This window comes from Klebsiella planticola ATCC 33531 (assembly GCF_000735435.1).
Taxonomy (GTDB): Bacteria; Pseudomonadota; Gammaproteobacteria; order Enterobacterales; family Enterobacteriaceae; genus Klebsiella; species Klebsiella planticola.
The window spans coordinates 57,672-173,014 of sequence record NZ_JMPP01000028.1; the positions used below are offsets into that span (position 1 = coordinate 57,672).

The following is a 115,343-nucleotide window of genomic DNA, read 5'->3' on the forward strand; positions in this document are numbered from 1 at the left end:
CAGCGCAGGCGGCCATCTTTACCTCTGGTCAGTACTGACGGACAGGATGTGTACGTCGTGGATGATGACGGACTGTTGGACGTTTCTGCGTTGCTACGCATTTCACCCGGGGACGTGCGTGCATTATCACCCGGCATTGTTCGGGCGTTGTTCAGCCCGTCAGCCAGTGCGGCTGCCTTGTTCAGGGTGGGTGGGGCTGGTGGCAGGGTGGGGGCGGGAGTGACGGCTTGGCGGGCAGGGTCTGTTTCGTCCTGTGTGTGTGGCCCGAACAGGCCAAACGGGTTACTGTCCATGCCCAGATTTTGACGCTCATGCAGCGTCTTCCCGGCGGAGGTCGGCGGCGAGGTGTCGGCTTCTTTCTCATTACCCCCTTTCAATGCACTGAAAAGACGATCGCCGCCGGATGCCAGGGCGATCACCAGCGCCAGACTCAGCAGGCTGACGGTCAGCGTGCGGCGACCGGATGCCTTGCGAAAACGGGTCACTTCCGGCTGGCCGGGCGGTGTTCTTTGCTCCGGCTCCTGATACGCCATTGCCGCACGGGCGCGTTCGCGGGCTTCCGCTTCCCGCTCTGCGGTAGTTTTTTCCGGCTTGTCCGGCACAGGTTTATCGGTCATCTTGCCTCCAGCGTAACGGACGGTGAAACGGTGTCACTGCGGGTTATCGCGATGCGCCCGAACCCGTCGTTTTCGATCCCTACCACCGAGGTGCCGTAACGCAACACCAGTTGTGGCGCTGCCGGCACCACCATCACAATGTAATTACCCTGCTTAACTGTCCGGGGAGTGAGCGCCTGCTCCCGTCCGTTAACCACTCGGAAAACAGACGGCAGGGTTTTGATGGGGGAAAAACCGATATAAGCAAAACGACCATCATCCCAGGCAAAATCCGGTGCGATGGAGGCCGAACCGGCGGCGACCCGTTTGGTGTAGCGCCAGTTGCGCGGCGTGCTGGCCTGTCCGAATGCCGCCGCTATCTGCTGCTTCTCCTGTCTTTCACGCTGCTGCGTCTGACGCTCGGCGCTGGCGGCGGCGGATTGCTGGCGAACCTCGGCCGGATAGTGGTAACGGATAACGAACGCCTGCGCGTGGGAATCGTGGTCCAGCACGTTCAGCTCCAGGCTGTAATCACGCTTTGAGGTCACCACGAAGAGGTTGGTCTTCCAGTCCTTTGCCGTGGGCAGGAACACCTGGCTGACGTTGTTGCCGCTGGCGTCCGTCACCGGCTGGGTTATGGGGTTCGGGCTGACGCCGACCCGGTTATCACTTTTCGTGACCGTCCAGCCTTTTGGAAAACCCGCTTGTGCATCAATCACAGTTTCATCGTCGTCAAACAGCAGCGTGGTGACGTAGCCGGGACGGGTATTCACCACGGTGGCGTTCTGGCTGTTATACGATACGTTCTGCATCCGGCTGTCATAGCCGCTGCCGCGCGGGGTGGCGGCGCTCCATGTCGCGCATGACACCATTAAGCCCGTCAGGAGCAGGATGTTTTTCAGCATCATTCGCTCCTCAGTTCTTTATCGCGCTGGTAGCTGGTGACGACAAAGCCCAGCGGGTTCACTTCCCGCTGGCTGTCCGTCAGTTGCTGATGCGGGACATAGCGGTAAGTGAGGCGGATATTCCAGAAGTCCGTTTTCACTGAATTATCAGAAATACGACGGAGGGTGCGCTTAATACGCAGTGTTGCCAGGTTATCGGGTCCGGTGGCAGGTGCATGCACATTAGAAATAATGTCGATATAGACGACATATTCGGCTTTATTAAAAATAACGTCCGGAGCCTGGTCGCCGTTAAACCTGTCCAGATAATCCCGGTTCACAGTGTCGCTGTTAAATAACTGTACGTCGTCGTAATCACGCTGGAGGGAGAAGTAATTATACCCTTCGCGAAGACTGACATAGTGTGCCGCCAGTGAGTGGGCCAGTGCTTTTTCAGACGCAATATCCCGCTCTTTAAGGCGGGTCATATACTCATAACGACCGGTCTGTTTGTCCACCGACCACAATTCAATGTCAGTGCTTTTCAGCGGCAGCAGAATAATAATGGCTGCGACCGCCAGTGCAGCCAGAATCAGCCCGGCAGCGGCCACCCGCCAGGCAGTTTTGCGGGAGCGCTCTTCCTTTTCCAGCAGGATGGATTCAAAAGAGCGCGAGACATCGATGATGCGCTGAATATCAGACATGGTGAGTCAGCTCCTGAATTATGGCGGGGGAATTAACCGGCTGGGGATCGCCGGACACCGGTGGGAGGTCGCCCTGATGCTGCGCGCAGCCCGTAAGCGCGCACAGCACCAGAAGCAAGATGCTGAATTTCATGGAAGCCTCTTATCGGATAAATGCAGGAAGGCCTCACCGCTGGCAGAGGCCACGGCGTGACGGAGAAAAGAAATTAGCGGTCGGGAGGATTAACGATGACGCTGCTGATTCTGGCGTTTCATGCTTTCAATGGCGGTGGCACGTTTCTGCCAGGTGCTCACGGTTTTGCCCGCCCCTGCGGCAATGAACCTGCCGGTTGTCGCTGCTGCGGCCATGCCACCTTTGGCGGTCAGTCGGCCCCCGGTCTTTATACCGGGTTTGGAGACGTCGGCAGATTTGCTCGCCAGCCCGCTCAGTCCGCTCATAGCTGCACCCTGTAACACGGCCTGCACGGCGGCACCGCTCAGCGCAGTGGCTATTTTCGCTGAAAAATACACCAAGACGCCTGCGGCAATCCCGGCCAGCAAACATTGCGCCGCCAGGGTCACCATATTGCTTTCTGCAGACGTTGCTGTGGCGGCATCCAGTATTTTATTCAGGTAGTTGATGGCGATCCGGACAGACAGGGCAGAGAACATGATCGTTAAGATTGCGGTAAATAGTGTTTTCAGCCAGTTATCAAACATGGGTTTAAGAAAACCGTACAGCAGGCAGAAAATAAAGAGTGGGGCGGTGGTGGTCATTAACAGAATGGTGATTTCGGCGAGCAGGTTGACAAAGGTTGCAGCCAGTAACAGAACGATTGCACCGCCCCAGACCAGCACCTCGGCAAAGCCGCCATTCATTTTAACGTAGGTAGAAGTGTCCAAATTGAACAGCGTTTGCCCCAGCGCTTGTGCCTTTTCCCACACCGTGTCGAGCAGCGCCCAGACATTATCATCGCCACTGATGCCGTCCTTAAGCCCTTCAATGGCCGCAATGATGGCATCCAGCCAGCCATCGCGGTTTAAAACAAAGGTGGTGATCAGCAACATGCGGCCCACATCCCAGACAACATCTTCAACAGGTGTCTGGAGTTTGCCGCCAAGGGTCTGATACCCGCGATACGTAATAAATAGGGTAAAGGAACTGACGATAATCACACTGATTAGGGTGCCGTAGGTAGAAGACTGACCTTCTAACACGGCATTGAATCCATCCATGATGTTTTTGTCCATACCAACAAAAATACCACCGGACATGGTGCCTCTCATTAGTCAGGAACAGACAGGGGATAAAAACAGGGAAGGACCCCTGTTTTTGTTGGTGGGGATCTTACTGAGTGACGGATTTTCTTTTTTGGGCTTCCTGCTGAAACAGTGTCTCGAATTTTTCCCTGATGCCGGGTTTGCCTGTCTGGGCAAACATGAGTGCTGCCCGGTGCGCAAACTCGCAGTTGTCGCTTGCCTCACCATCCATGAGGCATTGCGTATAGACTTTATCGGTTTCATCGGGATGTTCTTTATACCAGGCTTCTGATTTCGTCTCTTTACAACCGGATAAGACGAGAATGCCTGACATGATGCATAAGGTTAATACGGGTTTTAACATGTTAACCTCCCTATAGAGAGTTCAGATCGGCAACGGGCGCAGTTAATTGCTGTTGCTCAAAGGCTTTCTGTTTTTGCTGTTCCAGCAGCGTTGTTCGCTGTTCAGCCTGTTTGACTGACATTTCCCACTGGCTGGTCAGCGCATTTAATTGTACGCTTTTGGCCGCGATGGCGTTAGCCAGGTCCTGCGACTCTTTCGAATCCTGCGCATTAGCAATACGGTCTGATAAATCTGATATATCGCCGAGCGTGCCCGTGATCTTGTTTTCAACCTCGGACGTATTTTCTATCGCTACGGCCTGATTCAGGATCATCTGTTTGCAGCTTTCCAGATAGCGTTGTGAAGCGCTGGACGGGTTACAGGTATCGAACGTTTTATATTTGTTATACAAGCTATTAAGTTCAGACGAATATGACCCGCTTTGGTTGCTCAGCAGGTCATCCAGTGAAATACCGTGCTGACGAAGATTATCAATATCGGTTTTCAGACTTTTGGCCTCGCGGAGAAATGCCTGAACGTCACGCACGCCCGTTGCCGTGGCTAATTGCTGCTTGTAGGCATCAAGTTCACTTCTGTAATGGGTAACGGTTTCCTGCCACTGCTGGAGTTTCTGGATCCACTGATTCATGGATTCGGTATTCTGTACGGCGTCGAATACCGGTATTCCGGCGCTCATCGCCTGGGTGGAAATAAACAGTGATAATGCCAGTATGGTATCTCTGAACCGCATTTTTATTACCTCCGTCATGAATATTACAGGGCTTGTTCAAGGAAGGCGGCTTTCCAGTCATCAGGCTGCATTCCTTCCAGATACAGGGTGTCGAACAGCTTCAGGTTGTCTTCGCTGCCGCTGAGCATTTTGGTAAGTTTCCCGAGGCCCGATAAATCCATTTTCGCCATCGCCACAAAAGGCCGGGTTTCACCCGCGCGTAACGGCGTTTTCAGGACCACCATAGATCGCTCACCCGGATCGAGGTTTCTGACGATGTCGTACACGCTTTCCGGCACTTTCATCTTTTCCACGTAATCCGCCCTGCTGGCCTTCGGGTTGGCGAGAAAAATCTGCGTGCTGCACTGCTCGATAATCGCCGGGGCAATCGGGTGCTTGACGATTTCGTCAGGCGACTGCGTGGCGGGGACGAAGATGCCGTTCAGTTTGCGGATCACTTTCAGCATATTGAGCGAGAAGCGGGAGAATTCGACATCGGCCAGCCATTTCCAGAACTCGTCCATGAACATCACCAGCCGGCGACCGTCCAGCAGGCTGGTGACGCGGTAAAGCAGATAAAACGTGATGGGGCCGCGAATGTCGTCATCATCGAGAAATTCCGTACCGTCGATACCAAAATTTTCGACGTCGCTGATATTGAAGGTGTCCTCCTCATTGTCGAATACCCAGCCGAACTCGCCGCCCTGCGCCCACTGTTTAAGGCGAATACGTAGCCCGTTGATGCGGGCGTCGGGGGTTGGCGGCTCCGGCAGGACTTCCAGCAGCCGGGTGATACCGAACTTGCGGTATTCCGGCGGGTAGTCGAGCATAATGGTATCTACGGCGGCACTGATCCGCTCCTCATCGCGCGGATCGAGCGGCTTGCCGTTGCGGCCGCACAGCATGCGCACCAGTCGTTTGATAAAGCTGATATTCCGCCGGGTCGGCGCAAGCTTAAACGGGTTAAACCCGGTGGGCGTGCCGGTGCGGATACGGAAGTAGCGTCCGCCCATCTGGCGTATCGCCATCTCCGCCGCCCGGTCCTTGTCGAAATACACGGTGGTTAGCTGCTTAAGGGGGGCTGATTCAGAGAACGTCGCCGGATTGCGGTACTTCTGCATTAGTTGCTGCATCATGGTCATCAGCATCGTTTTCCCTGAGCCGGTTTTACCGATAATCGCCGTATTACCCGGCGTTTTTTCGTTGAAGTCATCCCGCCCGCTCTGGCTGTCGTGCAGGTTCAGGTAATACCCGCCACTGCCAGGGGATTTGAGTATCGCGATGGCATCGCCCCAGGGATTGCCGTTTCGTTTATGAGGATGAAAATTGTGCAGGCTCGCCAGGTCGGCAAAGTTCTGGCTGCTGACGGCCACCAGACGGGGGCGCAACGTATACACCCCCGGCAGTTGCGCCAGGTACGCGGCGGGCAGCGACAGCGTGGACAGCGTCGTCATGATGCCGAGGTCGGCGAAGGGTTGCGTCAGCGCGTTGGTGTCCTTGACCACCTGGTCGGCGCTGTCTGAAGATACCAGCAGGGAAAAGTGGTATTTTCCGCAGGAGACATGCCCGGACTGGAGCAGGTCACGCAACACAATCAGCTCTTCGCGCTGGGAAATGGCGTCGTCATCTGCCGAAGTCAGGCGCTTTTCCGCTAGGCGAATATGCTTCTGCACCTCATCGCGGGCCATGCAGGTGAAGGACTGCGTCAGCACATACTCGCTTTCGGCATACAGCAGTGCGTCCAGCAGGCCGGTCGCGGTCTCCGGCGAGTAGTCTTTGATTTCCAGACTTCGAAAAAAGCGGGAGCCGCCGACGGTCTGGCACTCGGCGGTGTCGGTGGTAAAAAAGACATCCGGCGTGCTTAACGTTTCATAAAACGCCGCAGGCGTGACCGCCACCTTTTGCCACTGGCCGGTGAGCAGACGGTGGTAAAAGGACAACTGGGCGGAATATACCCGCCCGTTTTCTTCATACATCCCCAGCGGCGTCGTCGTATAGCGGGACAGCGTCGAAGCCAGCGCATCCCGGTGTTCCAGCATCACTTTCAGGGCATCATCCAGCGCCGCTTTGCGTTTACCGTACGGTTGCGCCTTCATGGCCTTTTTCCCCAGCGGAGAGAAGGGCGCGTAGCAGACGGTGAAAAACAGCCGGTGCCGCCAGAACGGCTTTTCGTTGATCGGCTGGTAATACCGCCGGGTCACTTCATCAGAAAAGGGAATACCTGAATTCGCGTCAAAGGCATCGTGGTATTTTTCCCGGATACGGTGAAGATAGAAAGTGACCGGCAGGCCTTCATATGAACGAATAACGTTATTGAGATGTGTCGCCATTAACGTCAGATGGTGTTCGTCCTCGCATTCAAAAATGGTGCCCTCCAGCTCCCAGCTGGCAACCAAATCACCCTGGCGGTTTCTGATGACGTACGGGTGAATATGGGAGGAATACGGAATGTATTTCTCCAGCGTAACGCGCTCGTTTAACTTCATTTTTTCAATAAACTCCGAGACGTCGACAGCGTCATAGCGATTTGCCAGCAGGGCATTGGCACCAAAATGTTTATTGGTGCCAAACCGGCCACGGGTTTTAAAGGCCAGCCAGAGCAGCCCGAAATAGTGAATATCGGTTCTGGCTTTTGCCTTCATCTCCAGCCAGGCGGGAATAAGCAGTAATACCAGGTAATAGCTGACATAAACCGCCAGCAGGACGATAGCCCCGCTGACCATCACGAACGGCACGAGGGGAATACCGGCTATGGCGGCAGGCCGCGTCAGCGCTTTGTTCAGCGTAGCCATCATTACCTCCCTTATGACGCCCAGTAGGCACCGAAACCTGACGCACCGACGATAAGGATGGCGCCAATGATGACGTTGCGCATGTCGTGCAGGCTCTTGCCGTCAAACAAGACTTTGTATCCCACCCACATGGTGGCCAGCGTGATGGTGACGGCGGCCAGCCCGAGCAGGCCAGTGGAGGTGTTACTCAGCGTCTCATTGGCTTTATTAAATCCGCTGTCTGCTGCCAGCACCGGGCTTGCCATTAACAAGGAAGAGAGGGCGGGCCAGTCAGTCTGTTTTCGTTTCATCATTGTTCCTCCTGGGGTCGGGAATGGGTAACGCGCCGCGTATCAAGGCGTTGGGGTAGTGCAGGGATGTCCGAACTGGCGTGGCGTTATCGGTAAGCTCGCCACGCATGACGGCGGCGGGGTAACGGATTGTCGGCACGAGCTTTTCGGCGGGAAGTCGCTGCCGGTCTTCCCGCGTTGACGGCACGGCGTAGCCGATGCGCTGGATGTAGCTGGTCTGGTTAAACGCAGATTCCGGCTGTTGGCCGGTCGTGAAATTTCCTGAGTAGTAGCAACTGAGCGCACGTTTGAGGGAACCGCCGCGGCGGTAGCAGTCGGTGAGGATGTGCTCAAACACGGACAGGTTGGTACAGGGGTTAAGAAGGTCACGGGCGCTCGCGCGGTAATGACGGAAATTGGTGCTGGTGATTTGCATCAGCCCGACCGAATAGCGTCGGCCCTGTGCTGCCAACCGTCCGGTGAGGCTGACGGCCTCATCCCTGCTCGTGGGGAAATGTGAAATCACGCCTTTGCCACCGGGCAGAATTTCAGCGATGGCATACGGATTCAAACCGGATTCGACCCGCGCCACATCAAGTGCCGTAGACGGGTGAATGCTGGGGGCGCACTGCATAGCCGCCGCCAGAAATACGGTGGTGGAAAGCATGATGGCCTCGGAATGATAAACCGGGCAACGCGTACCGCCATCAGACGGCACAGGGCCGGAAAAAGGGGGAAGGGTGGTTAAACGGGATGAGTATCCTGTATTGTGTCGCCGTCATCCCGGGGCTCAAGGAGCACCAGCTTTCCGGAAACGGCAATGCCGGGTGTCAGTACCACGTTCAGTCCGGGTTTATCGTGATGGGCGAAAGCGACGCCGACTTTCGTCCACCAGGTGTTTTTTTCACCCTGTGGGTCGGGCTGACTTTCCTGGGTGACAAATACGTGATAAATGGGTTTTCGCATGACGCCTCCTCTAATAAAAACAACAATGAGTTAAATGAATGTCACATCCCAATTCTGCATTCCGGTTTTAACGGGTCAGCGAGAACATTCAGCGGCACCCTGAATTGTGGTTTCGTGACAGCCCGAAACTTATTTTTAAAGAGCAATACCCGACCCGGGGAAATTAACGTCCATTCGGGTAACTATTATGTAATGAGGTTTTCAGGATCAGATATCCGGGGCGGTATATAAACTATAAATTCAAAGTTAAAATGAGAGAGATAAATTAGTGGTGGAGGGAGGTAAGCTCTGCGAAAAATAAAAGTAAGTGAAATAGTCAATAAAGACGACTGTATATTCATAGTTAATGATAAAGACATGCAGGGGAAATATTCCTGCATGTCTTTATGACCATTATTAACGTGTTCGACGTTCAAGTTTTTTCTGGCATTCTGTGCAGGTGGTTATGCCCGGGAGTGCCTGCCGTCGCTTTTCAGGAATGGGCTTACCGCATAGACGACAATGGAAAAATGATGGCGTAGACCCTGGCTTAAAACGACTCTGTTCAATCATATCCTCCAGTCGTTGCTCATTAAATTCCTGATCGCGGTCGATCTCATCTGGCATGTGCGGCCCTCCGGTCTGATTTCTCCTGTTCACAAAGTGCGATCCGCTTCCAAACGATGGTCAGTGACAACCCTTCGACTTTCGGCAGCAGGGTTTGCGTTACCTGCATCATGGCGGCCAGCGCATCGGCCGAGTCCAGGTTGGCCACCCGGCATTGTTGCCATTGCCGCCAGATGGCCGCATCCGTCTCTTCGTTCGGCTCTGGCGTCCGGCCATAAGGCACACGGACGCCCAGTAACCGGCGGCGAAGGCAGACTTCGTTGGAGGTGAGGCCAAAATATTTGTTGAGTAGCGCAATTGACCCGCCGAGCCGGATGGCATGATTGATACGTTGCTGCTGCAGAACCTCCTTACGGGATTTAGCCAGAAGCAGGTGTAATGCGTCGTGATGAACCGTCACAGCCAAAAACTGCGCAGACTCCCGACTGATGATAAACAGCTCGTCTAGTGATAATTGGTTGAGGGCATTCATTTCGTCGAAAGTGAATCCGAGCGATTCACAGTAGCGAATGTTGCCATCCTTCAATGCATGCAAGGCATCGGTTAAAACGGCGTAATTCAGTGACGGGATAATCATGGTGTTTTCTCCCTTCAGCTTATTGAGCGGCGGGCTAATTTAATATTGATCCATTCGTCAATTTCCGATTCGAGCCAGGCGACACTGGCTGGGCCAATCTTGATTGAGCGAGGGAAGGTGCCGTCTTTCATATACAGATAGATTTGAGAGCGCTTCAGGCCCGTTTTTTCTTCAACCTGTTTCAGACGTAATAACTGATGAGATGTCACGGTATTCTCCTGTGGCAGATGTTGCGCTAGCCGGGAGATAACACGACAACACAAAGTCGTGGTGCGGAGAAAGTTGATGAACCCGTATTACGGAAAATCCAATCCTTAATACGGGTTTTCATAGCGAAGGGCATCATCTTACTTTTGTGTTGGTAGGGAAGGGGGCGAGCCGCGCTCAAGCGCAGTTTTGAGCGTGTCGCCACTGAATCGATCGGTAATGCCTTCCTCTGATGCCCATTGCTCAAAAATGGATAGCAACTTGTAAGGTTTTCCTATCAACGGGCTGATAGTTTCATTATTTCTACAGGCAAGCCAAAATAGTCTTGATAGTGGGGATGATATGCGTGTGGAAGAATCCGAGAGTGATTTTTTTTCCAGCCAGCCAGTTGACTATTTTATTTAACTCAGTTTGCCTGATAACAAAACATGCATCCTTCGGTAAGTTATAAATAGGTAAGTAGGCATCATTAAAACTTAAATCTATGCCATTTAATGAGATTCCATTGCGTAATGAAATTCTATTGTGAACTAGAAAGTTTTCCCCTGATAAGGAAACAGTGATGCCATAGTTATTGTTCCCTCTAAGTACAGGTGATGGTATTTTTAGATTGTGAGCAAGTAGGCATTGTATGAGAAAATATTCATATCCAAAAAGACTTGTATCAATGACGCCATGAGAAGTGTGAAAATATTTACCTTCGGTGCTGAAAGTTAAATTACTCTCGCTAAAAAAAACGATTTCATCCGACGTAATTTTGCCGTCAGGTAAGTTATTATCTTTAGGTTTTAGCTTTAATTTATGGTTATAGGATTTTATTTTCCTCAAGGTAATTGGAGACTGAAAGTATATCGAAAGGAGGATTTTTCCCTGCAGAGCATATCGATAGATATCACTTTCTTGTATTTTTCTAATGCCGTTTTTCTTTGATGCTTTAACTGCTTCTTTGATAGTTAACCAGTCTGAGTTTACATTTTTATTCTTAAAAAAAGCGAGTCTGTCTGACATAACATATCTCCTTTTACATATCCGTGCTGATAAATATAATGCCCTCTCATAAGGTGAATAAAGAATGACTGTTGATGGAAGGTTGGATATTTTTTTTCAGTATTATCCATTCGTATTGATTTGCAATATAAGAATGCCGCAAAAAATTCGCGGCATTTTGGTTTATTTTAAATTTGGATTGATGTCGGGATTTTCAAAATCAGGAACAAAAGAAAGATATTTTCCTCCAATCTTTATAGCCCGTCTGTTTGCTTCTGCATCATGAATGTGTAACGGTGGGGTAACACCCTCTTTCGCTACAATGCCTGTTTCTCTAAAGAACCCTTCGAAACCTGCGGGAGAGAACATCAACAATATCTTGATAGGTTTAATGCTGTTATTTCTAAATTGGTGATAAATGCCCTTTGGTACATAAACAAAATCGCCAGGGTTTGCCTGAAAGATATTTTCTCCGGCTCTTACGGTTAATTGGCCGTCTAGTACATAAAATATCTCATCAGCGTCTTCATGAAGATGCCAGATCGGACCACCACCAGGCCCAACAAATCCCTGAATAATAGAAATGCTGCCGCCGGTATTTCCTTTGTCAAGCTTGATAGTATAGGTGTCATTATTTAACCAAAGCGGAACGCCTTCATTATCTCTAATAATAAATGGTTGCATTATTTGTACCTCACGGTTATGAATTTAAAGAGAGTGGCCGCCATCAATAACTATTCGTGTACCCACTAAGTAGTCAGACTGGCCTGAGCAGGACCAAATAATGGCTTGAGCGATCTCTTTAACATCGCCAATACGCCCAATGGGGATCAAATCGCGCCATCTTTTGTCACGGTCTGCCGCCGATTCGCCGGGAAGTTGGGTCATTTCGGTGGCCAATGGACCTGGGTTTATTGAGAAAACTCGCACGCCGTGCGTGATAGCCTCTTTTGCCGAGACGCGGGTCAATGCATCGACGGCAGCCTTTGAAGCGGTGTAGGCTGCCGTGCCCGGAATATTCAGCCCGATAGACATATTTGATGAAATATTAACGATAGTCCCGGCCCGGTTTTCTTTCATCGACTGAAGTTCGCGCTTCAGACTTTCAAACAAACCAATGACATTAGTAGTGAATACGTGATTAAAGTCTTCACTGGAGGTTTCATCGACAAAACCAAAAGAAAATACTCCGGCGTTATTAACGGCAATATCAAGAGTACCGACTCTATTTTTAATTTCATCAAACAGGTTATCTATTGATTGATTATTATTTACGTCGAAAGGAATAACCCATGATTTGCCAGGAGTCTCGGAGATCGCTTGCGCTGTCTCTTCTAGTTTCTGCTTATTTCGACCTGCAAGAATAACGGTTCCGCCAAGTCGTGAAAATGCCAAGGCTATTTCTCTGCCAAGTCCACTGCCTGCGCCGGTTACAAGAATTTTCTTTTGCGAAAAAATACCACTCATCGGTTCTCTTCCTTATATAAAGTAATCTTCGACTTTGCCACCAAGGAGAATATCGCCGCACACCTGCAGGACTTTTTCCTGCGCGACAGCGTGCTGGCAAATAGTGTTGATATCACGTAATGCGCGATCAAAAGGTGTTTCATGGGTGTAGATAGAACCCCCACCCTGTAGGTCATACAAGCTTGAAACGATGGTTCGTGCGGTTTGAAAGGCATTTCTTCGACTCAAAGCTGACTGCACGCGCCAATGAGTAATATCGTCATGAGCGGCATCGGCTTCGAGCGCCTGCCATAATGTACTTACGCTGGTGAGCGCCGCGTTTCTAGTGATAAATAACTGATTCTCTGCGTTAGCCACCGCCGTCTGTACGCGCTTTGAGTTTCGCCATTTCACATCATTGATTCTGTCTGTGCGGTCGTCGGCGACGTCGTAGATATAGTCCAGACAGGCTCTCGCAAGCCCCAGCGGGATACCGGCCATTTTGCGTAAAATTGCATCCGGCGTTTTGTGCAGTGGCCCTTGACGTTTTGGTTCCGAGAAATTGAACGCGTGCTGTTCGGGAATGAACAATCCTTGCGTGGAGTAGTCCTGACTGCCGCTTCCCCGCAGGCCGGTGGTGAACCAAGTGTCGGAAAAAAGGTAGTCGGCAGGACGCGCCAGCATGACTCGCCAAAGGGGCTTGCCGTTATCATCCAGTATAAGATTGCCGTTACGGTAGAGGAAGCAACCTGCCGAGATGACATCGCCATGAGGCGATCCGCTGGCAAAACGCCATTTGCCAGTGACAATGTAGCCGCCATCAACTATCTCGGCTTTTCCCTGCGGGTGTATCCAACCCGCCACGGCCAGATTGGCGTGTGGAAAGATCTCTTTGGCGCTTTTTTCTTCCAAGAAACCTGAATAAATACCTGAGTCACAACCAATCATGGCGCACCAGGCGGTAGCCGTATCGCCCCGGGCGAGTTCTTCCAGTACAAGGATTTGCTCAATCGACGTCAGTCCGGCACCGCCCCATGATTGCGGGAAACACATTCCAAATATCCCAATGCCACGTAGCCTTTCAATAATATTGAGTGGTATCCTGCGATGCTCTTCTATTTCACGAGCGGAGTTACGTAATTTGCCACGTAAATCTCTTAGATTAACTAATATATTGCTAAATGTATTTTCTTCATGAGTTATCATGGATGTGCCTCAATAAATGAACCTATATGATTAAATCTTAAAAGTACATATTGGTTATTATTAATAACTATATCGCCCGGATGCGAAAATTCCCTTTGGGTCTAAAGTTTTTTGCAAGCTTCTAATGATTTCACCTTCACGAAGCGTTCTGGCATTACGACTATTGGCGAGAGGATGTTCGACGTCCAAACGATAAGGATAAAAACCGGAAGCACTAAATTTTTCATGAAGAAGTTTCAGAGCACGATGAGCTTTTCTTATTTCCTCTTCTACGCGTTCAAAACGAATGGATACAACGAGATCAATAATCTGATCACTCAGCGTATTAATTGTGGCGCCGCAGCGCACGCCAGTAGACTCGAAGATATCGTCGAAATGTAGATAAGCCTGTTTAATAGCCTGACCGGTAAAAGGAAGCAGAGGCAAGAAAAATATCCAGCCTTTGCCTTCGGCATCTATTTCAGCCGGTGTAGTACCGAGCGTCTTCTCCAGAAGGATATCATGATATTTAGTATCCCCTTGATAGGCAGCGTTGACTAGATTGGCGACGATATCATCTTGATAAGGATTCGTAGGGCTGTCGTTCCAGATCAAAGAGATGAATTTCTCGCCAGCTTTTACAAACTCGGTTTCCAGCGCGGTGGAAAGTGCCGATACTACTGAGGCAGCTCCCGAAAGAGGCAAATGAACGAGAAACTCGCCCTTATTCGCACCATACGTCAGTGTTGAGGTTTCATCATAAACCTTAAGTACACCGTGAATTAACCCTTGTGCTGACCAACGCTGGAAAGTATTGATAGCATACTCTAAGTTTTCGGGAGAAAAGGAAATATAGGCGACGCGAGATTTTTCTGGTCGATTAAGTAGACGTACAACGCCACCGGTTATAATTCCGAGATTCGATTGGGTGAATAATTGCACCAGTGAAGGGCCAATCCCGTGGGAGTATAATGCGCTATGTTTTCCCTGTTCCGGCCACCAGCCCACTCGGTGCAGTGTCCCGTTGGCGAGAACAATTTCCAGGCCGAGAAGATCTTCTGTACGCTGGTGCCTCAACCCGACGCCCCGATCGAGAGCATTACCTAAAAAACTCGTTTCTGCAGATGAGGCTGTCACATTAATAAAGCGATGGGTGTTCAGTAATTTTTGCGATAATATTCCCTGCGTCACACCTGGCTCAATGACAGCATAACCCTCTGCGATATTAATCTCGCGAATTTTATTTAATCCGGTCAGCTTCAACTGCACGGCGTTGTCTGACGGAGGTTTTGTTGAACCTAGCCCCCAATTGTATCCAGTTGAGTAGGGATAAAGCGCTGTTTCTCCGTCAAATTGATCTGCTAGCTTAACAATACGAATTACTTGTTCAATACTGGAAACATCCACTCGGCCAGAAACCGATGGGGAAGTATATTCACCAACATCATTCGGTGTTTTTACATAGGCGACGACGTTTTTATGATCTAAATGCTGTTCGAGAAAGGAGATGAACTTTTTGCTCATTTAATCAATCCTCTATTTTGCGATAGCTAATATTCGGGTTCAGAAAGAAATAGTGCATTTCATTACTGTATGAACCATCGTGATTTTTCAATCGTCCCGGACGCATCCCCTCAAATTCAAACCCTCCCTTTTGCGCGACTCTTTCTGACGCGATATTGCCTTCTTTGACACCAAGTTCTAAACGTACATAACCAGCTTCATTAAAGGCCCATTTTTTCAAAAGATTCAGTGCCCTTACGGCGTAGCCTAAACCACGATATTCCGGCAATATCCCGTAACCCACATCACCTACATGAGGTGGGACAACATTGCGGATAACAATTTTTCCTACAGCATTACCAGTTGAGCATTCTATAATAGTTAGTAATATATTAGGGCCTACGGCTGAATTAAGCCCGCAACGCCTGACTTTTTGTTTTATTTCATCAAGTGATGCTGTATCGAATAAACCCCACTTCGATGATTCAGGATTTGATTGCTCTAACCATATACAAAATGTGTCTTTTGTTTCGGCTAAACGTAGTGCAATTTTTTCATCGCGATAAATATTACTATCCACTGCAGGGAATAATAGGCTTTTTCCCGTGTTAGTTTGATCCTTCAATAATGAAAATACTGCAAATTCCTCTAGCTCTGAACTTACATTAAATTTTTGTGTAATACCTTCAAAAGTATACCCGCTCAATATAAGGCTATTAATGATTTTACGATGATCAATCAGAATGTGAGTCTCAACTCTCAGTGTCTTATATTTTTCAAATAAAAAAACTGAAAGTTTACGGAATAGTCCGGTTTTTATTTTTTCTCCTAATGGCGTATGAATGTTAATGTCTAGAATTATGCTGCTATAATCATTTTCTGATGGCCGCAAGAAAATGTCTCCTATATGCTCCGGCTTGCATTCTCGTATAACAAATATTTTATGTGTGAATGATTTTTTATTGGGCGTGTCATTTGATAACCTTGCCTCGCAACTTTGGTCGATAATTTTATCACTCTCGCTGTGGTAAATGATTGGGATCTCATGCTTGTATTTGTTTTCGGGAAATGAGTGCGATTCCGGAATAGTTTGAATGTTATTTTCATAGCCTAATGAATTAGTTTCACTGTTCATGGTCTATTCCTATTGGTACAGTCAGATATTTGTCTGAGGATTAACAGCAGGAGTATCGTAACGGTTGTTTCTCAAAACAGGGAGTAGGGTGACAATCGCCAATCCTGCTAAAAAAATACCGATGAGAGTTGGTGCACGGTAGCCATAACCTTGGTCGATTGCATAGCCACCGGCCCATGAACCAATAACTACTCCAAGACAAATAACGGAGGTATGCATAGTGTTAATTAATGAAGTATTAGGGGCTGCTTTAAACACGCGTGAGGACATGGCAGGAGTGAGAGTAATACCAGTAAGTCCTAAAATCATTACAGAAATCAGCACTAATATTTTATTTTCGTAGAAGGTATAAAGCCCAAACAGTGCAAGTACTAGCACGACGCTTCCGGTGAAAACAACTTTAATCGGCGATTTATCTGCTAGTCGACCTACAAGAAAGTTACCAATTACCGTGAATACACCGTAAGCGAAAAGAATAGCCGGGATATATAGAGTATCGAAACCGACAGTGTTTTCAAAATAGGGAACGAAGTAACTGAATGTCGCGAATGTAGCAGCAATAATAAAGAAACTTGTAATAAAAGCCCCCCAGATTGATCTGTTTATAATTGAACCAAATTCAGCCTTAATACTACCCTTAACCTCCGCTTTGAATTTAGGAACAATCAGTATAATACCTATTCCAGCTAAAGATGTAAGGACAATAATTAATGCGAAGGAAACTCTCCAGCCATAATACTGGTCAAGTATTGCTGATAGTGGCAGTCCCGCCACCGTCGCTATCATCATCCCGCCCAATACGATGGAGGCTGCAACGCCAAAGCGTTCCGGTGGAACCATTTTTGCCGCTGTCAACAGCGCAAAACCGAAGAAGGCTGCCGAAGATAATCCGGTCGCAAACCTCGCTACTGCTAAAAGATCATAAGTTGCAGAAACGGTTGCGACTACTTGGGCGACAAGAAATATGCCAGTAATAGTCAATAATGCTGCTTTATTGCTAAGTTTAACTAAAAATGTAGCAAGCAAGGGACCACCGAAAACCATACCTAATGAATAAATGGTAATTAAATATCCAACTTTAGGAATGGAAACACCTAAATCAGATGACATGGATGTGATTAATCCTGCGACCATGTATTCAGATGTTGTCATGGCAAATAGAGTAAAACCTAAAACATATATTGCCGCTGGAAGTGGTTTATTCATAAAAGTTCACTCAATGTGATTAACAGTAATGAAACTAATACCCTCGATCATCAGTTTTTGTAAACAGAATATGAATCATAATTGTTATGACATTTTTCACCAATATAATCTGCTGGTTTATCGAGTTGTCGTGTTAGGTTAGGAGGTTAAGATATCGAATTTAGGTAATTAAATTGTCATCGGCTTATCTTAAAAATAGATAATGTTATTTATTTAATTGATTTTTCTGAATGTGTAAATATCGAAAAGGAAAATAACAATGAGTGAATACGTGCAAGCAATTGTGAAATCAGATACTGGTGGTTTTAGATTTACCGATGTACAGCGGCCAGTCAGAAGGACGGAAAGTGATATTTTAATCAGAGTTTCCAATATATCACTTAATCGGGGAGAATTAGACTTTCCCTGGGAATCGGATAAGCCTGCCGGATGGGATGCATTTGGTATTGTGATCGAGACCAGCACCGACGGTCAGGGACCAAAAATTGGGGAGCGGGTATTAACATGGAGTTTTTCGGGTGCCTGGAGCCAATATCGCGTTGTCGATCGTGCCAATGTCGCTATCGTGCCAGAGAGTGTATCAGCAGCGGTTGCAGCAGCGTTGCCGGTGGCAGGATTAACGGCGCTGCGTTCTCTGCGATCCCTTCATTTGCAGCCGGGCCAGTCTCTGGCCGTTACCGGTGCAACGGGCGGAGTCGGGCATTTGTTGGTTCAGTTGGCTATGCATACCGGTATTAAAGTTTCGGCGGTGGTGCACAGTCAGCGTGGATTCGATTGGCTGCAAGCCAGCGACGTTAAACCCAACGAGGTACTATTGGCTAAAGAATACCCTTTTGAGGGAGCCTTTGATGCACTGGTCGATACCGTCGGTGGCGATTTACTGGCTCATCTATTAGACAATGTTGTCCCTAATGGCACAGTTCTCATTCTGGGCGTTGCCTCGGGACAGGTGGCGAGCATAGACACCACAATTTTGGTATCACGAGGAATCGATCTGATTTCTTATAAGGATTATTCCCCGGCTGGAGAAGATTTAAACACCTTGCTCACTCTCGTTGACGAGAAGATCATTAAAGTATACGCGGATAATATTGGTAGTTGGGATAAAGTCATTAAACAAGATTTCATGCATCTTCTCGCTCCAGGCAAAGTCACGCTCAACGTACCTCAGGACTAAGCTCAACTCGTACATAGTCCTCTATGCTGTCGCCACGCAAGGATATTGCAATAATTGTGGCGACATAGCGTTATCTTTTAACTAATAACACATTGATATTTAACTTCTGTTAGTTTTTTTGTATCTTGATACCTCCACGAGGCATAGATGTTCGTGTAAGAGATGTAAGAGAAGACTTATGGATTTAAACGCGCTTAAAATCTTTATTAAGGTAGGGGAAACGCAGAGTTTTACCAAAGCTGCGCAGGCATTGGGCCTCACCCAATCAGGGGTCTCACGTGCAATTACCAGGCTTGAGCTCGACCTTCGTGTTACCTTGCTTAACCGCAATACCCACTCTGTAAGTCTGACTACCGATGGCGTTTTTTTATATGAATCCTCAAAAAGCCTGATTCATGAAATGGATGAGGTTGGGCATTCGATTACCGGCAGAACGGTATTCCCTGAAGGCGAACTAAAAATAACGACACCTTCTGCCTATGGCCGATTGGTAATTATTCCTATGCTCAAAGAGATTCTGGACAGATATCCGGCATTAACAATTGACGCGGTTATGACTGACCGATTGGTTGATTTGGTGGAAGAAGGCTTTGACGCGGCGATTAGAATTGGCAGCGTACAGGACTCACGGCTTATCGCCAGAACTATTAAGCATTTACGCTTTGTCACCGTTGCGTCACCGGAATATTTAAACAGCCACGGAATTCCAAAAGAGCCAGCGGAACTGGTACAGCATAACTGTCTGGCTGTTAAAGCACAGAGAACTGGGCGTAGCACAAAGTGGTTTTATTCTATTGCGGGAGAACAGCAGGCTTTTGATATTAAGGGTAATCTGGTCGTCGATACTGCGGATGTACTGTTAGAGGCGGCACTCAGCGGGATGGGAGTTGTTCAAATAATGGACTTTGCGGTCGGTAAATATCTGGAAAACGGTAAACTTGTCGAGCTACTACAAGAATACTCCGAGGCTTCGATTCCGCTTTCATTAATTTATGCAAAATCGCGCCATCGTTCGCCTAAAATCAGTACATTGCTGGCGGCGTTAGGAATAAATACTTGACCCCCAACACAGATGCAATTGTGCTTGATTTGTGAGGGGCCAAATTCAACATCCTGCTCAATTCTGTGACTAAAAACCAAGCTTTGTATGAAGCTGATGGTGTTTTAAGTATATATGCGAAGTATTTAGCCTTAAACGGGGCTCATTAGCTGAGCCCTTTTTCAAGCTTATCAATCGGTTTATACCGTAGTTCAGACTTTGGACTGCTGATGGCCCAAAATATAGGATGGCACGAATTCCTCTCTGCACCTGTCCAGATAATCTGACCACCACTGCATCATCGCCTTACGGGCTTCCAGATGCTCCGCCTTGTGGATGTAGGCTGCCCGAACGCTATTGCGCTCCTGATGGCTCATCTGACGCTCAACTGCATCCTGTGACCAGAGACCTGATTCTATCAGGGCACTACAGGCCATTGCCCGGAATCCGTGGCCGCAGACATCCTCTTTAGTATTATATTCCATCAGCCGCAGCGCCTTATTAACCGTATTTTCACTCATTGGTCTGGATGGATTATGGATGCTGGGGAACAGCAACTCCTGATCACCGGAGATTTCTCTTATCTGCTTCAGTATGTCGATGGTCTGTTGTGACAGCGGCACAATGTGCGGCGTGCGCATTTTCGCCCCCCTGCTGGAATAGCGGACGCCTGGGAGCGGTTCTCGTGTGGCGGGGATCGTCCAGATTTTATTTGTGAAACTTATCTCCGTCCAGCGGGCAAACCGCAGTTCGCTGGAGCGAATAAAGACATGCAGGGTAAGAGAAACAGCCAGCCGGGTTAATTCCCGTCCCTGATGATAGCCATCAATGCGACTCAACAATTCGGGTAGTCGTTCAAGGGGAAGGGCGGGGTAGTGTCGTTTAACCGGTGCTGCGATGATACCTTCGAGATTCGATGCTGGATTGCTCTCAATCATCCCCTGATGCACCGCATGCCGCATGATGTTGCACATATGCTGCCGGGTACGTGCTGCGACTTCCAGCAGACCTTTTTGCTCAATGCCTTTCAGCAGGTCGATAAAGTGACGAGGTTTCAGTTCAGCTACTGGCAAGTGTCCAATCACAGGAAATATATGATTGTTCATGCTGGCAAGCAGACGGGAGGCGTGGTTCTCAGACCATGTTCTGTTGCTTTTATGCCAGCTCAATGCAACGTGCTTAAATGTTTTTTCCGGTGAGCGGGCAGCTTTCTCTGCGATACGTTGTTGTGATGGATTGATATTCTGCGTTAGCAGCTTGCGTATACCATCACGTTGCTGACGAGCGTAAGCCAGAGAAACATCGGGATAGCACCTAAGCCGAGGCGAGATTCTTTACCATTGATACGATATTTGAGATACCAGAGACGTGAACCGCCTGGATTGACTAAAAGGTACAGTCCATGAGAATCAGAAACTTTGAAGGGTTTTGCGGATGGTTTTAAGCTACGGATTTTAGCGTCGTTCAGAGACATATGGTGGTCACTCCATAATCGAACTGAAATGACCCCAAATCAGACCACCAATCTTGCCCGATGCGGAGGGGGAAATGAAAATGCATCGGGAAGACTTTTCACGCTAACTTATTGAATCTAAATCACATAAGGATTCGCAAAGAGGCATGAAAACAAGAATTTGGCTCCTCTGACTGAACAGGATGACATGCCAGAAAGCGTGCGAATTGCCTAAAACCCAACCGGATACAAAGAGACTCACTTGAAATCTGATTTATTCAACAAAGCCCGTCAAAAGTAATGTTACTGAGAGTTGGAATCAGTGGTAGGATTCATCGGAATATACACTGGCGATAGCCTGTTCTGTAAGGGGAATGATTGGGAAAGTATACTATCAGTATACATAAATCATTCCTATTAGATCTTGTTGTCGAGAAAAGAAAGATTTTTGTCAATTTCAAATGAAAATTGGTAGGGATGCTGTCACCGCATCCCTCTATAAATTCTTAGAAGAAATCAATTCGCGTATTGATACCGACGGTGCGACCCATATTGACCTGCGCGACGGCGCTGCTGCCGTTCATGTAGCCATAGGTACGGTAACGACGGTCGAACAGGTTATCGACATAGACGGAAATGTTCATCCGTTCAGTCGCCTGCCAGCCCAGGCTGCTGTCCAGGGTGGCATAGGTGCCTTGCCGCAACTGGTTGTCGCCATCGAAATAATGCGGCCCGACCAGATTAACCGCCAGTCGGGGCATCAGTGCGCCATAGCGCGTATCAATCACGCCGTTCACGCTGCTTCCCGCGCCATAACGTGGTACGAACGGCACCCGGTTGCCGTGATACAACTCACTGTTATTGGTGAATTCGGAACGGATCACGTTGCCATTGATATCCCATGACCAGCCTGGCGCAAACCGCCATTTCGCTTCAAGCTCAACGCCGGTGGCGTCGGCTTTACCCGCATTGCTTAATGTCTGCATCCCGACCGGGCCAGAGTAAAGCTGCATGTCTTTGGTGTGGGTATAAAACGTCGCGGCTTGCAGCGTGACGTCAGCGGTTTCGTAGCGAGTGCCAAGTTCATAGTTGATGGATTTCTCGGCGACGAACGGTTTGGCATCAAGACCCACAGTAGGCACGATGTTGTACCCGGAAGGTTTATATCCCTGGGCTATACGGGTATACACTCTCCAGTCGTCGGTCAGCATATAGCCTGCGGATAGCTGCCCGAGCACCTGATCGTCATTGCTCTTACCCTGGTCGCCAAACGCGTTGCCGAGCATGCTGCCGTGATATTGTGTACTGGATTTATCATGCGAGAAGCGCACGCCGCCGCCGATATCAAAACGATCGGTTAAATGCCAGGTCAGGTCACTGTATGCGGCCAGCGTTTCAGCGGTGGTATAGCCGGTACTGCTTAAATAAGGCATTGTCGGCATGTCGTAGGCTGAATTTAACTTCTCGCGGGTGTTCTGCCGGTACAGCCCAAACACCATATCAACGGTACGCGCATCGCCCAGGGTTGCGGCGCGCAGCTCCTGCACATCCTGATTCCAGCGCTGAGGCATATTGACGATTAACGAACCGGAAGGGAAGGTGCGCGAATAATGCTGCTGCTGCCAGGCGCTGATCAGGTTGAAAACCCAGTCATCGGTGGTGTATTTCCCACTCAGGGTCTGGCTGTCAGTGCAGCGCCGCATGTACGGGTCTGGTGAACCATCGCTGATCGACAGCTTACGGCCCTTAATATCATTCCATCCCACATAGGCGTCCTGGGTGGCGCGGGTACATTCGCGTGAGGCGGCAAAGCCCATTTCCCAGGGCTGATCGTCCGGCGCCAGACGCAGTTTCACATTCCCTATGCTGGCGCGGGTGCCGCCTAAGTCATCGCTTCCCGTCGCGGGGTTAATCATGTCGCCGTCATCAACCTGGCGTAACAGGGTGACGCTGCCGTACAGCAGGCCATCCTGAATGGGGCCGCTCAGGTTGAACTTACTTCGATAACTGTCGCGGCTACTAACGCCGCCTTCAATATAGCCGCGCGGCGTGCTGTCCGGCTGCTGGGTGACGATGTTGATGATCCCGCCCTGAGCGCTTTTGCCATATAACGTTCCCTGTGGGCCTCGCAGCAACTCCACGCTTTGCACATCGGTAAGCGCCTGGATGGTGTTGGTGGAAAGCTGAGGGACGCCATCGACATACAGGGTGACGGCGGGGTTATAGAAGTCCTGCGCTGAAGAGACGCCGCGTAGCGAGATCGTCGAAAAAAGCATGTTGCCGCTATTTTCAATATTGAGCCCGGGCAAGACTCTGGGGAGTTTGTCGCTGGCGGTGACGCCGGCGTCGCTTAATTCCGGCGCGCTGACAACAGTAGACGAGACGTTGTTGGCTGATGCCGAGCGGGAAGATTGTTTACTGGCGGTAACCACCAGCGTGCTTTCGTCTTGCTGTGAAGTCTGGGCATTAGCAATGGCGGGGAGCAATAATCCCCCCAAGGCCAGAGGATAAAGCCGTGTCATTTTCATTGTTGTGAGTCCCTGTAAGACGGCGAAACGCCAAAAATACCGACAATGGTGAATTGAAAATGATAACTATTTCTAATAGTGGTGCTACCCGAAACGGGTTTATTTCAACCTGTTTCGGGTCGGTTTGCGCTTATTGGGCAGAATGGCGATAACGGTCGACGGCGAGAGCCGTCAGGCGTTTTTTGTCTATCTTGCCGACGGCGGTGAGCGGCCAGTGGTCCAGAAACTCGATTTGGTCAGGAATTTTCCACGCGCTGAGCCCCATACGGGTCAGTTGTTGACGCAACTGCTGATAGTCAGTTGGCACCTGCTGCGCGATGATAAACGCGCAAATCCGCTCGCCAAGCAGCGTGTCCGGCGCGGCGACCACCGCGCAATCTTGCACTTCCGCTAAACGCAGCAGTGCCGATTCCACTTCAGCCGCGGCTATTTTTTCTCCGGCGCGGTTGATCTGCTCTTTTATGCGTCCCTCAACGTGCAGGTTCCCCACCTCATCCAGCCTGACATTGTCGCCTGTGCGGTAAAACCCTTGCGCGGTAAAGGCCTGCGCGTTGTGGGCAGGGGCGCGGTAATAGCCCGAAATGGTATAAGGGCCGCGCGTTAACAATTGCCCGGTTTCGCCCGGCGCGACGTCGTTCTCGTCTTGATCAACGATGCGGATTTCATCCAGAGGGGACAACGGGCGCCCCTGGCTGTGGAGAATGGTGGCATGCGGATCGTCCAGCCGGGTAAAACAGAGCAGGCCTTCCGCCATACCGAAAACCTGTTGCAGGGTACAGTCAAAGGTGGCGATAACCTGCTCAGCAAGCGTCGGGTCGAGCCGGGCGCCGCCTGCCTGAATGACGCGCAGCGACGAAAGGTCGCTGTCTTCCCACTCCCTGGCCTGCACCCATAATTGCGCCAGCGCCGGAACCAGGGCGACGTGAGTCACTCTTTCCTGCGCGATTAAAGGCATCACCTCATCACAGCTGGCGCTGTCGGTCAGCACCACTTTTCCGCCGCAGGCAAGCGTTCCCAGAATACCGGGGCAGGCCAGCGGAAAGTTATGCGCCACCGGGAGGACGGCGAGATACACGCTCTGTTGGCTGATGCCGCACAGTTCAGCAGAAGCGCTGAAGTTATAGCTATAGTCGGCATGTCGGCGCGGGATGAGTTTGGGCGTGCCGGTTGTGCCGCCTGAGAGCAACAACAACGCGGTGGCGGAAACATCAGGCTGCGGCCATGCCTGTCGCTCACCGTGAAGGGAGAAGAGCGGCGTAAAATCGTCGCTCACGGTCTCTCCAGCGACCAGAACATGACGCAAGCAGGCGTGTTTGTGCGCCATCTGTCGGGCCAGCTCTGCGTGGTTTTCCCCGTGAATAACGTAAGCGACGGGTTGCGCCAGCTCAATCAGCGCGTCGATATCCAGCGCCCGTTGCGAGGGCATCGCCAGCACGGGGATAACGCCCAGTCTTAACAAGGCGAACAGCAGGGTAACAAACGCGTTGTCGTTGGGAAGCTGCACAATTACATGCTCCCCCGAACGCAAACCCAGTGATGACAGACCTGCGGCAAGTTCGTCAACTTGTGCATCAAGCGCGCTGTAGGTTAACGACCCCTTTGCATCAACGACGGCAATTCGCGAGGCATAACGGGCCGCCCAGTGGCGCAACTGTTCGGCAATGGGTAAGGGATACTGTTCAATCAGAGATTCAAAGGAAGAATTCATGCGTCACCTTTCTGAAGTACTGGGCTGTTTTTGCAACGCGGTCATTGCAGAAAATGCGTGGGGAAAATGGCGGACAATCTGCGTAAAAAAGGACCGGGCTTGTTGAATGGGATAGAAATGATCGCCGTCAATCACCACCGGGCCTGTAACGTGGCTCAGCCACTGACGCCAGGCATCGACCTGCTGCCAGGAGGCTTCGCGATCGTGGCTGCCGCACAATAACAGCGCAGGCGTGCGCAGCGGCGGACAGACGTCGGGCGAGTCGTAGTGATAGCTCTCGGTGGCGTAAAAATCAGCGCGCAGAAGAGGAAGAAACAGCGACATTAATTCCTGGTTTTCCCGCAGTTCAGGAGAACATCCGCCAATGTCTATCAGCTCAGCGATAAAGTCGGCATCATCGCGATGGCTGAGCTGGCGTTCAGAATGCAGATGCGGGGCATGGCACCCGGAAATAATCAGTCCTTGTGGCGCAAGCCCCCGTTGCTCCAGAAGTCGGCAGGTTTCAAACGCCACCTGCGCCCCCATGCTGTGCCCGGCGAGTAAAAGCGGCGTGTCAGGCGATACGGATGCTTCCAGCTCGTTCGCCAGCAGTGCCGCCAGTTGTGTAATGCTTCTGAGCGGTTCCAGATGGCGAAGGCGATCGCGCCCCGGCCAGGTCACCAGAGAAAGCGCGCAATCAGCCAGTTGCTCAGCTTGCCAGTGGCGAAACGCGCTACTGCTGCCGCCAGCGAAAGGGCACATGACCAGATGCGCAGTATTGCCGTTCCGGGCGGGCCACAGCGGGATGCACATTGCAGATTGCGTCACAGCGCCTCCTTATCATCATCGTTGTAGAAACCGGCTAACCGGTCGTGGTGCGGCGGCGTCAGGCGTCTGATCTCCGCATTGCCGGTCTTACGTAAAATCTGCTGCCATAAACGTGATAACGCGATCTGATGTACGCTTTGGCAGGCCGCTGGTGGATGTTCGCCCGCCAGATGGCTGCGCAACTGGTGTAGCAACCAGCTGACGCCCTCCGGCCCGACGGTTTCGCAGCAGTCGCGCCAGCTCAGGGGCGCCGCGCTGCGCGTCAGACCCGGCAGATCGCGCAGGATCTCCGGTCTGCGGTAGAGGCTGTGGGCGTTCTCCTGATGGTCTGCGACAAACAGGCTGGATGACCAGATGACGGGGCCGTAGCTCGCCTCCAGCGAAAGATGACCTTCCGGCCAGCCCAGCAGCAGGCGGTGCATGATAAGGCTATGCATATCTGGATCGTCAGGATCGAGATAGCGCTGAAGCAGCAGGCAGGCTTCTCCCTCCGGCCAGAAGAGTCTCAGACAGTGAAAATCGCTAAAGCTGCCAACCACGTCGCACTCCACGGCGGCGGCATCAACGCCCAGAGCCAGCAACAACAAATCCAGAGTGGAGTAGAGCAACTGTCGGCTGGTGGTGGCGTGGACTACCGGCGGCGTCTTAGCCAGGCAGCGACGCAGCTGCTGCGCATCGCGAAGCCATGTGCGTCCCGCGCGCGTATGCGGATAAAACGTGTTTACCCAATAGCAGCAGCCCTGTTCCTGCGCCAGCGTTTGTAAGGAACTGATGTCATCCGGGTGGAGGGGATGCTCCTGAATGACGTGTACGCCGCGCGTCAGAAAGTGTCTGGCAAGCTGCGTACCGGTTCCTCCGGCGACGGTCGAACGCACGACAATACAGGCGATATCCGGCATCCTGGTTATCTGTTCCGGCGAGGGATACAGCGGAATGCCAAACGCATGAGCCAGCTCTCTTGAACGGGCGCTTCCCTGCGCCAGCAGGCCGACCAGTTCCAGCCCCTCCGGGGGCTGCATAAAGGCATTCAGGTACATTTCGCCAAATTTGGCGCCCACAATCAGTACGCGTTGTTTTGGGGAGGCGGACGGCATCATAACGTGTTCTCCGGTTGCGTTGAGGTTGCGCAAAGCCAGCGCGTAATGTGTTGCGCACAAGCCTGAACGTGGGGGGCTTCCATCATGATTTGCCAGTGGCTGGCTTCAATCACAGCGTCGTCGGCGTTGTTTATCCAGCCCTGCCACTCGGTTTCTGCTGGCGTCCAGCGCGCGGGTCTCCCGGCGGCATACACCATGAGACAGGGGACCGGAACGCTTTCGCCCGGCGTATGCTCAGTCAGTAAACGCAGCAGATGCGCGATGTTGTCGAGCCACGTTTCTGCCGCTTGCAGCGTCAGGTTTTGCGACACCATACCGGCCGTTTTAGCGAGGCTGATAAAGTCGGCAAGCTGGCTGTCGGGCGTCTGCTGGTCGAAATGTTCGGGCAGTGCCAGAGGCGTTTGTCCTTCGGCTAACAGGCGCAGCAGGGCCGCCCGGTTTTCGCAACAGAAATCCTGTCGGCACACGGGATCGATTAACACCATCCGAACCTGCTCGCCTTTGGCGTACAGGCGCTGTGCGGCGCCCGCCGCAAGAAACGCGCCATACGACCAACCCGCCAGCACATAAGGGCCGTGAGGCTGCTGACGACGGATGCACCCGACATACTCATCGATCATCTGGTCGAGCGTGGCAAAGCGCTGCGGCGATTTTGCTTGCAGGCCGAAAACGCGCCTGTTCAACGCGCTAGCGAGCGGCAGCCAGGCGCTGATATCGCCGTCTGAAGCGTGGAAGACAAACAGGGTTTCCTCACCGTCGCCCTGGCAAAGGGGTATCGGGTTGTCCTCTCCTGACGTAGCCGCCTGTAGATGGGCGCAGAAGTCGCTCAGCGTCGAATGGCTGAACAGATCCTGAAGGTTAGCCCTGGCAATGCCTCTCCGGTTTAGCTGCGCGACCATCCTTGTCGCCATCAGGCTGTCGCCGCCCAGTTCGAAAAAGTCGTGATGCCTTGCCACGGGGCGAGACAGCAGCGATTGCCAGAGTTCAGCCACCTGTTTTTCCAGCGCCGGATTCCCCCCGGCAACTGGCGTGGGTTTGGCTGGCTCAGTCGGCGCATCAGACGGGGCATGCAGCGGCGTAAATAACGCTTCTCTTTGCCGGATCTGTAAAATGGGCAGACCGGTGCCAAAGCGCTGCTGTAAATAGCGGCTCACGGCTTTTTTATCCGGGCGATTTACGCCAGGCGAACGCGCCACCAGCAGATGCTGGCGCAGCGGCGACGATTCCTGCGCGGGCCACGCCAGCTCGTTTGCAAACCCGGCCTGAACGAGAACCTCCTGCCATGCGGAGCGGGTGAGCATCGGTTTCTCATCCCGGCGGCGGAAATCGCGGTATCCGCTTAATCCCTCAATAAAGCCCACGCTCGCCAGCTGGAATACGCTGTTTCGCTCCGTCGCTTCAACGATCAGCAAACGTCCGCCGGCTTTCAGCAACAGTTTTAATCTGCGCAACGTCTGGACGACATGGCTGGCGTCGTGGAGCACATTGACGGCAACGATCAGGTCGTAACCCGCCTCCGGGTGGGCGGTGAAATCCAGCGGCTGGTTGATGTCGAACAAGGCATAAGACACCTGCGATTCATCATGGAAACGGGCTCTGGCGTCATTGAGGAACTGCGCGGAGACGTCCGTGAAGTGGTACGACTGCCGCGTGTTCCGCGTGGCCTTCAGCACCGGCGCGGTAGTGGCTGCGGTTCCGGCGCCAACCTCCAGAATCCGTTCTGCGCTGCACAAGGCGGCAATCTGCGCGGTATAGCGATTCAGACAGGCGCTGGCGGGGTTGTCGCGATACAGCGCGTCGGTAACGCGATGCTGCTCGTTGAACAGCAATTCCAGCGGAGAATACTGCCCGGAGAAGAGGGCGTCGTGCCGGGCGATGCAGGTTTCCAGATACTGCGCCAGCGCCTGGCTCCATTGGCTTTGCGGGCACGCTTCCTGAGGCTCAGGAATCTCGCTGAGCGGAATGCGGCAGCGCCAGCTTTCACCTTCGCGGATTAACCACTCTCTTTCCGTCAGACACTGTAGCCACTGGCGCAGCAGACGCTGGTGAGACGCTTGCGCGGACAGCGCCTGTACTATTGCGCTAAAGCGATGGGCGATCTCCGGCGTGGTAAACAGGCCGTGACGATTTAGCGTAGCCGCGATCCCCTGTAGCGCACGCGCCTCCAGCCAGCGCCAGGTCGCCTCCAGCTCATCAAGCTGCGCCTGCTCAGGCAACGGCAGCGCCAGTTGGGTAAGTTCGTGCTCATCAGGCATCGCCGCTGATGGCGACGGATCGTCGGCCATCACGATATCCAGCGTCAACGCGCCCTGTTCGGTTATTTCCGCTCTGGCCTGCCGGATGCCGGGGTATTCGAGCGTCGCCTGCTCAATATCCCGCAGGTCGTAGTCCGCCTGCGCGTTCAGCGGCCAGCGTCGGCGGGGAATGTGCCCGGCGATGCCGCTGGCGAGAGTCTTCAGGCTTTCAGGGGCGGCGATGACGGCTTGCAGGATGGCGCAATAGTCATTAAACATCGCCTCGGCAGCGCCGGGTTCCAGCACGTTGTCCATGCAGTACCAGCTAAACTTCAACTCGCCGTCGCTCTCCATGACCTGATGATCCAGCCAGACCTGCGGCGTTTGCGTGAATACATAGCAGGGTTCGCCGAACAGATGGCTCATCGCCTGATCGATAGTCATGCCTTCCAGCGTCATCCCCAGCATACTGGTAAACACTACCGGCATCAGCGGTTGACGTTGTGATCCGCGCAGGCGGCCCAGCTCACGGATCACCTCAACACCGTTCATTTCACTGTGCGCCATGTTTTGCCAGAGGCGCTGTTGGGTCTGTTGCATCTGCTCTTGCAACGTCACCGGCGCTGAGAAGTTAAAATCAACCAGCGTGACGGAGGTAAAATCACCAATCAACTGGTTGATTTGCGGATGGATCGGCTGGCGATTGAAGAACGTCAGGTTCAGCGTAAATGTTGTGGTACGGCTCCAGCGCTCAAGGGTGGCGGCAAACAGCGTGAGCAGCGCGGCAGACGGTGTGACGCCTTGCTGCTGCCAGCGCTGTTTCACGGCCTGCCATTCTGTCTTGCCGATCGTCGATTTGAAGGTGGTGAAGTGTGGCGTTTCCGGGGGCGTCTCAACCACCGGCAGCTCTGGCGCTAAGGGCAGTTGCGGCAGTTTTTCCTGCCAGTAATCCCAGGCATCGTGCCATGCCGATGTCTGTCGGCGCGCCTGTTCAGCCATCACATAATCACGGAAGGTAATAGCGAGCGGCGCCAGCGTTTCACCGCGCCAGACCTGCGCCAGGTCGTCCATCATGACTTTAAAACTCTGCACATCAAACTGCAAAAGGTCGAGGTTCATATGCAGACGGTAATGGCAATCGTCGATTTCGCTGACCACCAGCTCAAAAAGAGGCCACTGGTCGGCAGGCAAAACGCGATAGCTCAGTTCATGCCGCCGTTTTTCCAGCGCGATGCGCTGTTCTTCCGGGGAAAGCGCGCGCAGATCGTCACGCGGGATGTGATACTCCGGCGTTGTCGCCAGGATTCGCTGCTGCCCGTCGGCATCAACCACCATACGCAACATATCGTGGCGTGCGATGAGCTGGTTCCATGCTTTCTCCAGTATGGCGAGATTGAACTCATCGTGGCGTTTATCCCACTCAAACAGGACGTGACAGGCGACGCCGCCATAGCCAATGAGGTGGGTTCGCCCCAGCCAGTAGGCGTGCTGAATGGGCGTCAAAGGGAAGGGCGCATAACGCTCGTCGGCGTCGTGCCGCAACACTTCCGGCTGCGAAGCGGCAGGCGTCGCCTCTGGCTTAGAACAGATAAGCTGCGTGAGTCCATGAGGAGACAGATCCTGCCACGCCCGTTCCGCATTGATGCGTACGCCCAGGTAGTGCTGAATATCGCTACTGAGTTCAAGGAAGAGCAGCGAGTCCATGCCGAGTTGCAACAGATCCTGGTTTGGATGCAGTGACGCCGGATCGCTCAGCCTTAGCTGAACCGCAATCCGCTTTTTCAGCCATGCCATCACCGCTGTTTCATCGCTCAGGCTGCCGTTAAAGGCGTTGTCATCAGCAGGAGGAATGACCGGCGTTGCGGCTTTTTCTGTGGCGCTGATGTTAAACAGAGCCTGTTGTAACGGGGGCATTTTGTCGGTAAAAACGCGCATCGCCAGTCGCCACGGGGCGCCGCGCATCACCGCCTGTTCCAGGTGCCAGCAGCCTTCGGCATCGCTTAACGCGCCCATACCTCGGCTGGCGAGCGTCGCCAGCATTTCCGGCGTGGCCGCCCGACCGCTTTCTCCCCATGCGCCCCAGGCGACAGAGAGCGTTTTCGGCGCATCAAGGGTGGAAAACTGCTGGGCCAGCCCGTCCAGGTAGCCGCAGGCCAGCGCATGGGCGCTCTGACCCGGCGCGCCGAGGGTGGCGGCAGCGGAAGAGTAGAGAATAAGATAGCGTCCGTCGTGGTTGCGCAGGGTTTGCAACAGCTGGCTTGCCGCCTGCGCTTTTACCGCGAAAACGGCAGCCAGCTGGTGGTCATCAAGCTCCTGCAAGGGCGCGTCAGCCAATACGCCAGCGGCATGAATCGCTCCGGCAATGCCGCCGTTGGCCGCCAGATCGTCAAGAACCGTGGCCAGTTGCCCGGCATCCCCCACATCACAACGGCAGACGCGCGTCTGCCCGCCCTCCACGTCGCGTAGCCATGACTCATCCACGCGCGGCGCCAGCAGGGCGATGCGTCGCGCCCCTTTTTCTCTGAGCCAGTTCACGGCAAGGCGGCCTAATCCGCCAAACGCTCCGGTCACCAGATGCCAGCGGCTATCGCCGGTAAACACGTTTGCCGGTAATTCAGCGGCGCATCCCGTATTGGGCGCCAGTGAAGGGAGCCAAAGGGTGTCACCCCGTGCGGCGAGCCAGCGCTGTGATAGTGAGACTGCGCTCAACCCTTGATGCAGCGTTTCCCACGGGGTGTTTTCGGCGAGATCGATGGCGGCAAGCAACCGTTCCGGCTGTTCGTTGGCCGCGACGCGAAGCAAGGCCCATAGCGCGTGATGGGATGCAGAGAGTGCTTCATTTTCCTCGACTCGCCACGCGCGGCGAGTAACCACAATCAATCCGGCTGCGCTGGCGGTGAGCGCTGCTATCACTTTCTCCGCTAAGGCCAGCGTATCCTCGCTCTCCTCAACAATCATCAGTCGCGAAGAGGCGTGCGGATCGTGAATGATGCCGTATTGCGCCAGCTCGTCGCTGCGCGCAAGCGTACCGGCGCTGAAGCTAAAGGTAAGCGGTTGGTCAATGCTGGCGACGTTGAGGGGCGTCCAGCGCCATTGATAATGCGTCTGCGGCGCAGGAAGAGACGCGGCGGGCGATAGCGGCAGCCACTCGCCAGCAGGATGACGGGCTTCAACGCGCATCTGACCGCGGGAAAAGGCTTCGTTTTGCCAGCTTAAGCGAACCTTCCCCAGCCACTCCGGGGCGGCGACGGGGGGCGGTTCCACAGGCAGAGCGTCGCCATGACGCTGTGAAAGCAGACGCCAGGCCTCCTGCCAGCGGGCGTTAAACCGTTCGGGCTGACCTGCGCAATCAGACCAGTCGGCGAGATAATCACCGTTATCCGTCAGCGCCTGCCCCAACACGGGTTCTGATGGCGCGGTGAATGTTACGGCGCTAACCGCCTGACCGGGCAGCGTGGCGAGAATGATATGTTCGCTCATCCCGGCGGTCGGGCTGCCATCCTGCGGTAGCCACGCCACTTTGCTGAATCCGGCGTGGCGGCACTGTTGTTGCCACTGAGCGGTGGTGAGGAATAACTCACCTTCGCGGGCGTCGAGATCCTGTAGCGGAAGAACCAGCGGGCCGAAAACGAAGTCAAACAGACGCATTGGCTGGGTGATTTCGCGCATCAGCAGGCGCCCGCCCGGCTTGAGCAGGGGGCGCAGATTATCGAGCGTGCGGCCAATATGGCGGGTGGCGTGAATCACGTTCGCTGCCACGATAAGATCGTAAGACTGTGCCTGGAAACCCTGAGACTGCGCCTCTTTTTCGAGATCCAGCTCGCTATACTTCACAAAATCATAGTCGGTGAATTTCTGCTGGGCGCGACGGGTGAACAGCGCCGAGATATCGGTGAAATGGTACTCCAGTGCCGGAACGCCGTTGAGTTCCGGCAGCAGCCACGCGGTGGTGCCGCCAGTTCCGCCGCCAACTTCAAGAATACGCAACGGCTGGCGGGGCTGACGCGTCTGGACAATGCCGTGTAATACCCCGGCGGCGATTTGGTTGAAATAGCGGCCAAAGCTGAATTCCTGATACAGCACTTCCACGCCGTCGGAGGCGCTTTGCGGGAAGATAATCGCCACCGGTTCTTCCGCGCCGCTCATCATTTCATATAACCGATCGCCGGCACGGGCGATGGTGTCGGGAATAGCCTGAAAACCTTCACAATAACCGGCAAGTTCCGTCAGCAGTGATTCCCGCTGTTGATGTTCAATGGGGCGGGCGCGGACGTATCGCCCGTCGGTGCAGCGGTAATCGCCGTCGACCACGCAGTTATTCAGCAGGCGCTGGAGTAGCTGCTGGTAGCGGGGCAGCAGACGTCCACGGCGCATGATGGTCATGGCGTCCACGCCGTTCTCAATGGCATCGCCGGTACAGCGTTGTACCAGTTGATCGACGTAGATGGCGTGCAGTCGCGTGGCGCACTGTTTAAGCGCTTCCAGGCGAGGGAGATCGAGCGCTGTCGCGGCGCGACTCGCCACCTCCAGCCCGGCAGACAGCGCTGCGTCGGCAGGCTCGCAGGCCGGGGAGACGCGCTCTTTCCAGTAACGCTCAGTATCAAACGGATAACATGGCGCAGCGATACGTTGACCATCGCCCGCCAGCAGGTCGGCCCACGGTAGGGCGACGCCGGCAGCGTAAAGCTGGAGCAGGGCCTGATTGAGGACATCGCTCGCCTCTTTGTTACGCCGGGCGCTGGCTATCCAGTATGCGTTATCGCGGTATTCGCGCTGCCCGCACGCAACCAACTGGGCATCGGGCCCCATCTCCAGAAAAACGCGGGCGCCGAGCTGATGCGCCACCTGAATACTCTGGATAAAACGCACCGGCTGGCGCATGTGTCGGCGCCAGTAATCCGCCTGGTTGAGCGTTGACTCATCAATGACGTCGGCGGTGAGCGTGGAAATAATCGGTATTTGCCCCGGCTCCGCGTGCAGTCCCGCGCAGGCGTCCTGGAACCGATCGAGTATCGGCTCCAGTAAAGCGGAGTGCGCCGCACCGGTTACGCTCAGGCGACGATAGTTAATGTCATGCTGCGAGAGCGTGGCGCAAAATACCGCGAGACGGGCTTCCGGCCCGGAAAATACCGTATGTTGCGTACCGTTGTTGGCGGCGAGATCCAGCTCAAACTGGCGAGCCAGCGGCATCAGCGTGTCTTCGTCTGCAAATACCGCCACCATCGCGCCGCTTGCGCACTGCTGCATTAGCGCGCCGCGCCGACAAACCAGTGGCATGACCTGTTCAATCGTATAGTGTCCGCAGACAACGGCAGCGGCAAATTCACCGACGGAATGCCCAATGGCGAAGTCTGGCTTCAGTCCTTCAGCACGCCAGTGCGCCGCCATCGCGATTTCAAACGCGACAATCGCCGGCTGCGCCCAGGCCATATTGTCCAGTTGCGCCGAATCGGGGTTAAACATCGCTTCGCGCAGTGACGGCGTGAGCATTTCGCTACAGGCGGAAAAACAGCGATCCAGCGTGTCGGCAAACGCCGTTGAGTGCTGGTACATCGTTTGACCCATAGTGCGCCAGTGCGAGCCCTGGCCGGTAAACAGCCACACCTGCTTGCCGCTGGCGCCGTGGCCGCTGTAAACCAGCGCCCCCGATTTCTCACCGGCCCAGGCGCTGAGCGCCTCGGCGGTTTCACGGTTTAATGGCGCCGCCAGGCGGAAGGGGAGATCGAGACGGCGCGCGTGCAGGGTTGTGAAGGCCAGAGAGCTGGCATCCGCATTCTCTCTCAGCGCCCCGGCATAATCCGTCGCCAGCCGCCGCAACGCGCTGTCGCTGGCGGCGCTGAGCAGCAGCGCGGTACTTTTTCTGCCGCTATCCGTATTGGGGAGGCGCGCGTTGAGCGCGTCGGGCAGCGAGGCGACGATCATATGGCAGTTGGTGCCGCCAATACCAAAGGAGGAGACGCCCGCATAGCGCATTTCGTCCTGCCATGCCTGTGCCGACACCGGTATGGTAAAGGGGCTCTCTTCAAGTTTCAGCGCCGGGTTGGGGGTGTGAAAATTCAGTAAGGGAGGAATTTGCCCGCGACTGACTGCCAGAACGGTTTTCAGCAGTCCGGCAATGCCCGCCGCGGTATCCAGATGGCCCATGTTACTTTTCACGGAACCGAGCGCACAGCGCTGATCCTGCGGGCGAGGCGCATAGACGTTGCGTAACGCTTCAATTTCAATCGCGTCGCCCAGCGGTGTGCCGGTGCCGTGGGTTTCAATGTAACCTACCTGCCTGTCGTCGATGGCCGCCAGCATTAACGCCTCTTCGATGACTGCCTGTTGCCCTGCGACGGAAGGGGCGGTATAGCCGACCTTTCTGTTGCCGTCGTTGTTGACCGCGCTGGAGAGGATCACCGAGATAATCGGATCGCCTGACAGCAGCGCGTCTCTCAGGCGACGCAGCACCACGCAGCCGAGACCGTTACCGGCCCAGGTGCCCTCAGCCGAGGCGTCAAAGGGACGACAGTGACCATCAGGAGAGAAAATCATTCCGGGCTGGTAGCGGTAGCCTGCCTGCTGGGGGAAAGAGAGCGCCACGCCGCCGGCAACCGCCATATCGGATTCGCCTGCGCGCAGGCTTTCACAGGCCAGATGCACGGCAACCAGCGAGCTGGAGCAGGCGGTCTGTACCGATAACGCCGGGCCGTGCAGGTTGAGTTTGTACGCGGCGCGGGTGGCAATATAGTCTTTATCATTGCCCATCAGAGATTGCAGACCTTTTACCTGCGCGACTTCTGTCACGTTCAATGCTTCGCGACCGGGGTAGGTACTCATCCGGGAAGAGGCGAAAACGCCGGTCTTATGGGGGACGGCGCCGGGGGCATAACCGGCATGTTCCAGCGCATGCCAGACCGCCTGCAAAAATAGGCGCTGCTGCGGGTCCATCGACTCCGCTTCCTGTCGCGAATAGCCAAACAGGGTGGCGTCGAAGCAGTCGGCGTTGTCTAACACCGTACCGATATTGACATAATGAGGATCGTCAATGATGGCGGCATCCAGACCGACGGCCAGAAGCTCTTCGCGCGTAAAGCGTCGGCTGCATTCACGACCTTCCAGCAGATTTTGCCAGAACGTTTCGCCATCCGGCGATTCAGGAAAATGGCAGGCGTAGCCGATAACCGCGACAGGTTCGCAGTCCGGGTAGTGTTGAGCGATCGATGCATCAATGGAATCTGCTGTCGGCGCAGAAGAGAAGCGCAAGTTATCCATAATCGGTCCCGTTTCCTAAGATTCACAAAGTCAATGGAACGCCATGCGTTCGCGATGGCGTTCCGGGGAAAATCAGTTTGCTTCGCGCTATATCCGCCGCTGACGACGGCGAACAGGGCGAGGTCGTTTTGTTTTCTCCACCGTGGCGACGCCGGCCAGATAATCGGCCAGGGCAGCAGGAGAAGGGTGGGTGAAGAGGTCAAGCAACATCAGGGTGGAAAATTCGTGACGTTGTAACAAAACGTGCAGTTGCACCAGATTCAGCGACGTTGCGCCCGCCTCAAAGAAGTTTTCTGCGGGCGTGACAGACTCGCCAACCACCTCGCGGAAGGCGTCGCAAATCAGGCTGACGGTGCTCTCGTCCGCCGCAATGTGTGGCTGAGATTGCTCAGGGCATACGCGCGGTGAGCGCTCTGCGCATTGCCCTGCGTGTTTAACGGGAGGCACCAGCGCGGCGAGCGGCAGTTGCCAGCCGCTTTCATCCTCGGCCATTCGGTTTAGCAATGCGCAATACTGTTCAAACTGGCGCTCCACCTGCCCGGCAGGAAACAGCGCGGCGACAAAATCCCAGTTAAAGCGCAGTTCGCCTTCGGATTCATAAATCTGGTGATCGAGCCAGACCTGCGGCGTCTGGGAGATGCCCCAGACCGGTTTGAGCAGATTACGCCGGGCGAGGAAGTTATCCTGCTCAAAGCCCAGCGCGCTGGTAAAGACGACGGGCATCGGAACGGCAGGCACGTTTTGCCGTTGCGCCAGTTGACGCATCACGCGGATGGCTGACACATCGCGGTGGTTGAGGTTCTGGCTCAGCCGCTGCTGTAGTGACTGCGCGCTGTGCAGCCAGCTTTCGCCGGGATGCCAGCTCAGCAGCATCAGCGAGGTGAAATCGCCCAGAATCTGGTTGATTTGCGGGTGCAGCGGTCGCCTGTCGAAAAGCGTAAGGTTAAGCGTGAACTCAGGCTGTGCACTCCATGCAGAGAGAACCGTTGACCACACCGACAACAGTACGGCCGACGGGGTGAGATGGGCGTCAGCCGCCCGTTTTTTCAGCCGATGCCAGCGCGTGCTGTCCAGCGCGCCGTTCAGGCGGGCGAAGCGCGGTGTTTCAACCTCCTGAGGCAAGCAGCGCAGCGGCAACGCAGGCGCCGGAGGAATATCATCAAGCTGCGCCTGCCACCATGCCAGAGAATCTGGATTGGGCGACTGTAGCGAGGGTTGTTGCAGATAATCCCTGAAGGTGACGGGCAGCGGCGGAAGCAGCTGTTGCGGGTAGCGGTAGCCGTGCTCCAGCTCCGCCAGCAGGATCTGCATGCTCAGACCGTCAAGCAACAGGTTATCCAGACACAGCCACAGGCGGGCAGGCATCCCGTCCACGTATCCGACCTGGAGATCGAATACCGGCCACACTTCGGGGTTGAGTACCTGATGCGCCAGTTTTTCGCGCACCCGCAACGCCTCTTCAGGCGTATGGAGGGTGTGTGCGGGTATCACCCAGGGGGGCGTCTGTTCGAGCACCTGTTGCTGTCCATCACGCACGATGGCGCGCAGCATATCGTGGCGGGCGATTAATCGGTTCCAGACCGTCTCCAGCCGGGTGAGGTCCAGATCGGCAATTTCAAATTCAACAAAGAAATGTGAGCCGACGCCGCCCAGGGCAAAGCCCGGCTGACGCCCCACCAGGTAAGCCTGCTGCACGTCGGTAAGCGCAAAGGGCTGGTAGCGATCTTCAGGGGAATGGACGAATGGTTGTTCGACCGGGACGTCGGTTTTCCGCAGCGTGGCGGCAAAATCCGCCAGCCGGGGATGATTAAACAGGTCGCTTAATTGCGCTTTATAACCTGCCTGATGAAGTTGCCCGGTCAGACGGGTCGCCAGCATGCTATCGCCGCCTTGCTGGAAGAAGTCGGTTTCTCTGGTGACATTGCCAGTTGATAAGAGTTGCTGCCAGAGGGCGGCAACCTGTTTTTCAATGTCGCCCTGGGGTAAATCCGCTTCGGCCGGGTTTTCCGCTTCAGGGGTATGACGACGCTTCAGCGCCTGGTAGTCAATTTTCCCGTTAGCCGTCAGCGGTAAGGCGTCGAGGAAGACGATCCGTTGCGGCACCATCCACCCCGGCAGACGTCCGGCGAGGGCGGCCTGAAGTTGACGGGGATCGCGGCGCACCTGCCTGTCAGGACATTGTACGAGGAAGCGTTGTAACCCCGCGACCTCATCGCCATGCTGACAGTTGAAGGCGGCCGCGCTAAATAATGCCGCCCAGTCGGCGCTGTTATGCAGCAAGGCCTCCGGCTGCCCATTGGTTAACAGGAGCGTGCTGAGCAGGGCGGACGGCGTTAACTGGCGAAACTCCATCACGTAGAGCAGCGCGCCGGGAACGGCAAGCTGTTGTAATGTCGCAAGGAGCCCGGGATCTTCCGGCAGCAGACGATGCAGGGCGTTATTAAGCCAGATAATGTCCGCCGAGTGAGCGTGCGCCGCCAGCGTGTCTGCATTCCAGAGGGACAGACGGGCGCCAGGCCAGGGGGCGAGCCTCTGCCGGGCGCTCAGCAGCATCTCCTGGCTCTGCTCAAGCCCGACATACTCAATCTGTCCGGCGTTGAGCTGTGCTAACAGCGATTCTGCGGCGCGGCCAGTGCGGGTTCCCACCTCAAGCAGGCGTATCGGGCGCTGTAAGCGCTGTGCAAGCTGTTGGCAAATTGTCGCCAGTTCCTGAATATACGGGGCGCTGGCCGGATGGTTAAAGGCCAGGCTTTCCGGCGACCACTGCGCGTCGTTCAGTAACGACAGTTCGTTACGGGCACCGCGAAGAATTTGCGATAACGTTAAATCATGTCCGCTGAAGTGCGGGTGCTCATCCTCGCGTTCTTCACCAGCGCAGACCTGATAACCTTCAGCAGCGGGCTTCAGTCGCCGTTGTGTCACCAGAAATGCTAACCAGCGTTCCACCACGGCCTGCCAGCGCGGCTGGATAGCGAGTGAGTTCATCAGGGGGAGAGGATCGGCGCCAGCGGTGTGACCCGGCTTCAGTTTTAGCAGGCGATGCTGAAGGAAATCGGCTACCTGTTCTGCGGAGATCTCTGGCGAGATGGCGCAACAGGGCAACGTTCCCGCAAGCGTGTGCCACGCCTGCGGCAGTGCCGGGTTCCGATGATCGGTAACGCAAAAAGCCTCGCCTTGAGGAACAACGTATGCCGCCAGCGTTTTTTCTTTTTCGCCGATCGCCAGAACGGTTGCTTGTTTCACCCCCGCCAGCTGGCTGAGCGCGCTTTCGATTTCGCCCAGCTCGATGCGATATCCTCCGACTTTGACCTGCTTGTCGCGACGACCGAGGAACTCGATTGTGCCATCTGGCCAGTAGAAGCCGAGATCGCCGGTGCGATACCAGCGCTCGTCCGGGAGCGTCAAAAATTGCTGCTCGCTACGCAGGGGATCGTTGAAATAGCCTTCCGCGACCCCAATGCCGCCAATCCATAATTCACCCGGCACCCAGTCAGGGCAGTCCCGGCACTGTTCATCCACCACCCGGTAGCGTTGGTTGGTTAGCGGAAAACCGTAAGGGATGGAGCGCCAGTGGGCGGGGACGTCGTGAATTTCGCAGGCGTTAGACCAGATAGACGCCTCGGTGGCGCCGCCCATCGCGATAAATTGTCCTTGTGGCCGGAAGGCCCGATAACGGGCGGGGAGGTCAAGCCCGATCCAGTCGCCGGAAAGCATCACTGCGCGCAGGTTTTCCGGCGTGGCGTCGGCGAAACCTTCACACCAGGTCAGCAGCATATCGAACAGCGCCGGGACGCTGTTCCAGAGCGTGACCTGATGGCGCTGGATCAGCTCACACCATGCGTGAGGATCGCGCCGTTGATTTTCCATCACCATCACCAGCGCGCCGCCCGCGCGCAGAACGCCAAAAATGTCGTAAACCGATAAATCAAAATGTAGGGCGGAGAGGGCCAGCACCCTGTCATGCGGGCCAACCTGATAGCGGGTATTGATATCGCAACAGGTGTTAAGCGCTCCCCGGTGAGAAATGACTACCCCTTTCGGCGTACCGGTAGAGCCGGAGGTGTAGATAATGTAGGCCGGTTGCGTGGGGGCGCGTACTACCGGGTTGGCGATCGGCTCCGCCTCAATGGCCTGCTGCCAGGCAAGGACGGGAATATCGTCTGACCCGGCGCTGGCGTCGTGCTGACAAATGAGCACCAGCCGGACGCTGGCGTCAGCGTAGATTTTCTCGCGCCGTGCGGCAGGCTGATCCAGCGAAACCGGAACGTAAACCGCCCCGGCCAGCAGGACGGCCAGAACCGCAACAAGTTGTCCTGCGCCTTTCGACATAGTGATAGCCACATTATCGCCGGGCTGAACCCCGCACTCGATTAACCTGCCCGCGCAACGGCGGGCATAGTCTGTCAGCTCATGATAATTCCACTGATAACGCATGTCCGTTACCGCCAGCGCCTGCGGCTGTTGCAGAGCGATACGGAAAATGCCTTCATGCAGCAAGCCTTCGGGAATGGGGGCGCCGGTGGCGTTGACCCGTTCGCGTATCGCGCGCTGGCTGGCGGGCATCATATCTGCGAACGGCTTTTGCCAGGCGCTTTCGTCATCGCAGAGTTGGTTAATCAACTGGCAGTAGGCGTCGAACAATGTTTCGACTAACGCCGGAGGGAACAGCGCGTCGTTGCTGTCCCATTGTAGCCAGACCTCGCCGTGATGCTCGAACGCCAGATGATCTATCCAGACCTGCGGCGTTTGCGAGATGCCCCATTCCGGCTCGCCCAACGGCGATTCTGCGCGGCTGCTGTAGAGGGAACGCCCCAGATTGCTGGTAAATACCACCGGGGCGCCGTGGGGGTAGCGCTGCTGGCGTTTGAGTTCACGGAGTAATTCGACGCCGGACCAGTGGCGATGCTCCCAGTCCTCCGTAAACGTGAGCTGGTTTTTACGCGCCAGGTTGCTGACGGTATCGCCATCGCAGGCGGTATCCAGCAGAAGAATATTGGTGAAGTCGGCAAGCATCGCGCCAACCGCCGGGTGCAGCGGCTGGCGGTCGAATAAGGTGATGTTAAGCAGCAGACGCGTCAGGCCGCCCCAGCGAGCCAGCACGGCAGAAAAACAGGTCGCCAGCGCCATTGTCGGCGTCACGCCATACTCGCCGGCCCGGTTGCTAAAGGCGTGCCAGCGTGTTGCCGGGACAATCATGCGGCGTCGGGTATTACGGACTTCACGTAGCGTGGCGGGTTCGCAGGCCAGCGGCAAGACGGGCGCGGGGGGAAGCGTCGATGCTTTCGCCAGCCAGTAAGCGCGCGCGTCGTCTCTCAGTGGTTGATTGATCTTCTGCTGGTGCAGCAAATACGAGCGGAAATCATAGCGGGTGTCGATAGCCGGCAGCGATTCTCCGGCCAGCAGGGCGTTAAGCTCATCGAAGAAAAGCGTAAAGCTGGAGGCATCCATAATCAGCAGGTCAATATTGACATGGAGGCGGTGGCGATTGTCCGGCAAGAGCGTCAGCTGAAAATCAAACGTTTCGCCGATTTCCACGCGTAAAAGACGGTGGCTCAGGCGCTGGCGCAGAGCGTCCAGATAGGCCTGGCGGCTTTCAGCGTCGTTATGGCGTAAATCATGAACGGTGACGCCGTTCCAGTAAGGTTGCGGTAGCCAGACCTGCTGCCCGTCGGGGCGAAAGGCGATATGCAGCATTGGGTGGCGTTGCAGCAAGGTCGTGATGGCCTGCTCCAGCTGCGACGCCGTCAGACAATGGCCTTCAAACTCCTGATACAGGTGGCAACCCACGCCGCCAAGCGTCTGCCCCGGCATGCGGCCCGTCAGGTAGGCGTGCTGTACTGGCGTCAATGGGAAGGGGGTACTTTCGGTCATGTTCGGCCAGGATGATTCGTCGGGCGGCGTTTCTTCTTCCGCGTTCTCAGGCGACCGGCTGAGCATTAACTGGTTCCATGCCGCCAGCGTGGGGGCGGCATACAGCTCGCGAAGGGTAAGGCGGTAGCCATTTTTACGAAACCAGTGTAACCATCTCATCAATCTTATGGAATCCAGGCCGGCCTGGATCAGGTTGCTCTCTTCATGTAACTGCTGCGGCGTTAAATTCAGTTCCTGTATGAGCCGCTCGCGTAATTGTTGGTAATCAGCCGCGTGGCGGTTGTCCGGTAACAGCGAATCCTGAGATGGTGCGCCAGAAATCATTCTTCCTCCTGATGGCACGTCTTACCGAAAAGCATTGCTCATATGAGAATAATAATTATTAACAATTGGATGCTACCCGAAACGGGTTTATTTATGCCCGTTTCGGGTTGGTAACAGGCGGAAAGAACAGAGGCCCGGATGGGGTATCCGGGCCTCTGTCAGGGAGGAGTTTAGGGGGGCGCGACCCCGGTTACATCACGCGTTTAAAGGTCGAAGGGGTTACGCCAAACTGTTTCTGGAAGGCGGCAGAGAAATGGCTGGCGTTGGCATAGCCCAGATCGGCCGCCACCGTCATGACGGAGGTATTGCCGTTGGCCAGGCGTCTTCTGGCTTCCTGCATTCGTTCAGCCTGAAACAGGCCATAGACGCTGTTGTTGAACAGAACGCGGAAGCCTCGCTTAATTTTGAGAACGCTCAGACCGGACTCTCTGGCCAGCTCCGCGACGCCCGGCGCTTGCGTCAGATCAGCCAGCAGCAGATCCTTCGCCCGCAGCAGTTTCTGGCGTTCCATCGGGTTGAAGTGGCAGGAGAGGCAACTGGCGTCTTCGCGATGTTCATCCAGCACCAGACTGAGCATGACCAGACTTTGCCCCTGCAACCATAGCGTCGACGGCTTTTGTTCATGACTGAAGCCGCCGTGCATGCGCATCAGCGCGTGACGCAAGGCCTGAGCCGTTAAGTGGGTTTCAGCATTACAACGCTGCTGCTGGCAACAGCAGTGGGAGTCGATCTTATTCTTAATGACCGCGCTAATATCCGGCACCCACAGCGCGAGGGTTTCAGGGCTGAAGGAGAGGGTAATGCTCTCGAATCGGCCACAATAGGAGGCGCTGCCGCGACAGTCTGGCGTATGGGTAATGTAATGGCGATTGCGCGCAAGCTCCCAGTCGGTGTGGCGCCGGAGTCCCTGAATCGCAAAGCGCGATGTGCCTTCCAGGATGCACGAGAAGTTAATCCTGCCCAGATCGTCGTGTAGCTGCAACATCTCAGGCCGCGCAAAATGGCCCCTCCAGAGCAAAATATCCATACCTTCCTGCAACGAACAGCGCAGCAGTTCACACTGAGCAGGAATATTGCCATCGTTTGCAGGTTTCCCGACCACCAACTGGTGAATAGAGATTTCAGATTGCGTTTGCGGTGACTCCGTCATGACCTGGTTATCTCCCTGTGGCTTAGACCAATGCGGGTATAAATAGAACCGAATGGGGTAGATGAGTTATTGATAATGGTTATTATTCACATTAATTCTCAGAACGCCACCCTGAATTGTCGTTTTTGGCGTCCGTAAAAATTCATCAGGAAATTCAGTTACTCCCATGTCATCTCAATCATCCAATACTGAATCGCTGTCCCGATTTCCTCTCTGGCAGGTGATTACACCGGTTCGCAGGAAGGTTATTTTAGCTATGGCGCTGGCGGGGCTGGCGGCATTAACCAGCCTGGGGGCGCTCCTTTTTCTGGCGTGGAGCCTGCGTGACATTCGCGCGACGCCTGACGCTATTCCGGCCTGGCCGCTGGGCGGCGTGATCGGCTGCGTGGTCTTAACTTTTGTTCTGCGCTTACAGGCGTTCAACACCTCTCATTACGCGGCTTTTCATCTGGAGAACATTCTGCGCAGCAGGTTAGCCCGTAAAGCATTGCAGCTTCCGCCTGGCGTGTTACAGCAAATGGGCAGCGGGTCAGTGGCGAAAGTGATGCTGGATGACGTGAAGTCGTTACATATTTTTGTGGCCGACAGCACGCCGCTCTATGCCCGCGCGATCATCATGCCGCTGGCGACAATCGTTATCTTGTTCTGGCTGGACTGGCGGCTGGCAATCGCGACGCTGGGGGTACTGGCGTTTGGATCGGTTGTTCTCGTGCTCGCCCGCCAGCGTTCGGAAGATATGGCTCAGCGTTATCATAAGGCGCGCGAGCAGGTTAGCGCGGCGGTTATTGAGTTCGTGCAGGCCATGCCCGTGGTGAGAACGTTTGATAGCGGCAGCACCAGTTTTTTGCGCTATCAACGCGCCCTTGAAGAGTGGGTCGATGTGCTCAAAACCTGGTATCGCAAAGCCGGTTTTTCAGCGCGTTTTTCCTTCTCGATTCTGAATCCTCTCCCGACCCTGTTTGTCCTGATCTGGTCGGGATACGGCCTGTTGCACTATGGCAGTTTCGATTTTATCGCGTGGGTGGCCGTTTTACTGCTGGGCAGCGGAATGGCCGAAGCCGTAATGCCAATGATGATGCTCAATAACCTGGTCGCGCAAACGCGTTTAAGCATTCAGCGTATTTATCAGGTTCTCGCGATGCCGGAGTTATCGCTGCCGCAGTCTGACCAGCAGCCGCAAGAGGCGAGCATTACCTTTGAGCAGGTGAGCTTTCATTATCCGCAAGCGCGTACTGGCGCCGCGTTGCAGGAGGTGAGCTTTCATGTGCCTGCCGGGCAAATTGTGGCGCTGGTCGGGCCAAGCGGCGCCGGAAAAAGCACCGTGGCGCGCTTGCTGCTGCGTTACGCCGACCCGGACAAAGGCCATATCCGTATTGGCGGCGTGGATCTGCGTGATATGCAGACGGACACCCTGATGAAGCAACTCTCGTTTGTGTTTCAGGACAACTTCCTTTTTGCCGACACGATAGCCAATAACATTCGTCTGGGCGCGCCGGATACGCCGCTGGAGGCGGTAATAGCGGCGGCCAGAGTGGCGCAGGCCCATGATTTTATTAGCGCTCTGCCAGAAGGTTACAACACACGAGTCGGGGAACGTGGGGTATTTCTCTCCGGCGGCCAGCGGCAGCGCATTACTATCGCCCGGGCGCTTTTGCAGGATCGCCCCATCCTGGTGCTCGATGAGGCGACGGCGTTTGCTGACCCGGAAAACGAAGCGGCGCTTATCAAGGCGCTCGCGGCGGCCATGCGTGGCCGGACGGTCATCATGGTCGCGCATCGTCTCTCAATGGTGACTCAGGCCGATGTGATATTGCTGTTTTCCGGCGGACAGCTCAGGGAAATGGGGAACCATACGCAAGTGTTGGCGCAGGGCGGCCTGTATCAACGGCTCTGGCAACACTATCAGCAGGCGCAGCATTGGGTGCCGGGTGGAAAACAGGAAGAGGTGGTGGAAAATGAAAGACAATAATCCTGCGGATAACCTGGCCTGGCGCGTCATCTGGCGCCAGCTTATCTCCAGCGTTGGCAGTCAGGCCAGGATGCTGCGACGCAGTATGCAGGCGCTGTTGCTGGCGGCATTCATGCAGGGGATCGCCTTTGCCTGTCTTTATCCGATCATTGATGCGCTGTTACGGGGAGACGCGCCGCAACTTCTTAACTGGGCTATGGCCTTCAGCGTCGCAGCAATTGTGACGCTGGTGCTACGCTGGTATGGCCTGGGCTTTGAATACCGTGGTCATCTGGCGCAGGCCACCCATGAGTTGCGCCTGCGACTTGGCGAGCAGTTACGCCGCGTGCCGCTGGAGAAGCTCCAGCGCGGCAGGGCGGGTGAAATGAACGCCTTGCTGCTGGGCAGCGTGGATGAAAACCTCAATTATGTTATTGCGATAGCCAATATTTTGCTGCTCACCATTGTCACGCCGCTGACGGCGTCGCTGGCGACATTGTGGATAGACTGGCGGCTGGGGCTGGTGATGTTGCTGATCTTCCCTCTGCTGGTGCCGTTTTATTACTGGCGCCGCCCGGCGATGCGGCGACAAATGCAGACGCTGGGGGAAGCGCACCAGCGTCTGAGCGGCGATATCGTTGAATTTGCTCAGGGGATGATGGTATTGCGCACCTGCGGCAGCGATGCCGATAAAAGCCGGGCGCTGCTGGCGCATTTCAATGCGCTGGAAAACTTACAGACCCGCACTCACCGTCAGGGCGCTGGCGCGACGATGCTGATCACCAGCGTCGTGGAGTTGGGCCTACAGGTGGTGGTGTTATCCGGGATCGTCTGGGTAGTGACGGGCACTCTGAACCTCGCCTTTTTGATTGCCGCCGTCGCGATGATTATGCGCTTCGCAGAACCGATGGCGATGTTTATCAGCTACACCTCGGTTGTGGAACTGATCGCCAGCGCCCTGCAACGGATTGAGCGGTTTATGGCGATAGCACCGCTTCCCGTCGCAGAGCAAAGCGAGATGCCGGAACGTTACGATATCCGCTTTGACAACGTCAGCTATCGCTACGAAGAAGGCGACGGCCACGCGCTTAATCATGTTTCTTTGACGTTCCCGGCAGCCAGTATGAGCGCGCTGGTGGGTGCCTCCGGCGCAGGCAAAACTACGGTCACCAAACTGTTAATGCGCTATGCCGATCCGCAGCAAGGGCAGATTTCTATTGGCGGCGTCGATATTCGCCGCCTGACGCCGGAACAGCTCAATAGCCTGATTTCTGTTGTTTTCCAGGATGTCTGGCTGTTTGATGACACGCTGCTGGCGAATATCCGTATCGCGCGCCCACAGGCGACGCGGCAGGAGGTAGAAGAGGCCGCCCGCGCGGCGCAGTGCCTTGAGTTTATTTCCCGTCTTCCGCAAGGCTGGCTGACGCCAATGGGAGAGATGGGCGGCCAGCTATCGGGCGGCGAGCGCCAGCGGATTTCCATTGCCAGAGCGTTATTGAAAAACGCGCCGGTCGTCATTCTCGATGAACCGACTGCCGCGCTGGATATTGAAAGCGAGCTGGCGGTGCAAAAAGCGATCGATAACCTGGTTCACAACCGGACGGTGATTATCATCGCTCACCGTTTATCCACCATCGCCGGGGCCGTAAACATTCTGGTGATGGAAGAGGGACAGGTGGTTGAGCAGGGTACTCATGCGCAATTGCTCTCACATCATGGACGTTATCAGGCGCTGTGGCAGGCGCAAATGGCCGCGCGCGTGTGGCGCGACGACGGGGTTTCCGCGTCTGGAGAGTGGGTGCATGAGTGATGTTCAGTCGAATGTGAAACCGCTGACGTTGACGACCGGGCGGGTGATTTTTGCTATTGCCGGCGTCTATGTGACGCAGAGTCTGGTATCGGCGCTGTCTATGCAGTCCTTACCCGCGCTGGTGCGCGCTGCTGGCGGTTCGCTGGCGCTTGCCGGTGCGACAACCCTGTTTATGCTGCCCTGGGCGCTGAAGTTTATTTGGGCGCCGTGGATCGAGCGCTGGCGGCTTCCGCCCGGTAGCCAGGAACGCCGTTCCCGCATGTTAATCCTGCGTGGTCAGGTCGCGCTAGCGGCGATCCTGACTATTGCCGCAGCGATTGGCTGGTTTGGGCGAGAAGGGGGATTCCCCGATACGCAAATCGTCGCGTTATTTGTTCTGTTTATGGTGGCAGGCACGGTCGCCTCCACCATTGATATCGCCAGCGACGGCTTTTGCGTCGATCAACTGACCCGCACGGGTTACGGCTGGGGAAACAGCGTGCAGGTCGGCGGCAGCTATCTGGGAATGATGTGCGGCGGCGGGGTGTTCCTGATGCTGTCGGCGGCATCCGGCTGGCCTGTCGCCATGCTGATGATGGCGGTGCTGATTATGGCGCTGTCACTCCCCCTGTGGCGCATTACGGAGCCGACGCGAACAGCGACTATCCCGCATGTTCCGGCGTTAGGTTATGCGCTAAGGAGGAAGCAGGCGCGCCTGGGCTTACTGCTGGTATTGATGCTGAATTCAGGCATGCGGTTTGTGCTGCCTCTTCTGGCACCGCTGTTGTTGGATCATGGGTTGAGCATGTCCGCATTGGGCGCGCTGTTCAGCGGCGGCAATATTGCAGCGGGCATAGCAGGAACGCTGGCCGGCGGATTGCTGATGAAATACACCTCACCCGGCAGAGCGCTGTTGACGGCTTATGGCGTCCAGGGGATCGCGCTGCTGGCGGTGGTGATGACGCTCATGATGGCGCCGGGTCATCTGCTGCTGCCGATTCTCCAGTGTCTGGTCATTGTCCAGTCCATTTCGCTGGCCTGCGCGCTGGTCTGTCTTTACGCCACGCTGATGTCGCTTTCATCGCCTTTGCAGGCCGGTGTCGACTTCACCCTCTTTCAATGTACTGACGCGGCAATCGCCATTCTGGCAGGCGTTATCGGTGGCGTTGTTGCTCAACATTTTGGCTATGCGGCCTGCTTCCTGTTTGCCGGGGCATTCACGTTGCTGGCGGCGTGGGTTGCTTATATCCGGCTGCATTCGGCAAGAGAACTGATGACAAGCGCAATTGATTGATCCGGGAATAACACAGAGAGGTAAGGGATGAAAATCAGTGAATTTCTACATCTGGCGTTACCAGAGGAACAATGGCTACCGACGATTTCTGGCGTTTTACGCCAGTTCGCAGAAGAAGAGTGTTATGTCTATGAGCGTCAACCCTGTTGGTATTTAGGCAAAGGGTGCCAGGCACGGCTGCACATTAATGCCGACGGAACGCAGGCGACATTTATTGATGATGCCGGGGAGCAAAAATGGGCGGTGGATTCCATTTCCGACTGCGCGCGTCGTTTTATGGCGCATCCTCAGGTGAAAGGACGTCGGGTATATGGACAGGTTGGGTTCAACTTTGCGGCGCATGCGCGGGGGATTGCCTTTAACGCCGGGGAGTGGCCGCTGCTGACGTTAACCGTTCCCCGTGAAGAACTTATTTTTGAAAAGGGAAATGTCACCGTTTATGCGGACTCCGCCGACGGGTGCCGACGTTTGTGCGAGTGGGTAAAAGAGGCCGGTACAACGACGCAGAACGCACCACTGGCGGTGGATACCGCCCTCAATGGTGAGGCATATAAACAACAGGTTGCGCGCGCCGTTGCGGAGATCCGCCGTGGCGAGTATGTCAAAGTGATTGTCTCGCGCGCCATTCCCCTGCCATCGCGGATTGATATGCCCGCCACGCTGTTATACGGGCGGCAGGCAAACACACCTGTGCGCTCGTTTATGTTCCGTCAGGAAGGACGCGAAGCGCTGGGCTTTAGCCCGGAACTGGTGATGTCAGTGACGGGCAATAAAGTGGTCACTGAACCGCTTGCGGGCACCCGCGATCGCATGGGAAACCCGGAGCATAATAAGGCGAAAGAGGCAGAACTGCTGCACGACAGTAAAGAGGTGCTTGAGCATATCCTTTCTGTCAAAGAAGCTATTGCTGAACTGGAGGCCGTTTGCCAGCCGGGCAGCGTGGCGGTTGAAGATTTAATGTCGGTTCGCCAGCGCGGCAGCGTTCAGCATCTGGGGTCTGGCGTGAGCGGTCAGCTTGCGGAAAACAAGGATGCCTGGGATGCGTTTACCGTGCTGTTTCCGTCGATTACCGCCTCAGGTATCCCTAAAAATGCTGCTCTGAACGCGATTATGCAAATTGAGAAGACGCCGCGAGAGCTTTATTCCGGCGCAATCCTGCTGCTGGACGATACGCGCTTTGATGCGGCGCTAGTTCTGCGTTCCGTATTTCAGGATAGCCAGCGCTGCTGGATACAGGCGGGGGCGGGAATCATCGCGCAATCTACGCCGGAACGCGAACTGACAGAAACCCGGGAGAAATTAGCGAGCATTGCGCCCTATTTAATGGTGTAGGAGTAACTGTTTTCTAACCTCACAACCAGACTGTCCAAAGACAATTGAGTCGCTCTTTGATTCCTCTGTGACTCTATTGTCTTCTTTTGGGATAAAATAGGTGTTTTTCGTCATGAAGTTGATAAAAGTCTATATAGAACCACCTCCTGTGGAGGTGGTGGTAATTTGCCAGAGTGTGGGATTCGTTAGTATACTATGGGATAAACTTATTTTTACCAATTGTATAAGGCGGTGCATAAGATTCTCGGCATGCTTCCAGATAATCCGACCACCACTGCATCATCGCTTTGCGGGCTTCTAGGTGCTCTGCCTTATGAATATAAGCCATGCGCACGGTATTGCGCTCCTGATGACTCATCTGGCGTTCTACTGCGTCCTTTGCCCATAAACCCGATTCCATCAGCGCACTGCATGCCATTGCCCGGAAGCCGTGACCGCAGATATCCTTTTTCGTGTCGTAACCCATCACCCGCAGTGCCTTATTGACCGTGTTTTCACACATTGGCTTATACGGGTTATGGTCGCCGGGGAAGATCAGTTCATTATTACCGGTGATATCCTTAATCTGTTTCAGAATGGCGATGGACTGTTCTGAGAGGGGGACGATATGCGGCATTCGCATTTTTGCCCCGCGGCCGGAATAACGCACGCCAATAATGGGTTCTCGCGTCGCGGGTATCGTCCAGACTCGGTTTGTGAAATCAATCTCTGACCAGCGGGCGAAACGCAGTTCACTGGAGCGAATGAACACATGCAGCATCAGCAGAACGGCATGCCGGGTCAGTTCACGGCCCTGATGATATGCCCCAATACGTTCAAGCAGTTCAGGCAGCCGCTCCAGCGGCAGGGCAGGATAGTGCCGTCTGACAGGAGGTGTGGTCACGCCGCCAAGGTTTGCTGCAGGGTTCGTATCGATTAACTCCTGATGGACCGCATGGCGCATTATGTTACTCAGGTGCTGCCGTGTGCGGGACGCAACCTCCAGCAGACCTTTTTCCTCGATCCCTTTCAGCAGGTCAATGAAATGACGGGGTTTAAGTTCTGATACAGGTAGGTTCCCGATGACCGGAAAGATGTGATTGTTCAGGCTGGCAAGCAGACGGTCGGCGGTGTTCTGCGACCATTTCCTGTTACTTTTATGCCACGCCAGCGCCACGTTTTTAAAAACTTTCTCCGGTGTTCGTGAGCCACGTTCAGCAGCCCGCTGCTGTACCGGGTTGATATTCAGCGCCAGCATTTTACGGATACCTTCACGTTGCTGTCGCGCATCAGACAGGGAGATGGCTGGATAGGCACCCAGCGCAATGCGGGATTCTTTACCGCTAATACGGTATTTGAGATACCAGTGGCGGGAGCCACCCGGCTTGACCAGCAGATACAGACCGTGAGAATCGGAGACTTTAAAGGGTTTATCAGAAGGCTTGAGGGTGCGGATTTTTGCGTCGGTAAGGGACATATGGGGGTCACTCCATTATCGAACTAACCTGACCCCAGATTTGACCACCAATTTTTCCCGATGCGTAGGGTAAAATCAAAATGCACCGAGAAGAGTTTTCACACTAACCTGTTGAATCAACATCAGATAAAGATTCGCAAGGATGCATGAAAACAGAAAATTGGCTCCTCTGACTGGATCGCTTTTGTCAGCAAGAGGTTCGTAAGTAAACTGAATCTAAGGTATCTTCTTATCAAACGAATATGAATGACTGGCTGTTATATCTAATCTTGGGGGGCGGGCTAAAGTGTCATGCTGTTCAAGCCGTGCTCCTTTAAGAGTCATCAATTGACACAAATGCTTCCACATTTGAAGCGGTGTGAGACTTTACATTCGAATCTGGAATATACAAGAAGCATGGGTCTCCAGTTGGGTCAGTGTCGGTCATAAATACCGTAGTCAATAGCTTCTCTACTTATGGCATTTTCCTCAGCCAAATTTCAGAGCATGAAGTTACTCTTTTTACAAACCTAGCCTTTTAAACCCTTGAGAAAAGATCATTCTCCTTAAACTTAAATTAGGAATTGTCATACAATTAGAAAATATGGCGTAAATATTGCATAAATAAATTGGGTAGGTTGAAACTATTTTGAACATTAACGCTAAGATATTTTATAAGGTTTATCATGACGCATTTCACACTCAAGCAGCTTAAATATTTCGTCACTGTGGTTGAGACCGAAAGCATCGCCGAAGCATCACGCCAGCTGCACATCGCCCAGCCTTCGATTTCGGTCGCCATCAAAAACCTTGAGGACGCTTTTGAACAGCAGCTGTTCATTCGCCATCATGCACAGGGCGTATCGCTCACTTCCAGTGGGAGGCGGTTCTACGAAAAAGCAAAGGAGTTGCTGCGGCTATCTTATGAGTTTGAGCAAAGTTCACGCGCAGAAAATGAGCTGGTTTGCGGCACCATCGCCGTGGGTTGTTTTGAATCGGCGGCTCCGCTGTATATGCCCAAGTTGATTGCAGGTTTCAAAAAACTCTACCCGGAAATCAATATTCAGTTGTACGACGGTGAACAGCATGAGCTGATGCACGGTTTACACCGTGGCCGCTTTGACATGGCATTTCTCTACGATCTCGACCTGGACAACGTCATTCAGAAAGAACCGCTGAATGCGCCGCATAAACCCTATGCGCTGCTACCGGCGGCGCATCCGCTAGCGAAAAAAAGTGCGGTGACGTTACAGGAACTGGCAAGCGAACCGATGATCCTGTTGGATGCGGTACCCAGCAAAAATTACTTTATCAGCATTTTCAAAGAGAATGGTTATTACCCTGAAGTGGCCTATAGCTCACCGTCAATTGAAATGGTGCGGTGCATGGTCGGGCAGGGGCTGGGTTTTTCGGTGCTGGTGACCCGGCCCTGTTCGGATGTGACATACGATGGGCAGCGCCTGGTGCAGCTGGATATTGTCGATGAAATGGCGGCATCGACGCTGATTATGGCTTATCTGCAAAATAATGAACCGACGCGGCCGACGCGGCTATTCATGGATTATTGCCGCAGCGTTGAATTAACTCCGGCCGTCAGCAGCCATTAAATGGTGGCTCTACCCGTTGCGGGTAGAGCCAATGTCAGTTGGACTTAACGTAATTCAATCCAGGTGGTTTTTAATTTGGTGAACTTATCAAAGGCATGTAAAGACAGGTCGCGGCCAAAACCTGATTGCTGATTGCCACCAAAAGGAACGGTCACATCCAGCGCATCAACGGTGTTGACCGACACCGTCCCGGCGTTCAATTTGCGCGCCACACGATGCGCCTGATTCAGGTCGTCCGACCATACTGACGCGGCAAGGGCGTAAATATGATTATTCGCCAGTTCGATGGCTTCCGACTCATCATCAAAGACTTTTACTGCGAGCACCGGGCCGAACACTTCATCACGCCATAAGTTAACGTTTTCACTTTCAATCTCAATCACCGTTGGCAGGATGTAGTTAGTGACCGTCTCGATTTCGCGTTGCTCGCCACCCGCGCGCACAATACCGCCCTGAGTCACTGCAGTCTGAATAAAATCCATCACCTTATTTTTATGCGCTGTCGAAACCATCGCGCCCATCTTCGCATCCGGGTTCAGCGGGTGGTCAGGTTGCCAGTCGTGCAACCTGGTGATCAACTTCGCCATAAAGTCGGGATAGATCTTACGTTCGACTAATAATCTGGAGTTGGCTGAACAAATTTCACCCTGATTGAAACAGATACCGAAGGCGGCTTTTTCGGCGGCTAAATCGAGATCCTGGCAATTGGCAAAAATAATGTTGGCGCTTTTGCCACCACATTCCAGCCACACCTGTTTCAAATTTGATTGGCCGGAATAGGTCATAAAGGCTTTGCCCACCGCGGTTGAACCGGTAAAGGTAAGCACATCAACATCGTTATGCAGGCCCAGTGCGGCACCGGCTTCGATCCCCAGCCCGGTAACCACATTTAACACCCCGGCGGGTAATCCGGCTTCCAGCGCCAATTCTGCCAGTTTCAGTGCGGTGAAAGGCGAATTCTCCGAGGGTTTCAGGATCACACTATTTCCGGCGGCCAGGGCCGGTCCGATTTTCCAGGCAGCAATATCGAGGGGGAAATTCCACGGTACAATGGCGGCTACAACGCCGACAGGCTCACGAGTGATGGTTGCCAGCGTGCCTGGACGGGTCGGGGCGACTTCGTCATAAATCTTATCGATACTTTCTGCGTACCAGGCAATCACATGGGCAGCCCCCGGCACATCAACGTTATACGCATCGAGCACCGGTTTTCCCATGCTGACGCTTTCCAGCAGCGCCAGTTCTTCCCGATGCTCCAGCATCAGATCCGCCAGCCTGCGCAGTACCGCTTTGCGTTGCGCTAACGGGCACCCGGACCAGATGCCAGAGGTAAACGCCTGGCGGGCGGAATCCACCGCAGCGTCAATATCCTCAGCCTGACAAGCGGTGACTTCCGCTAACACCGCATTGGTGGCGGGATTCACTACCGCCCAGGTTTTCTCCGCTTTGGCGAAGTAAGGTTTACCCCCGATAAGGGAATGCGTGCTAAAGCGTTGTTGGTTCAGCAGACCTTGCCAGTAATCACGATTAAGCATACGCGTTCTCCTTATTCGTCTTGGTCTCAGCTACCGGCGTTCCTTGCAGGATCATGCTTGCCGCACGTTCGCCAATCATTATTGAAGGGGCATTGGTGTTGCCGCTGATAAGCGATGGCATGATTGATGCGTCAGCCACGCGCAAATTTTCCACGCCATACACTTTGAGGGTATCCGGTGCGACAACGCTCATTTCATCCCGGCCCATCTTGCAGGTGCCCACCGGATGGAAAACGGTGGCGCAATATTCTCTGACGTATTGATGCAGCTGTTCGTCGGTCTGAATATGTTCGCCCGGCAGCATCTCTTCACCCCGCATTGCGGCGAATTCCGGCTGAGCAAGAATGTTCCTTGCCACTTTTATCCCCTCAACCAGCACGCTGGCGTCATAAGGGTCGGCGAGGAAATTAAAATCAATTGCGATTTGTCCATCGCGCGTTAACTGCAACGCGCCGATCGATTTCGGGCGTAACACGCAGGTGTGAATCGCGTAGCCGTGGCCCCATTCAAATAAGCGCCCCCGGTGGCTGCGATAACCCGGCACAAAATGGAACTGAATATCGGGTTCATCGCTACTGAGGTTCGTCGCGGCAAAACCTCCCGCTTCTACATAATTGGTGGTTAACCAACCTTTGCGGCGAAACAGATAGTTGAAGGGTGAAGTCAGGATCGGTTTCCAGGCGGCGAGGGAAAAACCCAGCGTTAGCGGGTTACCGGACCGCACGGTGACCAGACCATCCAGATGATCCTGAAGATTTTTACCCACGCCGGGGAGAGGGTGCACTAGCGGGATACCTGCGGCTTCAAGTTCGGCGGCAGGCCCGATGCCTGACTTCAAGAGAATATGTGGTGAGCCAATGGAGCCTGCTGACAGGATGACTTCCTGGCGGCACAAAATTGACGTGGGTTGATCGCGGCCATGCTCAGTAATACGTACGCCTTTGACCACTTTGTCTTCAATAATCAACGTTTGCACGGTGCAGTCGGTCATGACCGTCAAATTGCTTTGACCAATATGGGGATGCAAAAATGCGCGATAGCTCGATAACCGTTTGCCCTCTTTTTGCGTAACGTTATAAATGCCGACACCCGACAGCGATTTACCGTTAAAGTCGGTGTTCTCCGCTAATCCGACCCGCTTGCCCGCCGCGACAAACAGCGCTGATACCGGATTGGGATCGCGCGGTTTATCAACCAGTAATTCGCCGTTAAAACCATGATATGCCGGGTCCTGAGACAGCAGATTCTTTTCCGAGCGTTTGAACCAGGGCAGGACATGATTCCAGCCCCAACCCTCACAACCTTGCTGTTCCCAGCGGTCATAATCAGAAGGTAATCCGCGAATATAAATCATGCTGTTCATGGATGAGGAACCCCCCAGCGCCTTGCCGCGCGGGACGTGGAGTTGTCGTCCCCCCAGGCTTTTTTGTGGCGTTGAATAAAAGTTCCAGCTGAACTTTTTGCTTTTATACAGGGTAATGGTTCCCGCAGGCGTCTGGATGCGAGGGGTCTCATCGCGACTGCCAGCCTCAATCAGGCAGATCTTCAGATCTGCCTGCTGCGCAAGCCGGGCGGCCAGCACGGAACCTGCGGAACCCCCACCAATAATGATGTAGTCGTAGGTATTGCTATTGTTCATAGTCATTCCGGTAATTATTTAGCAACAGAGGTTTGCGCCACTGCCTGAGTACGGCAGAGGAAATAATAAACAGGCGAGACAATGGCTAAACCAATAATCCAAGAGATGTCGGCACCACCTAACATATTCGCTGCCGGACCGGTGTAAATGGCGGTGGACATAAATGGAATCTCGACCACGATACCCAGCAGATAACAGAAAATGGCTTTTGAATTGAAATAACCGTATATGCCACCGTCGCGACGGAAGAATGAAGCGACATCATAATTACCGTGGGCAACCAGATAGTAATCAACCAGGTTAATTGCCGTCCACGGCACCAGCACATACAGCAACATCAGAATAAAGTTGGTGTAATTGACCAGAAAGTTTTCCTGACCATAAATCGCAATCAGCACTTCGATAAGGATGGTGACAATTGAAACCACAATGCGGGCGCCAGAAAGCGGCGACCACTTAGGCAGGAATGTCTGGCCGAGCGTCAGGGTGCAGAGCACGCCGCAATAGAGGTTCATTGCATTGGTCGCGGCAATGCCTAAGGCAAACACAATAATGACGGTGGAGGATAATCCGCCGGTCATATTCACAATGCCGGTGATTAAATCACCCTCCACAATGCAAATAGAAACCAGAATACCAAGAATCATCGGGAACAATGAACCCAGTACGCATCCCAGGTAACTACACCAGAAGACACTTTTTTCGCTGATATCTTTTGGCATGTAGCGGGAATAATCGGATACATAAGGCGCGTAGGCCAGCTGCCATAACGCGGCGATGGAAATGGCACCGAGGAATCCGCTGAGATTAAAACCATTGCGCGCGAGAAAATCAGTCGGCAGACCATGCACGAAAACAATCCACACAAAGGCCGTGAGCAAAATAATACCGGATACCCATGACATCACCTTGGTGTAGGCATGAATCAGGTTATAGCCGAAGGCACAGGCCACCAGGCTGAGTACCGCAGAAACCAGAATGCCGGTATCCGTAGAAACCGGTGCGTAGATGGCGTGCAGTGACTGACCGCCCAGCACCAGGTTCGATGCCAGAAAGCCGATATACATGATGACGACTAACGCCACCACCAGCACGGAACCATAAGAACCAAACTGGCCGCGGGTTTGCACCATCTGCGGCACACCTAATTGTGGCCCCTGCGCGGAATGCAATGCCATAAACAGCCCGCCGGCAAGGTTACCAATCAATACGGCGATGGTGGCCCACATAAAAGATAAGTGGAAAATACTCACCGCCAGCGCACCGGTAATCACGGTTAGCAACATGATGTTTGAACCAAACCAGATGGTAAAAAGATCCCGTGGCTTGCCATGACGTTCATGCGCGGGAATAGGCTGGATAGTGCTCAACTCTATTGTGGTTGCAACAGCATTATCTTTTGGGTTGTTTGTCATCATAGTTATCTCAACAAAGTCATTTGCAGGCTTGCCGCATGGCTGCGGTTATAACCACCCAAAAAATTGGGCGGCGTGAAAATAACGTTGATGGGATGTTGCAACAGTTGGCTATAGAGAGAAATGAAGAAAAATATAGCCAACTAATATAAAAAAAAGATGCAATACCGCTTATGGATTGGTCGCCCCAAATTGGGACGTTAGAGAATGACAGGTGAGATCTTTTTGAATCCAATTAACCTCATGATTATTAACATCTAAAATAAAAGACTCTGGCTGAATGCTTTATCTTGGTGCGCGCCTGCACGTCGATGAAGCATCATTGGCAATATAAAATATCGTTAATTCTGCAAAATTAATAAGTAAAAATGTTGCCTGTGAATCGCGTGAATTTGATTTATCTCAGCACCTTTTTATCTTGCCTGTGCAGTGCGGATGCGGCTTTAACAGGGCTTTGTATTTTATTTCGGTGATGAAGGTTGCCAGCAGGTTAAATATTTTCTATCCAGACGCTCACTTTATAATATTTTACCGCCTGCACGCGCTCCAATAGTCTTGGGTCCTTCTTAAGTGGTTAATCCCCTGCGTGATGCGGGATGAAGGACGTTGAAATGACATCATTAAAAACTGAAACAGATACGCTGATTATTGGCGCGGGTCAGGCGGGGGTTGCCATGAGCGAACACCTGACGCGTCTGGGCATTCCGCATCTGGTAGTGGAGAAAAATCGAATTGCCGAATCCTGGCGTAGTCGTCGCTGGGATTCGCTGGTTGCCAACGGTCCGGCCTGGCATGACCGCTTTCCGGGGATGGAATTTCCCGGCTGCTCACCAGACAGCTTCGTGGCGAAAGAACAGGTTGCCGATTATTTTGTCAGCTACGCCGCCATGAACCAGTTACCGATTCTTACTGGCGTCGAAGTGATAAGCGCTGAACGCAATCAGGGGCGCAGTGGTTTCACCGTCACCACCTCCGCAGGCGTGATCAATGTGCAGCGTATTGTGGCCGCTACCGGTCCTTTCCAGCGTCCGGTTATCCCGGCGATTGCTCCTCAACATAGCCAGGTACAACAGCTGCACTCTGCTGACTATAAAAATCCGCAGCAGCTGCCGCAGGGTGGCGTACTGGTGGTTGGTGCCGGTTCTTCCGGGGTGCAGATTGCCGATGAATTGCAACGATCCGGTAAACCAGTGTGGTTATCGGTGGGGCCGCACGATCGCCCGCCACGTTCTTACCGTGGCCGGGACTTCTGCTGGTGGCTTGGGGTGCTCGGATTGTGGGATGCCGCGGCCAGTCAACCGGGCAAAGAGCATGTCACCATCGCCGTGAGCGGTGCACGCGGTGGACATACCGTCGATTTCCGTCGTCTGGCGGCGCAGGGCGTAAACCTCGTTGGCCTGACGGAAAGTTTCACCGAAAACACCGTACGTTTTCAGGATGATCTGGCGGAGAATATTGCGCGTGGCGATGCGAATTATCTCGCGTTGCTGGATGCTGCCGATGCGTATATCGAGCGCAACGGCCTCGATTTACCGCCAGAACCACAGGCGCGTGAGTTCCTGCCAGACCCCGCTTGTGTCACCCATCCGCAGCTCTCATTGAATCTGGCAGAGGCCGGAATCACCAGCATTATCTGGGCGACGGGCTACGTCACCGATTACAGCTGGTTAAAGGTCAATGCCTTCAATGAACAGGGCAGACCGCAGCATCATCGTGGCGTGTCCAGTGAGCCGGGCGTTTATTTTCTTGGCTTGCCGTGGTTGTCACGTCGTGGTTCCACCTTTATCTGGGGCGTCTGGCACGATGCCAAATTCATTGCTGACCAGATCGCTATCCAGCGCCAGTACCAGCAGTATCGCGCACCCTCTGACTCGCTTTAAGGAACTGTTATGCCTACACATCAACGTATTCGTATGTTCAACACCAAAGAAACTTATCCGAATCAGACACTGGACAACGATCTCTGCCAGGCGGTACGCGCCGGTAATACCGTCTACGTGCGCGGCCAGGTGGGTACCGATTTTGCAGGGAATCTGGTCGGGCTGGGCGATCCACGCGCTCAAACCGAACAGGCGATGAAAAACCTTAAACAGCTGCTGGAAGAAGCCGGTAGCGACCTGAGCCATATCGTGAAAACCACCACCTATCTTACCGATCCGCGTTATCGCGAGCCGGTTTACCAGGAAGTGGGGAAATGGCTGAAAGGGGTGTTTCCGATTTCAACTGGCCTGGTGGTTTCGGCGCTGGCACAGCCGCAGTGGCTGATGGAAATTGATGTGATTGCGGTGATCCCGGATGACTGGGAGGCGAAATGACGCTTTCGATTGCGGCACGCTGTACGGAGTCCGGCCAGCTTGGTATCGCCATTAGTTCGTCGAGCATTGCCGTAGGTGCGCGTTGCCCGTGGCTGGTGGCCGGAGTGGGTGCGGTATCCAGCCAGAATATCACATTACCGGCGCTGGGGCAGCAGATTCTGGCGCGTCTGGAAGAGGGCTTAACGCCGGAACAGGCGCTGACAAGAGCACTGGCAGAAGATCGCTTTAGCGAATATCGCCAGGTGATGGTCATTGACGCCAGCGGTCGCAGCGCCGCCTTTAGCGGTGACAAGACGCTGGGTATTTATCATGTGGTACAGGGCAAAGAGTGCGTGGCAGCAGGAAATATGCTGGCGGAACAAGAGGTGATTGCCGAGATGGCGGCGGCTTTTGAAGCTGCCACCGGTGAGCTTACTGGTCGCCTGCTCACGGCGTTGCAGGCAGGGATCGATGCCGGTGGTGAGGCGGGGCCGGTGCATTCTGCTGCTGTGAAGGTGGTGGATGATTACACCTGGCCGCTGGTGGATCTGCGCGTTGACTGGGCAGAAGAAAACCCATTGGCAGAACTGCACAAGTTGTGGCTGGCGTATGAACCTCAGATGCAGGCTTACGTCACCCGGGCACTGGATCCACGTGATGCTCCGAGCTATGGCGTACCCGGCGATGAGTAGCGCGGTGCGCGATATCCTTGCGGCGTTGCTGGCGTTTGATACCACCAGCCGCGAATCCAATCTGGCCTTGATTACCTGGATTGAGGATTTTCTGGCGCAGCGCGGGATCGCATCGCAACGCATCATGGATGACAGCGGGCGCAAAGCCAATCTGTATGCCCGGCTGGGGCCGGGTGGTGATGGCGGGGTGATGTTATCCGGTCACACCGATGTGGTGCCGGTCGATGGTCAGCAATGGACGCTGCCGCCGTTTGCCCTGACACAACAGAAAGGGCGCTACTATGGTCGCGGCAGTGCGGACATGAAAGGCTTTCTGGCCTGCGTGCTGGCATCGCTGGATAGCTTTCTGGCCCAGCCGTTGCGTCTGCCGCTGCATCTGGCTTTTTCCTATGATGAGGAAGTGGGCTGCCTCGGGGTGCGGAGCATGGTGGAGTTTTTGCGTGCGTCAGCAGAAAAGCCCGCCATGTGTATCATCGGCGAACCGACAGAAATGCGCCCGGTATATGGACATAAAGGCAAGGTGGCGATGCGTTGTCAGGTGCATGGTCGCGCCTGCCACTCGGCCTATGCACCTTCTGGCGTCAATGCCATCGAATACGCGGCAAGGCTTATCAATCAGCTCGGCGAAGCGGCGCAGCAACTGAAGCAGATAGAGGATGCGCGTTTTGATCCCCCCTATAGCACGCTCCAGACCGGTGTGATTCAGGGCGGCAGCGCGCTGAACATCGTGCCGCAGGATTGTCAGTTTGATTTCGAAATCCGCTATCTGCCGGAGGTGCATGTTCAGGGGGTCATTACCCAGGTTGAGCAGTACGCGCAACAGCAACTGTTACCGCAAATGCAGGCGGTGGAGGCTGAAAGCACGATTCATTTTCTGCCGCTCAGCCACTACCCAGGCCTGCTCACCGATCCCCAATCACAATTTGCCCAATGGCTGGCGCAATGGAGCGGAAGCGACGATTTCTCTACCGTGGCGTTTGGCACTGAAGGGGGATTATTTGATGAAGCGGGGATTGCAACCCTGATTTGCGGGCCGGGCAGTATGGAGCAGGGGCACAAGCCGGATGAGTTTATCGCTATTGAACAAGTAGAACTCTGTATGGTGATGCTTGTAAATTTATGCAAATGGATGCGAACTGTCCTCTAAATAAAAGAATTAATATTGGATTAATCATAATAAAACACTTCGATTATATTGCGGTATTATTTGATATCAATTGGTCTGATTCCAGAGTGGTCAGTGGTGGTTTATAAATAGTAAATCATAAGCATTTAGTAATTTCAGTGGGAATAAATATTATTATTGGTGGTTATTAGGCAGGCATAGATTTTGACTAGGATCACTTTCACTACTCCAGATCTAAAATATTAGTTGGGTTAAATCCTCATAAAACCTTCACGATCCAATGGAGATTGGTGTTTTCCTTCATTTTCATCGAAAACCTTGATGTCAGATTACCATTAATATACCTATACTTGGGATCATAATGTACTTAAAGAAAGGTTCCCATTTATGAATTAGCAAGCCAGTGCTACTGCAAACGACTCAACGTTAGATTTCATCTAGTTGCTCCTTATAATAAAAGCCGTACCTATGAGAGTGTATACGGCTTTGGTATACGATATGGTTTATTTCGACTCGCACAACAATATCGTTTTTATCTCTTCAGAATGAAAGGTGGTACATAAAGTTTGCGACACATATCCAGATAATCGGACCACCACTGCATCATCGCCTTGCGGGCTTCCAGGTGCTCTGCCTTGTGAATATAAGCCATGCGCACGGTATTACGCTCCTGATGACTCATCTGGCGTTCTACTGCGTCCTTTGCCCATAAACCCGATTCCATCAGCGCACTGCATGCCATCGCCCGAAAGCCGTGGCCACAGATATCCTTTTTTGTGTCGTAGCCCATCACCCGCAATGCCTTGTTGACCGTGTTTTCACACATTGGCTTATACGGGTTATGGTCGCCGGGGAAGACCAGTTCATTATTACCGGTGATATCTTTAATCTGTTTCAGAATGGCGATGACATGTTCTGAGAGGGGGACGATATGCGGCATTCGCATTTTGGCCCCGCGCCCGGAATAACGCACGCCAATAATGGGTTCTCGCGTCGCGGGTATCGTCCAGACCCGGTTTTTGAAATCAATCTCTGACCAGCGGGCGAAACGCAGTTCACTGGAGCGAATGAACACATGCAGCATCAGCAGGACGGCATGCCGGGTAAGTTCGCGGCCCTGATGATATGCCTCAATACGTTCAAGCAGTTCAGGCAGCCGCTCCAGTGGCAGGGCAGGATAGTGCCGTCTGACAGGAGGTGTGGTCACGCCGCCAAGGTTTGCTGCCGGGTTAGTATCGATTAACCCCTGATGGACCGCATGGCGCATTATGTTACTCAAGTGCTGCCGCGTGCGGGACGCAACTTCCAGCAGACCTTTTTCCTCGATCCCTTTCAGCAGGTCAATGAAATGACGGGGTTTAAGTTCTGATACAGGCAGGTTCCCGATAACCGGAAAGATGTGATTGTTCAGGCTGGCAAGCAGACGGTCAGCGGTATTCTGCGACCATTTCTTATTGCTACTGTGCCAAGCCAGTGCCACCGTTTTAAACATTTTCTCCGGCATGCGCGAGCCGCGTTCAGCGGCACGTTGCTGCGCCGGGTTGATGTTCAGCGCCAGCATTTTACGGACACCTTCACGCTGCTGTCGCGCATCAGAGAGGGAGACGGCAGGATAGGCACCCAGCGCAATGCGGGATTCTTTACCGTTAATACGGTACTTGAGATACCAGTGACGTGAGCCACCCGGCTTGACCAGCAGATACAGACCGTGGGAATCGGAGACTTTAAAGGGTTTATCAGAAGGCTTGAGACTACGGATTTTCGCGTCGGTAAGGGACATATGGGGGTCACTCCATTATCGAACTAACCTGACCCCAGATTTGACCACCAATTTTTCCCGATGCGGAAGGTAAAATCAAAATGCACCGGGAAGAGATTTCACGCTAACCTCTTGAATCAATATCAGATAAAGCTTCGTAAGGAGGCATGAAAACAGGAAATTGGCTCCTCTGACTGGACTCGAACCAGTGACATACGGATTAACAGTCCGCCGTTCTACCGACTGAACTACAGAGGAATCGTGTGAACGAGGCGCATACTACTGGCCTGGCATTTTTGTGTCAACACTAAAATTAACTCACTGATTCAAATGGCTAAATTTAACTCAACTCGTTGTTTTAGTGCACAAAATGCCCGTCGTCTGTATCCAGCTGGCCATTCTCACGTAATCTTTGTAAGGGATCCTGACGATAGAAATGGCAAAAACGCTGCCAAAGCGCCGGAAAGCGCGGAGCAAACAGCTCTGGTGCGCTAAAGAAATATTCAGATAACACGGCAAAACATTCGGCCGGGTCGGTCGCCGCATAGGCGTCAATGCTGGCGGCGCTCTCCCCAACCAGATCGATCTCATCCTGAATGTTATTCATCGCCGCGTGGAGGTCGTGCTCCCAGCCAGCGACTTCGCGCAACGGAATCAGCGGCACGCCGCTGGCGCGATCGCCATTGCGGGTATCCAGCTTATGTGCAACTTCGTGCACGATAAGGTTGAAACCAGATGCATCGAAAGAGTCCTGAATATCCAGCCAGTTCAGGATAATTGGCCCTTGTTGCCAGCTCTGGCCGGATTGGACGACCCGTTGACTGTGGACCAGACCAATATCGTCTTCCCATTCATCGTCAACCACAAATGGGGCAGGGTAGATTAGCACCTCGTGGAAGCCATCCAGCCACTCAATGCCAAGCTCAAGAACCGGCAAACAGAACAGCATTGCAATGCGGGCGTTTTGCAGCGGAGTGAGTTCAAGCCCTTGCAGGGCAACCAGACGTTTTTGTTGCAGAAAGCGTGCCGCCATCTGCACTAGTTCCTGCTGTTCTTGTGCAGAAAGATTGGCTAAAACAGGAATGGCAAGCGCGTGTTCCCAGGGCATTTCTGCGTTGCCGGACTCTTCATCTACTTTCCAGGGCCATTTAAACATCATATTGCTCGCAAAGTCGTCACTTGAACATCATTAAAGAGACAGGAACTATTAAAGTGCCAAAGAACCTGGCATTATAGCAACCTCAGCGGAGAGATGCCGGAGCGGCTGAACGGACCGGTCTCGAAAACCGGAGTAGGGGCAACTCTACCGGGGGTTCAAATCCCCCTCTCTCCGCCACTATTCAAACACTTACGACAATTCCTTTCAACGACCCGCGTCACACACTTCTATTGTGTTGGTATAACCGAGCGTCGAATGTCCATCAATCATCATCCTCTGATTTCTCGTTGACGGGAAGAGCTCACCTCGATGATATCGGAATGCTTCCTGCGAGCGGAAGATTTCTGTCCTCATCACTATCGATAAGAGAAGGGCGTTTACTGACGTTAAGGGAAGACGCGGCGGGCAGAGCAGAAGTCGAATCTGAAAAACAAAGCCCGCACACGGCGGGCTTTAAAGCGTAAATCGCATCAGAACTGATAGGTAATACCGACAGCAAACTGATCGTCTTCGGCGGCACCCGTGATGATGCTGTCTTTGTGATCGATCAGGTTAAATTTGTAAGCACTGTAGACATTGAAATTTTTGTTGAAGTAGTACCAGGTACCCAGTTCGATATAATTCATAATTTCAGCATCCTTGCCGCCGTTTGTGCCGAGATCTTTGCCTTGAGCATAGACATAGCCGAGAGAAGGGCGCAGACCGAAATCAAACTGGTACTGAACGACGGCCTCGATATTTTGCGTTTTGTTGGCGAAAACGCCGTTGGCCATTGGCGTCATGTTATGCGATTCGGCATACATCACCGCCGTGTAAATGCTATTGGCGTCATACTTAGCGGCTAAACTCCAGACTTCTGCGTTTTCACCTTTACGGTCTGCCGTCTGCTCGTCGGTACGGTCTGAATTACTGTAGGCGGCGGCAAAACCAAATCCATCGATACTGTAATCGACCGATGTGCTATAGCCGTCACCGTTAGCTTTTAAACGATCGCGGTTATTATTTTTACCCTGGTATTGCAGCCCGATATTCAGGCCGTCAACCAGGCCGAAAAAGTCGCTGTTACGGTAGGTGGCGATCCCGTTGGTACGACCCGTCATAAAGTTGTCGGTCGCCACCAGGCCATCGCCACCCCATTCGACCAGCATATCGGTGTAACCCGCCGCGTCATAAACCAGGCCATAGTTACGACCATAATCAAATGAGCCGTAGTTGGCGAATTTTAAACCGGCAAACGCCAGACGCGTAGCGCTACCCTGTTCGCCTTCTGGTTTATCCGCTTTGATGTTGTACTCAAACCGGCCATAGCCAGTCAGGTCACTGTTAATCTGGGTTTCACCTTTGACGCCGAAACGGGCGTAAGTGGTATCCCTGGAGTTGTTGTCACTGTTGTTGCGATCGGTGTCGGTGAAAATATGTTCACCTACCATTTTGCCGTAGAAATCGAGCTTGTTTCCGTTCTTATTGTAGATTTCTGCCGCATTAACTGCTCCGGCCAATAGTAATAGCGGAACCAGAAGTGCCAGTGTTTTTCTTTTCATTATATATTCCCTTTTAATCATCATTAATATGAATGGAGATGAGTATTGCAGAAAACAATTTCATACTATCGGTAAGGTTCACTTTTATTTAAAATAAAAATGTAAATAAGTTATATCCAATATTACAAAATGTTTCTATTTGAATTTTTATATTAAAAAATTATCATTTTGGAATGATGTATTTTTGTTGTTTATTGTTTTCAATAACAATACGTTAAGTGTTTTTGTTGATATATTTATGTCACTAATTTTATTTCTATTAATTATGACTGTTGTTTGAATGATTTGGGTGGGTTATTTAACTCATCGATAATGCGCCAGGCTGAAATATGCGTTCGGATTGATGCAGGTTTTGACGATGGAAAAATATCCCTCAGGTATCTTGCTATTATTATCCGTCGCGGCTTTACGACGATGAACAATAAATCCTGAGATGCTGGCGCGAAAGCATCGCTATCTCGCGATGGTTAAACGCGGTTGTTCACGGGAGGAAGGTGCTGTTTCGTTATCTTTTTCACAGTATAATGTGACGCGCATCACTTTTTTTTGGCCATGTGCTGCGGTTTCGTTGTCAGTTAAAGGAGAGGAGTTAATGGAGCAGAAAGCGAAACGAAGCCCGGGCGGGAAACTTGCCCTGTGGGTCTTTTATGCCTTTTGTGGTTACTTTCTGTGGGCAATGGCGCGCTACTGGTGGGTCGTTGGTAAAATTGAAAGTGTCCCCGGCGCGACAATTGACGGCGATCTGGGATCGACGTCAGGTAAGTGGCTTGGTGCTCTGCTCGGTTTTCTTGTGCTGAGCGTTGTCGGCGCCATCCTCGGGGCGATAGCCTGGTACACCCGCCCTGACCCCGGGATGCATGAACAACACGATTAAAGTTGCTATGCTCAACGCTGACCTTCTCTCAGAGGAACGTGTATGCAACAACTTGACTGGCAGCAACGCTTTGAAGCCTGGCTTGCGGGACATCTCACCGAGGGCGACTCGGCGCACGACATTTCGCACTTCCGGCGCGTGTGGGGAACCGCACAGCGGCTGGCTGAAGAGAGTCAAGTCGATCGTCTGGTCATTCTGACCGCCTGTTATTTTCATGACATTGTTAGCCTGCCGAAAAACCATCCCGAGCGCAGCCGCTCCTCGGTGATGGCGGCAGAAAAAACGCTGGCTATTCTCCAGTCGTCATTCCCGGACTTTCCGTGCGACCGCTATCCTGCCGTTTATCACGCGATTGAAGCGCACAGTTTCAGTGCCGGTATTTCCCCGCAAAGCGCAGAGGCGAAAATTGTCCAGGATGCCGATCGGCTGGAGGCACTCGGCGCAATTGGACTGGCCCGCGTCTTCGCGGTGTCCGGGGCACTGAACAACATCTTGTTTGATGCTGACGATCCCTTTGCTGACCGGCGTAAGCTGGATGACAAAAAATATGCGCTGGACCATTTCCAGTGCAAGCTGTTGCGATTACCCGAGACGATGCAAACGGACAAAGGCAAAGAGATGGCGCTACACAATGCGCGCTTCCTCGTGCAATTTATGGCCAAGCTTAGCGCTGAGCTTCGCGGCGACCCGCAGTCGGTCGATGAGGCGGTTTTAAGGCGCTTTGAGCCACTGGTCTGAAACTGCCCGCATGATTTATGGTAATCTCTGCAAAATTGTTCGGGCTGGTTGAGGGTATGCCGCAAAATTTATCGAAGGAAAAGAGCCTGTTGTTGCCACCGGAACATGCCGGGGAAGAGGCTCAGGCGCTGCTGCGCCAGCTGATGGCAATATACGATGTGAAAACGCTGGTGGCATTTCTGCTGGCCGTTGGCGATCGTCACTGGAGCCCGGCTATATTAAAACGCGTGGCGACGGTTGAGCGGGCGGCTAACCGTATTACGGCCAAAGAGTATGCCCGTCTGGCAACGCTGCTGCCGCCACCGCCGGCCCACCATCCCCATTATGCTTTCCGGTTCGTCGATCTGTTTGCCGGAATCGGCGGGATCCGCAGCGGCTTTGAGGCGATCCGCGGACAGTGTGTTTTCACCAGTGAATGGAATAAGCATGCGGTGCGCACCTACAAAGCCAACTGGTATTGTGACCCGAATCAGCACCGCTTCAACGAAGATATTCGTGATATTACCCTCAGCCATCGCCCGGATGTGAGCGATGAACAAGCCGCGCAGCATATTCGCGATACGATTCCTCCGCACGATGTTCTGCTCGCGGGCTTTCCCTGCCAGCCTTTTTCGCTGGCCGGGGTATCGAAGAAAAATGCGCTGGGCCGGGCCCACGGTTTCGCGTGTGAAACCCAGGGAACGCTGTTCTTTGATGTGGTCAGAATTATCGCTGCCCGCAGGCCTGCCATCTTTGTACTGGAGAACGTTAAAAACCTGAAAAGCCATGATAAAGGACGGACATTCCGCATTATCATGCAGACGCTGGATGAGCTGGGTTATGAAGTCTCCGATGCCGACCACAGCGGCGCCGACGATCCGAAAGTGATCGATGGACGTCATTTCTTACCCCAGCACCGCGAACGTATTGTGCTGGTGGGCTTCCGTCGCGATCTCCAGCTGCACGACGGTTTTACCCTGCGCGATATCTCAAAATTTTACCCGACCGCGCGCCCGACCTTTGGCGATCTGCTGGAACCGACGGTGGATGCTAAATTTATTCTGACGCCGGTGCTGTGGAAGTATCTGTATCACTATGCGCGCAAGCATCAGGCGCTGGGCAACGGGTTTGGTTACGGACTGGTTGATCCACGCAATCCTCAGAGCGTGGCGCGCACGCTATCCGCGCGCTATTACAAAGACGGTGCCGAGATTCTGGTCGATCGCGGCTGGGATCGCCCGTTGGGCGAGCAACACTTCGACGATACGCAAAATCAGCTTCGTCGTCCGCGTCGGCTGACGCCGCGCGAATGCGCACGGTTGATGGGGTTTGAAAGTCCGCAGGGCTATCGCTTCCGCATTCCGGTTTCCGATACCCAGGCCTATCGCCAGTTCGGTAATTCAGTCGTGGTGCCGGTGTTTGCGGCCGTCGCGAAATTACTTGCGCCGCGAATCGAGCAGGCCGTGGCGCAGCGTGAGTCCGAGGATCAAGACGGTGGACGTCCACGATAAAAGCACGCGCAGTAAAAACATGCGGGCGATTGGCCAGCGCGATACGGCAATCGAAAAACGGCTCGCCGCGCTGCTCGCTCAGGGCGGATTTACGTTTACTGTTCAGGATGCGACTTTGCCGGGGCGTCCGGATTTTGTCGTGGCAGAGTACCGCTGCGTGATTTTTACCCACGGCTGTTTCTGGCATCACCATCGTTGCTATCTGTTTAAAGTGCCCGCGACGCGCACGGAATTCTGGTTGGATAAAATCGGCAAGAACGTCGCGCGCGATAGCCGCGATATCCTGCGGTTGCAGGAGCGAGGGTGGCGGGTGCTGGTCGTCTGGGAATGTGCGCTGCGCGGGCGACTAAAGCTGAGCGATGAGGCGTTGAGTGAGCGCCTGGAAGAGTGGATCTGCGGCGGTGGTGACCGCGCGCAGATCGACACGCTGGGCATTGGTGAGCTACAGCTTACTTCTCCACCTCACAAGGCGTAACTTCAGCTCGGGCGGGGAACAGGTATTTCCCCAGCGTGACCAGCACAACGGCAAAAATAATTACCCCCAGCGCCAGCCATTCGATGGACGAGAGGCTCTCTCCGGCAAATCCGGTCCCCAGCAGGACCGCCACTACGGGATTCACGTAAGCGTAGCTGGTGGCGACGGCGGGGGTGACGTTACGAATTAAATACATGTAGGCGTTAATGGCGATAAGAGAGCCAAAAATCGCCAGATAGGCAACGGCAAAAATACTTGACCACGACGGCATTTGGCTCAGGGTTTCGCCGGTCGCCCAGGAGGCGACCGCCAGGACGACTCCCGCGGAGAGCATTTCAATCGCACCGGCCATCATGCCTGTCGGAAGCTCAATCCGGGAACCGTAAACGGAACCAAATGCCCAGCTCATGGAGCCGATAAGAATCAACAGCGCCCCCCACGGATTACCGCTCAGATTCCCGCCGCTGTTAAGCAGAATGATGCCCGCCAGACCGATGGCAATCCCCAGCCACTCAATCTTGCGGGTGGTGATACCAAAAAAACGGCTAAAGCAGAGCGTGAAGAGCGGCACAGTCGCCACCATGACCGCTGCAATGCCAGAAGGCACATGCTGGTGCTCGGCCAGGGTGACAAAACCATTTCCGACGGCCAGCAGCAGGATGCCGATCAGTGCCGCATTGAGCAGAGGTCGTAGCGGCGGAAGCGAGTGACCGGTTGCCAGCAGATAAGCGAGCAGTAGCCCGCCGGCGGAGAGAAAGCGGATACCGGCCATCATCAACGGGGGCCAGCTGGCAACACCAATGGCAATGGCAAAATAGGTCGATCCCCAGATGATATAAAGCGCAAACAGGGCTCCGATAAGGGGCAGAAGCTGGCGGGTAGCCATACGTCCTCACGACGGTACAGAGATAGAAAGGAGACATATAGTAAACGTGAAAACTACTGCGCTGGCGAGTGCTTTAATTGATCGATAATTGTTAAATTTATATTGACTCTGTGCACCTCTGGGCGAAAAAGCACTTTTACCTCATACTTATGCGGACATGGCCGCTAAGCGTTCAGGTTGCAGCCGGAGCGCCTGGGGATTAACCCTCAATAAATGAAGGAATACAATTTTGGCAGGAAGTAGTCTTTTAACGCTGTTGGATGATATCGCCACCTTGCTGGACGATATTTCCATGATGGGGAAACTGGCAGCGAAAAAAACGGCCGGCGTGCTGGGAGACGATCTCTCTCTTAATGCCCAGCAGGTGACGGGCGTTAGGGCCAATCGTGAGCTCCCCGTTGTCTGGGGCGTTGCAAAGGGATCGTTCGTCAATAAAGTGATTTTAGTGCCGTTGGCCTTACTGATCAGCGCGTTTATTCCCTGGGCGATTACGCCATTGCTGATGCTGGGCGGCGCATTCCTGTGCTATGAAGGCGTTGAGAAAGTGCTGCACAGCCTGCAGGCGCGCAAACACAAGGAAGATCCGCAGGCCCGTCAGCAGCGTCTGGAGGCGCTGGCGCAGCAAGATCCGCTGGCATTTGAACGTGATAAAGTGAAAGGGGCGATACGCACAGACTTTATTCTGTCCGCTGAAATCGTGGCCATTACGCTGGGTATCGTGGCCGATGCGCCGCTGCTCAATCAGATTCTGATTCTCTCCGGGATTGCGATCCTGGTGACCGTTGGCGTGTACGGCCTGGTCGGGATTATCGTGAAGCTGGATGATATGGGCTACTGGCTGGTGAAGAAGAGCAGCGCGCTGGCGCGCTGGGTCGGTAACGGGTTACTGGCGGTTGCGCCGCGCCTGATGAAGCTTCTCTCCATCGTCGGGACACTGGCGATGTTTCTGGTCGGCGGCGGCATTATCGTACACGGCATCGCGCCCCTTCATCATGCGGTTGAACATTGGGCAGGGGAGCAGTCCGCTCTCATTGCCTCACTGCTGCCGACCGGCGTCAACCTGGTGCTAGGCTTTATCGTCGGCGCGGTGGTGCTGGCTGGCGTGAAGGTTATCACCGGGTTTCGCGCTACGGCGGAGTAAAATCTGCCGCTGATTATGCAAAATCGCTCAGCTTCGTCTATGGTGAAACAGTTTCTCCCAGATGACGGACTAAAAAATGGTATTGTTGGTCAGTGATGAAGTGAGGCGAAAGAGCGGAGGGCCGCGCATGGTTGTGACGGGCTTCGCCAGCGGAATGGTCGAATGTCGTTGGTATGACGGTTATGTCGTTAAACGCGAGGCGTTCCGTGAAGATGAGTTAGTTCGTGGGGAAGGGCAGCGACAGAAGAGTGCCTGACTCCTGTAGCGCCCGGCAAAAGCCGGGCGCTTTGTCGTTATACTGCTTATTTAACCAACAGGGAGCGTTGATGACGTTTGTTGCTTTGATGGTACTGCGAGAGAACAATGGATAAACCACAGTGGGTAAGAAAACTTCGCCGCGTTTCTAGCCCGGGACATGTGGTTAATTATTGTTTTGTCGCAGTACTTTTTGTTTCTACGCTCCTGATCTGGCGCGAAGTGATGGTGTTGGAAGGGGCCTACGTTACCAACCAGCGCAACAATCTTGAAAACGTCGCCCATGAAATGGACAGTCTGCTGCTGTTCAACATCGACAGAATGGTGTTTTTCCGCAACGGGATGCAGTCGGCGCTTGAAACGCCGCTGGATTTTGAGATTTTGCGTCATGCAGAGCAGGAATACATGAGCAAACGCCATGAACCTATCTGGTCCGTGGCGTTACATAACCGGCGTACTCTCCCGGTGTATGGCGTCTCCGATGACTTTGTCGACAGTCAGAGCGCGCTCTCGCGTAACGATGCCCTGACTGGTAATGAGCTGATGGCGGTTCTGGAGCTGGGGTATCTCCTGCGTCTGGTCAACGATAATCGTGGCTTTAACGAACGCATGCTGTACATTTCGCGCAGCGGTTTTTTTACCAGCACCGAATTGCCAAAGAGTGCGGTACAGGCCCAGACGCTCTATACCCATGCGATCGCCGCCTCGTGGTTTATCCGGCAATCGCAGCGGAACAATCCCGATCGCGGGGTTATCTGGCAGACCGTTTTCGATGAGCGCGCGCAAAACGATGATTCGGTGGTGACGGCCTCTATTCCCCTTGATTTCCGACATGACTGGCTCGGCGTGCTGTCGATGGATTTTTCGGTGCGAGAGATGAAAGCGTTTCTGGTCAGCGCCATTAAGGGAGGCCAGGAGGGGGAATACCAGCTGTATGACAGTCGGTTGAACCTGATAGCTTCCTCAGCGTCGGGGAATGTATTGAGCCTGTTGTCTGCCCGTGAACGGGCAATGCTTAGCTACGCGTTTTTGCATGAAAACCAGGGGGGGATTCGCTTATTAACGCGCTATATCAGCTGGCAGAAATTAAACAACTTTGATGGCATGCTGCTGAGAATCCATACGCTCCAGGAAGGCGTGCGCGGTGCTTTCGGGACCATTACTATCGCGCTGACGCTGATGTGGCTACTCTTTACGCTGATGCTGCTCATCTCCTGGCAGGTGATTTTGCGGATGGTGCGCAACATGAGTGTTCTGCAAAAGTCGCTGGAGTGGCAGGCCTGGCATGACGCGTTAACCCGCCTGTTGAATCGCGGCGCCTTATTTGAAAGGGCGATTGCCACCACCAGAATGTGCGAGCGGACAGGTCGGCCGATCTCGGTGATCCAGCTCGATCTCGATTACTTTAAGAAGGTGAATGACCAGCATGGACACCAGGCGGGTGACCGCGTGCTGTCGCTGGTTGCCAGTACCATTGCCAGCAACATCCGTGAAGGCGATCTGGCTGGACGTGTCGGCGGTGAAGAGTTTTGTGTTGTGATGCCTGACACCACCTTACAGATGGCGACAGCCATCGCCGAACGTATCCGCATCCGCATTTACAGCCGTGAAATTCTCCTCTGCAACGACACCAGTTTGCGGATCAGTGCTTCACTGGGGGTGAGCAGCAGCGATGATTCTGCCGGGTTTAATTTTGAAAACCTGCAGTCAACGGCCGATCACCGGCTCTACCTCGCCAAACAAAATGGACGCAACCAGGTCTGCTTTGCCGATTTGCTGTAGTGCGTCGCTTTTGGGAAATGAGATTTATCTTAAAAAAACACCCGGGGTCAGTGAGCGATCGGGGAAAAAAGAACGCAATAAACCCTTGCGCCATCAGCATCCTGGGTGAGTGACAGAAAGTTCATCCCATTTCTCAATTATTTTCTTCATGAATAGCTCTTGTCATGCAAAATAATTGAGGATAATGTTTTCCCGCAACGGATATCCCGGTGTAACGAATTTTCAAGTGCTTCTTGCATTAGCAAGTTTCATCCCGACTCCTGCGAGTCGGGATTTTTTTCACCTGTACCTAGCGGTTGATCTCCGTGACGCTAAAGTCATGAATATCGAGTTCAAACGCTTCCGCTAGTTCGCACCAGGTGTGATAGTCGCGGCCATCAACGCTGACGTGATGCGGATCGTCCCGCGAACGCCGTATCTCGCTCTCGCTGATTTCATTAATCGCCGCCAGCAGGGCATCTACATCGACATTCACCCCGCGACTTCCCTCATATCCACTACCTTTGGCGGTTTTCATCATGGCTACCTCGCTTGGCTCAGATCGTGCCTGTTTAAGTATAGGCATAAAATCAGAGGATGGTCGGCGCAGCATCAGGGGCAGCCGCAATGGCGGATGGTCTATAAAAACGCCACTCACCGGGCAGGGCGCTGCACAGCGGGCAGTTTTGTTCTACACTGGCTCAAAAATAGAGGAGATAAGTTATGCAGGTGAACGATCGTGTCACGGTGAAGACCGACGGTGGCCCACGTCGATCGGGTGTAGTTCTGGCAATAGAGTCGTTTAGTGAAGGGACAATGTATCTGGTTTCGCTGGAAGACTACCCGCTGGGGATCTGGTTTTTTAACGAAGCAGGGCATCCGGACGGGATCTTTGTTGAGAGAGAAGATTAGTTCGTGAGGCATCTGAACTGGCGGAGAGCACCGCCAGTTTTGCCTGCGCATGGTTCAGCGCAGGTTAACGTGTATTCCGCTGGTAATGTTTTCCGCCAGGCGCACGATATGGTAAATCACCTGTTTATTGTGAGTCTGAATTTTCTTTTTAATATTTCCTTTATGCGACGAAACCGTCTTCGCCTTGATGTTCATTTGGCTTGAAATCTGCGCCGTACCATAGCCCGCCATCCACATCTGCAACATATTCGATTCGGTACGACTTAGCGAAAGTGTCGGTATATTGATGCGGGCGCTGCTGTAATTATCGTATTTAAGACGATTACCCAGAATTTCATCAAGGTCTTTTGGTGTCAGCGATTTGGAACTAATAAGTAAATTCTTGCGCACCAGCAGATAGTGATCAAAATGAATGTTAGCTAACGACATGAAGATAACAAATAACGTCCCAGGGTGCTGGTTAATGATATGCCGGATAAGCTGATTGCTGTCCGGATGATGAATAAAGCAATCTTCATTGATAAATACCACTGCCGGATGCATGAATTCACAGGCTTCTTTCAGGCATTCCGCAGAATGTACTTCACTAATGTCGCGCTTTTTTATTCCCCGGCTTGTCAGATACCCGGACAATCCCAGCCGGGTATAGCTACACAAATCCATGATAATCGTTGACATGACCCATCCTCAATCAACACGTAACGACAATTTATCCCTCGCCGACAAGTGCGATGAAATCCATTTAAGTGGGTAATAAAAACCCGGTTCAGCACAGGAACCATCAGAGAGTCTAAACTATTCCGTAATATTGCCCATAATTTGCCAGGAATACTCCCAAAGTAATGTGCGGTCCGGGTTATGTGAGGGAATTAAAAGCAAAATTGCCGCTTTCCCGGAGAGCGTGGGCCCCAAATAATAAATATTTTTAGGATTTTCCTTATGTTGATTGCGTAAATAGCCAGCATTTTGTCATCACTGCTTCATTATCGTTATTAATTAATAATGCGGCGGCATTTTTTTCCGAGGGCGACGGTGGCGTTTTACGTAGGGTCATGTTGGCCAGTTTGACGCGGGTCAGTGGGAGGGGTGGCGGGCTTAACGCTTTAATGCCACAATACTTTTTTATCGGTTTGTGGGATGGATGATGAAAAAGTTAGTGATTGCCGGTGCGCTGTTGATGCTGGCGGGATGTGTCCAGGTTGATAATTACGATACCGTCGTCAAAGCGCCAGCGCCCGCCGGGTTAGAGGGATACTGGCAGTCAAAAGGCCCGCAGAGCGAAATGATGAGCCCGGACGCGATTGCCAGCCTGATTGTGACGAAAAATGGCGATACCCTCGATTGTCGCCAGTGGCAGCGCGTCATCGCCACGCCGGGTAAATTAATGCTGCGTGATGAGCAGGTCTATAACGTCACCTCCAGACTTGATGTTTATCCTGTTGAGCGTTCAGGTAACACGCTGCAATACGATCGCATGACCCTGACTCGCGTTGACCGCCTGACCGCCGAGTGCGAGCAGGCGTGGAAAAAAGCCGCGGCAGGGAAAAGCGTGAACTAATGCCGCTGCGGGCTGAGGCGACGTTCAGCCCGCGTGCTTCCAACGACTACAGCACCTCCTCAATGACCCAAACGCTGACGCTTCCGCCGTTGCAGGTAAAGGTGGCGCAGCCTTCGTCGTCGGTTTCCACCACCTCTTGACGATTGCCCAGAAAATCCTTCCAGCGCTTATTGCCATAGTTGGCACCCAGCGTCAGCAGCTTTTCTCCCTCATCGCCGTTAGACAATACAACAACGCATCCCGGATCTTCATCGGTGCCGCTGCGGCTGAACGCAATACAGTTGGGATGATCGAACCACAGCGTCTGGACGCCGTGAGCAAAACGCTGGCGGGCGTCAATAAGTTCATGCAACTGTTCAATCACCGGCATCTCAATGGCATAGGTCTGGCCATCACCACCGGTATCTTCATAGCTGGCGCCGAAGAGGTCGGCATAAAAAACCGAGGGAACGCCGTTTTCGCGCAGCAGAATGAGCGCATAGGCCAGCGGTTTGAACCACGGTTCGACGGGGGCCTCCAGCGCCTGCAAGGGCTGAGTGTCATGGTTGGTCACCAGCGTAACGGCATGAAACGGGTCGCTTTCAACCAGCGTGCCGCTAAAAATCTGGCTCATATCGTAGTCGCGCCCCTGGCGTGACGCCTCGTGAAACTTCATCTGCAAAGGGGCGTCAAACAGCATCGTTTTACCGTCGACGCGCTCGATATATTGCTGGAGCTTATCAACTTCATGCGACCAGTACTCAGCCACGATAAACAGCGGTTTTGTCGCCACTTCCTGCACATGGTCGATCCACGCTTTATAAAACCACGCGGGAATATGTTTAACCGCATCGAGACGGAAACCGTCGCAGCCGGTTTGCTCCATAACCCAGCGGGCCCAGTACTTCAGCTCTTCGGCGACCGCATGATTGCGGAAATCAATATTCTCGCCCATCAGGTAATCGAAATTACCCATTTCATCATCGACCTGATCGCTCCAGCCTTCGCCGGTATAATCGTTAACAATTTTAAAAACGCCGTCCTCGTCGGGATTCTCGATGTGATCGATGCCGCTGAAACATTTGTAGTCCCAGATAAACTGAGAATACTGCCCGCCCCGGACGGGGAAGGTGTAGCGTGTCCAGGCCTCGCATTCGATAATCTCTTCAGCGATTTGCGTCCGGTCCTGCTCATCGACGCGCTGCACGCGAATTTGCTCTTTCTCATCTGCGCCCATCTTGTGGTTGACCACCACGTCAAGCAGCACCGCGATATCGTGCTGGTGAAGGGCCGCAATGGCGGCAAGGAGCTGGGCTTTATCGCCATATTTCGTGGCAATCGAGCCTTTTTGGTCGAACTCACCGAGATCAAACAGATCGTAGCTGTCGTAGCCGACGGAGTAACCGCCGGACGCGCCTTTGTAAGCCGGCGGTAGCCAAATCATGTTAATGCCAATTTCATTCAGGTTCGGGGCCAGGGCTTCGACCTCGCGCCACAACTCGCCGCCGGCGGGGTAATACCAGTGAAAGCACTGTAGTAACGTGGGGTTTTTCATCTTCCATGCTCCAGACGTCATCAAGCTGACCTTTGCAGTATGAGATATCTCCAGCAAATCCGATGAATTTTGGTTCTCTTTTCGCTATGTCTTAAATCGCTGCGTATATAATGTTTCGGAATAAGATGTAGCGTATAGGTGTTGGTGAGCGAAACTAAACGCCTTACACTACTGGAAAATATCACTTATCAGGGGCATCTATGAAATTAGCACTTCTGGGTCGTCAGGCGCTGATGGGCGCGATGGCTGTAGTTTTAATGGCCGGCGTCAGCGCAAAATCGTTTGCTGCGGAAAATCTGCTGGGGCAGATTAAAGAGCGCGGGACGCTGCGCGTAGGCCTGGAAGGGACCTATCCGCCGTTCAGCTATCAGGGCGACGACGGTAAGCTGACCGGTTTCGAGGTTGATTTTGCTAATGAGCTGGCGAAACATCTGGGCGTGAAGGCCGATCTGAAACCGACCAAATGGGATGGCATGCTGGCTTCCCTCGACTCCAAACGTATTGACGTGGTGATTAACCAGGTCACCATTTCCGATCAGCGCAAGCAAAAGTATGACTTCTCTACCCCCTATACGGTGTCGGGTATTCAGGCGCTGGTGAAAAAAGGCAACGAAGGCATTATCAAAACCGCGGCTGACCTGAAAGGCAAAAAAGTCGGCGTCGGTCTGGGCACCAACTACGAAGAGTGGCTGCGCCAGAACGTCCAGGGCGTAGATATTCGTACCTATGATGATGACCCGACTAAATACCAGGATCTGCGCGTGGGTCGTATTGACGCGATTCTGGTCGATCGCCTGGCGGCGCTGGATCTGGTGAAGAAAACCGGCAATACCCTGGCGGTGACCGGCGAAGCGTTCTCCCGTCAGGAGTCTGGCGTGGCGCTGCGTAAAGGCAACGAAGACCTGTTGAAAGCGGTTGATGGCGCTATTGCTGATATGCAGAAAGATGGCAGCCTGAAAGCGCTGTCGGAAAAATGGTTTGGCGCCGACGTGACGATGTAACGGCTGGCGGTGAAAAAAGGCGCTATTGATAGCGCCTTTTTTTATTTCGTACGCCAGTGTGTGCATAATAAAGATAACTCAGTCAGGAGGTACCATGTCACTGCAAAATTTAACGCGCTTCCCGCGCCTGGAATTGATTGGCGCGCCGACGCCGCTGGAATATCTACCGCGCTTGTCCGATCATCTGGGCCGCGAGATTTTTATTAAACGTGACGACGTGACCCCGCTGGCGATGGGCGGCAATAAGCTGCGTAAGCTGGAGTTTCTGGCGGCAGATGCGCTGCGTGAAGGCGCGGATACGTTAATCACCGCCGGCGCGATTCAGTCGAACCACGTTCGTCAAACGGCGGCGGTGGCCGCGAAACTGGGTCTGCACTGTGTGGCGCTGCTGGAAAACCCTATCGGCACTCGCGCCGAGAACTACTTGACCAACGGTAACCGCCTGCTGCTGGATCTGTTTAATACCCAGGTTGAGATGTGCGATGCGCTGACCCAACCCGATGTTCAGCTGGAAGAGCTGGCAACCCGCATTGAAGCGCAGGGCTATCGGCCCTACGTCATTCCGGTGGGGGGCTCCAATGCGCTTGGCGCGCTGGGCTATGTCGAAAGTGCCCTCGAAATCGCCCAGCAGTGCGAAGGCGCCGTCGAACTCTCTTCCGTGGTGGTCGCCTCCGGGAGCGCGGGTACCCATGCCGGGCTGGCCGTAGGACTGGAACAGCTGATGCCTGGGGCTGAGCTGATTGGCATTACCGTATCACGCAAGGTGGCGGATCAGTTGCCGAAAGTCGTCGCGCTTCAGCAGGCGGTGGCGAACAGCCTGGAGCTCCAGGCCAATGCGGAGATTAAGCTGTGGGATGACTATTTTGCGCCGGGATATGGCACGCCGAACGACGAAGGAATGGAAGCCGTGAAGCTGCTGGCGCAGCTGGAAGGCATTCTGTTGGATCCGGTTTATACCGGCAAAGCGATGGCCGGGTTGATTGACGGCATTAATCAGAAGCGCTTTAAGGATGAAGGGCCGATTTTATTTATCCACACGGGTGGAGCGCCGGCGCTGTTTGCCTATCATCCCCATATCTAAAGCAGAACATACAGAATGCAAGAGAGTATCCAACTGGTTATCGATTCCGCGCCTTATCTGCTGAAAGGCGCGGTGTTTACGTTACAGCTGAGCATCGGCGGTATGTTCTTTGGCCTGGTGCTGGGCTTTATCCTCGCTTTGATGCGGATGTCGCCTCTGTGGCCGGTGAAATGGCTGGCGAGAATGTATATCTCCATCTTCCGCGGTACCCCGCTGATTGCCCAGCTGTTTATGATCTATTACGGTCTGCCGCAGTTTGGTATTGAGCTTGACCCGATCCCGGCGGCGATGATTGGTCTGTCGCTTAACACCGCGGCCTACGCGGCGGAAACGCTGCGTGCGGCGATTGCCTCGATTGACAAAGGGCAGTGGGAAGCGGCGGCCAGTATCGGTATGACGCCGTGGCAAACTCTGCGCCGGGCGATTTTGCCGCAGGCTGCGCGCGTGGCGCTGCCGCCGCTCTCCAACAGTTTTATCAGCCTGGTAAAAGATACCTCGTTGGCGGCCACCATTCAGGTTCCGGAACTGTTCCGTCAGGCGCAGCTGATCACCTCGCGCACCCTGGAGGTGTTCACCATGTATCTGGCCGCATCGCTGATTTACTGGGTGATGGCGACGGTGCTGTCCTCATTGCAGAACTATTTTGAAAACCAGCTGAATCGCCAGGAGCGTGATCCAAAATGAGTGCCATTGAAGTCAAAAACCTGGTGAAAAAATTTCACGGTCAGACGGTACTGCACGGTATCGACCTCAATGTCCAGGAGGGGGAAGTGGTGGCGATCATCGGCCCCAGCGGGTCCGGTAAAACGACGCTGCTGCGCAGTATTAATCTGCTGGAACAGCCGGAAAGCGGGACCATCCGGGTGGGCGATGTGACCATTGATACCACGCGCAGTTTCAGCCAGCAAAAAGGGTTGATTCGCCGCCTGCGCCAGCATGTGGGGTTCGTGTTCCAGAGTTTCAACCTGTTCCCGCATCGTACGGTACTGGAAAACATCATTGAAGGGCCGGTTATCGTCAAGGGTGAGGATAAAAACGAATCCATTGTTCGCGCCCGGGAACTGCTGGCGAAAGTGGGGCTGAGCGGTAAAGAAAACAGCTATCCTCGTCGTCTGTCCGGCGGTCAGCAGCAGCGTGTGGCTATCGCGCGTGCGCTGGCGATGCGCCCGGATGTGATTTTGTTTGATGAGCCGACGTCGGCTCTCGATCCTGAGCTGGTTGGCGAGGTGCTGAACACCATTCGCCAGCTGGCGCAGGAGAAGCGCACGATGGTCATCGTGACTCATGAAATGAGCTTTGCCCGCGATGTCGCGGACCGCGCGATTTTTATGGACCAGGGGCGTATCGTCGAACAGGGCGAAGCGAAAGCGCTGTTTGCCAACCCGCAGCAGCCGCGCACCCGCCAGTTCCTTGAAAAATTTCTGATGCAGTAATTTTTACCAGCTCGCGGCGGCCGTCCCCAGCGGCGAGGACGGCCGCGACCAGACCACCGGTGTTCCCGCCAGCTGTAACGGAAAGCGCAGACGTTCGCCCAGGCCGAAAGCTGACCACTCCAGCGCCGGCTGGAAATCGCCCCGTTGCGGTTCACGAAAAGAGAGGGGGCTGTCTGGCGTGGGATACTGCATTAAGCATGCCGCCACCCGAGCCAGCGACAGGCGAGCGCGATAACCCTCGCCGCAGGTCGCGCGGCGATAAAGACCTTTGAGTACCGCGGCAGCCATTAAGTAACCGGTAGCATGATCCAGGGCCTGAACCGGCAGAGGCACCGGTTTATCCGCCTGCCGCCACCGTTGACCGGCTGTGGCAATCCCGCAGGCCATCTGCACCAGACTGTCAAAACCGCGGCGGTTGCGCCATGGACCGCTCCATCCCCAGGCATTCAGCGACACATCGACCAGCCCTGGTCTGAGTCGAGCCCGCGTCTCACTATCTAATCCCAGGGTGTCCAGCGCATCGGCACGGTAGCCGTGTACGATAACATCAGCCTGACAGAGCAAATCTATTAAACGTTGCTTATCGATCGCTGTTTTAATATTCAGTCGTGCGCAGCGCTTGCCGAGCGTGATTTCCTCGGCGAGCGTCGGCTCACACCAGTCTGGCGGATCGATCCGCAGCACCTGCGCTCCGAGGCCGGCGAGCAGACGGGTGGCCACCGGTCCGGCAATAATCCGCGTCAGATCGAGTACCCGAATGCCAAGCAGCGGTCTGCTGCGAGCCAAACGCCAGTCGACGGGGGATCCAGGCGGTAAAGGTGTTTCGATGAGCAGCGGTTCCTGACTGACCGCCACGCCCTGCGGGTGCGCCTGCCATTGTCGGGCGCTGCGCATTGCCGCCGCACAACCGCCTGCTTCGACGACCGCTTGTTCAAGCGCTTCAGCCTGCCACAGGCGAACCGCTGATGCCAGAGAAGCCCGGGAGTCGTGTTCACCTAAAACACGTGCCATGGCCCGGCGGTGGTGGGCTGCGTTGGTATGCAAACGGATCCAGCCTTCCTGAGTCGGGTAGTCGCCGGCCAGGGGATCCCACAGCGACTGGGGCGGCCGGTTTACAGGATACAGGCTATGATTAAACCAGTAAGAAGCGAGGCGCCGGTCGACCCGGAGCGGCGAGGGATTACCTGAGAGTTGTGCCAGCTGAGCGCCGGCGACGGCGATAGACGCGGAGGCAAAATCGGTGACGGCAAAGCAGGAATGCAGCGCCCCCGCCTGGGTAAATTCGACTTCCGGGGCCGGGTGGGAACTAAAGGCCTGCCATAGCCGGGAATATATCGTGTTTAGCGATAAAGGATCCGACATACTTTTCTCCTGTAACGGGTGAGGAGCGCCAGTCATGGTCTAATAAGTGCGATGCATACGATATTTTATACATATAAATAAGATTTATGTGTTAGTTTTCTGTATTTCTAATAATGATTATTACTCAGGAGTTATTTGGTCGGTTATGAGGGACATTGATTTTTTCAGCTGGCGGCGGGAAATGCTGCAACAATTTCAGTCAATCACCACGGGAGGGGAAGTTTATAATCTCCTGCAACAACAAACGGAAGGGCTGGAATATGACTATTTTGCGCTTTGCGTACGCCACCCCGTGCCTTTTACCCGGCCCAGGATTACGCTGCAATCGACCTACCCGCAGGCGTGGATGACACACTACCAGGCTGAGAATTATTTTGCTATCGATCCGGTATTGCGTCCCGAAAACTTTCTCCGTGGCCATCTGCCGTGGGATGACAGACTCTTTCGTGATACGCCGGAATTGTGGGATGGTGCACGAGATCATGGGCTGAACAAGGGGGTTACCCAGTGTCTGACCTTGCCTAATCATGCTCAGGGATTTCTGTCCGTTTCCGGCCGCAGCCGTAGCGCAGGGCCGTTTCATGAAGACGAGCAGGAGATGCGCTTAAGAACGCTGACCGAGCTGAGCCTGCTGACGTTACTGCGGCTGGAAGATGCGATGGTCATGCCGCCGGAAATGAAGTTTAGTCGCCGTGAACTGGAAATATTGAAATGGACGGCGGAGGGAAAAACATCGGCTGAAGTGGCGATTATTCTCTCTATCTCAGAAAATACCGTTAATTTCCATCAAAAAAATATGCAACGAAAATTCAATGCGCCAAATAAAACGCAAATCGCCTGTTACGCGGTGGCGACCGGTTTAATTTGAGCAGGTAGGGTGTTCTGCGTGTCAGACGTGGGGACCGGCTGTGCTGAACTCACAGCCGGTTGACTGTTACTGGCGGTAAGCTTGTTTAATTTGCTTAACGGTGCTGGAGAATACGGCAGCCTGAGCCTCATCTTCCATCTGCGTGATCTGTTTTTCCATTTTAATAATCACCCGACCCGCATCCGCCTGGCCCATTGCCTGGAGCATCAGCGTCAGCAGCGTTTTCAGGCAGGTCACTTCCTGCGCCAGTTCTTGATTATTTTCTGCAGTGGAAAAATCTGGAGTGCTCATCGATATCCTCGTTTGCTATCGGCGCTTTTGCGCAATACTAAATGTTAAGGCGGCGCAGTATACCACAAGCGACGGGAAAAAAAGGAGCGCGTAATTTGTGTTCTCTCATCAGAGGTGTAGGTGCATTAATTGCCTGAATAATACGTACTCTGCACGCGCGTCGCAGGTTAATTTTGCGCTGGTGTGTTTTCATCGTTAATTATTGTTACATATTTTGTTTCCTATTTAGCAATGCGCTATCGCGGCGCCATGCCGGTGTTTTTGTAGGGCAAATGTTAAAAATGAAGCGTAATACAACTTACTGTTATCTATAAGTTTCCACTTACTGTGCAGACAAATTGACATATCCAGGGAAGAAACTTTCCGTAGGGCATTTTTTTGGCTTTTAAAGTGACGAGAAAACCCGGTAATATGTATGAGATAAGCTATCCGTAGCGTTATCCCTAATTCTGGAGATTATTCCTTTGATCAACGTCCTTCTTGTTGATGACCACGAGCTAGTGCGCGCAGGGATACGACGCATTCTGGAAGATATAAAAGGGATTAAAGTTGTCGGTGAGTCCTGCTGCGGCGAGGATGCTGTGAAATGGTGTCGCGCCAATTCCGTTGATGTTGTTCTGATGGACATGAACATGCCTGGAATTGGTGGCCTGGAAGCCACGCGCAAGATTGCGCGTTCCATTGTCGATACCAAAGTGATTATGCTCACCGTGCATACCGAAAATCCGCTGCCGGCAAAAGTCATGCAGGCGGGTGCCGCAGGCTATCTGAGTAAAGGTGCTGCGCCGCAGGAAGTGGTGAATGCCATTCGCTGCGTGGCATCCGGCCAACGTTATATTGCTTCCGATATCGCCCAGCAAATGGCGCTTAGCCAGATTGAGCCGGAAAAGACAGAATCGCCTTTTGCCAGTTTGTCTGAACGCGAATTGCAGATTATGCTGATGATCACCAGGGGTCAGAAGGTGAATGAGATCTCAGAGCAGTTAAATCTGAGTCCCAAAACCGTGAACAGCTATCGCTACCGGATGTTCAGTAAATTAAACATCCACGGTGACGTCGAGTTGACCCACCTGGCCATTCGTCATGGTTTGTGCAATGCGGAGTCGTTAGCAAGTCAGTGAGTGATGTTTTTGACGCAAAAGCTTTCCTGAAAACGGTAACCAGCCAGCCGGGCGTCTATCGCATGTATGATGCTGGCGGTACCGTCATCTATGTTGGCAAAGCAAAAGATCTGAAAAAAAGGCTGAGCAGCTATTTTCGGAGCAACCTGGCTTCGCGTAAAACCGAAGCGCTGGTGGCACTGATTGCGCAAATCGACGTGACCGTAACCCATACGGAAACGGAAGCGTTGCTGCTGGAGCACAACTACATCAAGCTGTATCAGCCACGCTATAACGTGCTGCTGCGCGACGACAAATCCTACCCCTTCATTTTCCTGAGCGGCGATACCCATCCACGCCTGGCAATGCACCGCGGTGCGAAACACGCCAGGGGCGAGTATTTCGGTCCTTTCCCGAATGGTTATGCGGTTCGCGAGACGCTTGCACTGCTACAAAAAATTTTCCCTGTGCGTCAGTGCGAGAACAGCGTGTACCGTAACCGGTCGCGTCCGTGCCTGCAGTATCAGATTGGCCGCTGCCTTGGGCCCTGTGTCTCAGGCCTGGTGAGCGAAGAGGAGTACGCGCAGCAGGTTGAATATGTGCGTCTTTTCCTCGCGGGTAAAGATGATCAGGTGCTGACGCAACTCATTGCCCGGATGGAGAAGGCCAGCCAGGCGCTGGAGTTTGAGGAAGCGGCGCGCATTCGCGATCAGATTCAGGCCGTACGCCGGGTGACCGAGAAACAGTTCGTCTCGAATACCGGGGATGACCTCGACGTTATCGGCGTCGCCTTTGATGCGGGTATGGCCTGCGTCCACGTTCTGTTTATTCGTCAGGGCAAGGTCCTCGGTAGTCGCAGCTATTTTCCGAAAGTGCCAGGCGGTACTGAGCTCGGCGAAGTGGTGGAGACGTTCGTCGGTCAGTTCTATCTGCAGGGCAGCCAGATGCGTACTCTGCCGGGAGAGATTCTGCTCGATTTTAATCTTGGCGATAAAACCTTGCTGGCGGATTCCCTCTCCGAACTGGCGGGGCGTCGGGTGAATGTTCAGACGAAACCACGCGGCGACCGCGCCCGCTATCTCAAGCTGGCGCGTACCAATGCGGCCACGGCCCTGACCACGAAGCTTTCCCAACAGTCGACGATCCATCAACGTCTTCAGGCCCTGGCTACCGTACTTAAACTGCCGGCCGTTAAACGTATGGAATGCTTTGATATCAGCCATACTATGGGTGAACAGACGGTGGCTTCCTGCGTAGTGTTCGACAGTAACGGGCCGCTGCGCGCCGAGTATCGACGCTACAATATTACCGGCATTACGCCGGGCGATGATTATGCGGCGATGAACCAGGTTCTGCGTCGCCGCTACGGTAAGGCAATAGAAGAGAACAAGATTCCTGACGTTATCCTGATCGACGGCGGTAAAGGGCAGCTTGGGCAGGCGAAAAGCGTCTTTGCCGGGCTGGATGTGCCCTGGGACAAACAGCATCCTCTCTTATTGGGGGTGGCGAAAGGCAGCGATCGTAAAGCCGGGCTGGAAACGTTATTCTTCGAACCAGAAGGTGAGGGGTTTAACCTGCCGCCTGATTCGCCTGCGCTGCACGTTATTCAGCATATTCGCGATGAATCCCACGATCATGCCATTGCCGGGCATCGTAAAAAGCGGGCAAAAGTGAAAAGCACCAGTTCACTGGAGACTATCGAAGGGGTAGGGCCGAAACGCCGCCAGATGCTGCTGAAGTATATGGGCGGATTGCAAGGGTTACAGCAAGCCAGCGTCGAGGAGATAGCCAAAGTACCGGGTATATCTCACGGTCTGGCAGAAAAGATCTTCTACTCGTTGAAACATTAGGGGCTCTGTAGCAACATAGGGCTAATTTTTACTTCTAACAGATAGTTACCTGTCACTATGCAATTTAATATCCCTACATTGCTTACTCTGTTTCGCGTCATCCTGATACCGTTCTTTGTGCTGGCGTTTTATCTGCCTTTCGTCTGGGCCCCTTTTGCCTGCGCCCTGATCTTTTTTGTCGCTGCCGTTACCGACTGGTTTGATGGTTATCTGGCCCGCCGCTGGAATCAGAGCACCCGTTTCGGCGCTTTTCTTGACCCGGTGGCCGATAAAGTGATGGTGGCGATTGCGATGGTGCTGGTGGTTGAGCACTATCACACCTGGTGGGTAACCCTGCCGGCCGCGACCATGATTGCCCGTGAAATTATTATTTCTGCGCTGCGTGAGTGGATGGCCGAACTGGGTAAACGCAGCAGCGTGGCGGTCTCCTGGATCGGCAAAGTGAAAACAACCGCGCAGATGACGGCACTGGTGTGGATGCTGTGGCGACCAAACGCCTGGGTAGAGTGGGCCGGCATCGCCCTGTTCCTCGTGGCAGCGGTGCTGACGCTGTGGTCTATGCTGCAGTATCTGAACGCCGCGCGCGGAGATTTGCTTGATCAGTGATCGTTTCGCCGCAAATTTCAGCAAACGACACAAGGATTTAAAAAATATCGTTGACTCATTTCGCCAGGTAAGTAGAATGCAACGCATCGAACGGCAGCACAGCTTGCCAGACGATAACAAAATCAAGTGATTAGCAAATTTGCTTGATGATGCGGGAATAGCTCAGTTGGTAGAGCACGACCTTGCCAAGGTCGGGGTCGCGAGTTCGAGTCTCGTTTCCCGCTCCAGATTAAAAACATCGGCAGATGCGGGTGTTTAAGTATTAAGGCGCGTTAGCAAAGCGGTTATGTAGCGGATTGCAAATCCGTCTAGTCCGGTTCGACTCCGGAACGCGCCTCCAATTTACATCCCGAGCCCGGATGGTGGAATCGGTAGACACAAGGGATTTAAAATCCCTCGGCCATAGGCTGTACGAGTTCAAGTCTCGTTCCGGGTACCATTGGGATTATTGAATAAAATCAATGATAAGCAGTGTCGTGAAACCACCTACGGGTGGTTTTTTCATTTCTGAAATCCCCCCTTTCATGATCTCGCGGCATTATATCTTTTTGTCACACGGTCCACCGCCTGACGGAGCGACCGCAATTATCCTGCCATACCGGGCCATTTCATGTCATGACGGGGTAATTCTACGCCGGGCGAAATCCCGCCAGGCCGGCCGTTGAAACTGATATCATCAACATCTCTGTTCCTCGAAAAGGTGTTCATATGCTGCATTCTGGCCTGCCGGAGAGGCATAGAATCTTCATCGGCGATATCCACGGTCAGTACCATAAGCTCTCCGCTTTGCTGGATCATCTTGATGCTCTGTACCAACGGGATGAGCGTTTACTGATCTTTGTCGGCGATCTGATTGATAATCAGCCTGGGGCGCCGATCGACCACCTGGCGGTACTGGAGCGGGTGAGGGCGGAAGTGGAATCGCGGCGGGCGATATGCCTGATGGGCAATCATGAATTTAATGCCGTTGGCTGGTCAATGCGCCATCCGCAGAGCGCTCAGCCCCTGCGGCCGCATTCACCGAATAATCGACGTCAGCATCAGGCGTTTCTGGCCGATGTTGTCGAAGACACTCCGCGGCATAATTTCTGGATCGACTGGTTTAAAACCCTGCCGCTGTTTGTTGATTATGGCGATATTCGGGCGGTACATGCCTGCTGGGAAGATGAGACAATTGCCCGGCTACGGCCGTGGCTGGATGAACAGAATCGATTGAAACCCGAAAGCTGGGTCGCCGCTTTTGATAAACAGCATCCTCTGTTCCGGATGATCGAGACCGTGCTTAAAGGACCGGAACTGAAACTCCCCGCGGGCTTTAGTTTCGTGGATAAGACCGGCGTCGAGCGCCGCCATATTCGTGTGCGCTGGTGGCGAGATGATGCGAAAACCTATCGCCAGATAGCCCAGGTTCAGGTGGAGATGGTCAGCCGGATCCCGGATATTCCTCTGGAGCAGACCGTTCCTGGCACCACAGATGTCCCGGTGGTGATCGGTCACTACACGTTATCCGGCGAACCTCACTCCTTGAGCGAGCGTGTTGTCTGCGTCGATTACAACGCGGCGAAAGCCGATAACCCGCTTTACGCCTGGATTCAGGAACCCGGCCCGCGACGCGCGGTAACGGGAACCTTTGTCTGCAAGCCCAATGCCTCCTGCCGCCACCCTGCCGGCTAGCGCCGGTATTCAGCGTTTCCCCCCCATTTTTCTCAGGCGCGGCATGGCCAAAGTGCGGTAAAATAGCGTTCCGGTTCGCCGGACTATTATCCTTTGGGAACGGAACGCCGTTATGGCAATAAAAACAATTTAAATGAGGGATCTTATGGCTACATTGCTTGAAAGCTACGGTGATTGCTTCCGCAAATATGCCACCTTTCGCGGGCGTTCGGCGCGCAAGGAGTATGTGGTTTTTACCGTCGCCAACTTTGTGCTTTCGGCCGTACTGGGGTTGATTCCAATCGTGGGCGGCCTGTTTGGCCTGATCATCATTATCCCCGGTATCGCGGTTGCGGTGCGCCGTCTGCATGATTTGAACAAATCAGGCTGGTGGCTGCTATCACCCTATGCTGTTCTGCTGGTTGGCTTTATCGGCATTATCGCCACCGTTGATAACGGTGAGGCGGCCGTGTGGGTATGGATCGCGGCGGCGGGAGGCATGGCGGCGCTGGCGTTGTCTGTCTGGCTGCTGTTTGCCCGCGGCACCGATGGCGTCAACCGCTATGGCGACATTCAGCAAGAGAGTGAATACAGCCCGCTAGCTGCCCGGCAGAGCGCGCCGCTCTCTTCCGCCGATGATGTGCGGGAACGCCTTGCGCAGGCGAAAAAAATGTTCGATGACGGAACCATTACCGAGAGCGAATACGAAACGATGCGCGCCAGCATCATTAAAGACATTTAACGCTTGCTGAGTACGCTGCCGGGTGGTTTTCTCCTGGCATTTCCGCTACTGTATGCGCCATTTTCTACCACGACGAGCCTGTTTATGAAAACCGGACCCCTGAACGAAAGCGAACTTGAATGGCTGGACGATATCCTGTCGAAATACGCCACCGAGGGCGCCATCCTTGATGTCTCAGAGCTTGACGGCCTGCTGACGGCCATTCTCTCCGGCCCGAAAGAGATTGAACCGGCTCAGTGGCTGCTGGCAATCTGGGGCGGAGCGGACAATGTGCCGCGCTGGGCGAACGACCGCGAGCGTGACCATTTTGTTAACCTAACTCTGCAGCACATGAGCGACATTGCCGAGCGTCTGGACGAGTATCCCGATCAGTTTGAACCGCTGTTTGGGACCCGCGAAGAGGAAGGTCAGGAGCTGACGATTGTTGAGGAGTGGTGCTTCGGCTATATGCGCGGCGTCGCTCTCGGAAACTGGCCTGCTCTGCCGGAAGAGCCGCAGTCGGCGCTGGACAGCATTGCTTTACACGGCACGGAAGCGCAGTTTACGGCGGTTGAGGCGCTCTCTGTCGATGAGTTTATCGCCAGTGTAGACCATATCCGCCCGGCAGCGCTCTCGTTGTACCAATACTGGACTGAGCATGCTGAGCCGGAGATCGTGCAGCAACCGATCCGCAATGAAGTCAAGGTCGGGCGTAACGATCCCTGTCCCTGTGGCAGCGGTAAAAAATATAAGCAGTGTTGCTTAGCGAAATAAAAAAGGGGCCTGATGGCCCCTTTTTTTATCCTACCGCCGGGAGCAGACCCGCGACGATGCAAAACTGAATAGCGACAATCGCGATACCGCATAGCAACACCAGCCACAGCGCCGGTGTTCCCCCTGCGACCCGCCAGGGAGCGTCAGGGTGCTGTTTCCGACTCTTCATCACCAGCAGCGAGGGCAGCATGAGCGCCAGCACCGCCAGCGCGACGCCGGCATAGCCCAGCGCCATCACGAAGCCGCGCGGATAAAACAGGGCAAACGCCAGCGGCGGGAGGAAGGTGATTGCTCCGCTTTGCAGACGACCGCCGGGGCTGTTTTTGCGCTGGAACAGATCGGCCAGATAATCAAACAGCCCAAGCGCCACGCCAAGGAACGAGGTGGCCAGCGCGAGGTCGGCGAACAGATGCACGGCCAGTTCAACGTGCGGCGACGCCACGACTTCGCGCAGTGCTTCCAGTAACCCGTTCAGGCCGGCATTTTGCGCCAGCAGCGCGGTAAATGCCGGTGAGTCAATACTGCCGAGCGTCGCCAGCTGCCAGAAAATATAGGCCACCAGCGGGATAAAGCTACCGATGATAAAGACCCGGCGCAGCTTACGAATATCGCCGTTGAGATAGCTGACGATGCTCGGCACGCTGCCGTGGAAACCGAAAGAGGTAAAAATCACCGGGATCGCCGACAGCGCCAGGCCCTGCTGGAGCGGGAGCGTCAGCAGATTGATCCGGTGAATATGTGGCAACAGCAGCACCAGCATAATGGCGAGAAAAATGATTTTGGCGCTAAACAGGAAGCGGTTAAACAGATCAACCAGCGATGTGCCGAGGCAGACTACCGCGCCGCCAATGGCGGTAAACAGCAACACGCCGCCCGCAGGAGGAAGCGACCAGTCCAGCCACTGATTGAGGCTAGAGGCCAGCAGTTCGCCCGCGCCGCTGATGTAGGCCGCGGTCAGCGCATACATCAGGAATAACATGCACAAGCCGGTCACCCACTGCCCGTAGCGTCCGAGATAACGTGCCGCCAGCGAACCGAGTCCCATATCGGCGGGCACGTGCTGATAGACCTCCAGCAGTAATAACGCGGTGTAGCACATCAGCGCCCACAGCGCGATCAGTAAGCAGAAGGTGACGCCGAAACCCACGCCCGCGGAAGCCAGCGGCATTGCCAACATCCCTGCGCCGATTGTGGTTCCGGCCACGATTAAAATACTACCCAGAGTGCGGTTCTTCACGTTTCTCTCTATCCATGAAGGAATTAACAATAAAATATGTCGCGCAGAGTATGTGAAATTATCATTCTCGTCAAATGAGGGTTACAGTGGTTGTAATTAAATATTTACACTCCACGAAGGCCGCCTGAAGGCTGCGCTGGCGCAAAGCTTGCTGCTGTCCGCCGGGCTATTCTGGGCGTTTTACAGGAGGAGCTATGCAATCGATTCATGGTCATGAAGTGCTGCAGATGATGATCGCCTCGGGCGAACCTTACTCGACGGCCAGTCTTGAAGCGGCAATCATCGCGCGCTTCGGCGCAGATGCACGTTTTCATACCTGCTCGGCAGAAAATTTAAGCGCGGCGGAGCTGGTGGCGTTTCTACAGAAAAAGGGGAAGTTTGTTGCCGTAGAGGCGGGGTTTAATACGCGTGAGAGTAAAATCTGCCAGCATTAATTTCGTGGCGAAGCCGAAACTTCGCCACCGGGATAATTAATTCTGCGTGTCGAGCGTCGCCAGCTCTTTATCAATAAAGTACAGGCCTTCGCCGCTTTTACCGGCGAGGGTCAGCTTATCAATAACAGATTTAAATAATTTCTCTTCTTCATGCTGTTCAGCCACATACCACTGCAGGAAATTAAACGTCGGATAATCCTGATTGGTCATGGCGGCGTGGGCCAGCTCATTAATTTTCTGGGTAATCAGCTGTTCGTGTTCGTAGGTGACGCGAAATAGCTCATCCAGCGATGCATACTCGGCAAACGGCGAGGAGATGGCGTTGATGCAAGGCAGGCTGCCGGTATCGGTCAAATAATCAAACAGGCGCTGCATATGGGTCATCTCTTCCTGCGCATGACGGCGGAGGAATGCGGCGGCGCCTTCAAAGCTGTGGTAGCTGCACCATGCGCTCATTTGCTGATAAAGCAGAGAAGAATAAAGCTCAAGATTCATCTGCTCATTCAGTTTATCGATCATTTCTGTTTTCAGCATCGCGTGTGCTCCGAAAATAAAGACTTAACATAATGGTGTCGCCACTATAATTTGTTATTAATTTATTTGCAAAAAGTAAATTAAAAAACTTATTTATTAAAAATGAAAATGGGAATAAAACGCATTGGCAATTTAATATGTAATGAGAATGGTTTCGGTTTAATATTTTAGCCAGTTCGTACTATCAAAATATAAAACAGAAATAAGGTGTCTGGCGTTGGCTGGAAGATGGGCTGCCAGGCAGCGGATTTCGTCGCTACCTGTGGCGGCTGGCACCGGGAGGCGGCAGGCCAAAGGCGAAAAATGTGAAGCGCTACGTAATTTATAAAACAACTTTTCATAAAATTTGAAAGTGTGTTTGTTAAGTAGTAGAGTCCATCATAACGCTAACGAACTATCGCGGGAGCGCCCGCGCAGCATTCAGGAGAGTAAAGCATGAAAATTGCACTGATGATGGAAAACAGCCAGGCCAGCAAAAACGCCATCATCCTCAACGAGCTAAACGCCGTTGCCGATGAAAAAGGGTTCCCGGTATACAACGTCGGGATGAGCGATGAGCACGATCATCATCTGACCTATATTCATCTGGGCATTATGGCCAGCATTCTGTTGAATTCGAAAGCGGTTGATTTCGTGGTAACCGGCTGCGGTACCGGGCAGGGAGCGCTGATGTCGCTGAATATCCACCCTGGCGTGGTGTGCGGCTACTGTATTGATCCGGCTGATGCCTTCCTGTTTGCGCAGATTAATAACGGTAATGCGCTGTCCCTGCCTTTTGCCAAAGGTTTTGGCTGGGGCGCCGAGCTGAACGTGCGCTTTATTTTTGAAAAAGCCTTCACCGGTCGCAATGGCGAAGGTTACCCGCCGGAACGCAAGGAGCCGCAGGTGCGTAATGCCGGGATCCTGAATACGGTGAAAGCTGCCGTGGTGAAAGATAACTATCTGGATACTCTGCGCGCTATCGATCCGGAACTGGTCAAAACGGCTGTCTCCGGCCCGCGTTTCCAGCAGTGCTTCTTCGAGAACTGCCAGGATAAAGAGATCGAAGCGTTTGTCCGCCAGATAGTCGGCTAAGCCCTCGGTTTTTTTTCCAATAAGGCCAGCTTCCGCTGGCCTTTTTACTTTTATTTTTTTCTCTCCGAGACGCTGCTGCCGGCATCTTTACTCAACCGCAAACTATCCACCATTCCCACCAGACAAATGAAGGCAATAAAGACGAAGGAGAGCCGGAAGCTGATTCCCGGCACTGCCGTCAGGCTTAACCACTCACTGGCTTTTTCACCCATGCGAATGCCGATCGCGCCGAGCGTGATCCCCAGACCCACGGCCAGCTGCGACGCGGTACTGAACAACGTATTGGCGTAGCTCATCTGCGCGGGCGGAACATCGGCAAAAGCAAGCGTGCTCACGCCGGTAAACTGAATCGAGCGGAATACGCCGCCGAGGTACAGGATCATGCAAATGAGCCAGATCGGGGTCTGCGGCGTTAAAAAAGCACAGGCGAGCAGTGAGATGACGTTTAGCGCCCCGTTTATCAACAGTAGCCGACGGAAGCCGAGCCAACGAATGAGCGGGGTGGTCGCGGGTTTAATGGTGAAGTTGCCGACAAACACCGCCAGCACCAGCAGCCCGGAATGGAAAGGATCCATACCAAAGCCGACCTGAAACAGCAGCGGCAACAGAAAGGGAACGGCGCTGATGGAAGCGCGGAAAAGCGACCCTCCGTACATCGTAACCCGAAAGGTGGGCACCTGTAGCGCATCCAGACGCACCATCGGCCACTCTGCCCGGCGGAAATGGCGCAGAGCGAACAGCATGCATCCTGTACCGAGCCCCAGCAGGAGCAGGGTTGCCCAGCCTTGCGGCCGGGTATCGCCAAGCAACTCCATGGCGCTCACCAGGCTCACCATGGCAACCGATGTCGCAAAGAAGCCGGGAAGGTCAAAGGGACGTCGCTCCTCTTCGCGGATAGCGGGAATAATACGCAGCGACAGCGCAATGGCTATCAATCCCAGAGGAACATTAATAAAGAATATCCAGTGCCAGCTGGCATAGCGGGTAATAAAGCCACCCAGCGGTGGACCGATGATCGGCGCCACCAGCGCCGGCCATGTCAATGTGGCAATGGCTTTGATGAGCTGATCTTTTGGCGTGGTCCGCAGCACCGCCAGACGGCCGACGGGCACCATCAGCGCGCCACCCATCCCCTGAAGGATACGCATAGCGACAAAGGTGTCCACGTTGCTGGCAAAGCCGCAAAAAACTGAGGCCAGCGTAAAAATGGCCAACGCCAGCGTGAAGATCTGACGCGCGCCGAAGCGATCGGCAATCCATCCGCTGGCCGGGATCAATACCGCCAGCGTAATCAGGTAGGCGCTGATACCGATATTCAGGTCAACCGCCGCAATGCCAAAATCCTTTGCCATGTCCGGCAGCGCGGTAGCGATTACCGTCCCGTCAAGAAACTCCATGAAAAATGCCCCGGCAACCAGCAGCGCGGGAGCGGAGAAGGCGCGGCCTTCTCGTGAAGAGATATCTGTACTCATTGTGTCTGCCATCGGCTGGTGAGGTTCTGATCGCAGGAAAAACCGGCAGGCTCTTAACTCTGCGATTTCCCTCATTTTTGTTTAATTTATAAATTATTTTTGTGAAAAAATTGTGAGTTGCCGCATATTTTTATTGATTTATGTGATGCAAGTCATATTATAAGCCCATCAACAGTAACACCTGCATAACAAAACCGGAGTCGCTTCATGAAACTGCGCAAAATTCTGAAGAGCATGTTCGAGCAGTACTGCAAAACATTCAAAGATGTACCGCCTGCCGGTATGTTCTGATAAAAAAACCTGCTGCGGCAGGTTTTTTTATCTCTCGGGATTTAGGTTACTATTACGCTCCTCGAAAAAGGAGTAATAAATGTCTCAACATCTCACCGAACAAGACGAACTGGTTTCTGACGTTGTCGCCTGCCAGTTGGTTATCAAACAGATTCTCGACGTCATTGATGTCATCGCCCCTGTTGAAGTGCGCGAAAAAATGACCACCCAACTGAAAGCCATCGATTTTGCCAGCCATCCGGCTTCGGCCGATCCGGTGACGCTGCGCGCGGTTCAAAAAGCGATTGCGCTGATTGAGCTTAAGTTTACGCCGCAGGGTGAAGCACACTAAGTTGTTTCGCCCCGCTATCGTTGTCGATGGCGGGGCGAGAACCAGACGTTAATGAGAGATAGCGGTCCTTGCCGGCGCCGGCTGCTGATCCTTAAAGAGCTTACTGTTGCCCCAGCACTCTTCATAACGGTGGCCGACTAAATCCTCCACAATGATGCGCACATCGGGCGGGATATCGCTAACCTTACCGCCGGCTTTAATCCGCGCCACTTCCTGCAGTACGACCAGGTGCGCTTTGCGATCCAGTTTCATCTGCTTGCTGAAGACAATGGCCGCCAGCGCCAGCAGGATCACGCCGCTACAGAACACCACCGCAATGGCGGTCACGGCGCTTTCTGGTTGCGTATGCGCTTTAGACTGGAACCCGTAGAAGCTGAGAATGGCTCCCATCGTGAAGACAATAATCGAACGCAGGATTTTTCCGGAGAAGGTCATGGCACCCGCGTAAATCCCTTCGCGACGGCGGCCGGTATAGATCTCATCAACATCGGCGAGGAAGGTGTAAACGGTCCATGGAATGTAGTACACGCCGCCGGTACCCAGGCCAAACAGCACCGTGATCCCAAACATCAGGATGGTTGCCAGATGGGCAGGCAGATGGAAAAACCACAGCGAGGTGTACAGCAACACGGAGAAAATCACGATGCTCAGCGCCAGAATATAGGGCTTGCTGAACCCCTTTTTCACGCACAGGCCGATAAACAGCGCCGTAGAGAGCAGCTGCAGAATCGAGTTCAGGCTGTTCAGCCCGGCAACCATCGCCGGATCGTGCTGCAGGACAAAGATAACGAAGTAGGTAAAGATCGAGGCAAACAGCCATTCTGCGCCGAAACCGCAGAGATACATCCCAAGATGTTTGCGGAACACGCGTAGATAGAAGGTCGAACGCATATCCTTCGCCAGCATCAGCAGGGTCGAGAACAGGCCTTTTTTCTCGCTCACGCGAACTTCTTCTTCACGCGGACGCTCCCAGCTGCAAAACCACAGGCAGGAGATGGCGATAATCAGAATAGCGCCGTAGGTCAGCCCGGTCAGGAAGAACGGTGTGGCGGAGTCTTTGCCGTACAACAGGATAAACTGACCAGGGATGAATGCCGCGAGGAAGTTGGCGAGCTTACCGAAAATGGCTTTATAGCCGGTCAGTTTAGAGCGTAATGAGAAGTCGTCGGTCATTTCAGTGGCTAAGGTTTCATAAGGCACCATGACTGAGGTATAAATAATCTCAAAGACGACGTAGGTGCAGAGGTAGTACCAGAAACCAAGCCCCTCAACCCACAGCAGCGGGTAAAACATCATCAGCGGTATGCCGATCAATAAAAAGAAACGTCGGCGTCCAAAGCGTTTGCCGAGCCGCGTTTTACCGAAGTTATCGGTCAGGTAACCCATTAACGGGTTGCTGATCGCATCGATGATGCTGGCGACGGAAAAAATAAACGACGCTTCAATCAGCGTCAGTCCGCAGAAGGTGGTGTAAAAATAAAGTAACCAGGCGCCGCTGATCGCCAGCGCGCCGCTCCCCAGCAAATTACCGCCGCCGTAGGCGAGCTGATGGCGTAACAAAATCGGTCTTCCCTGCAACCCTTGTGAGGTTGAAGCCGCGTATCTTGCCATTAATATAAACCCCATGTTTTAAATTTTTGAAACGCTGTTTTTATATTCTTAAAGTCGATGACGAAAAGTGATCGTCGTCACTAATCATCCGCTGCGCGCTTTCCTGGGGCAGGAATGCGATCGGCTTAAAAGTTTTTAATGCCTTTCAGGAATAAGAACGGCGCCTGAGCGCTGGAAATGATGTTTAGAAATAGCGAACGCTGGAACGTTATTCACGATGGTCGGGGGCGTGAAGCGGGGGATGGATTACCTTGTGCCGTTTATCCGCGATGCGGATCTGTGGCCAGAAGCGTTTGCAGGACATCCCCGCGCGGGGTTAATGCGGTTACGTCAGTCAGGGTGAGCACTATCATGCGGCGCTGAAGCCGTTCCCTCAGGATTGAGCCTCACGGAGGGAACGGCGGATGTGGTGCCCGCCGCTGCGGCCTTAATCCTGGCGACGTGTCACCAGACTGAGCAGGCGGCGATCGGTCTGCAGCATACCCAGGCCGGCTTTATCCGCATTACGGACCTCTTCAAGCACGCTTTGCAGCAGTACGCCGTCCTGCTGCTGCTCTTTCTCTAGCAGCGTCAGGAAGCGCCAGGTGGTGTCGTCACATTGCGCTTTAGCTTCTTCGGTCAGCCCGGACAGCATGCTGCTACGCTGTTCATAATCGGCCAGAGTGGTGGTAAACAGATCTTCGAGGGAGTGACAGTTATGGTGGTAACTGCCTTCGTTTTTGACGATCGGCCAGTTTCCGCCGGTCTTCATAAAATCGAATACGCGCATCATCTGCGTCACGTGCGATTGTGCCCGGGAGCGCAAAAAGATGGCGGTGCCGTTCAGACGGTGCTGTTCGCACCATTCGCTGAGATGCAGATATAAATTTGAGGCATGAAACTCAAGGTTCATCTGATTATTGAGTTTTTGAGCCATTCCTGGAACGACCATAAAAATATCCTTATTAAGCTGGAGATATCATTCACGCGTCGGGAATCTTCGCCGGTGAACGATAAAATGCGAGACTCTTTACGCGTAACATTGTCGGCAAAATAATGAATTTGCACTTTCCCTATGTGTATCGGTAATTAATTAGCGCCTGCCGATATATATAGAATACCCTTAATAGTAGACTAAGAAAACTCTCAAGTGCGTCTGTTTACGTTTCGTTACAACATCCTTATAAAGTGTGTTGTCTTTGTCTGTTCTTTGATTTAAATGCTTATATCATTATGATTTTATTGAATTTATTTTGCCGGCATTTTTTGTGATATGGATGATGTCTACGACATATTAATTAAATATGAATTTAATCCTGGATTCATAATTCGGTCATGTCGCATCAACCATTCGGTAAAAAAGAAATCACGGGAAAGGGCAGTGACGTCATTTTTACAGGAGCAGATAAATGGGGGGATGAGGTATATTCTGTTATTAACGGTAATAAAATTCCCCTGAGCGATATTTCATCTTGTGAGAAGTCGAATCGCTAAGGGAAACGGCTGAAGAAGGGGGCGCAGCGCTTTCGGCAAATCCCTTGAAAGGGGGACGGCGGTAGCCACAAGGATAAGTCTGCTGATGATATGGATAATATTGCTATATGCAGAGCTAATTGTCTGACAATTGGCTCTTTTTTTATGTCATTTTTCGCTAAATCTATGCACGCAATTACTGTAATTCCGCGATGTGATAATGCTCTCGTATGGAGAATTGATTTCCGGTTATTACTTAATGAACAACGGCAGTGCGGTGTGCAATTTTTCTAATGCCTTGTTTTACGTCCGATAAAAAAATTAAGTCCGATACTTCCCTACAGAAAAGCGAAATAAAGCTGGAGTTTACCATGCACAAATTTACTAAAGCGCTGGCGGCGATCGGTCTCGCTGCGGTTATGTCACAATCAGCTATGGCTGAAACGCTTAAACTCGGATTTCTGGTGAAACAACCGGAAGAACCCTGGTTTCAAACCGAGTGGAAATTTGCCGATAAGGCCGGCAAAGATTTGGGCTTTGAGGTGATTAAAATTGCGGTCCCGGATGGTGAGAAAACCCTCAATGCCATCGATAGCCTGGCGGCCAGCGGGGCAAAAGGCTTCGTTATCTGCACACCTGACCCGAAGCTCGGCTCGGCGATTGTCGCCAAAGCGCGCGGATACGATATGAAAGTCATCACCGTCGATGACCAGTTCGTTAATGCGAAAGGTAAACCGATGGAGAGCGTACCGCTGGTGATGATGGCCGCCAGTGAAATTGGCGCCCGTCAGGGTCAGGAGCTGTACAAAGAGATGCAAAAACGCGGCTGGGATGTGAAGGATACCGGCGTGATGGCGATTACCGCCGATGAACTCGATACCGCCCGTCGCCGTACCACGGGTTCCATCGATGCGCTGAAAGCGGCCGGTTTCCCGGACAAACAGATCTACCGCGTTCCGACTAAATCCAACGATATTCCGGGCGCCTTCGACGCCGGTAACTCGATGCTGGTACAGCATCCTCAGGTGAAGCACTGGCTGATCGTGGGGATGAATGACAATACCGTGCTGGGCGGCGTGCGCGCCACCGAAGGTCAGGGCTTTAAAGCCGGAGATGTGATTGGCATTGGCATTAATGGTGTGGATGCGGTTAACGAACTCTCTAAAGCGCAGGCGACCGGTTTCTACGGCTCTCTGCTGCCTAGCCCGGATATCCACGGATATAAAACCAGCGAGATGCTCTACAACTGGGTGACCAAAGGCGCAGAACCGCCGAAATTCACGGCGGTCACCGATGTGGTGCTGATCACGCGCGACAACTTCAAAGAAGAGCTGGCGAAAAAAGGGCTGTAAGGCCTGGTTGACCGTGCCTCCCGCACGCTGTGGGAGGCTGAGCATAGAAGAGCGGAGTTGTTATGCAACAGTCTACCCCTTATCTCTCATTTCGCGGCATTACCATGACCTTTCCCGGTGTTAAGGCGCTCTCCGATATTAGCTTTGACTGCTACAGCGGACAGATCCACGCCCTGATGGGGGAAAATGGTGCCGGAAAATCGACGCTGCTGAAGATTCTCAGCGGCAACTATATCCCCACCGCCGGCGACCTGCTGATAGGTGGCCAGCCGCGCGTATTCAGCCACACCACCGAAGCGCTTAACGCCGGAGTGGCAATTATTTATCAGGAGCTGCACCTGATTCCGGAAATGACCGTCGCGGAAAATATCTACCTCGGCCAAATCCCGCATAAGTACGGGTTAGTGAACCGCTCGCTGCTCAACTACGAAGCGCGGCTGCAGCTGGAACATCTGGGGCTGGATATCGACCCGGAAACGCCGTTGAAATACCTCTCTATCGGCCAGTGGCAGATGGTAGAGATTGCCAAGGCGCTCACCCGTAACGCAAAGGTTATCGCCTTTGATGAACCGACCAGTTCTCTTTCGGCGCGCGAGATCGACCATCTGTTTCGCGTTATCCGCGAATTGCGCGAGGAAGGGCGGGTAATTATTTATGTTTCGCACCGCATGGAGGAGATTTTTGCGCTCAGCGATGCGATCACCGTATTTAAAGATGGCCGCTACGTACGCACCTTCGATGATATGCAGGCGGTGAGTCATGACGCGCTGGTGCAGGCGATGGTCGGACGCGAGCTGGGCGATGTTTACGGCTGGAAACCGCGTGAGTATGGCAAAGAGCGTCTGCGCCTGCAGCAGGTCAAAGCGCCCGGCGTCCGCACGCCGGTAGATCTGTCGGTGCGCAGCGGGGAAATCGTCGGCCTGTTCGGGCTGGTCGGGGCCGGGCGCAGCGAGCTGATGAAAGGGTTGTTTGGCGGAACCCGTATTACCGGCGGTCAGGTGTATATCGACGGGCAGGCGATCGATATTCGCAAACCGGCACAGGCCATTGCGGCCGGAATGATGCTGTGCCCGGAAGACCGCAAAGCGGAGGGCATTATTCCGGTCCATTCCGTACGCGACAATATCAATATCAGCGCGCGTCGCCGGCATATTCACGCGGGCTGCATCATTAACAACGGCTGGGAAGCGCACAACGCCGATCGGCATATTCAGTCGCTCAATATTAAAACCCCTGGCCCCGAACAGCTGATTATGAATCTCTCCGGCGGCAACCAGCAGAAGGCGATTCTGGGACGCTGGCTGTCGGAAGAGATGAAAGTGATCCTGCTGGATGAGCCGACCCGCGGCATTGATGTGGGCGCGAAGCATGAAATTTATAACGTCATCTATGCCCTGGCGGCCTCCGGTGTCGCCGTCGTTTTCGCCTCCAGCGATTTGCCCGAAGTGCTCGGCGTGGCCGATCGTATCGTGGTGATGCGCGAAGGTGAGGTGGCGGGCGAACTGCTGCATGACGATGCCAATGAACAGCAGGCGTTAAGCCTTGCGATGCCAAAAGTGAGCCAGGCGGTCGCCTGAGTAAGGAGTCAATGATGTCCTCTGTTACTACCCCTAATGCCCGCCAGACTTCGTTGAGCTTTGCCCGAATCTGGGATCAGTTTGGCATGTTGGTTGTTTTTGCCGTGTTGTTTATCGGCTGCGTGATTTTTGTGCCCAATTTTGCCTCGTTTATCAATATGAAAGGGCTGGGGCTGGCGATTTCAATGTCCGGTATGGTGGCCTGCGGCATGCTGTTTTGCCTGGCATCCGGGGATTTTGATCTGTCGGTGGCATCGGTCATCGCCTGCGCCGGCGTAACCACGGCAGTGGTGATTAATCTGACGGAAAGCATGTGGATAGGGATTGCCGCCGGTCTGCTGCTGGGGGCAATCAGCGGGCTGGTTAACGGCTTCGTGATTGCCCGGCTGAAAATTAACGCCCTGATCACGACGCTGGCCACCATGCAGATTGTGCGCGGCCTGGCGTATATTATCTCCGACGGGAAGGCGGTCGGCATTGAAGATGAGCGCTTCTTTACCTTAGGTTATGCCAACTGGTTTGGCCTGCCGGCTCCCATCTGGCTGACCGTCGCCTGCCTGATTGTTTTTGGTTTACTGCTCAACAAAACCACCTTTGGCCGCAATACGCTGGCTATCGGTGGCAATGAAGAGGCGGCCCGGCTGGCGGGGGTGCCGGTGGTGCGGACCAAAATCATTATTTTCGTGATCTCAGGCCTGGTTTCTGCCGCCGCGGGGATCATTCTCGCCTCGCGTATGACCAGCGGCCAGCCGATGACCTCGATTGGCTATGAGCTGATCGTCATTTCAGCCTGCGTGCTCGGCGGCGTGTCGCTGAAAGGCGGGATCGGCAAGATCTCTTATGTGGTCGCCGGGATCCTGATCCTCGGCACCGTAGAGAACGCCATGAACCTGCTCAATATCTCGCCGTTCTCTCAGTACGTGGTGCGCGGGGTGATTCTGCTGGCGGCGGTTATCTTCGACCGTTATAAACAAAAAGCAAAACGGGCTGCTTAATAATCCCCCAACCTTTTAGTCTAATCCCTGATTATCGCCAGCGCCCGCTGCGCTGGCGATAGCTATCAAAAATGGCGATCCCGGTCACACTGTCTATACTTACATGGCTAACAATCCGTTAACAACCAGCGTTGCGCTGGCCATGAAAGGAGGAGAACAGGGTGGCTGACAAGATATCTGTACCGCCTGTGCCAACCGAACATCATGCATTTTTCTTTGACCTCGACGGCACGCTTGCCGATATCAAACCTCATCCCGATCAGGTTGTTATCCCCACACCGGCGCTTCAGGCGCTGCGGCAGCTTGCGCACCAGCATAGTGGGGCGGTGGCATTGATTTCAGGGCGCTCAATGGTTGAGCTTGATGCGCTTACCCATCCATACCGGCTGCCGCTGGCCGGTGTTCACGGGGCAGAACGCCGCGATATCAATGGTAAAACGCACATCGTCACGCTTCCTGATGCGCTGCTCCGGGAACTGGATGAGCAGCTGCGGGCGGCGCTGGAGACGATGCCGGGGTGTGAACTGGAACACAAAGGCATGGCGTTTGCGCTGCACTATCGCCAGGCGCCGGCGTACCAGAGCGCGGCGCTGTCGCTGGCGCAGGGGATTGTCAAACGTTACCCCATCCTCGCATTGCAGTTGGGTAAGTGCGTGGTGGAGATTAAGCCGCGTGGGGTTAATAAAGGGGAAGCGATTGCGACGTTTATGCAGGAGGCGCCGTTTCAGGGGCGCAAACCGGTATTCGTTGGCGACGATTTGACGGACGAAGCCGGGTTCAGCGTCGTGAATCAACTCGGCGGCATGTCGGTAAAAGTGGGCAAGGGCGACACCCAGGCGCAATGGCGTCTGCCGGATGTCGCGGCCGTTCAGCATTGGTTAATCAGCATCGCAAATAATAAGCAACAACCTGATGCGCAAAATGACAGGAGGGAGGGTTATGGGGCGCTTAGTCGTAATATCTAATCGTATTGCGCCACCGGATGATAAAAAGGCCAGCGCGGGTGGCCTGGCCGTGGGTATTTTGGGCGCACTGAAGGCCGCCGGTGGATTATGGTTTGGCTGGAGCGGAGAAATTGGGGATGACCAGAAGCCGCTAAACACGGTGACGCGAGGCAATATCACCTGGGCCTCGTTTACGCTCAATGAACGGGATCATGACGAATACTACAACCAGTTTTCCAACGCCGTGCTGTGGCCCGCATTCCACTATCGCCTGGATCTGGTGGACTTCCAGCGTCCGTCATGGGACGGCTATCTGCGGGTCAATGCCAACCTGGCGAAAAAGCTTCTGCCGCTGATTGAGCCCGATGATATTTTGTGGATTCATGATTATCATCTGCTGCCTTTTGCCAGCGAGCTGCGCAAGCTCGGGGTCAATAACCGTATCGGTTTCTTTTTGCACATTCCGTTCCCGACGCCTGAGATTTTTAACGCGCTGCCTCCGCATGCCGAGCTTCTTGAGCAGCTCTGTGACTACGATCTGCTTGGCTTCCAGACCGATAACGACAGGCTGGCGTTTCTTGATAGCGTCTCGCTACAGACCCGGGTGGTGACGCGAGAGGGTCGACACCATGAGGCATGGGGCAAACATTTCCGCACCGAGGTTTACCCGATAGGCATCGATCCTGACGAGATTGCACGAAGTGCGAAAGGGCCGCTGCCGCCCAAACTGGCACAGCTGAAAAGCGAGCTTAACGGGGTAAAAAATATCTTCTCCGTCGAGCGGTTGGATTACTCTAAAGGCCTGCCGGAGCGCTTTCTCGCCTATGAAGCCCTGCTGGAGAAATACCCGCAGCATCATGGCAAGATCCGCTATACGCAGATTGCGCCGACCTCCCGCGGCGAAGTGCAGGCCTATCAGGATATTCGCCACCAGCTGGAGACCGCCAGCGGCAGAATCAATGGCCAGTACGGACAGCTGGGCTGGACGCCGCTGTACTACCTGAATCAACATTTTGAACGCAAACTGTTGATGAAGATCTTCCGCTATTCCGATGTCGGGTTAGTGACGCCTCTCCGCGACGGCATGAATCTGGTGGCAAAAGAGTTTATTGCTGCCCAGGATCTGCAGAACCCCGGTGTGCTGGTCCTGTCGCAGTTTGCCGGGGCGGCGAATGAGCTGACCAGTGCGCTGATCGTCAATCCCTACGATCGCGACGAAGTGGCCGCGGCGCTGGATCGCGGTCTGACGATGCCGCTGGCGGAGCGCATTGCGCGTCATGCGGAGATGCTGGCGGTAATCAAGGATAACGATATTCATCGTTGGCAGGAGCGGTTTATCAGCGATTTGCAGCAGGTAGAACCGCGTAGTGAGGAGAGCCGATTGCAACGCAAAGTCTCGACTTTCCCCAAACTGGCGTAGCGCGGTGAGAGGAAAAAGGCTGACGCCAAAGGCGTCAGCCTTTTTCCAGGGAGACCAGTAAAACGTCTACGCCACTGCTGCCGACGATGCTTTTCGCCGAGCAGGTGGCGCGCGAAAACAGGCTGTGGTTATGATTGCCGCATATCACCAGATCCACGCGATGCTGCCGGCAAAAATCCTTGATGTGGTGGCTAAGTTCGCCGCTGGCGATCGTCACGTTGTCGATAGGGTAATCGGCTTCTTTCGCCAGTCCGGAGAGAAAATCTCGCGTTTCTTCATGCATCAAGTCCCGCAGGTTTTCCAGCATTGGCGCAGCAAACTGGTTATATAACTCCGGGTCGGTGGCCAGCGTGATCAGACTGACTCTGGCATCCAGCGGGCGTGCGATCGAGACCGCCTTATTGATAAGCACGCGGCTTTCCGGCGTTGGGGCGACGGCAACGAGCAGATGAGAATAAGACATCAGGCCTCCTTCAGATACGCGAAATAACCCTTCATACTTTCTTTACTCTCATTTTTTATCTCCCGCAAGACCTGTTCATCACACATTAAACGACTGATTTCTGGTGGAGATAAATCACGTTTTTGCCTGCCAGATTTTATTTTTGGTCATGCGTTTTGTTATAAAGGAAATGTCGTTTTATAAATAGGTGATGCCTGTCCGTCGACTCTTTGTATTTTTGCCATGGACGGGAGCGGGCTGGCAAAAATGAAAAGGTAACCCTTTTCCTATACTTCTACTGTAGCCGTGTATCCACTCCCTTTTGGCTAAGCCAGAAAGCTTGTCGGAGTTCACTAAAAAAAAGACACAGGATTTACGGCGATGAAAACACGTAAAATCGGTTTAGTTAATTATCTGGCCTATGGCTCGGGCGACTTCCTTGGCGCCGGGACAACCGCACTGACCGCGGCCTGGCTACTCTACTTCTACACCACCTTCTGCGGCCTTTCCCCCATTGAAGCAACATTGATTTTTGCCACGGCAAGGGTGCTGGACGCGGTGATCAGCCCGCTGATGGGCTTTCTGACCGATAACTTCGGCACAACGTGGCTCGGCAAACGCTTTGGCCGACGTAAATTCTTTATTCTGCTCGGCATCCCCTGCGTGTTCAGCTACTCCATCATGTGGGTTGGCGATATGGGATTCTGGTATTACCTGCTCACCTATCTGCTGTTCGATATCGTCTACACCATGATTCTGGTGCCGTATGAAACGCTGGTACCGGAAATGACGGATGATTTTAAACAAAAAACCAAATTCTCCGGCGCGCGTATTTCGATGGCGCAGATGTCGGCCATTCTGGCGTCATTCCTGCCGGGCATTCTGCTGACCCAGTTTGGAAAGGACAATGCGGTTTCCTTTTTCTACGCAAGTCTCGTGTTCTCCGTGCTGTGCGCGCTGATGCTGACTTTCGTCTGGTTCTTTACCTGGGAACGTCCGCGGGAAGAGTGGTCGGAGGCCGCACTGCGGGCGGAAGAAGAGAAGCGCCATTTGTCTCTGGCTCAGAGCCTCAACCGCCTGTTTATTGAGCTGAGTTCGACGCTGCGGATTAAGATTTTCCGCCAGCACCTGGGGATGTACCTTGGCGGCTATATCGCCCAGGACGTCTTTAATGCCGTTTTTACCTACTACGTGGTGTTTGTGCTGATGCAGGAGGCCTCAATGGCGTCCAACCTGCTGGGCACGATGGCTATCTTCCAGTTTATTGCCGTTATCGCCATGATTCCGCTCTGTATTCGCTTCGGGCCCGCCCCTTCCTATCGTATGGTGGTGGTGCTATTTGGTCTGAGCTCATTGTCCTACGCGATTCTCTATTACGCCGGGCTGAGCGATGTCTACTCGCTGCTGCTGTTGGTCTCTGCCATCGCGGGACTGGGTCGTGGCGGAATCAACTACGTGCCATGGAATACCTACACCTATATCGCGGATGTGGATGAGGTCATTACCGGACAACGCCGGGAAGGGATTTTTGCCGGCATTATGACCCTGACGCGCAAAGCCTCTCAGGCCGGTGCGGTTATGCTGGTGGGCATTATTATGCAGCTCTCCGGGTTTGTTTCCGGGCAGAAGACCCAGCCCTATGAAGTGAGCCATACCATCCTGTTAATACTAAGCGTAGGCACGCTGTTGGTGCTGGCCTGCGGTTTCCTGGTCTCCCTGCGCTTCAAGCTCAATCTTGCCACGCATAGCGTGCTGCGGGCGGAGACGCTCAAAATGCGTCGGGCGGGCTGCGCACAGCCAGAGCTGACGACAGCGGAAGATCGCGCGGTGGTTGAGATGCTGGCCGGCATGCCGTACGACACGCTGTGGGGAAATAACAATATTGGTTATCTGAACCGCAACAAACCTGCCGCGCCATCGCTGAAGCAGGGTGCTGAAATGAAATCGACATACAACAGAGGGTAGAGAGATGAAGGTGTGGCCTGTCAAACATAGCCCGTTACTGCGTCAGCCGGCGCATTTTATCAGCCGCCATGAACTGCAGTCGCTGATCGAAAAAGTGACCCATAATCTGGTCAATATTCGGGATGACGCGGGGACGTTTCTGCTGCGGCTGGACGACGGGCGGGTCATTGATACCAAAGGGTGGGCCGGTTGGGAGTGGACGCATGGCGTAGGTTTGTACGGTATTCATCAGTACTACCAGCAGACCGGAGATGCGGCGATGCGCGATATTATCGACAGCTGGTTTGCCGACCGCTTCGCCGAAGGGGCGACCACGAAAAACGTGAATACTATGGCGCCATTCCTGACGCTGGCCTGGCGCTATGAAGAGACCGGGAGAGCGGAATATCTGCCCTGGCTCGAGAGCTGGGCGGAGTGGGCGATGCATGAGATGCCGCGCACGGAGCATGGGGGAATGCAGCACATCACGCTGGCGGAAGAGAACCATCAGCAGATGTGGGACGATACGCTGATGATGACCGTACTGCCGCTGGCTAAAATCGGAAAATTGCTCAATCGTCCGCAGTATGTGGAAGAGGCGGTGTATCAGTTTTTACTTCACGTTCAGAACCTGATGGATAGGGAAACCGGGCTGTGGTTTCACGGCTGGAGCTATGACGGTCAGCATAACTTCGCCCGCGCTCGCTGGGCACGGGGTAACAGCTGGCTGACGATGGTGATCCCCGATTTCCTGGAACTGGTTGATTTACCTGAGCACAGCGCGGTCAGACGCTATTTGATCCAGGTGCTGAACGCGCAAATTGCCGCGCTGGCAAAATGTCAGGATGACAGCGGCCTGTGGCATACGCTGCTGGACGATCCGCACTCGTACCTGGAAGCATCGGCCACCGCCGGATTTGCCTATGGCATTCTGAAAGCGGTGCGTAAGCGCTATGTTGCTGCGGAGTATGCCGAGGTGGCGGAGAAGGCGATTCGCGGGGTGGTGGAAAATATCTCCCCGGAAGGCGAGCTGTTGCAGACCTCGTTTGGTACCGGGATGGGCGGCAATCTCGATTTTTATCGTGAGATCCCGCTGACCTCGATGCCGTATGGTCAGGCAATGGCGATCCTGTGTCTGACGGAGTATTTGCGCAAATACTTCTAAGACAGGATTTGATCGTCCTTGCAGGCCTGAAAAGCGCAGCGCCATCAGGCATTTCCCTGGCGGCGCACGGTTTGCCGGGGTGACAAAACCGCATACAAAAACCCGGCCATGGCCGGGTTTTGCTCTTAGCGACGTTCGACGGCGTCGATGCCAGGTGAAACGATTGCAGACCTGATAAGCGCAGCGCCATCAGGTAATTCCCCGGCGGCGCGCGGCTTGCCGGGGCAACAAATCACCCGTCTGACTTACATCCGCTCGACGGTTTCAATACCCAACGTATCCAGGCCCTGTTTCAGGGTTCTGGCCGTCAGCTGCGCCAGCTTCAGACGGCTGTTGCGTGCGGTATCGCTCTCGGCGGTGATAATCGGGCAATGCTCGTAGAAACCGGAGAACAGGCCGGCCAGATCGTAGAGATAGGCGCACATGACGTGCGGCGTTCCTTCACGGGCCACAACGGTCAGCGTCTCTTCGAACTGCAGCAGGCGCGCGGCCAGCTGCGCTTCACGCGCTTCGGTAATGATCACCGGCGCCGCAGCCAGCGCCTGCTCGTCAACTTCCGCTTTACGGAAGACGGACAGCACGCGGGTATAGGCATACTGCATATACGGCGCGGTGTTGCCTTCGAACGCCAGCATGTTATCCCAGTCAAATACGTAGTCGGTGGTGCGGTTTTTGGACAGATCGGCATACTTCACTGCGCCAATACCGACCGCATTGGCCAGCTGTTCCAGCTCATCGGCAGGCATGTCCGGATTCTTCTCGGCCACCAGGCGGCGCGCGCGCTCCAGCGCTTCATCCAGCAGATCCGCCAGCTTCACGGTACCCCCGGCGCGAGTTTTGAACGGCTTACCATCTTTGCCCAGCATCATGCCGAACATGTGATGTTCCAGCGGCACGGATTCCGGCACATAGCCCGCTTTACGCACGATCGTCCACGCCTGCATCAGGTGCTGGTGCTGACGGGAATCGATGTAGTAGAGCACCCGGTCGGCGTGCAGCGTTTCATAACGATACTTCGCACAGGCGATATCGGTCGTGGTGTAGAGGTAGCCGCCATCCTTTTTCTGGATGATGACGCCCATCGGTTCGCCTTCCTTGTTTTTATACTCATCAAGGAACACCACGGTTGCGCCTTCGCTCTCGACGGCCAGACCTTTAGCTTTCAGATCGGCAACAATGCCTGGCAGCATCGGGTTATACAGGCTTTCACCCATTACGTCATCGCGGGTCAGGGTGACGTTCAGACGATCGTAGGTAATCTGGTTTTGGGTCATGGTGATGTCAACCAGCTTGCGCCACATCTCCAGGAAGTAAGTATCGCCGCCCTGCAGTTTTACTACGTAGTTACGGGCGCGTTCGGCAAAGACTTCATCTTCGTCATAATGCTTTTTGGCATCGCGGTAGAAGCCTTCGAGATCGGACAGCGCCATTTCACCGGCGTTTTCCTGCTGCTGTTTTTCCAGCCAGGCGATCAGCATACCGAACTGAGTGCCCCAGTCGCCCACGTGGTTCGCGCGGATCACCTTATGACCGAGGAACTCAAGCGTACGGACGGCAGCGTCACCGATGATGGTGGAACGCAGATGGCCGACGTGCATCTCTTTGGCGACATTCGGCGCGGAGTAGTCAACGACGATAGTTTGCGCCTGCGGCCGGGCGACGCCCAGACGCTCTGACGCCAGCGCGCTGTTCACATTTTCCGCTAAAAAGGCCGGATCGAGGAAAATATTGATAAAGCCGGGCCCGGCGATTTCAACCTTGTTAGCAATCCCGTTAAGGTCGAGATGAGACAGTACCTGCTCTGCGAGTTGTCGCGGCGCCATACCCAGCTTTTTCGCTACTGCCATCACGCCGTTGGCCTGATAGTCGCCGAACTGGATTTTTGCTGACTGGCGGACCTGAGGTTCGCAATCGGCAGGCGCACCTGCCGCGATCAGGGCCTGGCTGACTTTTTCTGAGAGAAGAGCCTGAATATTCACCGGAATACCTTACGTTTAAGGCGCTATAACCCCTGCGGGGCGGCGCCGGAATGTGGACAAATTAGGGCAGGAGTATACTGCATTTGCGCCCATGCGTCAGCACCGCGCGCGCGTTGCCGGGCGGCACGCTTAATGAATAGCCACTCGACGAACCCGACAGAAGATTCCCGGTTGGTCGCCGCCGGGAAACGCGATAAATTACCCCCCTTTGACCTGCATTGAGGTGCAATATGGCAAACTGGCAGCAAATTGATGAGCTTAACGATATTTCCGCGGATCTGCCGCGTTTCACCGACGCGTTAAGCGGTCTGGCCAGGCGACTTGGGTTGGATATCGCCCCGCTGGATGCCGACCATATTTCCCTGCGCTGTCACCAAAACGCCACGGCGGAGCGCTGGCGTCGCGGTTTTGAACAATGCGGCACGTTGCTGTCGGAAAACACCATCAACGGTCGACCTATCTGCCTGTTCAAACTGGATGAGCCGGTTGCGGTGGCCCACTGGCGTTTCAGCGTGGTTGAGCTGCCGTGGCCGGGTGAAAAGCGCTATCCGCATGAAGGATGGGAGCACGTTGAAATCGTGCTGCCGGGGGAGGCGGATGCGCTCAATGCTCGTGCGCTGGCGCTGCTGTCTGATGAGGGGTTAAGTCAGCCGGGGATTTTTGTCAAAACCAGCTCGCCGAAAGGGGAGCGCGAACGGCTGCCAAACCCGACCCTGGCGGTGACGGACGGCAGCGTCACGATTAAATTTCACCCGTGGTCAATTGAGCAAATTGTCGCCAGCGAACAATCTGATGCGTAACAGTGTGAAGCGACGCGGTTTTTGAACGGATAAATCATGACATGCTGTGTTGCCCGCAGCGTAAAGGAGAAGGAAATGACGCTACTGGAAGTCTGCTGTTACAGCATGGCCTGTGCGCAAGAGGCGCAGCGCTGTGGTGCCGATCGCATTGAGCTCTGCGCCGCGCCACATGAAGGGGGATTAACCCCGTCGCTGGGTGTGCTGAAAACAGTACGCGAAACGGTGACCATTCCGGTGCATCCGATTATTCGCCCGCGCGGCGGTGATTTTTGCTACACCGAGAGCGAGTTTGCGGCGATGCTCGATGATGTGGTGACGGTCAGGGAGCTGGGTTTTCCCGGCGTGGTCATCGGCGTGTTAGATGCGGATGGTCGGGTCGATATCGCGCGCATGCAAAAAATCATGGCGGCGGCCGGTTCGCTGGCGGTCACGTTCCATCGGGCTTTTGATATGTGTGCGGATCCGTATCAGGCTTATCGCACGCTGGCCGATTCCGGCGTGGCCCGTATCCTGACATCGGGTCAGCAGGCCAGCGCGGAAAAAGGTCTTTCATTAATTACGGAACTTATTGCCCTGGGGGATACTCCAACCATTATGGCTGGTGCAGGTGTTCGAGCGGCCAACCTGGCGAAGTTTCTTCAGGCTGGCGTAAAAGAAGTCCACAGCTCAGCCGGGCACTGGGTGCCATCGCCAATGCGCTTCCGTCATTCCGGATTGTCGATGTCCGCCGATGCCGACGCAGATGAATATTCGCGCTATGCCGTTAATGGCGTAGCGGTGGCAGAAATGAAGCAAATCATTTCTGCGCAGAGAAGTTAAACCGTTTTTTGCTGCACATCATGTCGCCCAATATGATGATTGCCCGTACCAGGCCCCTGCAATTTCAACAGGGGTCTTTTTTTGACCTTTATTTGCAGCCGGCTGACTTTTTCGCCAGCGACTGCTGGGTTTCGGGTTTGTTGGCAATAATCACCGCGCGCACCGGCGCCGGGTAACCTTCAAGCGTTTTACCGCTGTCGTCGGGGTCGAGGAAGTCAGCCAGTGACTCCGTAATCATCCATTCGGTACGGCGCTGCTCTTCGGTGGTGGTGGCGCAGACATCGACAATCCGCACATCGACAAATCCACACTTCTCCAGCCACATTTTCAACGCCGCGGCCGACGGAATAAAGTAGACGTTGCGCATCTGCGCATAGCGGTCGCCCGGGACCAGAACGGTATTTTCATCCCCTTCAACCACCAGCGTCTCCAGCACCAGTTCGCCACCGTCGACCAGCTGATCTTTGAGCTGCCATAAATGGTCGAGCGGCGAGCGGCGGTGGTACAGCACGCCCATCGAAAAGACGGTATCGAAGGCGTTCAGTGCCGGAAGCTGTTCAATGCCCAGCGGCAGCAGGTGGGCACGCTGATCGTTACCCAGCAGCTTACGCACCGCTTCAAACTGGCATAAAAACAGCTGCGTCGGGTCAATCCCGACCGCCAGATGCGCGCCGGCGCCGATCATGCGCCACATGTGATATCCGCTGCCGCAGCCAACGTCGAGAATCGTGCGTCCGGTCAGATCGGAGAGGTGCGGCAATACGCGCTCCCATTTCCAGTCAGAACGCCATTCGGTATCGATATTCACGCCGTACAGCGAGTATGGCCCTTTGCGCCAGGGCATCAGGTTTTTCAGCAGATTCTCTACGCGCAGCCGATGGCCTTCACTTAGCGGCGTTTCGCTTTCGGCGGTGACGCTATGCAGCAGGTCCAGGCGATACGGAGCCAGCTCCGGCAGAAACTCTACGGCCCGTTCCCACTCGCGGAATTTGCCGTGCAGAGCTTCCCGTTGCCAGGCCGCTACCTGGGCGGGGAGTGTCTCCAGCCAGTGAGATAGCGGGCTGAGGGCAATACGTTGATAAAAATGATTGAAATCGATCATGCTTTTTCCTCTGATTTCACCGCCACCAGTGAACCAAAGTTAAAGCACTGGAACCACAATTCGGCATGTTCAAACCCGGCTTTATGCAGGCGGGCTTTGTGCGTTTCGACCGAATCGGTCAACATGACGTTTTCCAGCATGCTGCGCTTCTGGCTGATTTCCAGTTCGCTGTAGCCATTGGCACGCTTAAAGTCGTGATGCATGTTGAACAGCAGTTCGCCAACATGCGCATCTTCAAAACTGAATTTTTCGGACAGCACCAGCGCGCCACCGGGATTCAGCCCCTGGTAAACCTTATCCAGAATGGCCTGGCGTTCGTCGGGGGCCAGAAACTGAATGGTGAAGTTCAGCACCACCATGGAGGCGTTGTCGATGGTAATATCACGAATATCGCCTTCCACAACCTCGACCGGCGTTGGCGCTTTATAGGCATCGATGTGGCGACGGCAGCGTTCGACCATCGCCGAAGAGTTATCCACCGCGACAATTTTGCAGCCAGGGTGGGCAATGTTACGCCGGATAGAGAGCGTTGCCGCTCCAAGCGAGCAGCCGAGGTCGTAAACCTGGGTATCGGGCTGAACGAAGCGTTCAGCCAGCATGCCGATCATAGAAATGATATTGGAATAGCCGGGCACGGAGCGCTGGATCATATCCGGGAAGACTTCAGCAACCCGTTCATCAAAGGTCCAGTCGCCGAGGCTGGCAATCGGCGCGGAAAAAAGCGTATCGCGGTGAGACATAACGTTAAACCCGAAAAAACGAAAACGGCGTATTGTGCGCTAATGTAAGGAGAAAACCAACTCCCAGGGCATATACCACAGATTCGCGAGCACCATCAGCAACAGGGCGCACCAGGTGGCGCTCATTCCGGAGCGACGCCAGCTGAAAAGCCGGTGGTGAAAACCGTAGGAGTGCATCAGTCGTCCGGCAATCAGCAAGATACCGCAGACGTGCACCATCCAGTTCTGCGCGCCATTCATCTCCATAAACAGCAGCAGGATGATGCCAATGGGGACATACTCAACGGCGTTGCCGTGCACGCGGATAGCAACCTGTAGTTCGCTAAACCCTCCGTCACCATACCCGACGTGGTATTGCGTGCGCAGACGTACAACATCAAAAGAAAATTTAATTAGCAATAACGCACCCAACACCGCGTACAGCGCGCTGACCATACAAAAAACTCCCTTTCACTCTTTGAGATGGCTCCGATTAGCATAGCAGGATATCAGAAAAGCGCGGTTTGCTGCGGAATTGACGGTGCGCTCCCGACCTCTGGCATCACCCGGCGTAAATCTTCCCAAAGCGTGCTGACCAGCTCCGGGGCCTGTGCGATGTCCGGGGTGTGGAGAAATAAATAGGGCGTTGTCGACTGACGCCATTTGGCTAAGGTCTGCAGCCAGACGCCAAACAGCCGGTGAT

General features: G+C 53.9%; 94 protein-coding genes, 5 tRNA genes and 2 pseudogenes (2 of these 101 cut by a window edge). 48 read left to right on the forward strand and 53 right to left on the reverse strand.

Going from position 1 to position 115,343, the window contains the following annotated elements:
• The 20 genes and pseudogenes from virB10 to GRPL_RS12565 all read right to left on the reverse strand — a co-directional run.
• Positions 1–617 carry the beginning of a VirB10/TraB/TrbI family type IV secretion system protein gene (gene virB10 / locus GRPL_RS12640; protein ID WP_032699261.1) on the reverse strand. It extends 688 nt beyond the left edge of the window, so only the first 617 of its 1,305 coding nucleotides appear in the window; it begins with the start codon at positions 615–617; the stop codon falls past the left edge of the window.
• Positions 614–1,501 carry a P-type conjugative transfer protein VirB9 gene (gene virB9, locus GRPL_RS12635; protein ID WP_032699262.1) on the reverse strand — a complete coding sequence of 296 codons (888 nt, stop codon included), beginning with the start codon at positions 1,499–1,501 and terminating at the stop codon, positions 614–616. The genes virB10 and virB9 overlap by 4 nt, the downstream gene beginning before the upstream one ends.
• The gene (locus tag GRPL_RS12630) at positions 1,501–2,184 is read right to left on the reverse strand and encodes a VirB8 family type IV secretion system protein (protein WP_032699263.1); all 684 of its coding nucleotides are present in this window, start codon (positions 2,182–2,184) and stop codon (positions 1,501–1,503) included. Before GRPL_RS12630 ends, virB9 begins: the two co-directional genes overlap by 1 nt.
• A 222-nt stretch (positions 2,185–2,406) precedes the next feature.
• The gene (locus tag GRPL_RS12625; RefSeq protein WP_032699265.1) at positions 2,407–3,438 is read right to left on the reverse strand and encodes a TrbL/VirB6 family protein; all 1,032 of its coding nucleotides are present in this window, start codon (positions 3,436–3,438) and stop codon (positions 2,407–2,409) included.
• Positions 3,439–3,511: 73 nt separating this feature from the next.
• On the reverse strand, positions 3,512–3,787 hold the full coding sequence (locus GRPL_RS26860) for an EexN family lipoprotein (protein ID WP_072010677.1): 276 nt from the start codon (positions 3,785–3,787) through the stop codon (positions 3,512–3,514).
• A gap of 10 nt (positions 3,788–3,797) precedes the next feature.
• Positions 3,798–4,517, reverse strand: coding sequence for a TrbJ/VirB5 family protein (locus tag GRPL_RS12620; protein WP_032699268.1), 720 nt, complete (start codon positions 4,515–4,517; stop codon positions 3,798–3,800).
• 23 nt (positions 4,518–4,540) lie between these two features.
• Complete coding sequence (locus tag GRPL_RS12615; protein WP_032699269.1) at positions 4,541–7,288, reverse strand: VirB4 family type IV secretion/conjugal transfer ATPase; 2,748 nt, start codon at positions 7,286–7,288, stop codon at positions 4,541–4,543.
• An 11-nt stretch (positions 7,289–7,299) separates the two neighbouring features.
• A complete protein-coding gene (locus GRPL_RS12610) occupies positions 7,300–7,578 on the reverse strand; it encodes a TrbC/VirB2 family protein (protein WP_032699349.1) in 279 nt (92 codons plus the stop codon).
• The gene (locus tag GRPL_RS12605; protein ID WP_032699270.1) at positions 7,559–8,224 is read right to left on the reverse strand and encodes a lytic transglycosylase domain-containing protein; all 666 of its coding nucleotides are present in this window, start codon (positions 8,222–8,224) and stop codon (positions 7,559–7,561) included. The genes GRPL_RS12610 and GRPL_RS12605 overlap by 20 nt, the downstream gene beginning before the upstream one ends.
• A gap of 77 nt (positions 8,225–8,301) precedes the next feature.
• Positions 8,302–8,523 (reverse strand): hypothetical protein, encoded by a 222-nt coding sequence (locus tag GRPL_RS12600; protein ID WP_032699271.1) that lies wholly within the window; start codon positions 8,521–8,523, stop codon positions 8,302–8,304.
• A 396-nt stretch (positions 8,524–8,919) separates the two neighbouring features.
• Positions 8,920–9,129 carry a TraR/DksA family transcriptional regulator gene (locus GRPL_RS26865; RefSeq protein WP_032699278.1) on the reverse strand — a complete coding sequence of 70 codons (210 nt, stop codon included), beginning with the start codon at positions 9,127–9,129 and terminating at the stop codon, positions 8,920–8,922.
• On the reverse strand, positions 9,119–9,706 hold the full coding sequence (locus GRPL_RS12595; protein WP_032699279.1) for a DUF2857 domain-containing protein: 588 nt from the start codon (positions 9,704–9,706) through the stop codon (positions 9,119–9,121). The genes GRPL_RS26865 and GRPL_RS12595 overlap by 11 nt, the downstream gene beginning before the upstream one ends.
• Before the next feature lie 14 nt (positions 9,707–9,720).
• Entirely contained in the window at positions 9,721–9,915 is a 195-nt protein-coding gene (locus tag GRPL_RS12590; protein WP_032699280.1) for an AlpA family transcriptional regulator, read from the reverse strand.
• A gap of 138 nt (positions 9,916–10,053) precedes the next feature.
• Positions 10,054–10,921 (reverse strand): annotated as a pseudogene (locus GRPL_RS12585) (hypothetical protein).
• Between the two features lie 162 nt (positions 10,922–11,083).
• Positions 11,084–11,584 (reverse strand): cupin domain-containing protein, encoded by a 501-nt coding sequence (locus GRPL_RS0125700; RefSeq protein ID WP_050500303.1) that lies wholly within the window; start codon positions 11,582–11,584, stop codon positions 11,084–11,086.
• A gap of 24 nt (positions 11,585–11,608) precedes the next feature.
• Complete coding sequence (locus tag GRPL_RS12580) at positions 11,609–12,367, reverse strand: SDR family NAD(P)-dependent oxidoreductase (RefSeq protein WP_032699281.1); 759 nt, start codon at positions 12,365–12,367, stop codon at positions 11,609–11,611.
• Between the two features lie 12 nt (positions 12,368–12,379).
• The gene (locus GRPL_RS12575; RefSeq protein ID WP_032699289.1) at positions 12,380–13,552 is read right to left on the reverse strand and encodes an acyl-CoA dehydrogenase family protein; all 1,173 of its coding nucleotides are present in this window, start codon (positions 13,550–13,552) and stop codon (positions 12,380–12,382) included.
• Positions 13,553–13,612: 60 nt separating this feature from the next.
• The gene (locus GRPL_RS12570; RefSeq protein WP_050500304.1) at positions 13,613–15,055 is read right to left on the reverse strand and encodes an FAD-binding oxidoreductase; all 1,443 of its coding nucleotides are present in this window, start codon (positions 15,053–15,055) and stop codon (positions 13,613–13,615) included.
• Positions 15,056–15,059: 4 nt separating this feature from the next.
• On the reverse strand, positions 15,060–16,169 hold the full coding sequence (locus GRPL_RS26270; protein ID WP_050500305.1) for a GNAT family N-acetyltransferase: 1,110 nt from the start codon (positions 16,167–16,169) through the stop codon (positions 15,060–15,062).
• Between the two features lie 21 nt (positions 16,170–16,190).
• Positions 16,191–17,375 carry an MFS transporter gene (locus GRPL_RS12565; protein WP_032699291.1) on the reverse strand — a complete coding sequence of 395 codons (1,185 nt, stop codon included), beginning with the start codon at positions 17,373–17,375 and terminating at the stop codon, positions 16,191–16,193.
• A gap of 259 nt (positions 17,376–17,634) precedes the next feature.
• Between GRPL_RS12565 and GRPL_RS0125710 the strand changes: the two genes are divergently transcribed.
• Together GRPL_RS0125710 and GRPL_RS12560 are read left to right on the forward strand one after the other, a co-directional pair.
• Positions 17,635–18,552 (forward strand): MDR/zinc-dependent alcohol dehydrogenase-like family protein, encoded by a 918-nt coding sequence (locus tag GRPL_RS0125710; protein WP_050500307.1) that lies wholly within the window; start codon positions 17,635–17,637, stop codon positions 18,550–18,552.
• A gap of 178 nt (positions 18,553–18,730) precedes the next feature.
• Positions 18,731–19,612 (forward strand): LysR family transcriptional regulator, encoded by an 882-nt coding sequence (locus tag GRPL_RS12560; protein WP_032699293.1) that lies wholly within the window; start codon positions 18,731–18,733, stop codon positions 19,610–19,612.
• Between the two features lie 191 nt (positions 19,613–19,803).
• Here the strand turns inward: GRPL_RS12560 and GRPL_RS12555 are convergent.
• The 8 genes and pseudogenes from GRPL_RS12555 to ybtA form a co-directional block, all read right to left on the reverse strand.
• A pseudogene (locus GRPL_RS12555) lies at positions 19,804–21,065 on the reverse strand (tyrosine-type recombinase/integrase).
• Between the two features lie 485 nt (positions 21,066–21,550).
• Complete coding sequence (fyuA, locus tag GRPL_RS12550) at positions 21,551–23,572, reverse strand: siderophore yersiniabactin receptor FyuA (RefSeq protein ID WP_032699297.1); 2,022 nt, start codon at positions 23,570–23,572, stop codon at positions 21,551–21,553.
• A 130-nt stretch (positions 23,573–23,702) separates the two neighbouring features.
• A complete protein-coding gene (ybtE, locus tag GRPL_RS12545; protein WP_001088826.1) occupies positions 23,703–25,280 on the reverse strand; it encodes a yersiniabactin biosynthesis salycil-AMP ligase YbtE in 1,578 nt (525 codons plus the stop codon).
• 3 nt (positions 25,281–25,283) lie between these two features.
• Positions 25,284–26,087, reverse strand: coding sequence for a yersiniabactin biosynthesis thioesterase YbtT (gene ybtT, locus GRPL_RS12540; protein ID WP_000194282.1), 804 nt, complete (start codon positions 26,085–26,087; stop codon positions 25,284–25,286).
• The gene (gene ybtU, locus GRPL_RS12535; protein WP_032699301.1) at positions 26,084–27,184 is read right to left on the reverse strand and encodes a yersiniabactin biosynthesis oxidoreductase YbtU; all 1,101 of its coding nucleotides are present in this window, start codon (positions 27,182–27,184) and stop codon (positions 26,084–26,086) included. The genes ybtT and ybtU overlap by 4 nt, the downstream gene beginning before the upstream one ends.
• Positions 27,181–36,672, reverse strand: a complete 9,492-nt coding sequence (gene irp1, locus GRPL_RS12530; RefSeq protein ID WP_032699303.1) for a yersiniabactin polyketide synthase HMWP1 — start codon at positions 36,670–36,672, stop codon at positions 27,181–27,183. Before irp1 ends, ybtU begins: the two co-directional genes overlap by 4 nt.
• Before the next feature lie 87 nt (positions 36,673–36,759).
• Positions 36,760–42,867, reverse strand: coding sequence for a yersiniabactin non-ribosomal peptide synthetase HMWP2 (irp2, locus tag GRPL_RS12525; protein WP_032699304.1), 6,108 nt, complete (start codon positions 42,865–42,867; stop codon positions 36,760–36,762).
• Between the two features lie 190 nt (positions 42,868–43,057).
• A complete protein-coding gene (gene ybtA, locus GRPL_RS12520; protein ID WP_032699306.1) occupies positions 43,058–44,017 on the reverse strand; it encodes a yersiniabactin transcriptional regulator YbtA in 960 nt (319 codons plus the stop codon).
• 256 nt (positions 44,018–44,273) lie between these two features.
• Between ybtA and ybtP the strand changes: the two genes are divergently transcribed.
• Genes ybtP through ybtS form a run of 4 tightly spaced genes read left to right on the forward strand, consistent with a single transcriptional unit; the run spans position 44,274 to position 50,380 of the window.
• Positions 44,274–45,986 carry a yersiniabactin ABC transporter ATP-binding/permease protein YbtP gene (ybtP, locus tag GRPL_RS12515; protein ID WP_032699307.1) on the forward strand — a complete coding sequence of 571 codons (1,713 nt, stop codon included), beginning with the start codon at positions 44,274–44,276 and terminating at the stop codon, positions 45,984–45,986.
• Positions 45,973–47,775 (forward strand): yersiniabactin ABC transporter ATP-binding/permease protein YbtQ, encoded by a 1,803-nt coding sequence (ybtQ, locus tag GRPL_RS12510; protein ID WP_032699308.1) that lies wholly within the window; start codon positions 45,973–45,975, stop codon positions 47,773–47,775. Before ybtP ends, ybtQ begins: the two co-directional genes overlap by 14 nt.
• Complete coding sequence (gene ybtX / locus GRPL_RS12505; protein WP_001286280.1) at positions 47,768–49,048, forward strand: yersiniabactin-associated zinc MFS transporter YbtX; 1,281 nt, start codon at positions 47,768–47,770, stop codon at positions 49,046–49,048. Before ybtQ ends, ybtX begins: the two co-directional genes overlap by 8 nt.
• 27 nt (positions 49,049–49,075) lie before the next feature.
• Positions 49,076–50,380, forward strand: a complete 1,305-nt coding sequence (ybtS, locus tag GRPL_RS12500; RefSeq protein WP_032699309.1) for a yersiniabactin biosynthesis salicylate synthase Irp9/YbtS — start codon at positions 49,076–49,078, stop codon at positions 50,378–50,380.
• Between the two features lie 193 nt (positions 50,381–50,573).
• Here ybtS and GRPL_RS12495 read toward each other — a convergent pair whose 3' ends face one another.
• Positions 50,574–51,836 carry a tyrosine-type recombinase/integrase gene (locus GRPL_RS12495; protein ID WP_000059622.1) on the reverse strand — a complete coding sequence of 421 codons (1,263 nt, stop codon included), beginning with the start codon at positions 51,834–51,836 and terminating at the stop codon, positions 50,574–50,576.
• Positions 51,837–52,501: 665 nt separating this feature from the next.
• Here GRPL_RS12495 and GRPL_RS12490 point away from each other — a divergent pair.
• A complete protein-coding gene (locus tag GRPL_RS12490; protein ID WP_032699310.1) occupies positions 52,502–53,422 on the forward strand; it encodes a LysR substrate-binding domain-containing protein in 921 nt (306 codons plus the stop codon).
• Between the two features lie 44 nt (positions 53,423–53,466).
• On the opposite strand, the gene GRPL_RS12485 is transcribed toward GRPL_RS12490, so the two are convergent.
• The 3 genes from GRPL_RS12485 to GRPL_RS12475 are packed head-to-tail and all read right to left on the reverse strand — an operon-like array spanning position 53,467 to position 58,014.
• Positions 53,467–54,957 (reverse strand): aldehyde dehydrogenase, encoded by a 1,491-nt coding sequence (locus GRPL_RS12485; RefSeq protein ID WP_032699311.1) that lies wholly within the window; start codon positions 54,955–54,957, stop codon positions 53,467–53,469.
• Positions 54,950–56,596, reverse strand: a complete 1,647-nt coding sequence (locus tag GRPL_RS12480; RefSeq protein ID WP_032699312.1) for a GMC family oxidoreductase — start codon at positions 56,594–56,596, stop codon at positions 54,950–54,952. The genes GRPL_RS12485 and GRPL_RS12480 overlap by 8 nt, the downstream gene beginning before the upstream one ends.
• 14 nt (positions 56,597–56,610) lie before the next feature.
• Positions 56,611–58,014 (reverse strand): purine-cytosine permease family protein, encoded by a 1,404-nt coding sequence (locus GRPL_RS12475; RefSeq protein ID WP_032699313.1) that lies wholly within the window; start codon positions 58,012–58,014, stop codon positions 56,611–56,613.
• Between the two features lie 608 nt (positions 58,015–58,622).
• Here GRPL_RS12475 and GRPL_RS12470 point away from each other — a divergent pair.
• The 4 genes from GRPL_RS12470 to argE are packed head-to-tail and all read left to right on the forward strand — an operon-like array spanning position 58,623 to position 62,144.
• Complete coding sequence (locus tag GRPL_RS12470; protein WP_032699314.1) at positions 58,623–59,891, forward strand: flavin-containing monooxygenase; 1,269 nt, start codon at positions 58,623–58,625, stop codon at positions 59,889–59,891.
• A gap of 9 nt (positions 59,892–59,900) precedes the next feature.
• A complete protein-coding gene (locus tag GRPL_RS12465; RefSeq protein WP_012541190.1) occupies positions 59,901–60,326 on the forward strand; it encodes a RidA family protein in 426 nt (141 codons plus the stop codon).
• Positions 60,323–60,997, forward strand: a complete 675-nt coding sequence (locus GRPL_RS12460; RefSeq protein ID WP_032699315.1) for a DUF1028 domain-containing protein — start codon at positions 60,323–60,325, stop codon at positions 60,995–60,997. The genes GRPL_RS12465 and GRPL_RS12460 overlap by 4 nt, the downstream gene beginning before the upstream one ends.
• Entirely contained in the window at positions 60,990–62,144 is a 1,155-nt protein-coding gene (gene argE, locus GRPL_RS12455; RefSeq protein ID WP_032699316.1) for an acetylornithine deacetylase, read from the forward strand. The genes GRPL_RS12460 and argE overlap by 8 nt, the downstream gene beginning before the upstream one ends.
• A 511-nt stretch (positions 62,145–62,655) precedes the next feature.
• Here the strand turns inward: argE and GRPL_RS12450 are convergent.
• The 3 genes from GRPL_RS12450 to mtfA form a co-directional block, all read right to left on the reverse strand.
• Positions 62,656–63,903 carry a tyrosine-type recombinase/integrase gene (locus tag GRPL_RS12450; protein WP_032699317.1) on the reverse strand — a complete coding sequence of 416 codons (1,248 nt, stop codon included), beginning with the start codon at positions 63,901–63,903 and terminating at the stop codon, positions 62,656–62,658.
• A 161-nt stretch (positions 63,904–64,064) separates the two neighbouring features.
• A tRNA-Asn gene (locus GRPL_RS12445) sits at positions 64,065–64,140 on the reverse strand.
• A 100-nt stretch (positions 64,141–64,240) separates the two neighbouring features.
• Positions 64,241–65,041 carry a DgsA anti-repressor MtfA gene (gene mtfA / locus GRPL_RS12440; RefSeq protein WP_162180081.1) on the reverse strand — a complete coding sequence of 267 codons (801 nt, stop codon included), beginning with the start codon at positions 65,039–65,041 and terminating at the stop codon, positions 64,241–64,243.
• Positions 65,042–65,128: 87 nt separating this feature from the next.
• Between mtfA and GRPL_RS12435 the strand changes: the two genes are divergently transcribed.
• Positions 65,129–65,218, forward strand: a tRNA-Ser gene (locus GRPL_RS12435).
• 293 nt (positions 65,219–65,511) lie between these two features.
• On the opposite strand, the gene GRPL_RS12430 is transcribed toward GRPL_RS12435, so the two are convergent.
• On the reverse strand, positions 65,512–66,582 hold the full coding sequence (locus GRPL_RS12430) for a porin (protein ID WP_032686875.1): 1,071 nt from the start codon (positions 66,580–66,582) through the stop codon (positions 65,512–65,514).
• 592 nt (positions 66,583–67,174) lie between these two features.
• Here GRPL_RS12430 and drpB point away from each other — a divergent pair.
• From drpB to GRPL_RS12410, 4 genes are read left to right on the forward strand one after another with little or no spacing between them, the layout of a single operon-like run.
• Positions 67,175–67,456: a cell division protein DrpB gene (gene drpB / locus GRPL_RS12425; protein WP_032686876.1), complete on the forward strand. Its 282-nt coding sequence runs from the start codon at positions 67,175–67,177 to the stop codon at positions 67,454–67,456.
• A gap of 42 nt (positions 67,457–67,498) precedes the next feature.
• A complete protein-coding gene (locus GRPL_RS12420) occupies positions 67,499–68,194 on the forward strand; it encodes a phosphohydrolase (RefSeq protein WP_032699318.1) in 696 nt (231 codons plus the stop codon).
• 56 nt (positions 68,195–68,250) lie between these two features.
• Positions 68,251–69,684, forward strand: coding sequence for a DNA cytosine methyltransferase (locus GRPL_RS12415; protein WP_032699358.1), 1,434 nt, complete (start codon positions 68,251–68,253; stop codon positions 69,682–69,684).
• 19 nt (positions 69,685–69,703) lie between these two features.
• Positions 69,704–70,159, forward strand: a complete 456-nt coding sequence (locus GRPL_RS12410; protein WP_050500309.1) for a very short patch repair endonuclease — start codon at positions 69,704–69,706, stop codon at positions 70,157–70,159.
• Here the strand turns inward: GRPL_RS12410 and yedA are convergent.
• Positions 70,134–71,045: a drug/metabolite exporter YedA gene (gene yedA, locus GRPL_RS12405; RefSeq protein WP_032699321.1), complete on the reverse strand. Its 912-nt coding sequence runs from the start codon at positions 71,043–71,045 to the stop codon at positions 70,134–70,136. The two genes, GRPL_RS12410 and yedA, sit on opposite strands and share 26 nt — an antisense overlap.
• A 229-nt stretch (positions 71,046–71,274) precedes the next feature.
• On the opposite strand from yedA, the gene GRPL_RS12400 reads away from it, so the two are divergent.
• The 3 genes from GRPL_RS12400 to dgcQ all read left to right on the forward strand — a co-directional run bounded on the left by GRPL_RS12400 (position 71,275) and on the right by dgcQ (position 74,223).
• A complete protein-coding gene (locus tag GRPL_RS12400) occupies positions 71,275–72,186 on the forward strand; it encodes a DUF808 domain-containing protein (protein ID WP_032686879.1) in 912 nt (303 codons plus the stop codon).
• A 76-nt stretch (positions 72,187–72,262) separates the two neighbouring features.
• Positions 72,263–72,442 (forward strand): YodC family protein, encoded by a 180-nt coding sequence (locus GRPL_RS0125715; protein ID WP_015583987.1) that lies wholly within the window; start codon positions 72,263–72,265, stop codon positions 72,440–72,442.
• A 107-nt stretch (positions 72,443–72,549) separates the two neighbouring features.
• Entirely contained in the window at positions 72,550–74,223 is a 1,674-nt protein-coding gene (gene dgcQ, locus GRPL_RS12395; RefSeq protein ID WP_032699323.1) for a cellulose biosynthesis regulator diguanylate cyclase DgcQ, read from the forward strand.
• Positions 74,224–74,512: 289 nt separating this feature from the next.
• Here dgcQ and yodD read toward each other — a convergent pair whose 3' ends face one another.
• Complete coding sequence (gene yodD / locus GRPL_RS12390) at positions 74,513–74,740, reverse strand: YodD family peroxide/acid resistance protein (protein WP_032686881.1); 228 nt, start codon at positions 74,738–74,740, stop codon at positions 74,513–74,515.
• Positions 74,741–74,925: 185 nt separating this feature from the next.
• Between yodD and dsrB the strand changes: the two genes are divergently transcribed.
• Entirely contained in the window at positions 74,926–75,114 is a 189-nt protein-coding gene (dsrB, locus tag GRPL_RS12385) for a protein DsrB (RefSeq protein ID WP_004864183.1), read from the forward strand.
• Positions 75,115–75,168: 54 nt separating this feature from the next.
• Here the strand turns inward: dsrB and rcsA are convergent, their stop codons facing one another.
• Positions 75,169–75,792 carry a transcriptional regulator RcsA gene (rcsA, locus tag GRPL_RS12380; protein WP_032699325.1) on the reverse strand — a complete coding sequence of 208 codons (624 nt, stop codon included), beginning with the start codon at positions 75,790–75,792 and terminating at the stop codon, positions 75,169–75,171.
• Between the two features lie 463 nt (positions 75,793–76,255).
• Here rcsA and yedD point away from each other — a divergent pair, with 463 nt between their 5' ends.
• Positions 76,256–76,672 carry a lipoprotein YedD gene (gene yedD / locus GRPL_RS12375; RefSeq protein ID WP_162180082.1) on the forward strand — a complete coding sequence of 139 codons (417 nt, stop codon included), beginning with the start codon at positions 76,256–76,258 and terminating at the stop codon, positions 76,670–76,672.
• Positions 76,673–76,718: 46 nt separating this feature from the next.
• Here the strand turns inward: yedD and amyA are convergent, their stop codons facing one another.
• Positions 76,719–78,206 (reverse strand): alpha-amylase, encoded by a 1,488-nt coding sequence (amyA, locus tag GRPL_RS12370; RefSeq protein WP_032686884.1) that lies wholly within the window; start codon positions 78,204–78,206, stop codon positions 76,719–76,721.
• Between the two features lie 200 nt (positions 78,207–78,406).
• Between amyA and tcyJ the strand changes: the two genes are divergently transcribed.
• The 4 genes from tcyJ to tcyN all read left to right on the forward strand — a co-directional run bounded on the left by tcyJ (position 78,407) and on the right by tcyN (position 81,721).
• Positions 78,407–79,207, forward strand: a complete 801-nt coding sequence (tcyJ, locus tag GRPL_RS12365) for a cystine ABC transporter substrate-binding protein (protein WP_004864171.1) — start codon at positions 78,407–78,409, stop codon at positions 79,205–79,207.
• A 94-nt stretch (positions 79,208–79,301) separates the two neighbouring features.
• Complete coding sequence (gene dcyD / locus GRPL_RS12360; RefSeq protein ID WP_032699327.1) at positions 79,302–80,288, forward strand: D-cysteine desulfhydrase; 987 nt, start codon at positions 79,302–79,304, stop codon at positions 80,286–80,288.
• 15 nt (positions 80,289–80,303) lie between these two features.
• Entirely contained in the window at positions 80,304–80,972 is a 669-nt protein-coding gene (gene tcyL / locus GRPL_RS12355; protein ID WP_004864166.1) for a cystine ABC transporter permease, read from the forward strand.
• A complete protein-coding gene (tcyN, locus tag GRPL_RS12350; protein WP_032695307.1) occupies positions 80,969–81,721 on the forward strand; it encodes an L-cystine ABC transporter ATP-binding protein TcyN in 753 nt (250 codons plus the stop codon). The genes tcyL and tcyN overlap by 4 nt, the downstream gene beginning before the upstream one ends.
• A gap of 3 nt (positions 81,722–81,724) precedes the next feature.
• On the opposite strand, the gene GRPL_RS12345 is transcribed toward tcyN, so the two are convergent.
• The gene (locus GRPL_RS12345; RefSeq protein WP_032699328.1) at positions 81,725–83,083 is read right to left on the reverse strand and encodes a CoA transferase; all 1,359 of its coding nucleotides are present in this window, start codon (positions 83,081–83,083) and stop codon (positions 81,725–81,727) included.
• Between the two features lie 145 nt (positions 83,084–83,228).
• Between GRPL_RS12345 and sdiA the strand changes: the two genes are divergently transcribed.
• Positions 83,229–83,951 (forward strand): quorum-sensing transcriptional regulator SdiA, encoded by a 723-nt coding sequence (gene sdiA / locus GRPL_RS12340; RefSeq protein ID WP_032686892.1) that lies wholly within the window; start codon positions 83,229–83,231, stop codon positions 83,949–83,951.
• 66 nt (positions 83,952–84,017) lie between these two features.
• Here the strand turns inward: sdiA and GRPL_RS12335 are convergent, their stop codons facing one another.
• On the reverse strand, positions 84,018–84,242 hold the full coding sequence (locus GRPL_RS12335; RefSeq protein WP_004864152.1) for a DUF2594 family protein: 225 nt from the start codon (positions 84,240–84,242) through the stop codon (positions 84,018–84,020).
• Between the two features lie 464 nt (positions 84,243–84,706).
• On the opposite strand from GRPL_RS12335, the gene uvrY reads away from it, so the two are divergent.
• The 9 genes from uvrY to GRPL_RS12290 all read left to right on the forward strand — a co-directional run bounded on the left by uvrY (position 84,707) and on the right by GRPL_RS12290 (position 90,946).
• Positions 84,707–85,363 (forward strand): UvrY/SirA/GacA family response regulator transcription factor, encoded by a 657-nt coding sequence (gene uvrY / locus GRPL_RS12330; protein WP_032686893.1) that lies wholly within the window; start codon positions 84,707–84,709, stop codon positions 85,361–85,363.
• Positions 85,360–87,192, forward strand: a complete 1,833-nt coding sequence (gene uvrC, locus GRPL_RS12325) for an excinuclease ABC subunit UvrC (RefSeq protein ID WP_004864146.1) — start codon at positions 85,360–85,362, stop codon at positions 87,190–87,192. The genes uvrY and uvrC overlap by 4 nt, the downstream gene beginning before the upstream one ends.
• Positions 87,193–87,249: 57 nt before the next feature.
• Positions 87,250–87,798 (forward strand): CDP-diacylglycerol--glycerol-3-phosphate 3-phosphatidyltransferase, encoded by a 549-nt coding sequence (pgsA, locus tag GRPL_RS12320; RefSeq protein ID WP_004864143.1) that lies wholly within the window; start codon positions 87,250–87,252, stop codon positions 87,796–87,798.
• A 151-nt stretch (positions 87,799–87,949) separates the two neighbouring features.
• Positions 87,950–88,025: transfer RNA gene (locus tag GRPL_RS12315), tRNA-Gly, on the forward strand.
• 39 nt (positions 88,026–88,064) lie between these two features.
• Positions 88,065–88,138: transfer RNA gene (locus GRPL_RS12310), tRNA-Cys, on the forward strand.
• A gap of 13 nt (positions 88,139–88,151) precedes the next feature.
• Positions 88,152–88,237, forward strand: a tRNA-Leu gene (locus GRPL_RS12305).
• A 269-nt stretch (positions 88,238–88,506) separates the two neighbouring features.
• Positions 88,507–89,472, forward strand: coding sequence for a metallophosphoesterase (locus GRPL_RS12300; RefSeq protein ID WP_032699330.1), 966 nt, complete (start codon positions 88,507–88,509; stop codon positions 89,470–89,472).
• Positions 89,473–89,617: 145 nt separating this feature from the next.
• Positions 89,618–90,193 (forward strand): DUF805 domain-containing protein, encoded by a 576-nt coding sequence (locus GRPL_RS12295; RefSeq protein ID WP_032686895.1) that lies wholly within the window; start codon positions 89,618–89,620, stop codon positions 90,191–90,193.
• 84 nt (positions 90,194–90,277) lie between these two features.
• The gene (locus tag GRPL_RS12290; RefSeq protein ID WP_032687321.1) at positions 90,278–90,946 is read left to right on the forward strand and encodes a YecA/YgfB family protein; all 669 of its coding nucleotides are present in this window, start codon (positions 90,278–90,280) and stop codon (positions 90,944–90,946) included.
• A gap of 25 nt (positions 90,947–90,971) precedes the next feature.
• Here the strand turns inward: GRPL_RS12290 and tyrP are convergent, their stop codons facing one another.
• Complete coding sequence (tyrP, locus tag GRPL_RS12285) at positions 90,972–92,183, reverse strand: tyrosine transporter TyrP (RefSeq protein ID WP_032699331.1); 1,212 nt, start codon at positions 92,181–92,183, stop codon at positions 90,972–90,974.
• A 194-nt stretch (positions 92,184–92,377) separates the two neighbouring features.
• On the opposite strand from tyrP, the gene GRPL_RS12280 reads away from it, so the two are divergent.
• Positions 92,378–92,617: a YecH family metal-binding protein gene (locus tag GRPL_RS12280; RefSeq protein WP_032686897.1), complete on the forward strand. Its 240-nt coding sequence runs from the start codon at positions 92,378–92,380 to the stop codon at positions 92,615–92,617.
• Positions 92,618–92,653: 36 nt separating this feature from the next.
• Here the strand turns inward: GRPL_RS12280 and ftnA are convergent, their stop codons facing one another.
• Complete coding sequence (gene ftnA / locus GRPL_RS12275; RefSeq protein WP_004864122.1) at positions 92,654–93,151, reverse strand: non-heme ferritin; 498 nt, start codon at positions 93,149–93,151, stop codon at positions 92,654–92,656.
• Between the two features lie 435 nt (positions 93,152–93,586).
• Here ftnA and GRPL_RS12270 point away from each other — a divergent pair, with 435 nt between their 5' ends.
• Positions 93,587–94,225, forward strand: a complete 639-nt coding sequence (locus tag GRPL_RS12270) for an RpiB/LacA/LacB family sugar-phosphate isomerase (protein ID WP_004864120.1) — start codon at positions 93,587–93,589, stop codon at positions 94,223–94,225.
• Between the two features lie 50 nt (positions 94,226–94,275).
• On the opposite strand, the gene GRPL_RS12265 is transcribed toward GRPL_RS12270, so the two are convergent.
• Positions 94,276–95,697, reverse strand: a complete 1,422-nt coding sequence (locus tag GRPL_RS12265) for an MFS transporter (protein WP_032686898.1) — start codon at positions 95,695–95,697, stop codon at positions 94,276–94,278.
• Between the two features lie 207 nt (positions 95,698–95,904).
• Between GRPL_RS12265 and azuC the strand changes: the two genes are divergently transcribed.
• Both azuC and GRPL_RS12260 read left to right on the forward strand, forming a co-directional pair.
• Complete coding sequence (azuC, locus tag GRPL_RS27770) at positions 95,905–95,988, forward strand: stress response protein AzuC (RefSeq protein WP_015583995.1); 84 nt, start codon at positions 95,905–95,907, stop codon at positions 95,986–95,988.
• Positions 95,989–96,067: 79 nt separating this feature from the next.
• Positions 96,068–96,319, forward strand: a complete 252-nt coding sequence (locus GRPL_RS12260) for a DUF2766 family protein (protein WP_004864113.1) — start codon at positions 96,068–96,070, stop codon at positions 96,317–96,319.
• 48 nt (positions 96,320–96,367) lie between these two features.
• Here the strand turns inward: GRPL_RS12260 and GRPL_RS12255 are convergent, their stop codons facing one another.
• A complete protein-coding gene (locus GRPL_RS12255) occupies positions 96,368–97,930 on the reverse strand; it encodes an MFS transporter (RefSeq protein ID WP_049267857.1) in 1,563 nt (520 codons plus the stop codon).
• A 427-nt stretch (positions 97,931–98,357) separates the two neighbouring features.
• Positions 98,358–98,861, reverse strand: a complete 504-nt coding sequence (locus GRPL_RS12250; RefSeq protein WP_032686900.1) for a non-heme ferritin-like protein — start codon at positions 98,859–98,861, stop codon at positions 98,358–98,360.
• An 892-nt stretch (positions 98,862–99,753) separates the two neighbouring features.
• On the opposite strand from GRPL_RS12250, the gene GRPL_RS12245 reads away from it, so the two are divergent.
• The 5 genes from GRPL_RS12245 to otsA all read left to right on the forward strand — a co-directional run bounded on the left by GRPL_RS12245 (position 99,754) and on the right by otsA (position 105,670).
• The gene (locus tag GRPL_RS12245; RefSeq protein ID WP_032686901.1) at positions 99,754–100,734 is read left to right on the forward strand and encodes an arabinose ABC transporter substrate-binding protein; all 981 of its coding nucleotides are present in this window, start codon (positions 99,754–99,756) and stop codon (positions 100,732–100,734) included.
• A 62-nt stretch (positions 100,735–100,796) separates the two neighbouring features.
• Positions 100,797–102,311 carry an L-arabinose ABC transporter ATP-binding protein AraG gene (gene araG / locus GRPL_RS12240; protein ID WP_032686902.1) on the forward strand — a complete coding sequence of 505 codons (1,515 nt, stop codon included), beginning with the start codon at positions 100,797–100,799 and terminating at the stop codon, positions 102,309–102,311.
• Between the two features lie 14 nt (positions 102,312–102,325).
• Positions 102,326–103,306, forward strand: a complete 981-nt coding sequence (araH, locus tag GRPL_RS12235) for an L-arabinose ABC transporter permease AraH (RefSeq protein WP_032686903.1) — start codon at positions 102,326–102,328, stop codon at positions 103,304–103,306.
• 161 nt (positions 103,307–103,467) lie between these two features.
• On the forward strand, positions 103,468–104,271 hold the full coding sequence (gene otsB / locus GRPL_RS12230) for a trehalose-phosphatase (protein WP_032686905.1): 804 nt from the start codon (positions 103,468–103,470) through the stop codon (positions 104,269–104,271).
• Positions 104,246–105,670 carry an alpha,alpha-trehalose-phosphate synthase gene (gene otsA / locus GRPL_RS12225; RefSeq protein ID WP_032699332.1) on the forward strand — a complete coding sequence of 475 codons (1,425 nt, stop codon included), beginning with the start codon at positions 104,246–104,248 and terminating at the stop codon, positions 105,668–105,670. Before otsB ends, otsA begins: the two co-directional genes overlap by 26 nt.
• A gap of 34 nt (positions 105,671–105,704) precedes the next feature.
• On the opposite strand, the gene uspC is transcribed toward otsA, so the two are convergent.
• Positions 105,705–106,133 carry a universal stress protein UspC gene (gene uspC / locus GRPL_RS12220; RefSeq protein ID WP_032699333.1) on the reverse strand — a complete coding sequence of 143 codons (429 nt, stop codon included), beginning with the start codon at positions 106,131–106,133 and terminating at the stop codon, positions 105,705–105,707.
• Between the two features lie 360 nt (positions 106,134–106,493).
• Between uspC and GRPL_RS12215 the strand changes: the two genes are divergently transcribed.
• A complete protein-coding gene (locus GRPL_RS12215) occupies positions 106,494–108,077 on the forward strand; it encodes an MFS transporter (protein WP_032686908.1) in 1,584 nt (527 codons plus the stop codon).
• 4 nt (positions 108,078–108,081) lie between these two features.
• A complete protein-coding gene (bglB, locus tag GRPL_RS12210; RefSeq protein ID WP_032699335.1) occupies positions 108,082–109,221 on the forward strand; it encodes a beta-galactosidase BglB in 1,140 nt (379 codons plus the stop codon).
• 245 nt (positions 109,222–109,466) lie between these two features.
• Here bglB and argS read toward each other — a convergent pair whose 3' ends face one another.
• Positions 109,467–111,200: an arginine--tRNA ligase gene (argS, locus tag GRPL_RS12205; protein ID WP_032686911.1), complete on the reverse strand. Its 1,734-nt coding sequence runs from the start codon at positions 111,198–111,200 to the stop codon at positions 109,467–109,469.
• A 230-nt stretch (positions 111,201–111,430) separates the two neighbouring features.
• On the opposite strand from argS, the gene GRPL_RS12200 reads away from it, so the two are divergent.
• Both GRPL_RS12200 and cutC read left to right on the forward strand, forming a co-directional pair.
• Positions 111,431–112,000 (forward strand): VOC family protein, encoded by a 570-nt coding sequence (locus tag GRPL_RS12200; protein WP_032686912.1) that lies wholly within the window; start codon positions 111,431–111,433, stop codon positions 111,998–112,000.
• Between the two features lie 75 nt (positions 112,001–112,075).
• Positions 112,076–112,819 (forward strand): copper homeostasis protein CutC, encoded by a 744-nt coding sequence (gene cutC / locus GRPL_RS12195; RefSeq protein ID WP_032686913.1) that lies wholly within the window; start codon positions 112,076–112,078, stop codon positions 112,817–112,819.
• 88 nt (positions 112,820–112,907) lie between these two features.
• Here the strand turns inward: cutC and cmoB are convergent, their stop codons facing one another.
• The 4 genes in view from cmoB to GRPL_RS12175 are tightly spaced (at most 53 nt apart) and all read right to left on the reverse strand, a layout consistent with a single transcriptional unit that may run on beyond the window.
• Positions 112,908–113,921: a tRNA 5-methoxyuridine(34)/uridine 5-oxyacetic acid(34) synthase CmoB gene (gene cmoB, locus GRPL_RS12190; RefSeq protein WP_032686914.1), complete on the reverse strand. Its 1,014-nt coding sequence runs from the start codon at positions 113,919–113,921 to the stop codon at positions 112,908–112,910.
• Entirely contained in the window at positions 113,918–114,661 is a 744-nt protein-coding gene (gene cmoA / locus GRPL_RS12185) for a carboxy-S-adenosyl-L-methionine synthase CmoA (protein ID WP_004864067.1), read from the reverse strand. The genes cmoB and cmoA overlap by 4 nt, the downstream gene beginning before the upstream one ends.
• A gap of 39 nt (positions 114,662–114,700) precedes the next feature.
• The gene (locus GRPL_RS12180; RefSeq protein WP_004864064.1) at positions 114,701–115,096 is read right to left on the reverse strand and encodes an MAPEG family protein; all 396 of its coding nucleotides are present in this window, start codon (positions 115,094–115,096) and stop codon (positions 114,701–114,703) included.
• A 53-nt stretch (positions 115,097–115,149) separates the two neighbouring features.
• Positions 115,150–115,343: the 3' end of a DUF72 domain-containing protein gene (locus tag GRPL_RS12175; protein WP_032699337.1), read on the reverse strand. It continues 625 nt past the right edge of the window; only the last 194 of its 819 coding nucleotides appear in the window; its start codon lies off the right edge, out of view; its stop codon occupies positions 115,150–115,152.

What these genes read in the sequence shown, in the direction of transcription:
- araH (WP_032686903.1), top strand. Translation starts at nt 102,326, where the DNA reads ATGTCCTCTGTTACTACCCCTAATGCCCGCCAGACTTCGTTGAGCTTT.
- GRPL_RS12475 (WP_032699313.1), bottom strand. Translation starts at nt 58,014, where the DNA reads ATGATGACAAACAACCCAAAAGATAATGCTGTTGCAACCACAATAGAG.
- fyuA (WP_032699297.1), bottom strand. Translation starts at nt 23,572, where the DNA reads ATGAAAATGACACGGCTTTATCCTCTGGCCTTGGGGGGATTATTGCTC.
- yedD (WP_162180082.1), top strand. Translation starts at nt 76,256, where the DNA reads ATGATGAAAAAGTTAGTGATTGCCGGTGCGCTGTTGATGCTGGCGGGA.
- bglB (WP_032699335.1), top strand. Translation starts at nt 108,082, where the DNA reads ATGAAGGTGTGGCCTGTCAAACATAGCCCGTTACTGCGTCAGCCGGCG.
- GRPL_RS12560 (WP_032699293.1), top strand. Translation starts at nt 18,731, where the DNA reads ATGGATTTAAACGCGCTTAAAATCTTTATTAAGGTAGGGGAAACGCAG.
- tcyJ (WP_004864171.1), top strand. Translation starts at nt 78,407, where the DNA reads ATGAAATTAGCACTTCTGGGTCGTCAGGCGCTGATGGGCGCGATGGCT.
- uspC (WP_032699333.1), bottom strand. Translation starts at nt 106,133, where the DNA reads ATGTCTTATTCTCATCTGCTCGTTGCCGTCGCCCCAACGCCGGAAAGC.
- GRPL_RS12200 (WP_032686912.1), top strand. Translation starts at nt 111,431, where the DNA reads ATGGCAAACTGGCAGCAAATTGATGAGCTTAACGATATTTCCGCGGAT.
- GRPL_RS12450 (WP_032699317.1), bottom strand. Translation starts at nt 63,903, where the DNA reads ATGTCCCTTACCGACGCGAAAATCCGTAGTCTCAAGCCTTCTGATAAA.
- dgcQ (WP_032699323.1), top strand. Translation starts at nt 72,550, where the DNA reads ATGGATAAACCACAGTGGGTAAGAAAACTTCGCCGCGTTTCTAGCCCG.
- GRPL_RS12600 (WP_032699271.1), bottom strand. Translation starts at nt 8,523, where the DNA reads ATGCGAAAACCCATTTATCACGTATTTGTCACCCAGGAAAGTCAGCCC.
- GRPL_RS12255 (WP_049267857.1), bottom strand. Translation starts at nt 97,930, where the DNA reads ATGGCAAGATACGCGGCTTCAACCTCACAAGGGTTGCAGGGAAGACCG.
- GRPL_RS12430 (WP_032686875.1), bottom strand. Translation starts at nt 66,582, where the DNA reads ATGAAAAGAAAAACACTGGCACTTCTGGTTCCGCTATTACTATTGGCC.
- GRPL_RS12345 (WP_032699328.1), bottom strand. Translation starts at nt 83,083, where the DNA reads ATGTCGGATCCTTTATCGCTAAACACGATATATTCCCGGCTATGGCAG.
- GRPL_RS26865 (WP_032699278.1), bottom strand. Translation starts at nt 9,129, where the DNA reads ATGCCAGATGAGATCGACCGCGATCAGGAATTTAATGAGCAACGACTG.
- otsA (WP_032699332.1), top strand. Translation starts at nt 104,246, where the DNA reads ATGGGGCGCTTAGTCGTAATATCTAATCGTATTGCGCCACCGGATGAT.
- GRPL_RS12495 (WP_000059622.1), bottom strand. Translation starts at nt 51,836, where the DNA reads ATGTCCCTTACCGACGCAAAAATCCGCACCCTCAAGCCTTCTGATAAA.
- GRPL_RS12415 (WP_032699358.1), top strand. Translation starts at nt 68,251, where the DNA reads ATGCCGCAAAATTTATCGAAGGAAAAGAGCCTGTTGTTGCCACCGGAA.
- GRPL_RS12465 (WP_012541190.1), top strand. Translation starts at nt 59,901, where the DNA reads ATGCCTACACATCAACGTATTCGTATGTTCAACACCAAAGAAACTTAT.
- GRPL_RS12250 (WP_032686900.1), bottom strand. Translation starts at nt 98,861, where the DNA reads ATGGTCGTTCCAGGAATGGCTCAAAAACTCAATAATCAGATGAACCTT.
- GRPL_RS12580 (WP_032699281.1), bottom strand. Translation starts at nt 12,367, where the DNA reads ATGAGTGGTATTTTTTCGCAAAAGAAAATTCTTGTAACCGGCGCAGGC.
- GRPL_RS12620 (WP_032699268.1), bottom strand. Translation starts at nt 4,517, where the DNA reads ATGCGGTTCAGAGATACCATACTGGCATTATCACTGTTTATTTCCACC.
- cmoB (WP_032686914.1), bottom strand. Translation starts at nt 113,921, where the DNA reads ATGATCGATTTCAATCATTTTTATCAACGTATTGCCCTCAGCCCGCTA.
- GRPL_RS12265 (WP_032686898.1), bottom strand. Translation starts at nt 95,697, where the DNA reads ATGAGTACAGATATCTCTTCACGAGAAGGCCGCGCCTTCTCCGCTCCC.
- ybtS (WP_032699309.1), top strand. Translation starts at nt 49,076, where the DNA reads ATGAAAATCAGTGAATTTCTACATCTGGCGTTACCAGAGGAACAATGG.
- ybtU (WP_032699301.1), bottom strand. Translation starts at nt 27,184, where the DNA reads ATGATGCCGTCCGCCTCCCCAAAACAACGCGTACTGATTGTGGGCGCC.
- irp1 (WP_032699303.1), bottom strand. Translation starts at nt 36,672, where the DNA reads ATGGATAACTTGCGCTTCTCTTCTGCGCCGACAGCAGATTCCATTGAT.
- GRPL_RS12295 (WP_032686895.1), top strand. Translation starts at nt 89,618, where the DNA reads ATGGCTACATTGCTTGAAAGCTACGGTGATTGCTTCCGCAAATATGCC.
- araG (WP_032686902.1), top strand. Translation starts at nt 100,797, where the DNA reads ATGCAACAGTCTACCCCTTATCTCTCATTTCGCGGCATTACCATGACC.
- dsrB (WP_004864183.1), top strand. Translation starts at nt 74,926, where the DNA reads ATGCAGGTGAACGATCGTGTCACGGTGAAGACCGACGGTGGCCCACGT.
- mtfA (WP_162180081.1), bottom strand. Translation starts at nt 65,041, where the DNA reads ATGATGTTTAAATGGCCCTGGAAAGTAGATGAAGAGTCCGGCAACGCA.
- GRPL_RS0125715 (WP_015583987.1), top strand. Translation starts at nt 72,263, where the DNA reads ATGGTATTGTTGGTCAGTGATGAAGTGAGGCGAAAGAGCGGAGGGCCG.
- GRPL_RS12595 (WP_032699279.1), bottom strand. Translation starts at nt 9,706, where the DNA reads ATGATTATCCCGTCACTGAATTACGCCGTTTTAACCGATGCCTTGCAT.
- GRPL_RS12610 (WP_032699349.1), bottom strand. Translation starts at nt 7,578, where the DNA reads ATGAAACGAAAACAGACTGACTGGCCCGCCCTCTCTTCCTTGTTAATG.
- GRPL_RS12630 (WP_032699263.1), bottom strand. Translation starts at nt 2,184, where the DNA reads ATGTCTGATATTCAGCGCATCATCGATGTCTCGCGCTCTTTTGAATCC.
- GRPL_RS12260 (WP_004864113.1), top strand. Translation starts at nt 96,068, where the DNA reads ATGTCTCAACATCTCACCGAACAAGACGAACTGGTTTCTGACGTTGTC.
- GRPL_RS12625 (WP_032699265.1), bottom strand. Translation starts at nt 3,438, where the DNA reads ATGTCCGGTGGTATTTTTGTTGGTATGGACAAAAACATCATGGATGGA.
- ftnA (WP_004864122.1), bottom strand. Translation starts at nt 93,151, where the DNA reads ATGCTGAAAACAGAAATGATCGATAAACTGAATGAGCAGATGAATCTT.
- GRPL_RS12460 (WP_032699315.1), top strand. Translation starts at nt 60,323, where the DNA reads ATGACGCTTTCGATTGCGGCACGCTGTACGGAGTCCGGCCAGCTTGGT.
- tcyL (WP_004864166.1), top strand. Translation starts at nt 80,304, where the DNA reads ATGCAAGAGAGTATCCAACTGGTTATCGATTCCGCGCCTTATCTGCTG.
- GRPL_RS12180 (WP_004864064.1), bottom strand. Translation starts at nt 115,096, where the DNA reads ATGGTCAGCGCGCTGTACGCGGTGTTGGGTGCGTTATTGCTAATTAAA.
- GRPL_RS12245 (WP_032686901.1), top strand. Translation starts at nt 99,754, where the DNA reads ATGCACAAATTTACTAAAGCGCTGGCGGCGATCGGTCTCGCTGCGGTT.
- GRPL_RS12570 (WP_050500304.1), bottom strand. Translation starts at nt 15,055, where the DNA reads ATGAGCAAAAAGTTCATCTCCTTTCTCGAACAGCATTTAGATCATAAA.
- yedA (WP_032699321.1), bottom strand. Translation starts at nt 71,045, where the DNA reads ATGGCTACCCGCCAGCTTCTGCCCCTTATCGGAGCCCTGTTTGCGCTT.
- GRPL_RS26860 (WP_072010677.1), bottom strand. Translation starts at nt 3,787, where the DNA reads ATGTTAAAACCCGTATTAACCTTATGCATCATGTCAGGCATTCTCGTC.
- GRPL_RS12575 (WP_032699289.1), bottom strand. Translation starts at nt 13,552, where the DNA reads ATGATAACTCATGAAGAAAATACATTTAGCAATATATTAGTTAATCTA.
- pgsA (WP_004864143.1), top strand. Translation starts at nt 87,250, where the DNA reads ATGCAATTTAATATCCCTACATTGCTTACTCTGTTTCGCGTCATCCTG.
- GRPL_RS12605 (WP_032699270.1), bottom strand. Translation starts at nt 8,224, where the DNA reads ATGCTTTCCACCACCGTATTTCTGGCGGCGGCTATGCAGTGCGCCCCC.
- GRPL_RS12290 (WP_032687321.1), top strand. Translation starts at nt 90,278, where the DNA reads ATGAAAACCGGACCCCTGAACGAAAGCGAACTTGAATGGCTGGACGAT.
- ybtA (WP_032699306.1), bottom strand. Translation starts at nt 44,017, where the DNA reads ATGACGGAGTCACCGCAAACGCAATCTGAAATCTCTATTCACCAGTTG.
- sdiA (WP_032686892.1), top strand. Translation starts at nt 83,229, where the DNA reads ATGAGGGACATTGATTTTTTCAGCTGGCGGCGGGAAATGCTGCAACAA.
- GRPL_RS0125710 (WP_050500307.1), top strand. Translation starts at nt 17,635, where the DNA reads ATGAGTGAATACGTGCAAGCAATTGTGAAATCAGATACTGGTGGTTTT.
- virB9 (WP_032699262.1), bottom strand. Translation starts at nt 1,501, where the DNA reads ATGCTGAAAAACATCCTGCTCCTGACGGGCTTAATGGTGTCATGCGCG.
- GRPL_RS12300 (WP_032699330.1), top strand. Translation starts at nt 88,507, where the DNA reads ATGCTGCATTCTGGCCTGCCGGAGAGGCATAGAATCTTCATCGGCGAT.
- irp2 (WP_032699304.1), bottom strand. Translation starts at nt 42,867, where the DNA reads ATGATTTCTGGCGCACCATCTCAGGATTCGCTGTTACCGGACAACCGC.
- ybtE (WP_001088826.1), bottom strand. Translation starts at nt 25,280, where the DNA reads ATGAATTCTTCCTTTGAATCTCTGATTGAACAGTATCCCTTACCCATT.
- GRPL_RS0125700 (WP_050500303.1), bottom strand. Translation starts at nt 11,584, where the DNA reads ATGCAACCATTTATTATTAGAGATAATGAAGGCGTTCCGCTTTGGTTA.
- GRPL_RS12410 (WP_050500309.1), top strand. Translation starts at nt 69,704, where the DNA reads ATGCGGGCGATTGGCCAGCGCGATACGGCAATCGAAAAACGGCTCGCC.
- ybtX (WP_001286280.1), top strand. Translation starts at nt 47,768, where the DNA reads ATGAGTGATGTTCAGTCGAATGTGAAACCGCTGACGTTGACGACCGGG.
- GRPL_RS12335 (WP_004864152.1), bottom strand. Translation starts at nt 84,242, where the DNA reads ATGAGCACTCCAGATTTTTCCACTGCAGAAAATAATCAAGAACTGGCG.
- drpB (WP_032686876.1), top strand. Translation starts at nt 67,175, where the DNA reads ATGGAGCAGAAAGCGAAACGAAGCCCGGGCGGGAAACTTGCCCTGTGG.
- cutC (WP_032686913.1), top strand. Translation starts at nt 112,076, where the DNA reads ATGACGCTACTGGAAGTCTGCTGTTACAGCATGGCCTGTGCGCAAGAG.
- argE (WP_032699316.1), top strand. Translation starts at nt 60,990, where the DNA reads ATGAGTAGCGCGGTGCGCGATATCCTTGCGGCGTTGCTGGCGTTTGAT.
- azuC (WP_015583995.1), top strand. Translation starts at nt 95,905, where the DNA reads ATGAAACTGCGCAAAATTCTGAAGAGCATGTTCGAGCAGTACTGCAAA.
- GRPL_RS12420 (WP_032699318.1), top strand. Translation starts at nt 67,499, where the DNA reads ATGCAACAACTTGACTGGCAGCAACGCTTTGAAGCCTGGCTTGCGGGA.
- GRPL_RS12485 (WP_032699311.1), bottom strand. Translation starts at nt 54,957, where the DNA reads ATGCTTAATCGTGATTACTGGCAAGGTCTGCTGAACCAACAACGCTTT.
- GRPL_RS12480 (WP_032699312.1), bottom strand. Translation starts at nt 56,596, where the DNA reads ATGAACAATAGCAATACCTACGACTACATCATTATTGGTGGGGGTTCC.
- ybtQ (WP_032699308.1), top strand. Translation starts at nt 45,973, where the DNA reads ATGAAAGACAATAATCCTGCGGATAACCTGGCCTGGCGCGTCATCTGG.
- GRPL_RS12470 (WP_032699314.1), top strand. Translation starts at nt 58,623, where the DNA reads ATGACATCATTAAAAACTGAAACAGATACGCTGATTATTGGCGCGGGT.
- GRPL_RS12615 (WP_032699269.1), bottom strand. Translation starts at nt 7,288, where the DNA reads ATGGCTACGCTGAACAAAGCGCTGACGCGGCCTGCCGCCATAGCCGGT.
- ybtP (WP_032699307.1), top strand. Translation starts at nt 44,274, where the DNA reads ATGGCGCTGGCGGGGCTGGCGGCATTAACCAGCCTGGGGGCGCTCCTT.
- amyA (WP_032686884.1), bottom strand. Translation starts at nt 78,206, where the DNA reads ATGAAAAACCCCACGTTACTACAGTGCTTTCACTGGTATTACCCCGCC.
- tcyN (WP_032695307.1), top strand. Translation starts at nt 80,969, where the DNA reads ATGAGTGCCATTGAAGTCAAAAACCTGGTGAAAAAATTTCACGGTCAG.
- GRPL_RS12215 (WP_032686908.1), top strand. Translation starts at nt 106,494, where the DNA reads ATGAAAACACGTAAAATCGGTTTAGTTAATTATCTGGCCTATGGCTCG.
- GRPL_RS26270 (WP_050500305.1), bottom strand. Translation starts at nt 16,169, where the DNA reads ATGAACAGTGAAACTAATTCATTAGGCTATGAAAATAACATTCAAACT.
- GRPL_RS12565 (WP_032699291.1), bottom strand. Translation starts at nt 17,375, where the DNA reads ATGAATAAACCACTTCCAGCGGCAATATATGTTTTAGGTTTTACTCTA.
- dcyD (WP_032699327.1), top strand. Translation starts at nt 79,302, where the DNA reads ATGTCACTGCAAAATTTAACGCGCTTCCCGCGCCTGGAATTGATTGGC.
- GRPL_RS12490 (WP_032699310.1), top strand. Translation starts at nt 52,502, where the DNA reads ATGACGCATTTCACACTCAAGCAGCTTAAATATTTCGTCACTGTGGTT.
- cmoA (WP_004864067.1), bottom strand. Translation starts at nt 114,661, where the DNA reads ATGTCTCACCGCGATACGCTTTTTTCCGCGCCGATTGCCAGCCTCGGC.
- GRPL_RS12270 (WP_004864120.1), top strand. Translation starts at nt 93,587, where the DNA reads ATGAAAATTGCACTGATGATGGAAAACAGCCAGGCCAGCAAAAACGCC.
- rcsA (WP_032699325.1), bottom strand. Translation starts at nt 75,792, where the DNA reads ATGTCAACGATTATCATGGATTTGTGTAGCTATACCCGGCTGGGATTG.
- GRPL_RS12280 (WP_032686897.1), top strand. Translation starts at nt 92,378, where the DNA reads ATGCAATCGATTCATGGTCATGAAGTGCTGCAGATGATGATCGCCTCG.
- yodD (WP_032686881.1), bottom strand. Translation starts at nt 74,740, where the DNA reads ATGAAAACCGCCAAAGGTAGTGGATATGAGGGAAGTCGCGGGGTGAAT.